General features: G+C 60.7%; 111 protein-coding genes, 5 pseudogenes and 2 riboswitches (1 of these 118 only partly in view). Of the genes and pseudogenes, 75 read left to right on the top strand and 41 right to left on the bottom strand.

The window, feature by feature from the left end; genetic code table 11:
• The 8 genes and pseudogenes from IWX85_RS09660 to IWX85_RS09620 form a co-directional block, all read left to right on the top strand.
• Nucleotides 1–202, top strand: the 3' portion of a protein-coding gene (locus IWX85_RS09660; protein WP_196869582.1) for a hypothetical protein. Its footprint begins 23 nt before the window's first position; the window shows 202 of its 225 coding nt (coding positions 24–225); the start codon falls outside the window, past its left edge; its stop codon occupies nt 200–202.
• Nucleotides 203–261: 59 nt separating this feature from the next.
• A complete protein-coding gene (locus IWX85_RS09655) occupies nt 262–1,053 on the top strand; it encodes an SDR family oxidoreductase (RefSeq protein WP_196869581.1) in 792 nt (263 codons plus the stop codon).
• A gap of 133 nt (nt 1,054–1,186) precedes the next feature.
• Complete coding sequence (locus IWX85_RS09650) at nt 1,187–1,636, top strand: PaaI family thioesterase (RefSeq protein ID WP_036804625.1); 450 nt, start codon at nt 1,187–1,189, stop codon at nt 1,634–1,636.
• Between the two features lie 97 nt (nt 1,637–1,733).
• Entirely contained in the window at nt 1,734–2,750 is a 1,017-nt protein-coding gene (locus tag IWX85_RS09645) for an NADP-dependent oxidoreductase (RefSeq protein ID WP_036804623.1), read from the top strand.
• A 63-nt stretch (nt 2,751–2,813) separates the two neighbouring features.
• Nucleotides 2,814–3,576: pseudogene (locus IWX85_RS09635) on the top strand (acyl-CoA dehydrogenase family protein); the annotation flags it as partial.
• Nucleotides 3,577–3,610: 34 nt separating this feature from the next.
• A complete protein-coding gene (locus IWX85_RS09630) occupies nt 3,611–4,558 on the top strand; it encodes a glutathione S-transferase family protein (RefSeq protein ID WP_036804621.1) in 948 nt (315 codons plus the stop codon).
• A complete protein-coding gene (locus IWX85_RS09625) occupies nt 4,555–5,007 on the top strand; it encodes a GNAT family N-acetyltransferase (protein ID WP_036804619.1) in 453 nt (150 codons plus the stop codon). The genes IWX85_RS09630 and IWX85_RS09625 overlap by 4 nt, the downstream gene beginning before the upstream one ends.
• 18 nt (nt 5,008–5,025) lie before the next feature.
• Nucleotides 5,026–5,931 (top strand): SDR family oxidoreductase, encoded by a 906-nt coding sequence (locus IWX85_RS09620; protein ID WP_036804617.1) that lies wholly within the window; start codon nt 5,026–5,028, stop codon nt 5,929–5,931.
• A gap of 596 nt (nt 5,932–6,527) precedes the next feature.
• Here IWX85_RS09620 and IWX85_RS09615 read toward each other — a convergent pair.
• Together IWX85_RS09615 and IWX85_RS09610 are read right to left on the bottom strand one after the other, a co-directional pair.
• Nucleotides 6,528–9,230 carry an HAD-IC family P-type ATPase gene (locus tag IWX85_RS09615; protein WP_196869580.1) on the bottom strand — a complete coding sequence of 901 codons (2,703 nt, stop codon included), beginning with the start codon at nt 9,228–9,230 and terminating at the stop codon, nt 6,528–6,530.
• 200 nt (nt 9,231–9,430) lie between these two features.
• Nucleotides 9,431–10,771, bottom strand: a complete 1,341-nt coding sequence (locus tag IWX85_RS09610) for a TAXI family TRAP transporter solute-binding subunit (RefSeq protein ID WP_196869579.1) — start codon at nt 10,769–10,771, stop codon at nt 9,431–9,433.
• 389 nt (nt 10,772–11,160) lie between these two features.
• Between IWX85_RS09610 and IWX85_RS09605 the strand changes: the two genes are divergently transcribed.
• Together IWX85_RS09605 and IWX85_RS09600 are read left to right on the top strand one after the other, a co-directional pair.
• Nucleotides 11,161–12,918, top strand: a complete 1,758-nt coding sequence (locus tag IWX85_RS09605; protein WP_231379658.1) for a long-chain fatty acid--CoA ligase — start codon at nt 11,161–11,163, stop codon at nt 12,916–12,918.
• Between the two features lie 181 nt (nt 12,919–13,099).
• Nucleotides 13,100–14,026 (top strand): ion transporter, encoded by a 927-nt coding sequence (locus IWX85_RS09600; protein WP_051984007.1) that lies wholly within the window; start codon nt 13,100–13,102, stop codon nt 14,024–14,026.
• A gap of 23 nt (nt 14,027–14,049) precedes the next feature.
• On the opposite strand, the gene IWX85_RS09595 is transcribed toward IWX85_RS09600, so the two are convergent.
• Nucleotides 14,050–14,607 (bottom strand): YaeQ family protein, encoded by a 558-nt coding sequence (locus IWX85_RS09595; protein ID WP_036804616.1) that lies wholly within the window; start codon nt 14,605–14,607, stop codon nt 14,050–14,052.
• A 104-nt stretch (nt 14,608–14,711) separates the two neighbouring features.
• Nucleotides 14,712–16,103 carry an oxygen-independent coproporphyrinogen III oxidase gene (hemN, locus tag IWX85_RS09590; RefSeq protein ID WP_196869577.1) on the bottom strand — a complete coding sequence of 464 codons (1,392 nt, stop codon included), beginning with the start codon at nt 16,101–16,103 and terminating at the stop codon, nt 14,712–14,714.
• 274 nt (nt 16,104–16,377) lie between these two features.
• Here hemN and IWX85_RS09585 point away from each other — a divergent pair, with 274 nt between their 5' ends.
• The 4 genes from IWX85_RS09585 (at nt 16,378) to ppk2 (ending at nt 18,565) form a co-directional block, all read left to right on the top strand.
• Nucleotides 16,378–16,659, top strand: coding sequence for a DUF427 domain-containing protein (locus IWX85_RS09585; RefSeq protein WP_036804612.1), 282 nt, complete (start codon nt 16,378–16,380; stop codon nt 16,657–16,659).
• 72 nt (nt 16,660–16,731) lie between these two features.
• On the top strand, nt 16,732–17,178 hold the full coding sequence (locus tag IWX85_RS09580) for a universal stress protein (protein ID WP_036804611.1): 447 nt from the start codon (nt 16,732–16,734) through the stop codon (nt 17,176–17,178).
• Between the two features lie 24 nt (nt 17,179–17,202).
• A complete protein-coding gene (locus IWX85_RS09575) occupies nt 17,203–17,442 on the top strand; it encodes a YdcH family protein (RefSeq protein ID WP_036804609.1) in 240 nt (79 codons plus the stop codon).
• Between the two features lie 205 nt (nt 17,443–17,647).
• A complete protein-coding gene (gene ppk2 / locus IWX85_RS09570; protein ID WP_196869576.1) occupies nt 17,648–18,565 on the top strand; it encodes a polyphosphate kinase 2 in 918 nt (305 codons plus the stop codon).
• A gap of 7 nt (nt 18,566–18,572) precedes the next feature.
• Here the strand turns inward: ppk2 and IWX85_RS09565 are convergent, their stop codons facing one another.
• The 4 genes from IWX85_RS09565 to IWX85_RS09550 are packed head-to-tail and all read right to left on the bottom strand — an operon-like array spanning nt 18,573 to nt 20,537.
• Nucleotides 18,573–19,331 carry an SDR family NAD(P)-dependent oxidoreductase gene (locus IWX85_RS09565; RefSeq protein ID WP_196869575.1) on the bottom strand — a complete coding sequence of 253 codons (759 nt, stop codon included), beginning with the start codon at nt 19,329–19,331 and terminating at the stop codon, nt 18,573–18,575.
• A gap of 54 nt (nt 19,332–19,385) precedes the next feature.
• The gene (locus IWX85_RS09560) at nt 19,386–20,021 is read right to left on the bottom strand and encodes a pseudouridine synthase (RefSeq protein ID WP_231379657.1); all 636 of its coding nucleotides are present in this window, start codon (nt 20,019–20,021) and stop codon (nt 19,386–19,388) included.
• A gap of 47 nt (nt 20,022–20,068) precedes the next feature.
• Nucleotides 20,069–20,386 carry a VF530 family DNA-binding protein gene (locus IWX85_RS09555; RefSeq protein ID WP_036804605.1) on the bottom strand — a complete coding sequence of 106 codons (318 nt, stop codon included), beginning with the start codon at nt 20,384–20,386 and terminating at the stop codon, nt 20,069–20,071.
• Nucleotides 20,387–20,393: 7 nt separating this feature from the next.
• Nucleotides 20,394–20,537, bottom strand: a complete 144-nt coding sequence (locus tag IWX85_RS09550; protein ID WP_196869574.1) for a hypothetical protein — start codon at nt 20,535–20,537, stop codon at nt 20,394–20,396.
• Between the two features lie 272 nt (nt 20,538–20,809).
• Between IWX85_RS09550 and IWX85_RS09545 the strand changes: the two genes are divergently transcribed.
• Nucleotides 20,810–22,057: an MFS transporter gene (locus IWX85_RS09545; RefSeq protein WP_196869573.1), complete on the top strand. Its 1,248-nt coding sequence runs from the start codon at nt 20,810–20,812 to the stop codon at nt 22,055–22,057.
• 27 nt (nt 22,058–22,084) lie between these two features.
• Here IWX85_RS09545 and IWX85_RS09540 read toward each other — a convergent pair whose 3' ends face one another.
• Genes IWX85_RS09540 through IWX85_RS09530 form a run of 3 tightly spaced genes read right to left on the bottom strand, consistent with a single transcriptional unit; the run spans nt 22,085 to nt 24,510 of the window.
• Complete coding sequence (locus IWX85_RS09540; RefSeq protein ID WP_196869572.1) at nt 22,085–23,374, bottom strand: cytochrome c; 1,290 nt, start codon at nt 23,372–23,374, stop codon at nt 22,085–22,087.
• Entirely contained in the window at nt 23,371–24,150 is a 780-nt protein-coding gene (locus IWX85_RS09535; protein WP_036804600.1) for a c-type cytochrome, read from the bottom strand. The genes IWX85_RS09540 and IWX85_RS09535 overlap by 4 nt, the downstream gene beginning before the upstream one ends.
• A 36-nt stretch (nt 24,151–24,186) precedes the next feature.
• Nucleotides 24,187–24,510 (bottom strand): 2Fe-2S iron-sulfur cluster binding domain-containing protein, encoded by a 324-nt coding sequence (locus tag IWX85_RS09530; protein ID WP_196869571.1) that lies wholly within the window; start codon nt 24,508–24,510, stop codon nt 24,187–24,189.
• 135 nt (nt 24,511–24,645) lie between these two features.
• Here IWX85_RS09530 and IWX85_RS09525 point away from each other — a divergent pair, with 135 nt between their 5' ends.
• Nucleotides 24,646–25,167: a GNAT family N-acetyltransferase gene (locus IWX85_RS09525; RefSeq protein WP_036804598.1), complete on the top strand. Its 522-nt coding sequence runs from the start codon at nt 24,646–24,648 to the stop codon at nt 25,165–25,167.
• On the opposite strand, the gene IWX85_RS09520 is transcribed toward IWX85_RS09525, so the two are convergent.
• Both IWX85_RS09520 and IWX85_RS09515 read right to left on the bottom strand, forming a co-directional pair.
• On the bottom strand, nt 25,148–25,399 hold the full coding sequence (locus IWX85_RS09520; RefSeq protein WP_196869570.1) for a hypothetical protein: 252 nt from the start codon (nt 25,397–25,399) through the stop codon (nt 25,148–25,150). The genes IWX85_RS09525 and IWX85_RS09520 overlap by 20 nt on opposite strands.
• A 272-nt stretch (nt 25,400–25,671) precedes the next feature.
• Entirely contained in the window at nt 25,672–25,857 is a 186-nt protein-coding gene (locus IWX85_RS09515) for a hypothetical protein (protein ID WP_196869569.1), read from the bottom strand.
• 256 nt (nt 25,858–26,113) lie between these two features.
• Between IWX85_RS09515 and IWX85_RS09510 the strand changes: the two genes are divergently transcribed.
• The 8 genes from IWX85_RS09510 to IWX85_RS09475 all read left to right on the top strand — a co-directional run bounded on the left by IWX85_RS09510 (nt 26,114) and on the right by IWX85_RS09475 (nt 35,346).
• Entirely contained in the window at nt 26,114–26,470 is a 357-nt protein-coding gene (locus IWX85_RS09510) for a YqjD family protein (RefSeq protein ID WP_036804591.1), read from the top strand.
• A 138-nt stretch (nt 26,471–26,608) separates the two neighbouring features.
• Nucleotides 26,609–27,553, top strand: coding sequence for a DUF808 domain-containing protein (locus IWX85_RS09505; protein WP_196869568.1), 945 nt, complete (start codon nt 26,609–26,611; stop codon nt 27,551–27,553).
• A 541-nt stretch (nt 27,554–28,094) separates the two neighbouring features.
• A complete protein-coding gene (locus IWX85_RS09500; protein ID WP_196869604.1) occupies nt 28,095–28,655 on the top strand; it encodes a DNA-3-methyladenine glycosylase in 561 nt (186 codons plus the stop codon).
• A 242-nt stretch (nt 28,656–28,897) separates the two neighbouring features.
• Nucleotides 28,898–30,151: a class I SAM-dependent methyltransferase gene (locus IWX85_RS09495; RefSeq protein WP_051984005.1), complete on the top strand. Its 1,254-nt coding sequence runs from the start codon at nt 28,898–28,900 to the stop codon at nt 30,149–30,151.
• 102 nt (nt 30,152–30,253) lie between these two features.
• Nucleotides 30,254–31,252, top strand: coding sequence for a tRNA-dihydrouridine synthase (locus tag IWX85_RS09490; protein ID WP_051984004.1), 999 nt, complete (start codon nt 30,254–30,256; stop codon nt 31,250–31,252).
• Between the two features lie 274 nt (nt 31,253–31,526).
• Nucleotides 31,527–33,917: a glycoside hydrolase family 5 protein gene (locus tag IWX85_RS09485; RefSeq protein WP_196869567.1), complete on the top strand. Its 2,391-nt coding sequence runs from the start codon at nt 31,527–31,529 to the stop codon at nt 33,915–33,917.
• A gap of 436 nt (nt 33,918–34,353) precedes the next feature.
• Nucleotides 34,354–34,647, top strand: coding sequence for a hypothetical protein (locus IWX85_RS09480; protein ID WP_036804581.1), 294 nt, complete (start codon nt 34,354–34,356; stop codon nt 34,645–34,647).
• A 189-nt stretch (nt 34,648–34,836) separates the two neighbouring features.
• Nucleotides 34,837–35,346 carry a DUF1993 family protein gene (locus IWX85_RS09475; protein WP_196869566.1) on the top strand — a complete coding sequence of 170 codons (510 nt, stop codon included), beginning with the start codon at nt 34,837–34,839 and terminating at the stop codon, nt 35,344–35,346.
• A gap of 342 nt (nt 35,347–35,688) precedes the next feature.
• Here the strand turns inward: IWX85_RS09475 and IWX85_RS20410 are convergent.
• Nucleotides 35,689–35,976, bottom strand: a pseudogene (locus tag IWX85_RS20410) (nitric oxide dioxygenase); the annotation flags it as partial.
• Nucleotides 35,977–36,046: 70 nt separating this feature from the next.
• Here IWX85_RS20410 and IWX85_RS09465 point away from each other — a divergent pair.
• Nucleotides 36,047–36,919, top strand: a pseudogene (locus tag IWX85_RS09465) (sigma 54-interacting transcriptional regulator); the annotation flags it as partial.
• Between the two features lie 198 nt (nt 36,920–37,117).
• Here IWX85_RS09465 and IWX85_RS09460 read toward each other — a convergent pair.
• Nucleotides 37,118–37,573, bottom strand: a complete 456-nt coding sequence (locus tag IWX85_RS09460) for a DUF4864 domain-containing protein (protein ID WP_196869565.1) — start codon at nt 37,571–37,573, stop codon at nt 37,118–37,120.
• Nucleotides 37,574–37,775: 202 nt separating this feature from the next.
• On the opposite strand from IWX85_RS09460, the gene IWX85_RS09455 reads away from it, so the two are divergent.
• The 4 genes from IWX85_RS09455 to gshA all read left to right on the top strand — a co-directional run bounded on the left by IWX85_RS09455 (nt 37,776) and on the right by gshA (nt 41,644).
• On the top strand, nt 37,776–38,180 hold the full coding sequence (locus IWX85_RS09455; protein WP_196869564.1) for a TspO/MBR family protein: 405 nt from the start codon (nt 37,776–37,778) through the stop codon (nt 38,178–38,180).
• 29 nt (nt 38,181–38,209) lie between these two features.
• Nucleotides 38,210–38,986 (top strand): GDSL-type esterase/lipase family protein, encoded by a 777-nt coding sequence (locus IWX85_RS09450; protein ID WP_196869563.1) that lies wholly within the window; start codon nt 38,210–38,212, stop codon nt 38,984–38,986.
• Nucleotides 38,987–39,064: 78 nt separating this feature from the next.
• A complete protein-coding gene (locus IWX85_RS09445) occupies nt 39,065–39,727 on the top strand; it encodes an alpha/beta hydrolase (RefSeq protein WP_196869562.1) in 663 nt (220 codons plus the stop codon).
• Between the two features lie 342 nt (nt 39,728–40,069).
• Nucleotides 40,070–41,644: a glutamate--cysteine ligase gene (gene gshA / locus IWX85_RS09440; protein ID WP_196869561.1), complete on the top strand. Its 1,575-nt coding sequence runs from the start codon at nt 40,070–40,072 to the stop codon at nt 41,642–41,644.
• A gap of 9 nt (nt 41,645–41,653) precedes the next feature.
• Here gshA and IWX85_RS09435 read toward each other — a convergent pair whose 3' ends face one another.
• Nucleotides 41,654–41,884 carry an oxidoreductase-like domain-containing protein gene (locus IWX85_RS09435; protein ID WP_196869603.1) on the bottom strand — a complete coding sequence of 77 codons (231 nt, stop codon included), beginning with the start codon at nt 41,882–41,884 and terminating at the stop codon, nt 41,654–41,656.
• 21 nt (nt 41,885–41,905) lie between these two features.
• The gene (locus IWX85_RS09430; RefSeq protein ID WP_036804572.1) at nt 41,906–42,175 is read right to left on the bottom strand and encodes a hypothetical protein; all 270 of its coding nucleotides are present in this window, start codon (nt 42,173–42,175) and stop codon (nt 41,906–41,908) included.
• Between the two features lie 176 nt (nt 42,176–42,351).
• Between IWX85_RS09430 and ylqF the strand changes: the two genes are divergently transcribed.
• From ylqF to IWX85_RS09390, 8 genes and pseudogenes are all read left to right on the top strand, one after another.
• Nucleotides 42,352–43,311: a ribosome biogenesis GTPase YlqF gene (gene ylqF, locus IWX85_RS09425; RefSeq protein ID WP_036804570.1), complete on the top strand. Its 960-nt coding sequence runs from the start codon at nt 42,352–42,354 to the stop codon at nt 43,309–43,311.
• A 372-nt stretch (nt 43,312–43,683) separates the two neighbouring features.
• Nucleotides 43,684–44,040 carry a hypothetical protein gene (locus IWX85_RS09420; RefSeq protein WP_196869606.1) on the top strand — a complete coding sequence of 119 codons (357 nt, stop codon included), beginning with the start codon at nt 43,684–43,686 and terminating at the stop codon, nt 44,038–44,040.
• Between the two features lie 78 nt (nt 44,041–44,118).
• Complete coding sequence (locus IWX85_RS09415) at nt 44,119–44,691, top strand: hemerythrin domain-containing protein (RefSeq protein WP_196869560.1); 573 nt, start codon at nt 44,119–44,121, stop codon at nt 44,689–44,691.
• A 193-nt stretch (nt 44,692–44,884) separates the two neighbouring features.
• Nucleotides 44,885–45,612 (top strand): annotated as a pseudogene (locus IWX85_RS09410) (Crp/Fnr family transcriptional regulator).
• A 555-nt stretch (nt 45,613–46,167) separates the two neighbouring features.
• On the top strand, nt 46,168–46,500 hold the full coding sequence (locus IWX85_RS20945; protein WP_370584254.1) for a Crp/Fnr family transcriptional regulator: 333 nt from the start codon (nt 46,168–46,170) through the stop codon (nt 46,498–46,500).
• 143 nt (nt 46,501–46,643) lie between these two features.
• The gene (locus IWX85_RS09400) at nt 46,644–46,826 is read left to right on the top strand and encodes a hypothetical protein (RefSeq protein WP_196869559.1); all 183 of its coding nucleotides are present in this window, start codon (nt 46,644–46,646) and stop codon (nt 46,824–46,826) included.
• 269 nt (nt 46,827–47,095) lie between these two features.
• Nucleotides 47,096–49,048, top strand: coding sequence for an ice-binding family protein (locus IWX85_RS09395; RefSeq protein ID WP_196869558.1), 1,953 nt, complete (start codon nt 47,096–47,098; stop codon nt 49,046–49,048).
• 123 nt (nt 49,049–49,171) lie between these two features.
• A complete protein-coding gene (locus tag IWX85_RS09390; RefSeq protein WP_196869557.1) occupies nt 49,172–50,302 on the top strand; it encodes an outer membrane beta-barrel protein in 1,131 nt (376 codons plus the stop codon).
• 201 nt (nt 50,303–50,503) lie between these two features.
• On the opposite strand, the gene IWX85_RS09385 is transcribed toward IWX85_RS09390, so the two are convergent.
• Nucleotides 50,504–50,995: a hypothetical protein gene (locus IWX85_RS09385; protein WP_196869556.1), complete on the bottom strand. Its 492-nt coding sequence runs from the start codon at nt 50,993–50,995 to the stop codon at nt 50,504–50,506.
• Between the two features lie 19 nt (nt 50,996–51,014).
• On the opposite strand from IWX85_RS09385, the gene IWX85_RS09380 reads away from it, so the two are divergent.
• Both IWX85_RS09380 and IWX85_RS09375 read left to right on the top strand, forming a co-directional pair.
• Entirely contained in the window at nt 51,015–51,395 is a 381-nt protein-coding gene (locus IWX85_RS09380; RefSeq protein WP_036804558.1) for a hypothetical protein, read from the top strand.
• Between the two features lie 637 nt (nt 51,396–52,032).
• Nucleotides 52,033–52,155 carry an Hsp20 family protein gene (locus IWX85_RS09375; protein ID WP_196869555.1) on the top strand — a complete coding sequence of 41 codons (123 nt, stop codon included), beginning with the start codon at nt 52,033–52,035 and terminating at the stop codon, nt 52,153–52,155.
• A gap of 210 nt (nt 52,156–52,365) precedes the next feature.
• Here the strand turns inward: IWX85_RS09375 and IWX85_RS09370 are convergent, their stop codons facing one another.
• Nucleotides 52,366–52,626: a hypothetical protein gene (locus IWX85_RS09370; RefSeq protein ID WP_196869554.1), complete on the bottom strand. Its 261-nt coding sequence runs from the start codon at nt 52,624–52,626 to the stop codon at nt 52,366–52,368.
• Between the two features lie 218 nt (nt 52,627–52,844).
• On the opposite strand from IWX85_RS09370, the gene IWX85_RS09365 reads away from it, so the two are divergent.
• Nucleotides 52,845–53,822 (top strand): DHH family phosphoesterase, encoded by a 978-nt coding sequence (locus IWX85_RS09365; RefSeq protein WP_051984385.1) that lies wholly within the window; start codon nt 52,845–52,847, stop codon nt 53,820–53,822.
• Nucleotides 53,823–53,884: 62 nt separating this feature from the next.
• Here IWX85_RS09365 and cls read toward each other — a convergent pair whose 3' ends face one another.
• The gene (gene cls, locus IWX85_RS09360; protein ID WP_081932716.1) at nt 53,885–55,168 is read right to left on the bottom strand and encodes a cardiolipin synthase; all 1,284 of its coding nucleotides are present in this window, start codon (nt 55,166–55,168) and stop codon (nt 53,885–53,887) included.
• Between the two features lie 171 nt (nt 55,169–55,339).
• Here cls and IWX85_RS09355 point away from each other — a divergent pair, with 171 nt between their 5' ends.
• The 10 genes from IWX85_RS09355 (at nt 55,340) to ntrC (ending at nt 66,082) form a co-directional block, all read left to right on the top strand.
• The gene (locus tag IWX85_RS09355) at nt 55,340–56,080 is read left to right on the top strand and encodes a pseudouridine synthase (protein WP_036813905.1); all 741 of its coding nucleotides are present in this window, start codon (nt 55,340–55,342) and stop codon (nt 56,078–56,080) included.
• Between the two features lie 132 nt (nt 56,081–56,212).
• Nucleotides 56,213–57,238, top strand: a complete 1,026-nt coding sequence (locus IWX85_RS09350; RefSeq protein WP_036811022.1) for a hypothetical protein — start codon at nt 56,213–56,215, stop codon at nt 57,236–57,238.
• Complete coding sequence (locus IWX85_RS09345) at nt 57,204–58,085, top strand: polysaccharide deacetylase family protein (protein ID WP_196869553.1); 882 nt, start codon at nt 57,204–57,206, stop codon at nt 58,083–58,085. The genes IWX85_RS09350 and IWX85_RS09345 overlap by 35 nt, the downstream gene beginning before the upstream one ends.
• A gap of 5 nt (nt 58,086–58,090) precedes the next feature.
• A complete protein-coding gene (locus IWX85_RS09340; RefSeq protein ID WP_196869552.1) occupies nt 58,091–59,197 on the top strand; it encodes a sterol desaturase family protein in 1,107 nt (368 codons plus the stop codon).
• A gap of 7 nt (nt 59,198–59,204) precedes the next feature.
• Nucleotides 59,205–60,137: an EI24 domain-containing protein gene (locus IWX85_RS09335; protein ID WP_196869551.1), complete on the top strand. Its 933-nt coding sequence runs from the start codon at nt 59,205–59,207 to the stop codon at nt 60,135–60,137.
• Nucleotides 60,134–60,958, top strand: a complete 825-nt coding sequence (locus tag IWX85_RS09330) for a molybdopterin-binding protein (protein ID WP_036811030.1) — start codon at nt 60,134–60,136, stop codon at nt 60,956–60,958. The genes IWX85_RS09335 and IWX85_RS09330 overlap by 4 nt, the downstream gene beginning before the upstream one ends.
• 226 nt (nt 60,959–61,184) lie before the next feature.
• On the top strand, nt 61,185–62,600 hold the full coding sequence (glnA, locus tag IWX85_RS09325; RefSeq protein WP_196869550.1) for a type I glutamate--ammonia ligase: 1,416 nt from the start codon (nt 61,185–61,187) through the stop codon (nt 62,598–62,600).
• Nucleotides 62,601–62,809: 209 nt separating this feature from the next.
• Complete coding sequence (locus tag IWX85_RS09320; RefSeq protein WP_196869549.1) at nt 62,810–63,349, top strand: hypothetical protein; 540 nt, start codon at nt 62,810–62,812, stop codon at nt 63,347–63,349.
• A 35-nt stretch (nt 63,350–63,384) separates the two neighbouring features.
• Nucleotides 63,385–64,482, top strand: coding sequence for a nitrogen regulation protein NR(II) (glnL, locus tag IWX85_RS09315; protein WP_196869548.1), 1,098 nt, complete (start codon nt 63,385–63,387; stop codon nt 64,480–64,482).
• A 55-nt stretch (nt 64,483–64,537) separates the two neighbouring features.
• Nucleotides 64,538–66,082 carry a nitrogen regulation protein NR(I) gene (ntrC, locus tag IWX85_RS09310; protein WP_196869547.1) on the top strand — a complete coding sequence of 515 codons (1,545 nt, stop codon included), beginning with the start codon at nt 64,538–64,540 and terminating at the stop codon, nt 66,080–66,082.
• A gap of 458 nt (nt 66,083–66,540) precedes the next feature.
• Here ntrC and IWX85_RS09305 read toward each other — a convergent pair whose 3' ends face one another.
• Nucleotides 66,541–67,419: a LysR substrate-binding domain-containing protein gene (locus IWX85_RS09305; RefSeq protein WP_196869546.1), complete on the bottom strand. Its 879-nt coding sequence runs from the start codon at nt 67,417–67,419 to the stop codon at nt 66,541–66,543.
• 150 nt (nt 67,420–67,569) lie between these two features.
• Between IWX85_RS09305 and IWX85_RS09300 the strand changes: the two genes are divergently transcribed.
• The 4 genes from IWX85_RS09300 to IWX85_RS09285 all read left to right on the top strand — a co-directional run bounded on the left by IWX85_RS09300 (nt 67,570) and on the right by IWX85_RS09285 (nt 72,580).
• A complete protein-coding gene (locus IWX85_RS09300) occupies nt 67,570–68,535 on the top strand; it encodes a tripartite tricarboxylate transporter substrate binding protein (RefSeq protein ID WP_196869545.1) in 966 nt (321 codons plus the stop codon).
• A gap of 632 nt (nt 68,536–69,167) precedes the next feature.
• Nucleotides 69,168–70,148, top strand: coding sequence for a tripartite tricarboxylate transporter substrate binding protein (locus IWX85_RS09295; protein WP_196869544.1), 981 nt, complete (start codon nt 69,168–69,170; stop codon nt 70,146–70,148).
• Between the two features lie 10 nt (nt 70,149–70,158).
• Nucleotides 70,159–71,763 (top strand): gamma-glutamyltransferase family protein, encoded by a 1,605-nt coding sequence (locus tag IWX85_RS09290; protein ID WP_196869543.1) that lies wholly within the window; start codon nt 70,159–70,161, stop codon nt 71,761–71,763.
• Between the two features lie 4 nt (nt 71,764–71,767).
• Nucleotides 71,768–72,580 carry a sulfite exporter TauE/SafE family protein gene (locus IWX85_RS09285; RefSeq protein WP_036811051.1) on the top strand — a complete coding sequence of 271 codons (813 nt, stop codon included), beginning with the start codon at nt 71,768–71,770 and terminating at the stop codon, nt 72,578–72,580.
• 76 nt (nt 72,581–72,656) lie between these two features.
• Here the strand turns inward: IWX85_RS09285 and xth are convergent, their stop codons facing one another.
• Nucleotides 72,657–73,433, bottom strand: a complete 777-nt coding sequence (xth, locus tag IWX85_RS09280; RefSeq protein ID WP_036811055.1) for an exodeoxyribonuclease III — start codon at nt 73,431–73,433, stop codon at nt 72,657–72,659.
• A gap of 437 nt (nt 73,434–73,870) precedes the next feature.
• Between xth and IWX85_RS09275 the strand changes: the two genes are divergently transcribed.
• Nucleotides 73,871–75,256 (top strand): nodulation protein NfeD, encoded by a 1,386-nt coding sequence (locus tag IWX85_RS09275; protein ID WP_196869542.1) that lies wholly within the window; start codon nt 73,871–73,873, stop codon nt 75,254–75,256.
• Between the two features lie 13 nt (nt 75,257–75,269).
• Nucleotides 75,270–76,049, top strand: coding sequence for a slipin family protein (locus IWX85_RS09270; RefSeq protein WP_196869541.1), 780 nt, complete (start codon nt 75,270–75,272; stop codon nt 76,047–76,049).
• A 70-nt stretch (nt 76,050–76,119) separates the two neighbouring features.
• On the opposite strand, the gene IWX85_RS09265 is transcribed toward IWX85_RS09270, so the two are convergent.
• Genes IWX85_RS09265 through IWX85_RS09245 form a run of 5 tightly spaced genes read right to left on the bottom strand, consistent with a single transcriptional unit; the run spans nt 76,120 to nt 80,080 of the window.
• Nucleotides 76,120–76,713 (bottom strand): DUF4337 domain-containing protein, encoded by a 594-nt coding sequence (locus IWX85_RS09265; RefSeq protein ID WP_036811061.1) that lies wholly within the window; start codon nt 76,711–76,713, stop codon nt 76,120–76,122.
• A gap of 2 nt (nt 76,714–76,715) precedes the next feature.
• On the bottom strand, nt 76,716–77,213 hold the full coding sequence (locus IWX85_RS09260) for a dihydrofolate reductase (RefSeq protein WP_036813917.1): 498 nt from the start codon (nt 77,211–77,213) through the stop codon (nt 76,716–76,718).
• Between the two features lie 14 nt (nt 77,214–77,227).
• On the bottom strand, nt 77,228–78,058 hold the full coding sequence (locus IWX85_RS09255; protein WP_196869540.1) for a thymidylate synthase: 831 nt from the start codon (nt 78,056–78,058) through the stop codon (nt 77,228–77,230).
• A gap of 49 nt (nt 78,059–78,107) precedes the next feature.
• Nucleotides 78,108–79,694 (bottom strand): FAD-binding oxidoreductase, encoded by a 1,587-nt coding sequence (locus tag IWX85_RS09250; RefSeq protein WP_196869539.1) that lies wholly within the window; start codon nt 79,692–79,694, stop codon nt 78,108–78,110.
• Nucleotides 79,691–80,080 (bottom strand): DUF2069 domain-containing protein, encoded by a 390-nt coding sequence (locus IWX85_RS09245; RefSeq protein WP_196869538.1) that lies wholly within the window; start codon nt 80,078–80,080, stop codon nt 79,691–79,693. Before IWX85_RS09245 ends, IWX85_RS09250 begins: the two co-directional genes overlap by 4 nt.
• A gap of 34 nt (nt 80,081–80,114) precedes the next feature.
• Between IWX85_RS09245 and IWX85_RS09240 the strand changes: the two genes are divergently transcribed.
• The 4 genes from IWX85_RS09240 (at nt 80,115) to IWX85_RS09225 (ending at nt 83,774) form a co-directional block, all read left to right on the top strand.
• Nucleotides 80,115–81,329 carry a YihY family inner membrane protein gene (locus IWX85_RS09240; RefSeq protein WP_036811073.1) on the top strand — a complete coding sequence of 405 codons (1,215 nt, stop codon included), beginning with the start codon at nt 80,115–80,117 and terminating at the stop codon, nt 81,327–81,329.
• Between the two features lie 55 nt (nt 81,330–81,384).
• Nucleotides 81,385–81,792, top strand: a complete 408-nt coding sequence (locus IWX85_RS09235) for a thioredoxin family protein (protein ID WP_036811076.1) — start codon at nt 81,385–81,387, stop codon at nt 81,790–81,792.
• 174 nt (nt 81,793–81,966) lie between these two features.
• Nucleotides 81,967–83,352, top strand: coding sequence for an FAD-binding oxidoreductase (locus IWX85_RS09230; RefSeq protein WP_196869537.1), 1,386 nt, complete (start codon nt 81,967–81,969; stop codon nt 83,350–83,352).
• 128 nt (nt 83,353–83,480) lie between these two features.
• Nucleotides 83,481–83,774: a GYD domain-containing protein gene (locus IWX85_RS09225; protein ID WP_036813920.1), complete on the top strand. Its 294-nt coding sequence runs from the start codon at nt 83,481–83,483 to the stop codon at nt 83,772–83,774.
• A 266-nt stretch (nt 83,775–84,040) separates the two neighbouring features.
• Here the strand turns inward: IWX85_RS09225 and IWX85_RS09220 are convergent, their stop codons facing one another.
• From IWX85_RS09220 to IWX85_RS09210, 3 genes are read right to left on the bottom strand one after another with little or no spacing between them, the layout of a single operon-like run.
• Nucleotides 84,041–84,313: a TIGR03643 family protein gene (locus tag IWX85_RS09220; RefSeq protein WP_051984387.1), complete on the bottom strand. Its 273-nt coding sequence runs from the start codon at nt 84,311–84,313 to the stop codon at nt 84,041–84,043.
• Complete coding sequence (locus IWX85_RS09215; RefSeq protein ID WP_036811082.1) at nt 84,310–85,128, bottom strand: alpha/beta fold hydrolase; 819 nt, start codon at nt 85,126–85,128, stop codon at nt 84,310–84,312. Before IWX85_RS09215 ends, IWX85_RS09220 begins: the two co-directional genes overlap by 4 nt.
• Nucleotides 85,129–85,130: 2 nt before the next feature.
• Nucleotides 85,131–86,432, bottom strand: a complete 1,302-nt coding sequence (locus IWX85_RS09210; RefSeq protein WP_036811086.1) for an O-acetylhomoserine aminocarboxypropyltransferase — start codon at nt 86,430–86,432, stop codon at nt 85,131–85,133.
• On the opposite strand from IWX85_RS09210, the gene IWX85_RS09205 reads away from it, so the two are divergent.
• The 4 genes from IWX85_RS09205 (at nt 86,431) to IWX85_RS09190 (ending at nt 89,412) form a co-directional block, all read left to right on the top strand.
• Complete coding sequence (locus IWX85_RS09205) at nt 86,431–86,592, top strand: hypothetical protein (RefSeq protein ID WP_196869536.1); 162 nt, start codon at nt 86,431–86,433, stop codon at nt 86,590–86,592. The two genes, IWX85_RS09210 and IWX85_RS09205, sit on opposite strands and share 2 nt — an antisense overlap.
• Nucleotides 86,593–86,672: 80 nt before the next feature.
• Nucleotides 86,673–87,128, top strand: a complete 456-nt coding sequence (locus IWX85_RS09200) for a CBS domain-containing protein (RefSeq protein ID WP_036811089.1) — start codon at nt 86,673–86,675, stop codon at nt 87,126–87,128.
• Nucleotides 87,129–87,179: 51 nt separating this feature from the next.
• Nucleotides 87,180–88,277 (top strand): chorismate synthase, encoded by a 1,098-nt coding sequence (gene aroC, locus IWX85_RS09195; protein ID WP_036811092.1) that lies wholly within the window; start codon nt 87,180–87,182, stop codon nt 88,275–88,277.
• Nucleotides 88,278–88,398: 121 nt separating this feature from the next.
• Nucleotides 88,399–89,412, top strand: coding sequence for an SDR family oxidoreductase (locus IWX85_RS09190; RefSeq protein ID WP_196869535.1), 1,014 nt, complete (start codon nt 88,399–88,401; stop codon nt 89,410–89,412).
• A 68-nt stretch (nt 89,413–89,480) separates the two neighbouring features.
• Here IWX85_RS09190 and IWX85_RS09185 read toward each other — a convergent pair whose 3' ends face one another.
• Entirely contained in the window at nt 89,481–89,762 is a 282-nt protein-coding gene (locus IWX85_RS09185) for a hypothetical protein (RefSeq protein WP_196869534.1), read from the bottom strand.
• Between IWX85_RS09185 and arfB the strand changes: the two genes are divergently transcribed.
• Nucleotides 89,761–90,165, top strand: a complete 405-nt coding sequence (arfB, locus tag IWX85_RS09180; protein ID WP_036811095.1) for an alternative ribosome rescue aminoacyl-tRNA hydrolase ArfB — start codon at nt 89,761–89,763, stop codon at nt 90,163–90,165. The two genes, IWX85_RS09185 and arfB, sit on opposite strands and share 2 nt — an antisense overlap.
• 28 nt (nt 90,166–90,193) lie before the next feature.
• On the opposite strand, the gene IWX85_RS09175 is transcribed toward arfB, so the two are convergent.
• The gene (locus tag IWX85_RS09175) at nt 90,194–90,568 is read right to left on the bottom strand and encodes a hypothetical protein (RefSeq protein WP_196869533.1); all 375 of its coding nucleotides are present in this window, start codon (nt 90,566–90,568) and stop codon (nt 90,194–90,196) included.
• On the opposite strand from IWX85_RS09175, the gene IWX85_RS09170 reads away from it, so the two are divergent.
• Nucleotides 90,543–91,430 (top strand): NUDIX hydrolase, encoded by an 888-nt coding sequence (locus IWX85_RS09170; RefSeq protein WP_196869532.1) that lies wholly within the window; start codon nt 90,543–90,545, stop codon nt 91,428–91,430. The genes IWX85_RS09175 and IWX85_RS09170 overlap by 26 nt on opposite strands.
• A gap of 102 nt (nt 91,431–91,532) precedes the next feature.
• Nucleotides 91,533–92,342 (top strand): alpha/beta fold hydrolase, encoded by an 810-nt coding sequence (locus IWX85_RS09165; RefSeq protein ID WP_231379656.1) that lies wholly within the window; start codon nt 91,533–91,535, stop codon nt 92,340–92,342.
• Between the two features lie 12 nt (nt 92,343–92,354).
• Here IWX85_RS09165 and IWX85_RS09160 read toward each other — a convergent pair whose 3' ends face one another.
• The 7 genes from IWX85_RS09160 to IWX85_RS09130 all read right to left on the bottom strand — a co-directional run bounded on the left by IWX85_RS09160 (nt 92,355) and on the right by IWX85_RS09130 (nt 100,574).
• Nucleotides 92,355–92,756, bottom strand: coding sequence for an FKBP-type peptidyl-prolyl cis-trans isomerase (locus tag IWX85_RS09160; RefSeq protein WP_036811100.1), 402 nt, complete (start codon nt 92,754–92,756; stop codon nt 92,355–92,357).
• A gap of 90 nt (nt 92,757–92,846) precedes the next feature.
• Nucleotides 92,847–95,816, bottom strand: coding sequence for an aminomethyl-transferring glycine dehydrogenase (gene gcvP / locus IWX85_RS09155; protein ID WP_196869530.1), 2,970 nt, complete (start codon nt 95,814–95,816; stop codon nt 92,847–92,849).
• A 32-nt stretch (nt 95,817–95,848) separates the two neighbouring features.
• Nucleotides 95,849–96,217 (bottom strand): glycine cleavage system protein GcvH, encoded by a 369-nt coding sequence (gene gcvH, locus IWX85_RS09150; RefSeq protein ID WP_196869529.1) that lies wholly within the window; start codon nt 96,215–96,217, stop codon nt 95,849–95,851.
• A 60-nt stretch (nt 96,218–96,277) separates the two neighbouring features.
• On the bottom strand, nt 96,278–97,432 hold the full coding sequence (gene gcvT, locus IWX85_RS09145) for a glycine cleavage system aminomethyltransferase GcvT (protein WP_196869528.1): 1,155 nt from the start codon (nt 97,430–97,432) through the stop codon (nt 96,278–96,280).
• 46 nt (nt 97,433–97,478) lie between these two features.
• A riboswitch (glycine riboswitch) is annotated at nt 97,479–97,580 on the bottom strand.
• Nucleotides 97,581–97,603: 23 nt separating this feature from the next.
• Nucleotides 97,604–97,707, bottom strand: a riboswitch (glycine riboswitch).
• A 34-nt stretch (nt 97,708–97,741) separates the two neighbouring features.
• Complete coding sequence (locus IWX85_RS09140; RefSeq protein WP_036811113.1) at nt 97,742–99,019, bottom strand: TRAP transporter large permease; 1,278 nt, start codon at nt 99,017–99,019, stop codon at nt 97,742–97,744.
• Nucleotides 99,016–99,510, bottom strand: coding sequence for a TRAP transporter small permease (locus IWX85_RS09135; protein WP_036811116.1), 495 nt, complete (start codon nt 99,508–99,510; stop codon nt 99,016–99,018). Before IWX85_RS09135 ends, IWX85_RS09140 begins: the two co-directional genes overlap by 4 nt.
• A gap of 92 nt (nt 99,511–99,602) precedes the next feature.
• Nucleotides 99,603–100,574 (bottom strand): TRAP transporter substrate-binding protein, encoded by a 972-nt coding sequence (locus IWX85_RS09130; RefSeq protein WP_196869527.1) that lies wholly within the window; start codon nt 100,572–100,574, stop codon nt 99,603–99,605.
• A gap of 379 nt (nt 100,575–100,953) precedes the next feature.
• On the opposite strand from IWX85_RS09130, the gene epsA reads away from it, so the two are divergent.
• The 8 genes from epsA to IWX85_RS20750 all read left to right on the top strand — a co-directional run bounded on the left by epsA (nt 100,954) and on the right by IWX85_RS20750 (nt 110,049).
• On the top strand, nt 100,954–101,742 hold the full coding sequence (gene epsA / locus IWX85_RS09125; protein WP_196869526.1) for an XrtB/PEP-CTERM-associated transcriptional regulator EpsA: 789 nt from the start codon (nt 100,954–100,956) through the stop codon (nt 101,740–101,742).
• 82 nt (nt 101,743–101,824) lie between these two features.
• Nucleotides 101,825–103,159, top strand: a complete 1,335-nt coding sequence (locus IWX85_RS09120; RefSeq protein WP_231379655.1) for an undecaprenyl-phosphate glucose phosphotransferase — start codon at nt 101,825–101,827, stop codon at nt 103,157–103,159.
• Nucleotides 103,160–103,300: 141 nt separating this feature from the next.
• On the top strand, nt 103,301–104,500 hold the full coding sequence (gene epsL, locus IWX85_RS09115; protein ID WP_196869524.1) for an XrtB/PEP-CTERM-associated polysaccharide biosynthesis outer membrane protein EpsL: 1,200 nt from the start codon (nt 103,301–103,303) through the stop codon (nt 104,498–104,500).
• 210 nt (nt 104,501–104,710) lie between these two features.
• Nucleotides 104,711–105,529: a glycosyltransferase gene (locus tag IWX85_RS09110; RefSeq protein WP_196869523.1), complete on the top strand. Its 819-nt coding sequence runs from the start codon at nt 104,711–104,713 to the stop codon at nt 105,527–105,529.
• 281 nt (nt 105,530–105,810) lie between these two features.
• Nucleotides 105,811–106,662, top strand: a complete 852-nt coding sequence (epsE, locus tag IWX85_RS09105; RefSeq protein WP_036811126.1) for a polysaccharide export protein EpsE — start codon at nt 105,811–105,813, stop codon at nt 106,660–106,662.
• A gap of 6 nt (nt 106,663–106,668) precedes the next feature.
• Nucleotides 106,669–108,066: a chain length determinant protein EpsF gene (epsF, locus tag IWX85_RS09100; RefSeq protein ID WP_196869522.1), complete on the top strand. Its 1,398-nt coding sequence runs from the start codon at nt 106,669–106,671 to the stop codon at nt 108,064–108,066.
• On the top strand, nt 108,063–108,971 hold the full coding sequence (gene epsG, locus IWX85_RS09095; protein WP_196869521.1) for a chain length determinant protein tyrosine kinase EpsG: 909 nt from the start codon (nt 108,063–108,065) through the stop codon (nt 108,969–108,971). Before epsF ends, epsG begins: the two co-directional genes overlap by 4 nt.
• 295 nt (nt 108,972–109,266) lie before the next feature.
• Nucleotides 109,267–110,049: a WecB/TagA/CpsF family glycosyltransferase gene (locus tag IWX85_RS20750; protein WP_196869520.1), complete on the top strand. Its 783-nt coding sequence runs from the start codon at nt 109,267–109,269 to the stop codon at nt 110,047–110,049.
• 68 nt (nt 110,050–110,117) lie between these two features.
• Here the strand turns inward: IWX85_RS20750 and IWX85_RS09085 are convergent.
• Nucleotides 110,118–110,486 (bottom strand): annotated as a pseudogene (locus tag IWX85_RS09085) (IS4 family transposase); the annotation flags it as partial.
• 180 nt (nt 110,487–110,666) lie between these two features.
• Nucleotides 110,667–110,801: a hypothetical protein gene (locus tag IWX85_RS20745; protein ID WP_255529426.1), complete on the bottom strand. Its 135-nt coding sequence runs from the start codon at nt 110,799–110,801 to the stop codon at nt 110,667–110,669.
• Between the last annotated feature and the right edge of the window lie 103 nt (nt 110,802–110,904).

Below are 110,904 nucleotides of genomic sequence, written 5' to 3'. Positions count from 1 at the left end.
TGGCACCGGTGCCAATAAATCCTTGGCACGCCTGGGAGCACTGACCTGGATATTGATCTATGCAGGCCTGTTGACCCTGGTTTTGGGCATCTGGGTCGCGCCCAGGAACGAGGACACCGGCTGGCTGATGATGGTCGGCGGCGCGCTGGCGGCCGCCATCGGCTTTTTTCTGATTTACCTCCGTTCGAGAATAAAAGACTGAAATCTGTTTTAACCCTGTCCGACTAAGCAATTTAACAAACCCTGCAAGGAGACTGATCCATGACCCGCACCATCCAGCAACTTTTCGACCTCAAGGGTAAAACCGCACTCATCACCGGTGGCTCGCGCGGCCTGGGCCTGCAACTGGCGCAGGCACTCGGTGAAGCGGGCGCCCGGGTCATGCTCAGTTCACGCAAGGCCGAAGACCTGATCGAGTCCGCTGGCGTGCTGAAGGCCGCCGGCATCGACGTGGACTGGATTGCCGCCGACTGCTCGAAAGAAGCCGACATCCGCGCCTTGGCCGATGAAACCATCCAGCGCTTCGGCCACGTGGACATTCTGGTCAACAACGCCGGCGCCGCCTGGGGCGCACCGGCCGAAGACCATCCGGTTGAGGCCTGGGACAAGGTGATGAACCTCAATGTGCGCGGCTACTTCATCTTGTCGCAGCACATCGCCAAGCACAGCATGATTCCGCGCCAGTCGGGCCGCATCATCAACGTGGCATCGATTGCGGGGCTGGGCGGCAACCCGCGCGGCATGAACACCCTCGCTTACAACACGTCCAAAGGCGCGGTCATCAATTTCACCCGCGCGCTGGCGTGCGAATGGGGCGTGAACCACATCACCGTGAATGCGATTTGCCCGGGCTTTTTTCCCAGCCGGATGACGGTCGGCACGCTCAAGGCCATGGGCGAGGAAAAGCTCGCCGCCCACGCGCCGCTGGGCCGTCTGGGCGACGACGAAGACCTCAAGGGCCTGTGCGTGCTGTACGCATCGGATGCCGGCAAGCACATCACGGGCCAGTGGCTGGCGGTCGATGGCGGCGTGTCGGTCATTTCCGGAGGTTGAATATGGCCCCCACGCTTGTCGCTTCGCGTACTGCGCTGCCCCCCGAGGGGGCCGCTGCGCCTGCGGCCCGGCAAAGCCGGTTCCGCGGCCCTTGCTGGTTTGAAGTTGGCACACCCACGCTTTTGGACATGCCATGAACTTTGGTGCAGAAATTCCTTTTGTTACATTGCTGGGATTCACGCTTGAACTGTTCGAGGGCGGCGAGTCAACGCTGGGCTATACGCCCCTGCCCGAGCACCTGAATTCCTTCGCTGTCACCCACGGCGGCGCCTGCATGACGCTGCTGGACGTGACGATGGCCGTGGCTGCGCGCAGCGTGCAAAAGGACATGGGCGTGGTCACCATCGAGATGAAGACCAGCTTCATGCGGCCTGCGCCGGGCGACGGCACGCCGCTCACGGGCAAGGGGCGCCTGATGCATCGCACGGCGACACTGGCCTTCGTCGAGGCCACGATCTACGATGCAAAAGGACAGGCCTGCGCCCACTCGACCGGCACCTTCAAATACGTCAGACGGCAGGCCGGCGCTGCGGGGGATGCGCAGGTGCCCGGTTCGTCCGGCGGTTCGATTTCAACCGACTGAAATTCAGTTTTATGAGTCAAATCATGCTTTTTCGCATGTCCTGCTTGCGTTTATAGCTATTTATTCAATAGCACACTCATTTTTTAAGGAGAACCCCATGCCCGCCAATCAACACATTCTGCTCGACAACCGGCCTGTCGGCGAAGCCAGCGCCAGCAACTTCAAACTGGCCAGTGCTGAAACTCCCGCCCTGCAGGAGGGCCAGGTGCTGGTGCGCCACCACTTCCTGAGCCTGGACCCCTACATGCGCGGCCGCATGAACGATTCCAAGAGCTACACAGCGCCGCAGCCACTGGGGCAGGTAATGGGTGGCGGCACCGTCGGTGAAGTGGTCGAAAGCCGTTCGCCGAAGTTTTCGCCCGGCGACAAGGTGGTCGGTATGGGCGGCTGGCAGCTTTTTAGCGTGGTCAACGCTGACGAACTGGGCGCGCTGCGCAAGGTCGACACCACGCAGGTGCCGCTGTCCTATTATTTGGGCGCGGTCGGCATGCCGGGCGTCACCGCCTGGTATGGCCTGGTCAAGGTCATCGAGCCCAAAGCTGGTGAAACCATGGTGGTCAGCGCCGCCACCGGTGCTGTCGGGAGTGCGTTTGCAGCCTTGTCCAAGGCGCGCGGCTGCCGCACCGTCGGCATTGCCGGCGGCCCGGACAAATGCCGTTACGCCGTCGAGGAGCTTGGGTTCGACGCCTGCATCGACTACAAGCTGCACCAAGATGCGGCATCGCTGTCCAAAGCACTGAAAGAAGCCTGCCCCAACGGCATCGACGGCTACTTTGAAAACGTCGGTGGCATGGTGCTCGATGCAGTGCTGCTGCGCATGAATGCCTTTGGCCGCATTGCCGTGTGCGGCATGATTGCCGGCTATGACGGCAAGCCGCTGCCGCTGACCTACCCCGCGCTGATCCTGACGAATCGCCTCAAGGTGCAGGGCTTCATCGTCAGCGAGCACATGGACATCTGGCCGCAAGCGCTGAAGGAACTCGCCACACTGGTCGCCACCGGCAAGCTGCACCCCCGTGAATCGATTGCCGAAGGGCTGGAGGCCGCGCCTGACGCCTTCCTTGGCCTGCTTAAAGGCAAGAACTTCGGCAAGCAACTGGTGAAGTTGATCTAGTTTTATTGCCAGCCAGGAGGCCGCCATGGACACCCCCCATGAAGTCTTCAACCCGCCCGAGCCGCTGAGCAACTACAACCTGTTCGAGGGCAACCGGGGCTTGCGCGATGCGCTGAATCCGACATCGGGTTCAGCAGTGCCCCAGCCTGGCGGGTCGGGAAAGAAGGCCGGGGTGTGGCGCAAATCCTCGCCATGGGCACCATGACGCGGCTCGACTGCGGCTTGGGCATCAGCGGGTTGATGCACCACCAGTCGCTCAGCTTGGCGCTGAACCCTACCGCTCAGCGCCAGGCTTTTGGCAAGCCGCTGCTCCAGCAGCCGCTGATGCGCAATATGCTGGCAGAGTTTGCTATTGAAAGTGAAGCTGCTTGCGGTACATCCATAACGCTTGCAAGGTGTTTTTATCATCAAGAAGATGCGCATGAGGAAGCCTTGACGCGCTTGCTCACGCCGGTCGCCAAGTTCTCGATTTGCAAGCGCGGTAGTGCGTTTGCCCAGGAAGCCATGGAATGCCTGGGCGCTAATGGGTATGTACAAGAGGGCGACAAAGGCATCATGGCGCGCATTTACCGCGAAATGCCGGTCAAATCGATCTGGGAAGGTGCGGGCAACAGCATGGTGCCGGACCTGTCGCGCGCCCTGCGCAAGCCCGATGCCGTGGCAGCGTTGGCACTGCAGGCTGCTCTGTCGGGGGGCTTCACGCGCGGTGGCGGACGCCTTTTGCGACTCGCGCCTGGCAGGCGACTGGGGCCAGACCTTCGGCACACTGGCTTCCCGCACCGATTTCGACCGCATCATTGACCGGGCCATGCCCCGACAAGCTTGAGTCGTTCAATAATCCCAATTTTCAGGAGCCCCGCATGACCACGCCGCCGACCTTGATCCTTCACCACTACCCGTCCTCGCCTTTTTCGGAAAAAGTCCGTCTGATGCTGGGCTACAAGACCATTCCCTGGAAATCGGTGGTCATCCCGATGGCGAGTCCCAAGCCCGAGCTGATCGCCCTGACTGGCGGTTACCGCAAGACGCCGGTGCTGCAGATTGGCGCCGACATCTACTGCGATACGGCGCTGATTGCCGACGTGCTGGAGCACATCGCGCCACTGCCCGCGCTGTACCCCGAACCCAGCAAGGGCATGGCGCGCACCCTGGCGCAATGGGCAGACACCACGCTGTTCTGGACTTCGATGGCGTACAACCTGCAGCCCAGGGGAATCGCCCAGCTGTTCGAGCACGCCCCGCCTGAATCAGCCCAGGCATTTGCCCAAGACCGCAAGGCGATGAGCGCCGGCATCGCCCGCCAGCGCCCGCAGGATGCTGCCGCGGCGTACCGGTCGTATTTGCGCCGCCTGTCCGACATGCTCGACGACCGGCCTTTTTTGCTGGGCGACATGCCGTGCATCACCGACTTTGCGATGTACCACCCGCTGTGGTTCACACGGGTGCGCACTTCGGTGCTCGCCGGACTGCTCGACGCCACGCCGGCGGTGCTGGATTGGATGGACCGCATGGCTGCGATTGGCCATGGCGCCATGGAAAAGTCGAGTGCGCAGGACGCCATCGCGGTTGCCGCCGCCTCCACACCCTCAGCCCTGCACGACGATGTTTTTCAGGACGAGCATGGCATTGCGCTGGGGCGCGAGGTGCGGGTCTGCGCCGAGACCTTCGGCCAGGAGCCGACCCAGGGCGAACTGGTGGCTGCCACCCGGATGCATTACACGCTGCGCCGAACCGACGAACGGGCCGGCCTGGTGCATGTGCATTTCCCGCGCATCGGCTATTCGCTAAAGGCCGTCGAGTTGGCATGAACGGCATTGAATGGCATTACCTGGCGTTCGATCAGCTCAGCGCTGCCCAGCTTTATGCCGTGCTTCAGTTGCGCAGCGAAGTTTTTGTGGTCGAGCAGACCTGCATCTTTCAGGACATGGACGGTGCTGACGCGCAGGCCATGCATTTGCTGGGCAGTTTGCAAGGCAGCCTGGTGGCGTATGCCCGCTGTCTTGCGGCGGGACACAAGTTTGCCGAAGCGAGCATTGGCCGCGTGGCGACCCGGGCTGCCGTTCGGGGCACCGGGGCAGGGCATGCCTTGATGCGCCAAGCCATTGCCTGCCTGTTGCAGGCCTGGGGTGCTCAAGCGATCAGGATAGGCGGGCAGGCCCATCTGGAGGCTTTTTATCGCCAGCATGGCTTTGACAAGGCTGGACCGGTTTACCTCGAAGACGGCATTGCCCATATCGAAATGTTGCGCAGCATTTAATTTTTTAAGGAGTTCCAGATGATCACGAATTTCAAGGGCAAGACAGCCGTGTTGACGGGCGCGGGGTCGGGATTTGGCCTCGAATGTGCGCGAATTGGCGCCAAACTGGGCATGAACCTGGTGCTGGTTGATGTGCAGCAGGACGCACTTGACCAGGCCAGCGCCGAGATGGCAGCGGCTGGTGCCGAGGTGCTGCCCTTCAGGCTCGACGTAGCCAGTGCACAGCAGATGGAAGCCATGAGCCAGGCCGTGTTCGAGCGATTTGGTGCGCCGCATTTTGTCTTTAACAATGCCGGCGTGGGATCGGGCGGGCTGGTCTGGGAAAATACCGTGAAGGACTGGGAATGGGTTCTGGGCGTCAATCTGTGGGGCGTGATTCACGGCGTTCGGCTGTTCACCCCGATGATGTTGGAGGCTGCCGCCAAAGACCCGTCATGGCAGGGCCACATCGTCAACACCGCCAGCATGGCCGGGCTGCTCAATCCACCCAACATGGGTGTTTACAACGTCAGCAAGCATGCCGTTGTCTCCTTGAGTGAAACGCTTTACCAGGACTTGCGCCTGGTCAGCGACCAGGTCGGCGCCAGCGTGCTGTGTCCGTATTTCGTGCCGACTGGCATCAGCCAGAGCCACCGCAACCGACCGGCTGATCTTGACGCTGAAAAGCCGACGCGAAGCCAGTTGATTGGACAGGCCATGACCGGCAAGGCGGTGGGCTCAGGCAAGGTGACCGCGGCTGAAGTTGCGCAAAAAGTGTTTGAAGCCATGGCCGCCGACCAGTTCTATATCTTCAGCCATCCCAAGGCGTTGGGAAATGTGCAAAACCGCATGGAATGCATCATGCAGCAGACCCATCCGACAGATCCGTTTGCTGAGCGGCCCGAGATTGGGCGTGACCTGAAAGCGGCGCTGCGGGCTGATTAGGAGCCTGGGCAGCAGAAAGGACGTGCGCCGCAAAGCGGCCGTGCCGGTCGATTTTTCACTGCCTTCTGTTCAATGGCAGGCTATTGGCCTGCGAATTTGGCAAAACAGTCCTCGGTGGGGCCACTTTTCGCCACGTACACTTTCTGCCGCCCAGGGTCCTGGCGCGGGATAACGCTGACTGGCAATAGCCAGCGGTGCCTCGAAGGTGACTTTGCCCATGCGCGTCAGGACGGTGTGGTCCTTGTAACCGTTGGCGTAGTCCCTACAGCGCGTTCGCGTACGTCTGGGGGAAAACGGTTTGACTTTTTGCCCATGGCTCCATCTTCTCAAAGGCTGGAGCCTCCTCAATTCCCGGGGCAGTTCACGCTGTGCATCTGGTGCAGGAGCACCGGGGCGGGTACCCTTCGTTGTGGGCCGTCGGCTCAGGCTAAGCAAGCCGTTTCATGATCTCGGTAATGGACTACGGAATCCAGGGGCAAAGTTATGGCGTTGGACACACCGGGCGGCCGAATCCATGTGCAGTGGGACCACACGGCCAGTGCTTCCCCAAACGCACAACTGAAGTTCTTTGCCGAGTTCCTGGCCACCACCGGCGTCTATGAGTGCTGGATCGACAGTTGCCCGGTGATGAGCTTACGCAGCTCTTCAGCCCAGAGCACGCAACTGGCCAGTGCGGCCAGCGGCAGCAGCGAGGCGGGCGCCAGCGGCACGGTGTAAAACAGCGTGTTCAGGGGTGGCGCATACAGCACCAGTGCCTGCAGCCCCATGCTCAGCGACAGCCCGCCGAGCAGCCACGGGTTTTTCAGCAATCCCAGCGCCAGCGCCGATCGGGTGGCAGACTGGCAGTTCAAAACGTTAAACCATTGGCACATGGCCAGCAACGTGAAGGTTTCGGTGCGCACCAGTTCAATGGGCACTTCCTGATGAAGTCGATACACGAACCAGCCGAAGGTGACCAGCACGGCGGCTGTGGACATCAACAGTACCCGCCCGAGCATCGTCCGGTCTACCAGCCTGTCGTTGCGCGGCACCGGCACGCGCTTCATCTCGTCGCCATTGGGTGGGTCCATCACCAGGTTGACGGTTAGCGTGCCCTCGGTAACGATGTTGATCCACAGGATCTGCACCGCTGCAAGCGGCAACGGGTAGCCGCCCAGCAATGCCAGCAGCAACAGAGAGACCTCGTCGATCGAGGTGGCGAACAAATAAAGGATGACCTTTTTCAGGTTGCCATAGACCACGCGCCCCTGTTCGACCGCGCCCACGATGGTAAAGAAGTTATCGTCAGTGATGATGATCTTGGCAGCGCTCTTGGCGACTTCGGTGCCAGTGATGCCCATGGCCACGCCGACATCGGCGCGCGCCAGCGCCGGTGCGTCGTTGACACCGTCGCCGGTCATGGCGACCACTTCCCCGCGCGCCTGCAGGGCTTCGACGATGCGCAGCTTTTGCGCCGGATGCACGCGCGCAAAAACGGCGATGCAAGACAGGTCGCTGCGCAGATCGGCCTCGCTCATGCGCTCCAGCTCGCCGCCATCGACCGCACGGTCACCATCACGGGCAATCCCCAGCTCGCGGGCAATCGCCAGCCCGGTGAGCTTGTGGTCGCCCGTCACCATCACGGGCCGGATTCCAGCCGTGCGGCATTCGGTGACGGCGGCCTTGACCTCCTCGCGCGGCGGATCAATCTGTCCGACCAGGCCGAGCAGGCGGGCGCGCCCGGCCAGCGCGCCAAAGCCTGCATCCAGCCGGTCGTCATCGACCACGGCAAAGGCCAGCACGCGCAGCGCGCGCCCGGCCATGGCTTCGGCGGCGGCGTGCGCCGCCTGGGTCAATGCGCGATCGCCGGCGCTGCACAGGCCCAGCACCGCTTCGGGCGCGCCCTTGATGAACACCCGGTGCGGGGCATCCGCGCAGCGGTGGCGCGTGGCCATCATCTTGGTGTCGGAATCAAACGGCAGTTCGGCTTCACGTGGCGCGTCGCGCGCCAGTTTTTCCAGGTCCATGCCGGCCTTGACCGCCAGCACGATCAGCGCGCCTTCGGTCGGGTCGCCCAGCACCGTCCATCCAGCGTGCGACGCGTGGGGCGGCAGCAGTTGCGCATCATTGCACAGCGCGGCGGCCTGTAGCAGTGGCAGGGTAGCGGCATCTTCAGCGCTCAATTCGCCCTCGGGTGCGTAGCCAACGCCGCTGACGGACACCTCCAGGCCGTCGGGCAGCCAGAGCCGGCTGACGGTCATTTCATTGCGCGTCAGGGTGCCGGTCTTGTCGGTGCAGATCACCGTGGTCGAACCCAGCGTTTCCACCGCCGACAGGCGGCGGATGATGGCGCCGCGCCCCGCCATGCGCTGCATGCCCACGGCCAGCGCGATCGTCATGGCCACCGGCAGGCCCTCGGGCACCATCGACACCATCTGGCTGATCGCCACCATCAGCACATCGGCCAGCGGCAGTTCGCGGTACAGGCCGAGTGCGACGACTGCGATGAACAGCCCCAGCGCCGCCGCCACCAGCCAACGGCCGAACTGATCGATACGCTGCTCCAGCGGCGTCTTGGGCTCGGTCGCGTTTTCAGTCATGCCGGCAATACGGCCGACTTCCGTCTGGGCGCCAATCGCCACGACCACCGCACGCCCGCGCCCGGCGGTGGCGTAGGTGCCGGAAAACACCATGTTGTGGCGGTCGGCCAAGCCGGTGTCTTCGCAAAGGGCCGCGGCCGCCTTGCTGACCGGCACCGATTCGCCGGTCAGCGCGGCTTCGGCCACCTGCAGCTGGGCCGATTCGATCAGCCGTGCATCGGCCCCCACCGCATCGCCCGCCGCCAGCAGCAGCACATCGCCAGCCACCAGGTCGCGGGCCTCGATCAAGGTTTCGTGGCCGCCGCGCAGCGCCCGCACATGCAGCGCCGAGAGTTTGCGCAGCGAAGTCATCGAGCGTTCGGCGCGTCCCTCCTGGAACGCGCCGATCAATGCGTTGGCCAGCACCACCAGCAGGATAACCACTGCGTCGCCATGGTGCGACAGCGCGATCGCCAGTACCGACGCGACGAACAGGATGTAGATCAGCGGGCTCTTGAACTGGCGGACAACAATCGCCAGCGTGGAACGGCGCGGCGGTTCGGGCAGCGTGTTGGCGCCGTCCTGCGCGCGCCTGCGGTCAGCTTCTGCAGCGCTCAGGCCCGTCGCCGGGTCACAGGCCAGCCGGGCCAGCACCTGCTGGACCGGCAGGGCGTGCCAGCACGGTGCCGGCGTGTTCTTCGATAGCACCTCGCTGGCGGGTGCAGGAGTCGTTGAAGTCATGCGCAGACCGTTCAAATTTGCCAGCCTAGCGCACAACGCGGCCAAGTCAAACGGCGTCGGGGACCTGGCGTCGCTCAATGCCTGATGCCTTGCGTTAAATCAAGTGCGCTTTCACCCAGGCGACGACTCGCCTGGTTGGCGCTGGCGCTGCGCGATCGGCCCGTGCTTTGGCTGATGGCGGTCGGGCTGCTGGAAAGCGCCTACGGTTCCTTTTGAACGACTGGCCGGTTTTGCAGTTTCCGGCGCACCAGCCCGATGTTGTTGCGCAGCGCATACAGCTCGTTGGCATACGACAGCGGCACGCTGATCTTTTCGGCGCGGCGTTCCAGGCTGTCCAGCGCTTCAAGCAGCCCGTCCGTGGCATCCACGTTATCGATGCGGTTTTCAATGTCCCGCAACTGGCCATACCAGCGGAAGACGCGCGAGCGCACCCGGAACTCGTACAGCGGCGGCACGATGCGCGACAGCGGCAGCATGATGGCGATGATCAAACCCATCACCAGCCACATGCGCTCGACCAGGTTGGCCACCCAGAACGGCAGGTAGCGCTGTAAAAACGGCTTGTCGTTGCGGATGCTGCGCTCGGCCTCGGCTGAAATCGGGACTTCGTTCTGCGCCAGTTTGGGGTATTCGCGGGCCTGCTTGAACCAGCCTGCGCTGCCGTGGATGTCGTTGCCCGCCAGCGCGAACAGCTGCAGCAACGCCGGATGCGTGCCGGTGCGGGTCAGCAAGGTCGTGGTCGGCGCCAGCAGGCGAACGTCCTGTGGCGGAATGTGGGCTGCCAGATCGACCACGCCGCGCGGCAGCACCGCCGGGCTTAAAAACGCAAAACGCCGCGAATAGGCTTCGCTTTGCGCAAAATCCATCAGCTTGACGCCAGGCGTCTGCAGCAGCATCTGCACCATCAGCGACTCGGGCGCCGAGGCGAACACGATGGCGTCGAGTTCGCCGCCCAGAAAGGCCACAGTGGCCGGCGTCTGCTCCAGCTCGGACACCATCAGCGTGCTGCTGTCGATGCGGTTGCTCTCCAGTAATTTGGCCATCAGGCTGGGCAGGCCGCTGCCTGCCGTGCCGACGTTGACGCGCAGCCCCTTGAGTTCGGTCAGGGCGGTCAGTGTGGCTTGGGGGTTGACCCGGCGCGCCGCGTCTTCGCGGTAGAACAGCCAGACCGGCTCCAGGAACAGGCTGCCCAGCGATTCAAGTTCTTTGTCCTGTGGGTTGCCGGCTTCGCTGCTGCCGCCCTGTACAAAGCCCAAATCAGCCTTGCCCTGGCGCAGCAGCTGCAGGTTGGCAGCCGATCCTTCGGAGGGCAGCAGCACGACGTCGATGCCTTCCTTTTTCAGCGCCTCCGCATAGCGCTTGCCAAAGGCCTCATAGGCGCTTTGCGCCGGGCCGGTGGCCAGCGTGACGCGCTTGGGCGGGTTCGGGTCCAGCCAGCTGTAGGCCAGCACCAGCAGCGCCACGGCCAGTACAAGAAACGGACCGGCAGAAATCACCAGGTCGCGCAGTGACAGCAGGGTGTAGCGTAGGGTTTTTGGCATGGGCCGAACCATAGCATGCGACACAGACCTGCAGTTCCGGATGAAATTTACGTAAAAATATGCATTTTGCGCAATATCCACGGGTATTGTTAGCTATAAATAAAGTAGCAAACTCAAGGCCGGTTCCCCATGCTGAAAACGCCTGTTCAGGCGCGGTTTTACGGCGCAGGACTGCCCGACACTGCACGCCAGAAAAGCCTGATTCCGGCAGGGCTTGGCGGATCATGGCGGCGCTCGGCCCAGTCCGGCCGCCTGCACGCCGTCATCGATGGTGCCAAGCCAGCGTCACGCAGGCGACAAAAAACGCCGGGTCATCAGCAGCTACCCGAATGCGGATCGCCCGGACTCGGGTTAGCCTGTACGGACTTTATTCAGCCTGGAGCACTGCCTTGACCCGTTCTTCCACCGCCGATCAGCCGGTAGCCGGCGCGCCGCCGCGCCACGACCTGCACTACCCATTCTGGCCCAAGCGCCTGCCGCGCAGCATCACGCCGCCGCAAACCTCGCTGTGGCACAACCTGGCGGTCAGCGCGCTGCGTTTTCCGGACAAACCGGCACTGGTGTTTTTCGACCAGGCACTGAGCTATGCCGCCGTGATGCAGCAGGCCGAGCGCCTGGCCGCCACGCTGCATCGGCTCGGTGTCAGGAAAGGCGACCGCGTGCTGCTCAACCTGCAAAACTGTCCGCAGTGGGTGGTGGCGCATTTCGCCATCCTGCGGGTCGATGCGGTGGTGGTGCCGGTCAATCCGATGAACCGCGCAGAGGAACTCAAGCACTACATCACCGACCCGGAGGTCAACGTCGCCATCACCGCCGCCGACCTGGCGCCCGAGCTGGCCAAAGCCAGCGGCGAGCTGCCGCCGGCCGCTCGGCTGGCGCACCTGATCGTGACGCATTACAGCGACGCCTTTGAAGGAAAAACGGCCACCACCGGCGACGACGCGATGCCGCAATCCTGGTGCGACTGGCTGGGGACCCGGCACGAACTGCCTGCGCTGCAAGGCGGATCGGTGCTGGCCTGGGCCGATGCGCTGGCCGCCAGCGACATCAGCTACCTGCCCGACCACACCAGCACGCCGCAGGACCTGGCCGTGCTGCCCTACACCAGTGGCACCACCGGCCTGCCCAAAGGCTGCATGCACACCCATGGCAGCCTGATGCACAACGCCGTCGCCAGCGCTCTGTGGGGCAACAGCACGTCCGAGAACGTCGTGCTGTCGGTGATTCCGATGTTCCACATCACCGGCATGGTGTCGGTGATGCATGCGTCGATTTATGGCGGCGCCACACTGGTCATCATGCCGCGCTGGGACCGCGAACTGGCCGGCCGGCTGATTTCAACCTGGCGCGTGACGCACTGGACCAATATCCCGACCATGGTGATCGACCTGCTGGCGAGTCCGAACTTTGCCGCTTTTGACCTGAGCAGCCTGGTGTACATCGGCGGCGGCGGCGCGGCGATGCCGCAGGCCGTGGCGCAGCGGCTGTGGGAGCAGTACGGCCTGCGCTTTGCCGAAGGCTACGGCCTGACTGAAACCGCCGCGCCTTCGCACAGCAACCCGCCCGACGCCACCAAGCAGCAATGCCTGGGCATTCCCTTCATGAGCACCGAATCGCGCGTCATCGATCCCTTGAGCCTGCAGGAAATGCCGCAGGGCGAGCAGGGCGAAATCATCATGAGCGGGCCGCAGAACTTTTCGGGCTACTGGAAGCAGCCCGGGGCCACGGCGGCAGCCTTCGTTGAAATCGACGGCAAGCGCTTCTTTCGCTCCGGCGACCTGGGGCATGTGGACGCGGAGGGCTACTTCTTCATCACCGACCGGCTCAAGCGCATGATCAATGCGTCGGGTTTCAAGGTCTGGCCGGCCGAGGTGGAAGCGTTGATGTTCAGGCACCCGGCGATTCAGGAGGCCTGCATCATTTCCACCCGCGACGCTTATCGGGGCGAGTCGGTCAAGGCCGTCGTGGTGCTGCGTGAAAAATTCAGGGGCCAGGTCAGCGAAGTCGAGATCATCCACTGGTGCAAGGACCACATGGCCGCGTACAAGTACCCGCGTGTCGTCCAGTTCGTCGATGTGCTGCCCAAAAGTGGTTCGGGCAAGGTGATGTGGCGCGCGCTGCAGGAAGCCGAAGGCGGTCAGCCCTGAAAGGCCTCAAAAGTTCAATGAAAAAAGGATTTTGCGCAATGCAGGCAAGCGCAAGAAGCTATGAATAAAAGAGCGTTCATCGATGGGGGTGGAAGCGGCCCTGGCTAGCTTTCAGGATCGCCGCAAAGCCTTGGTTGGGTTATCCTGCCAGCCTCCTGAGCTAAAAAAGACGCCTGACCGCATGAAGCCTTCCGCCACCACGCGCCCTGTTCGCGCGCTTGAAAAACCCCTGGAAGGCTGGCGCCTGCGCTGGTACACCATCATTTTCGAGGCCGACACCCGCGCCGGCCGCCTCTTTGACCAGGCCCTGATCTTCATCATCCTGCTCAGCATCGGCGTGGTCATGGCCGACAGCGTGCAATCCATCCATCAGGAGCATGCGCTGATGTTGCAGCGCATGGAGTGGCTCTTCACCGCGCTGTTCACCGCCGAATACCTGGCGCGGCTGCTGTGCGTGCGCAAGCCGATGCAATACGCCACCAGCTTTTACGGCGTGATCGACCTGATCGCCTTGCTGCCGACCTACCTCGCGCTGTTTGTTCCCGGCCTGCATGCGCTGATCGATGTGCGGGTGCTGCGGCTGCTGCGCGTGTTCCGGATCTTCAAGCTGACCGCCTATGTGGCCGAATACCAGTCGCTGGCCCGGGCGCTGAGTTCGAGCCGGCGCAAGATCATGGTCTTTTTGTCGGCGGTGATGATGCTGGTGTTGATCATGGGCACGGTCATGTATGTGGTCGAGGGCCCGGAGAACGGCTTCTCCAGCATTCCCACCTCGGTGTACTGGGCCATCAGCACCGTGACGACCGTCGGCTTTGGCGACATCACGCCCAAGACCGACCTGGGCCGGCTGATTGCGTCCTTCATGATGCTGCTCGGCTGGGGCACGCTGGCCGTGCCGACCGGCATCGTGACGGCAGAAATGGCGGCCCACCGGCGGCTTGACTGGATGCAGGTCACCACCCGCACCTGCCACGAATGCCTGACCGAGGGCCATGCGGCCGATGCCAATTGCTGCTTTCATTGCGGCGCCCGGCTGCCGGCCTACAAGGCCGATGAACAGGGGACCAACGGCGGGCCGCAGGCAGAACGGCCGCACCAGTCCCGGTAGCCCCGTTAACCCGTGAAACGGCCCTAGCCGCCGGCGGTCAGGCGGCGCGGCGTGATTTCCACCGACTCGCTGCCGGTGCTCATCCAGACCGTGCCGTCCTGAATCGTGATCTGCAACTGCATGCCGCGTTCGGCCAGCTTGGCCAGCGCCTGGCTTTGTGTGGCTTCAATTTGCCAGACGATCAGGTTGGCCGCGCGGGTCAGCTTGCTTTCAATGCCTTTCCACCAGACCGGCGTGCTGCTGGAAAAGCTGATCACCGTGACCCGTTCGGCCCGGCCGGCGGCGCGCATCAGGCGCTTGTCGTCCGGCTGGCCTACATCGATCCAGTGCAGCACCGCGTCGGTGTAGTCCTTGTGCCAGAGCGCCGGCTCGTCCACATCCCACAGGTCCTTGGCGAATTCGAGGTTGCCGCGCTTGTCGTCGCCCTGCACGTTCAGCGCGAAAGCCAGCAGGCGAATCATCATGCGTTCGTCGGTTTCGGACGGATGGCGGGCAATGATGACGTTGTGGTCGCCATAAATGCCGCGGTCCATGTCGGCGATCTGCAGTTGGGCTTTGTGAATGGTGGCTTTGATGGCCATGGGAATCGTTCTCGGGTGGCAATTCCCGACACGCCTGACAGGCATCCGGGAGTTTTTGCGTTAAACCGCCTATTGGAACAGCCTTTTGGCCGGCCCCGGACCGATCAGATCAGCTTGGAATAGGCCGCAGTGGTCGGCTGGGTCAGGTAGCTGTCGAACACCATGCCACTGGCGCGAACAAACAGCCGGCCTTTCGGGGTGACGCGGATGGCGTCAGGGTCGATCGTGATCAGCCCCGCCTCTTCATACGGCTTGAGGAGCGTCAGCTCGTGCGCAAAGTAGTGCTTGAAGTCAATGCCGTGGCCGCTGTTGATGGCCTCGAATTCCACCGGCGCGCTGCACATCAGCGTCATGATGACCGCGCGCCTGAGCACGTCGTCCGCGCTCAACTCAAAGCCCTTCTCAAGCGGCAGGCGGTTTTGGTCGAGCCGCTCGTAGTAGGCATTAACAGTGCGCACCGACTGGCTGTAGGAGTTGCCAACCTTGCTGATGGCCGACACGCCAAAGCCGATCAGGTCGCATTCGGCCCGGGTGGTGTAGCCCTGGAAATTGCGGTGCAGGCTTTTGTCCAGCCGCGCCTTGTTCAGTTCGTCGTCGGGCTTGGAGAAATGGTCGAGCCCGATGTACACGTAGCCGGCGTCCAGCAGGCGCTGCATCGACATCAGGAAAATCTGCAGCCGCTCCTCGGCCGACGGCAGGTCGCTGTCGTTGATCAGCCGCTGGGCCTTGAAGCGCTGGGGCAGGTGTGCGTAGTTGTACAGCGCAATGCGGTCGGGCGCGATGCGGATCAGGCTGTCGAGCGTGTGGCCGAAGCTCGCCAGCGTCTGCTTGGGCAGGCCGTAGATCAGGTCGGCATTGATCGACTGGAAGTTGGCCTTGCGGCTTTCCGCGACGGCTTTTTCCACCATTTCCAGCGGCTGGATGCGGTTCACGGCCTGCTGCACCGCCGGGTCAAAGTCCTGCACGCCAAAGCTGTTGCGGTTGAACCCCAGCCCGGCCAGCATCGCCAGCGTGCCTTCGCCGACGGTGCGCGGGTCAATTTCAACGCCCAGTTCGGCATCGGGCGTGAAGTCGAAATGCCGGCGCAGCATGGCCATCAGCTGGCCGAGTTCGTCAGCGCTGAAAAAAGTCGGTGTGCCGCCGCCCAGGTGCAGCTGCACCGCCTTGTGGTCGGGGCCGATCTGCGCGACGACCAGCGCCATTTCCTTGTCGAGGTAGCGCAGGTATTCGGCGACCCGGCCATGCTCCTTGGTGATGATCTTGTTGCAGGCGCAAAAGTAGCACAGCGATTCGCAAAACGGCAGGTGCACATAGATCGACAGCGGCGGGTTGCCAGGCTTGCCGGCGCGCTGCGCAAAATGGCCCTGGTACGACTGCTCGTCGAATCCGGCGTGGAATCGGTCAGCGGTCGGGTAGGAGGTGTAGCGTGGACCGAGCGTGTCGAACCTGCAGATCAGTTCTTCGGACAGTTCAATATCGGGCAAGGGAGAAGTCATGGGAAGTCCAGGCATGAAAGGGTAAGATGATTTTGTCGCAAACCGGAACCTGTCTTGCAGTCAGCGCCGCCTGTGTCAAAGTGGATGCGCCATCAGGAAATGATGTTTTGACAGGCAAGAAATGATTGTTTGCAAATTTCACCTTATCCTACGCCGCGCCAGCTGCCTTGCTGTTACAAGCAAGCACATGGTTGGCAAAGTCGATGCTGGAAACACGCAAAAACAATTCCGCCAGCCTTCGGCAACCATTAATTCAAAATCAGGAAGGTTAGATATGAAGGCCATCTGGAATGACGCTGTCATTGCCCAAAGCGACAACACCGTGGTGCTTGAAGGCAACCATTATTTCCCCGAAGACTCGCTCAACCGCGACCATGTGACGTTCAGCAACCACCACACCATGTGCTCCTGGAAAGGGCAGGCCAGCTATTACTCGCTGCTGGTCAACGGCGAAATGAACACCGATGCCGCCTGGTATTACCCCGATCCAAAGCCCGGGGCCGACAATATCCGGGGGCATGTCGCTTTCTGGAAAGGCGTTCGAATTGAACCCTGAGCGGGTGCAGTGGGTGTTCCAGGGCACCAGACCAGGCCACTGAATTTTTTTGCAAGTCAAGGAATCGGCCCTATGTTCAAGCACATTCTTGTTCCCGTCGACGGCTCCGCCGCCGCCCATCACGCGGTCCACAAGGCACGGGCCATTGCGTGTGCGTTCAGGAGTTCAGTAACGCTGATCCACGTCATCGACTGTTATGCGTTCACCGGCATGGGCGCTGATATTTACTCCGGCCAATCGGACTACCTGCGTGTTGCCACGTTGGAAGCGAATGAAGCCATCGTCTCAGCGCGAGAGGTTTTTGAAGCCCAGGGAATGCTTGTCAATGGCTCGGTCGTCGAAGGCCATTCGGTTTACCAGACCATCCTGGAGGCTGCCGAAACCCTGGACGCCGACCTGCTGGTGATGGGTTCGCACGGCCGCCGGGGCCTGGAAAAACTGGTGCTTGGCAGTGTCACGGCCCAAGTGTTGTCACATGCCCACCTGCCCGTGCTGGTGGTGCGCGATGAAGGCACCTGAAATCTTGTTCCTAAAGGAGCTGTCATGGAATTGTTGAACCACGATCTGGCGCATGAGTTTCCCGAATACCTTGAAAAAATGAAGCAGCTCAAGGCCCTCGACGCGCATTTTTCAAGCCTTTGCGAACATTACGATGCCGATAACCTAGCGATCACCCAGTATGAGCAGGGCAAGACGCCCATAGCTGATGATGTGCTGGAAGTGCTGAAGAAAAAACGGCTCGAACGCAAGGACGAGATTTACCAGATCCTGAAAGCCGACTGACACATCCACGGCTACTGTTTAGGTATGAAAACAGCGTTTTGCGCATGATGCATATAAATTTAACGCTATATAAAAAGTAGCAAAATTCCCTTTCGTTCACTCCGCGTTCTCTTTTTGCGCAAGCGTATTAACCTTTTCATCAAACTGAAACATCACATTGCTACGCTGGCAAGTTCAATCAACTTGCAGTGTTCCGGAGTGCGCCATGAATTCAATTGACGAAGATGTGATGCGGCGAATCCGCCACGACCTGATCGACAGCTATGACGAAGAGCTGGAAATGGAACTGGAGGACCAGACGGTGGCGCAACTGACTGGCGAAGAAGACGTCAGTGCAGGCGCGCAGGACAAGGAGCGCCGACGCAATTATTTTCGCGAGCTGTTTCGCCTGCAGGGCGAGCTGGTCAAGCTGCAGGACTGGGTGATTGCCAGCGGCCATAAGGTGGTCATCTTGTTTGAAGGGCGCGATGCCGCCGGCAAGGGCGGCGTCATCAAGCGCATCACCCAGCGCCTCAATCCAAGGGTTTGCCGGGTCGCCGCGCTGCCCGCGCCCAATGACCGCGAGCGAAGCCAGTGGTACTTTCAGCGCTACGTGGCGCATCTGCCTGCCGCTGGTGAATTGGTGCTGTTTGACCGCAGTTGGTACAACCGCGCCGGCGTCGAGCGGGTGATGGGCTTTTGCACCGATTCGCAGTACGAGGAGTTTTTCCGCACCGTGCCGGAGTTTGAAAAGATGCTGGTGCGCTCGGGCGTGCAGATCATCAAGTACTGGTTTTCGATTTCCGACGACGAGCAGAACCTGCGCTTCCTGGGCCGCATCCACGACCCGCTCAAGCAGTGGAAACTCAGCCCCATGGACCTTGAGTCGCGCCGCCGCTGGGAGGCGTACACCAAGGCCAAGGAAGTCATGCTGGAGCGCACGAACATTGCCGAAGCACCGTGGTGGGTAGTGCAGGCCGATGACAAAAAAAAGGCCCGGCTGAACTGCATCCACCATCTGCTGGCGCAAATGCCCTACCTGGAAACCGAGCATGCGCCCGTGGTGCTGCCCGAGCGGGTTCGCCATGACGACTACGTGCGCCAGGCGGTGCCGCAGGACATCGTCGTGCCCGAGGTGTATTGAGCGGTCTTCAGCCCCGTACGTCGGCGACCGGCTGCGCGCCAAAGTCGGGCCGCGCCAGGCAGGCAAGCACGCGTCGGGCAGCTTCGTCAGGCGAGGTCAGCTGGCCGCTGGTCTTGAGCCGTGCAAAACTGTCCCGGTCGGGAAAGGCGGCCTTATCGGCACTGCGCAGCTCAAGCTGCATCTCGGTGTCGATGACGCCGGGCGCGAGGGAGCAGATTCTTGCGCCATTTTCCTTGAGCGCTTCTTCCAGCGCCAGGCATCGGCTGAAATGGTCCATGCCGGCCTTGGCCGCGCAATAGGCGGCCTGCGACGCCATCGGCCTGCGGCCCAGGCCCGACGAGATGTTGAGCACCCTGCGTTCGGCCTTCCAGCCGTCGGTGGCGCGCAGGAAGGCAGAGGTCAGCACCATGGGCGCCTCCAACCCGACGCGCAGTGCATGCGCCAGATTGTCTGGATCGGCCTGGCTCAACGGACCAACGCGGGCAATGACGCCGGCGTTGTTGATCAAGGATGCGCTGCGCCAGGACGTGCTGCCTTGTTCGCGCAGCCAGACTTCAAGCCGTGGGCCAAGCGCGCTGCTTTCGGCCAGGTCGTGGCACCACTGCAGCAGCGTGGCGCCGGCCTGTTGGGCAGGCTGCACAAGCGCAGTCGATTCGCTGCGCGAGATGCACAGCAGCGTATGGCCCGGCACGAGCAACTGTCGTGCCATCGACAGGCCCATGCCGCGCGATGCGCCGGTCAGGATGAAAAGGTGTGAAATCGTCATGAAGCGCATGGTAGCGCCAGGTGTTCCGGCACGCAGGCACGAATGCCGGAACGGTTAAAAATCGGGCGGGCTTTCAAACGACAGCAGGGCGCCGGTTGCCGGATGAACCAGGCCCAGCGCGGTCGCATGCAGCAACAGGCGCGGCGACCGGATCCGTACCGCGTCGGGTGCATACAGCGCATCGCCCAGGATTGGATGGCCCAGCGCCAGCAGGTGTACCCGCAACTGGTGCGAGCGGCCGGTGATGGGCTCCAGCTCGACACGCGTGCGGCTGGCCGCGTCATCACACGCCAGGCTGCGCCAGCGCGTCTGGCTGGGCTTGCCGGCAGCGTCGATGATGCGCAGCGGGCGGCGCGGCCAGTCCAGCGCGATCGGCTGGTCGATCAGGCCCCAGCCGTCAGCGGTCGGTGCGGGCGCCAGCCAGCCATCGACCAGCGCCACATAGCGCTTGTGAACCTCGCGGCGCTCGAACAGCTGACTCATGGCACGCTGCATGGCGGCGCCGCGCGCCATCAGCATCAGGCCCGAGGTGGCCATGTCCAACCGGTGAACGACCAGCGCGTCAGGGTAAAGGGATTGCACCCTGCGGCTCAGGCAGTCCTGCTTGTCCTCGCCGCGCCCGGGCACGCTGAGCAGGCCGGAGGGCTTGCTCAGCACCAGCAGGCTGTCGTCGGCATGGAGGATTTGCAAAGGCGTGTGTGCCAGCCTATCGGGGCACGCGGTTTCTTTGACAGGATTCAAGGCCGGGGCGGGGGGAAGTTGTGAACCGGCGGGCTGGTGCGCCGGATCTCGCGCAGCATGAAAAGGTAGAGGCTTTCGATCTTCTCGCGCGCCCAAGGCGTCTTGCGCAGGAATTTCAGGCTGGACGCCACGCTGGGCTCGCTGGTGAAACAGCGGATGTTGATGCGCTGGCCCAGGCCTTCCCAGCCGTAGTGGGCGGCCAGCGCGGTGACGATGGTCTCCAGCTTGACGCCGTGCAGCGGATTGCCCGGCTGGCCGCCAGCCGTGGCTGATTCTGGCGCAAGGGCTGTGGACGGACCTGCGGGCAGCACCATGCGGGGCTTATTTGTTCTTCAACTTGCCGCGCACCGGCACCTGCGTCACCACGGTCGGGCGAACCGCGTCGGGCGACACCAGCTTGGGCGGCGAGCTGTCCTTCTTGGGCTTTTTCACCATCTTGTCGTTGTTCTGCTGACCTTTGGCCATGTCGTTTCTCCATTAAATTGATGCTTGAATTATCAGTGCAACTTTATCCGTGGCCGGTGCGTCCGGTCAATCATTTCGGACAGGGCGATCTGCGTGGTTTTTGACGTTCCGCCAAGCCCGGCTGAAGATGGACTGGGTTGATATTTAAAAAAAGAAATGGCTTTTTCGCAAGCATAGCCAACATGAACAGCTACTGAATACAAAGCAAAAGGTGGCCGTGAATGCTGACTTGAACGGGTTTGGGGGCGAGCCGGCTGGTAAGCTCCCGCCCCATGCCCATCCACAGCTTCGCCGAACTCACGCGCCAGCGGGCCTTCATGCGGATGTGGTTTTCCCGACTGTTCGGCACCACCGGCAACCAGATGCTGATGGTGGCGGTCGGCTGGCAGATGTACGAGCTGACCGGCAGCGCCTGGGACCTGGGGCTGGTCGGCCTGTACCAGTTTTCGCCTGCGCTGCTGCTGACGCTGGTGGCCGGGCATGTGGCCGACCGGCTGAACCGGGCGCATATCGTGGCGGCCTGCCTGCTGATGCAGGGCGGCGTGGCGCTGCTGCTGGTGTCAGCGACGCAGGGCTGGGGCGTTCCGGCGGGGTGGGTATCGCGCGAGTTGCTGCTCGGCGTGTCGGTGATGCTGGGTGTGGCCCGGGCCTTCCAGATGCCGGCCCAGCAGGCCCTGACGCCGATGCTGGTGCCGGCAGTGATGCTGCCGCGCGCCATGGCTTTCAGCTCGGCCGGGATGCAGGCCGCCGTGATCAGCGGACCGGCGCTGGGTGGCGTGATTTTTGTCGCCGGCGCCACGGCGGTGTATGCGACCAGCGCGTTGCTGTTTGCCACAGGTTGCGCACTGGTCGCGCTGGTGCGCTACGACCATGTGCCGTCGCCGCGCGAGCCGGTGTCGCTGCGCACGCTGTTGGCCGGGGCCGAGTTTGTCTGGCAGCGCAAGGCGCTGCTGGGTGCGGTGTCACTGGACCTGTTCGCGGTGCTGCTGGGCGGCGCCACGGCCTTGCTGCCGATGTTTGCCAAGGACATCCTGCATGTTGGCCCCTGGGGACTGGGCTTGCTGCGCGGGGCGCCGGCGGCGGGCGCATTGGTGCTGTCGCTGGCGCTGACGCGCTGGCCGCTGGAGCGCCGCGTCGGCCGCACCATGCTGATGGCAGTGGCGGTGTATGGCGTGTGCATGCTGGTGTTCGGCCTGTCAACCCATTTCGTGCTGTCGCTGGTGGCGCTGGCGGTGTCCGGCGGCGCCGACATGGTCAGCGTGGTGGTGCGCCAGACGCTGGTGCAGATCGAGACACCCAACGACATGCGCGGCCGGGTCAGCGCGGTCAACTCGGTGTTCATTGGCGCGTCTAACCAGCTTGGCGAATTCGAATCCGGCGCCACGGCGGCGCTGCTCGGGCCGGTCGGATCGGTGGTCGCGGGCGGTATCGGGACGCTGCTGGTGGCCGTGGTCTGGCTCAAGGGCTTTCCAGCGCTCGCCAACCGCGACCGCATGACCGATCCGCCGGCGCTGCCATAGACATGGCTGGCGGCGCTGCCGGCGCATTCAGTGCGCCTGATTGGCCCGGACCCGGTTGACTGCCAGCGGCGTGACAGCGCCTGCCTGGTTGCCCCACGAGGAGCGGATATGGCTGATCAGGCCGGCCACTTCGCTGTCGTCGAGCACCAGCACGAAGGGCGGCATGCCAAAGGGTCGCGGATTGCCTTTGGTGGCTGGCGCAAAGCCGCCATTGAGCACCATCTGCACTAGGTTGTCGGTGGCGTCCATCGTCACCGCGCGGTTGCCGGCCAGCGGCGGATAGGCCTTGGCAATGCCCTCGCCCTTATCGCCGTGGCACTGTGCGCAATGCTGCGCATAAAGTTTGGAAAATTTTTCGGTGCCCAAGAACGGCGTGGCAGGGCGGGGCGGGGCGGTTTTTTCAGGCAACGGGCTAGCGCCGGGAAGCGCCTTGAGGTAGGTGGCCATGGCGCCCAGGTCCTGCTCTGTCAAGTGCTGGGTGCTGCGCAGCACCACCTCAGCCATCGGTCCGCTGACCGAGGCGCCCGGCGCCACGCCGGTCTGGAGCAGTTGCACGACGCGCTCCTTGTCCCAGTCGCCAACGCCGGCTTCGTGCGCAGAGGTCAGCGACGGCGCGTACCAGTTCTGCATCGGGATCAGCCCGCCGGCCAGTGCCAGGTTCTGGCGGCTCCCGCCCAGTGCATTGCGCGGCGAATGGCAGGCGCTGCAGTGGCTCAGGCCATTGGCCAGGTAGGCGCCCCGGTTCCATTCGGCATTGCGGCTAGCGTCTGGCTGGTACACGCCCGGCTTGAAGTACAGCGCGCGCCAGACCGCCAGCGCGGCCTGCGAGCTGAAGGGAAAGCCAAGCGTGTGCGGCCGGTTCGGCTGGTTCACCGCTGGCTGGCTGCGCAGGTAGGCAAAGATCGCGTCCGAATCCTCGCGCGTCACCTGGGTGTAGCTGGTGTACGGAAAGGCCGGGTACAGCAGGCGGCCGCTTTTGGAGCGGCCGTTGTGCAGGGCGCGCCAGAAATGCGCCGGCGACCAGCTGCCGATGCCGGTATTGGCATCGGGCGTGAGGTTGGAGGTGAACACCGTGCCGAAGGGCGTCGGGATGCCCAGCCCGCCGGCGTAGCTGGCGCCGCCACGCGCCGTGTGGCAGGCCATGCAGTTGCCTGCGCGCGCCAGGTAGGCGCCGCGCGCGATCAGGCTGTCGGTGGGCGCAAAAGCCGCCGTGGCCCTGACATCGGACTCGCCCTGCACATTGAGCGCCCAGATGGCGGCGGCAGCGCCCAGGGCCAGTACCGCAATTCCCAGTGTCCATCGGGCGGTGGTCTTCATTTCTGTGCTTTCTTTTCAGGCATGTCGGCGACCGGCAGCGGCGCACTGCCACAGCGCAAGGGGTCGTTGCCGGGCGCTGCGGCCGGCGGTGCGCTGGCCGGATGGGTATCGGCCGGCAGCGGCTGGGCAGCGACCCAGCTGGCCACCGCATTGATGTCTTCCAGACTCAGGCGGGACACGATGTCCCGCATGCAGTCGGGCGCATGGGCTCGGCGCTGGCCGGCCTTCCAGGCGCCCAGCTGCGCATTGAGGTAGTCGCGCGGCAGCCCGAGCAGGCCCGGCACCGCAGGCACCACGCCGGTCATGGCCTGGCCGTGGCACTGGATGCACGCGGGCAGCCTGCGGTCGCTGTCGCCCTGCATCACCAACTGCTGGCCCCGGCGCAGCACGGCCGCTGGCGCCTGGGGTGGCAGCGGCGCAGGGTAGGGCACGTCCAGGCTGGCGAAATACTGCGCCATCTCCAGCAGGTAGACGTCGCTTAGCGGATCGATCAGCCCGGTCATCAGGCCGTAATGGCGACGTCCTTCACGGAAATTGAGCAGCTGGTTGTACAGGTAGCCTGCCGGCTTGCCGGCCAGTCGCGGGTAGTAGCCGTCGGGTGCGGCGCGGCCTTGCGGGCCGTGGCAGGCGGTGCAGGCCAGCGTGCGCTGGGCCATGGTGTCTTCAAAAGGCGGGGCGGCAGCGGCCGCACGGGCGCCGGTGGCCAGCAAGCCGCAGCCTAACAGGAGGGGCGCGGCAAGTCGCCGCGCCAGGGATTGCAGTCGGGTCGTCTTCATGGGGGAATCATGCCTTAGCCTGAAGGTGCTTGAAGATTAGAAAATCGATTCAATCACCACATCGGATGCCGGATACGCCACGCAGGGCAGGATGAAGCCGTCGCGTTTTTCATCCCGGCTCAGGCCCGGCCAGTCGATGCGGTACACCACCTGGCCGCTGACCAGCCGGCACAGGCAGGTGCGGCAGGTCCCGTTGCGGCATGAACTGTCTCGCAGCCACACGCCGGCCTGTTCGGCGGCGAGCAGCAGCGGCAGCGCCGCAGGCGCTTCAAACCCTGTGCCGTCGCCTGCGACACGCGCACTGAAGACCGGGCTGGCTGGGCCGGCCGGTGCTATTGCAGTCGGTTTGCGTTCTGGCATGGCGTGTTGGGACGAACAGATTGCGGTGCAAGGCAAAAAGCTGAATTTAACCCAATCCCTTTGGGCACCGATTCGAATTGCGCGACAATCCGGCCTCCCGCAGCCTTCCCCTGACTTTCACAAGCGATTTTTTCTATGTCCAGCTATTCCGTCCGTCCTGCCGTTGCCCGTGATGCCAAAGCCATTGCCGAAATTCATGTTGCTACCTGGCAAGCCGCCTACAAGGATTTGATGCCCGAGGACTACCTGGCCAAGATGACGGTGGACAAGCGCCAGGCCTACTGGCGCGAAGCGATCGAGTACAGCGAGCCGCAGGTGCTGGTGGCCACGGAAGGCGAACAGATCGTCGGCTTCGTCGGCTTCGACCGTTCTCGCGATCCGAAGACTCGCTCCACCGTGGGCGAGATCTGGGCTCTTTATGTGGCGCCCGAGCACTGGAGAAAGGGCGTGGGCCTGCAGTTGTGGGACGGCGCCCGCGATGGCTTGAAGGATGAAGGCTGCACGCAAGTCACCCTGTGGGTGCTGCTGGGCAACGAGCGCGCGCTTGAGTTTTGCGAACATGCCGCCGGTTTCAAACGCGAAATGACGTCGCTGAAGACGGTTGATTTCGGCAGTGTGAAACTCGAAGAGTTGCGCCTCAAGCGGGCCGTGGACTGACGCCAGCCGCTGGAGTTGCCAGAGCTGCTGCAGGTCGGCCGACGGTTTGCGACTGCAGTATCTGGTGGTCGGCGTGACGTCCCGTGGCTTCGTACAGCGCCTGGCGTTCAATCCAGGCACGAATCACCGTTCCCAGCCCGGCAAATGCACAAAACGGGTCAACGGTTTGCGCCATGGCACTTGCCGCCACTGATGCATACAACTCGCCTTGCGTCGCAGGTGCTGCGGTCACGCGGGAATGATCAGCGGCAGACCTCACCGCGTCTTTGGCGGTGGCGGTAGCGGGGACGGTATGCAAATAGCGCCGACTTGTGCAGGCTGCGGGCTGAACTGGCAGATCATCTTCCCCAGGTCAGCTTCATCCGTGTGATCAGGGACCTCGTCTTTTTATCGTAAGAGCATCGTTTCCATGCGGGGGCAACGATGCTCATCAGCGCTTATTTTTAATCTGGCGCTTTCATGCAAGGGGCAATGCTACGCAAAGCCTCCGCGTCCGTTCGCACGTCAGGTCGGTACCGTGACCTCGCCTTCTTCGTCCGGAATCAGCGGCGCTCCCTGGTCGGGATTTACCGGCAGTTCCAGGCCTTCTTCGTCTTCTTCGGCCTCCTCGCCCGGCCCCATGCGGTGCAGGGTGTGGCGGGCAGCGCCTGCGGGATGGCGCAGAAAGGCGGCATTGGAAAAATGTTGCATGTTGGTTTCTCCGGTGATCAACGCAACCTGGCACGGTGGTGCCACGCGTCATCTGTGGATTATTGGCCCAAACCAGGCTCAGTTTCGGCCGGGCAGAGTTTGTCTTTCCTGTCCTACAAGGGCCTCCTGCGGCGCCGTACATGCGGTGAAACGCCGGGACCCTTAAAATTAACTTAGAAACATTTATTGCTTAATTTCTGTACGGCATCGACTGCCGGCCTGCGTCAAAATCTGCTGAATTTTTAAAGGAAACAAGATGGAAAACTCGACTTCATATCCTGGTGATCAAAACTCTGGCTCCACTGACAACGGTGCGCTCAAGCGCGGCGTGGAAACGGCAGGCTCGGCGTTGCACAGTTCCATCGACAAGATGGTGGACCCGGCCCTGGACGCAGTGGGACGCGTGACCAGCGTGGCGCATGACGCGGTCAATCGGCTTTCCAGCGGTGCAACCCATGTGGCTGACCGTGTTTCAGAAAATGCCACGCGGGTTTCCGAGGCTTCAGGGCGTGCGGTGGAGTCTTCAAAATCCTGGATCCAGGACAAGCCGCTCGAAGCCGTTGGAATGGCACTGGCGCTGGGATTCATTCTCGGCCGCCTGACGGCGCGCTGATCAAGACCGGGCGCGGTTACCCGGAAAAAAACCGCCTGATGGCGGTTTTTTTCCGGAGATGATCCTGTAACGTTTTTTCTCCATTTCCCAGGTCTTTTTTTTCCAACCCTGGCATGCCACCGCACGCCCTGAAAACCCATGGCCACCAGTCTTCTTGCCCTGATCGATGACATTGCCAGCGTATTGGACGATGTGGCCCTGCTGTCCAAGGTGGCGGCCAAAAAAACTGCTGGCGTGCTTGGAGACGACCTGGCCCTGAATGCACAGCAGGTTGCAGGCGTCAAGGCGGAGCGCGAATTGCCCGTGGTCTGGGCGGTTGCCAAGGGCTCTTTCGTCAACAAGGCGATCCTGGTGCCAGCGGCGCTGGCGATCAGTGCATTTGCCCCTTGGCTGGTGACGCCGTTGCTGATGGTCGGCGGCGCTTTCCTTTGCTACGAAGGTTTTGAAAAGCTGGCCCATAAATTCATGCATAGCCCCGCAGAGCAAGCTGCCGAGCATGAAAAGCGGGTCAGTGCGCTGGCCGATCCGGCGGTGGACCTGCGTAAAGTGGAAAAAGACAAGATCAAGGGCGCGATCCGCACGGACTTCATCCTGTCGGCGGAGATCATCGCCATCACGCTCGGCACGGTGCAGGACAGCCCTTTCACCACCCAGCTGGTGGTTTTAAGCGGTATCGCCGTGGTCATGACCGCCGGGGTCTATGGATTGGTGGCTGGCATTGTCAAGCTTGATGACGGCGGGCTGTACCTGAGCCAGCGGACGGGCGCCGGGGCGTGGACCGGATTTCTCCAAGGCTTGGGACGCGCCATCCTGTTTGCCGCCCCATGGCTGATGAAATTCCTGTCAATTGCCGGAACTGCTGCAATGTTTCTTGTTGGCGGCGGCATTTTGAGCCACGGATTCCCATTCCTGCGCCATGCCGTTGACATGGCTGCCCAGTGGGCCAGCGATGTCAACGAAATTGGCGCGGTGCTGGGCGCCCTGGCACCACTGGCCATCAACGCTGTCGTGGGAATCGTGGCCGGAGCCCTTGTGCTGCTGGCAGTCACGGCCTTCAAGCGCTTGAAGCCGGGCGCGCATTGAGTTCCGCGCAGCCTTGGCCTGCTTTCAGGCGATGGCTGGCAAGCGGACTTTTTGGAATCCGGAAACGCCACACCCTGTGGGCCTCAATCCGAAGGTTTCTCTCCACCTGAAAGGGCCGCTGACGGTCCGTCCTGGTGGGCGGCAAAAGGCTGCTTGTTGGCAGAAAATGGCCAGCTGCCTTGTTGTTCCGGTGCCGCCGGGCGTGTGGCTTCGCGAGACCGCTGTTCGAGCATTTTGCGGCTGTCGCCATTGGGTGGCGGGGCGTTGAACCTGGGCATGTTGTTGTCTCCTTGAGATAAGGTTTAACTTTAAATGCCGCGAGTCCGGTCTGACTGTAGTCGTGGATTCAAGCTCTGCGTAGGAGTACTTTGGCCTTTGTGCCTGGGAATCCCGATGAGCTGGGCGACAAATCCTAGGCCGTCGCTTTTGGGTTGTGCCGGCACTCCATGCCGGTTGGCATCGCGCGCTCTTGCTCTGTCTGGATTTTTAGTCGGGGACTGCCTTGGAACATTTACCCATTGCCTTGAATCCATTCCATTTCATGGCAGGCATCGATTTTTTGGCCGCGTCTGAAACTGTCGCACGCCAGCTGATCGGCATGCGGCTGCTGGTCGATGGGGTGGGCGGCATCATTGTCGAGACCGAAGCCTACGATGGTGAAGACCCGGCGTCGCACAGCTTCAGCGGCCCCAGCGAACGCAACGCGGCCATGTTCGGCCCGCCTGCCTGCATCTACGTGTACCGCTCCTACGGCATCCACTGGTGCATGAATCTTGTCTGCCGCGAAGCCGGGCACGGCGCCGGGGTGTTGCTGCGCGCCATCGAGCCCACCGATGGACTGGAGCGCATGCGCGCCCGGCGCGGCCTGGACGAGACTCGACTGCTCTGCGCCGGTCCTGGCCGGCTGGGGCAGGCGCTGGGGATTGACCGCGGTTTCAACGGCCTGCGGCTGAGCGAACCGCCATTTGCGCTGTTCCCCGCCGCGCCGGGGCTGCAAGCGAAGGTGGTGGCCGGGCCGCGCATTGGCATTTCAAAAGCCGTTGACCAGCCCTGGCGATTCGGTCTGGCGGGTTCGCGCTTTCTCAGTCGGCGGTTTCGCTAGGCGCCTGGGCGGCAGAAGGCGTGCATGGCGAAAATGAATCGGCGAGCCCGCTTTGCAGCGCACGTCCTTTCTGCCGCCCAGGCGCCTAGCTACTGTATTCATAGCTGTCTGCGCCCGTGCCGCCTGCGCTGCAGCTCTATTTTCCTCAAGAACTGTGGGTGGGAGGGTTTTTTGGCAGGAAAGCGCCGGCCATCTGTTAAAACACGTGCTCTTTCTTTCTGACCTTTCTGACTGCGTTGCCCATGCCTACCTTCTTTTCCGTGACCTCCACCGCGCTTCCCGAATCAGCCGCCCCGGCCTTGACCCTTATCGAATGGAAGGAAGCGGGTGTGGCGCATTCGGCACTGTGGCGTTCCGAGCGCGGCGCGCCGCCGCCTCGGCGGATCGTCGAGGCCGACGACACCATGGCCGCCGACACTGCCTACCGGCTGGCCTGCGAAGGAACCGGCCTGCTCTGGCGCGGTGACTTCCAGAATGCCCGGCAGATGGTGCAGGCGCTGGCCCGGCGCATTGACAAGCCGCCGAAAGCGTCCAAGCTGGCCCGGGTCGCGCTGAAGAAAGCCGATGCTGCTGCTGTTTCGGGTGTTCCGCCCGGTCAGGATTTCCACCTGCACCGCCAGTCCCAGTCGCAGCGCGCGCGGGTGCTGGGCATGGTGCTGATCGAGTTTGGCGCCGACTATGGCGTTGACCTGCGCCGCGCACCCGATGCCAAACAGGCATGTGCCGAAGCCTGGGGTGCGTCCGGCGAAGAGGCCCTGCCCAGCGTGGCGTCGCTGCGCGAACTGATGGGTGTGATCAGCGCGCACGAGTGGCGCAAGAAGGGCGTTGAAATTGCAGCCTTGGGCAAGGCGCCGAACAACCGCATCCACCCGCACTACGGCGTGTTTTCGCCGGTGCGCGGCGAATATGTGGACCTGGTGGCCAACGCCCCCTTGCCCGCCAGTCCAGGCTCGAAATTTGTGGCCTTCGACATCGGCACCGGCACCGGCGTGCTGTCGGCCGTGCTGGCGCTGCGCCCGGAAGTGGACCAGGTCGTCGCCACCGACCTCGACCCGCGTGCGCTCGAATGCGCGCGCGAAAACATCTACCGGCTGCGCCTGCCCAACCCAGTCAAGGTCATGGAAGCCGACTTGTATCCCGAGGGGCTGGCGTCGGTCATCGTCTGCAACCCGCCGTGGCTGCCGGCCCGCCCCGGCTCGCCGCTCGAAGGCGCGGTGTACGACGAAGGCAGCCGCATGCTGCTGGGTTTCCTCAAGGGGCTTCCCGCTCACTTGGCGCCCGGCGGCGAAGGCTGGCTGATCCTGTCCAATTTTGCCGAGCAGCTGGGTTTGCGCACCCGCGCCGAATTGCTGGCTGCCATCAAGGCCAGCGGCCTGAAGGTGCTGGGCCGCATCGACGCCAAGCCCGAGCACCCGAAGGCAGCCGACACCAGCAACCCGCTGCACAAGGCGCGCGCTGCCGAAGTGACATCGCTCTGGCGCCTGGGCGCGGTTTAAACCAGCGCCTTGCCGGCTCTCCCGCCTGCGCGGGAATGACTTATGAAAAGCGATGAATTTTTGACTATGGGGCGACCTGCCAGGCCATCAGCCCCGGCCCCGATGATCCTGCTCGCGCCCATGGAAGGGCTGCTCGATTTCGTGCTGCGCGACATTTTGACGCGGGTCGGCGGCATTGACCGCTGCGTGTCCGAATTCATCCGCATCACCGACCAGTTGCTGCCCGAGCGGGTGTTCACCCGCATCGTTCCCGAACTGCTGAATGGCGGGCGCACGCTGGCCGGTGTTCCGGTTCGCGCCCAGCTGCTGGGGTCTGACCCAGTTTGCCTGGCTGAGAACGCCGGGCGGCTGGCCGAACTCGGGCCGGCCGGCATCGACCTGAATTTCGGCTGTCCGGCAAAAATCGTCAACCGCCATGGCGGCGGCGCGGCGCTGCTCGACGAGCCGGACACCATCGCCGCCATCGTCGCCGCCGTGCGCCGCGCCGTGCCGGCGCACATGCCGGTGTCTGCCAAGATGCGGCTGGGCTTCAACGACGATTCGCGCGCGGTGGAATGCGCGCTGGCGATTGCCGGCGGCGGCGCCGATGAACTGGTGGTGCATGCCCGCACCAAGGCGCAGGCCTACCGCCCGCCGGCCTACTGGGAGCGCATTGCCGACATTCGCGCCGCCGTGCGCATTCCGGTGGTGGCCAACGGCGAAATCTGGACGGTTGATGATGCGCGGCTCTGCCGCCAGGCGTCGGGCTGCGAATCGCTGATGCTGGGCCGTGGCGTGGTGACCGACCCGGGACTGGGGCTGGCCATCAAGGCGTCGATGAATGGCCCGGCAAGCGGGACGACAGCGGGGATCGACTGGCCCGAACTGCTGCCTTTGCTGGCCGAGTTCTGGCATGTCGTCTGCACGCGGCTCGATGCCCGCGCGCGCGCCGGCCGGCTCAAGCAATGGCTGAACTTCTTGCGGCGTCGATTTCCTGAAGCCGAAATCGCGTATCAGCAGATCAGGACGGTGAATGACCCGGTGCTGATTGATGCGTGGCTGGCCGGGGTGGTGCAACGACAAGAGGGACCCAGGCCACTTGTCCAAAGCCGGGCGCAATGACCTGGCCGGTCTGGCTCAGTCAGGGCCGCTGCCCGGCGGCACGGGTAATGTTGCTGGTCCAGACGATGCGTGTGACGTACTGACGCTGTCGAAACTTGATGAGGCTCTCCCTGGGACTTTGGCGGGTGGGCGTGTCAATAGGCCGGTCGCTGGTTGACGGGGGTCCGGTCTTCCCTTAAAAAACAGGGTGTGGCTCATCAGTCGCTAAATTGTCCCTGCAGTCTTGCCGGGATGGAAAAGAGCCAGACACCCATTTTCCATGGAGAAAACATCAATGCACAGGCGAGAATTTTCACAGGCTGCCGCTGCCATGGCGACCCTGGGCCTATGGGGCCGGCAGCCTGCGCAGGCGGCCAGACCGTCCGACGCAAAAGCACCCCCGGTCATCCCGGTTGCCCTGGGCGCCAACCTCTCGGGCCTCGAATGGGCCATACCCGGCCTGCGCCACGGCCTCAGCTCCGCCCCCAACATTCACTTCACCGTCCCGCGAAAGTCGGACGTGGCCTACCTGGCTGCCTGCGGATTCACCAAAAACCGGCTGCCCATCCAGTGGGAACTTCTCCAGCCGATGCTGCCGGGCACCGTCGCGAATGCCACAGCCCGGTCGCTGATCGGTGAACCCGGCGCCTTTCATGCAGGCTATGCGTCCTACATCACGGGATTGCTGGATGCCCATGCGGCGTCAGGCACCCGCTGCATCATCGACCTGCACAACTACGCGCGCTACACAGACTTCATCTACCAGCCCGATGGCGCGGTCATCGGCCTGAAGGCGGCGCCTGATCCCTTGCTCAGGCCGTACACGACCGACAGGTCGCAGATAAAGCGGCGGATTTTTGCGCTGGAGAAGGGTGCCACCCTCACGCCGGCGCTGTTTGCCGATGTATGGCGCCGCGCCACGACGCTGTGGAAAGGCCATCCCGGGCTGGGGGGCTACGGCCTGATGAACGAGCCCCATGAAATGCCCGAGCGCGGCAGTCTTGTGGAAAGCAAAAGAGGCCGCGACGACCTGATGATCCTGCCGGTGTTCATGCAGGCTGCCATTGACACCATTCGCGCCATTGACAAGGAAACGCCCATTTACGTCGCTGGCAACGAGTGGAGCAGCGCAGCCACCCTGGCGACAAAAAATCCTGGCTATCCGTTGAAAGGAGACGGGCTGATTTATGAAGTGCATACCTATCTGGACCGGCGCAGCACCGGCCAAGCCTTCGACTGGGACATCGAATCGTCCCCCCGGAAATTCGGCAGTGCCCAGGCCGCGCCGATAAGCCGCACCACTGGACGCGAGCGGATCAGGTCGGCCGTGGACTGGGCGCGAGAGAAAGACGTGAAGCTCGCGCTGGGTGAAGTCGGCATGCCGGTCGATGACCCGCGCTGGGCCGAAAGCTTCCGGAACACGGTCGATTTGGCGTTGCAAAACGGCGTCGAGGTGTACAGCTGGATGGCCGGCAACCACTGGCCGATACGCAGCAATGCCTTGACCCATGTGGCCGGCTGGCACCAGAACAAAACGCTTGAACCGCTGGTGTCGGGCGTCATGAAAGCGTCGGCTGGCATTGCGCAAGCCATGCTGTTCGACGACGGCCCGGGTCATGCGCGCGCGGGCACGCCCGTCACCATCACGGTGTATGCCCGGGGCAACTTGGCCCGGCCCGTGCGCCTTGCAGTGGCTGCCAAGGGCGGGGGCAAGCTCAGCAAGGAAGTACTGACGATTCCAGCCGGTCCGAACGGACACGATTCCTTCAGCTACATGCCGGCTGAAAACCAGGTAGCCATACTGAGCTATACCGGCATGGGAGTGCTTTCCTTGCCGGTGCCGCCGCCGCGCAAGGTGTTCTCGCTGAGCGATCCGGTGGCCCACGCATCCACCAGTCTGGACGACGCGGCCATGGCGATCATTGCCCGCTACGGCGCCTGCAAATGGGACATGGCCGACGGCTACAGCGACTACATGCTCGGCGCACCGGCAGCCAGCGGCCAGGTGGTGCGCGCCGTGTCCGACTCGGGCTACGGCTCAAACCCCGGCAATGCCATGGAAATGCTCAACTGGACCAACACGGAAACCCCGGCCATGGGGCGCATGGCGCTGCCGGTGCTGCGTGTGGCCAATGGCCGGAAAAGTTCGGCGCACCAGACGGAAACCTTTGGCTTTTGGTGCAAGAAGTCGGTGCCGGAGGCCGACGTGCGGCCTAACCCCGTCAACCGCGTTCCCTACAACATCGAAGACAGCTACTTTGCCGTTGCCGCCATCAGCATTGCAGCGAAAGACAGCAGTGGCCTGGTATTTCAGGCGTCCCAGACAGAAGCCAGCCACGCCTGCGAACTGGCGTTTTTAAAGGGCCAACCGATAGTCCGGTGGGAGGACGCCAAAGGCCGAAAGGTCGAGCTGACCGGCCCCGACAAGCTGGCGCCGAACAAACTGTCGGTGCTGTCCTTCACCAGTGCCCCCGAAGAGCAGGCGCTGCGCGTCAACTCGGCGCTGGTGGACAGCGGCAACGCCACGTTTGCACCGGGTTACTTCAACCAGATGCTGCTCGGCTGGGGGTTCAAAAACTATTACCCGCAAGAGGGTTTCGCTGGCAATATTTATGCAGTCATCACCGGCAAGGGCGTTCCGACGGCGAGCGAACTGGCCATTCTGGAGCGCTACCTGCGTGGCTAGACTGGCAACAAGCGTTGGAGGCCTGAAAGGATCAGCGCGCATCCATTTAGTGTTACGTTTGTAACTCGAATTACTGCCTGACCAGTCCTGAAGACTCATCACATGACCGGTTTGCTGGGAAATTTCCCAGTCTTGAAGGGGTTTGTAAATCCAAAGAAAATTGTGGATATTTCAACTAAAAGAATGAAACTGTAGAACTTTACGGCTTTGTGTTTTGTAGGTTACGTCCTACCTGATAATATAAATTGTAAATTTATTAAAAATTTGCATTTAAATTAATTGTTGCGTTTTTAACAAAATCATCAGTTTGCTCTAATCTCGCTCGGCCAGTCTGTCGGAGCCTTCACTCATTGCAAGTCAATGAATGGGCGCCTCGGCATGCCAGGCAAGGGGTGTTCGCAGCGGTGGTAATTTGAAAAACCGAAGGACGTTTTACATGAACTGCAAAAACAACGATCTGGCCATTGTCGTGCGCAGCGCGCTGGGCCCGTCGACCGGATTGATCCTGCACTGCTTGCGCCTGTCACCGGCCAGCGGCCTGCGTAACCTGGACGGCTCTTTTGCGTACGGCCCGGTCTGGGAAACCGACAGCTACGGACTGGCGCTGTGCGGCAACACCCACAACCTGTGGATGGATGCAGACCTGCGCCCGCTGCGCGACGAGCCCGGCGCCGATGAAACCCTGCTGTGGGCCGGCTTGCCGCAGGAGAGCGAAGTCCTGGCCGGCTGATTCAAGCGGCTGACAGGACGCTTTTACGCGCGGCCAGGTTGGTGTTGACGGCTGGGCTGAAGGGGCCCCATCGCGCGATTTTGCCAAGCGCAGCGCCCTGGCGCCGATGCCGGCGAGAATGCCGGGGGTTTGCGCAATTGCCACAGAGGGCAAACTGCAGCCCGTTGACATACCCTAATGAAAGAACCCATGACCCCCGCGATCTACACCGCCTCGATTCCCGTTTTCAAACAGATGCTGGGTGGCCTCAGCGGCGTCCTGGCCAAGGCCGAAGCCCATGTGGCCGCGAAAAAAATCGACGCCAATGCCTTGCTGCAGGCGCGGCTTTCCCCTGACATGTTTCCGATGCTGCGCCAGGTCCAGGTCGCCAGCGACTTTGCCAAGAGCGTGTCGGCCCGGCTGGCCGGCGTGGACGTGCCGAAACTGGCCGATGACGAGAAGACCTTTGCCGACCTGCAGGCGCGTATTGCCACCGTGCTGGCGTTCATCGAGGGACTGGATGCCGCATTGTTTGACGAAGCCGCCACGCGCGAAATCGTCACGCAGGCCGGCACGCCCAAGGAAAAGCGCTTCACCGGCGAGTCGTACATCTTCAACTACGGCCTGCCGCATTTCTTTTTCCACACCACCACGGCCTATGCCATCCTGCGCCACAACGGCGTGGAAGTGGGCAAGAAGGATTACATCGGAACGTATTGAGCCTCGCGGCAAGGGTCATTGGCTGACCCGGGCTGTTCGGTTTCATGGCTAAATTGGCTTTTCAAGCAAGCAGGACGGGCGCAGGCAGCTATTAAAAAAATAGTGCTTGGCGCCTCTGCCCGATTTTTTCATTCCAGCGCGCTGGCGGGGCCGAAAAACTCGAAGCGGGTTCGTGATTCAGGCACGCCCAGCTCGCGCAGCTGCTTCTTGGCATGGCGCATGAAGGGCTTGGGGCCACAAAAAGTGGGCGTTTGCATCGCGCGAATCCGGCAGCCCTTCAGCCAGTTGCGCGCTGCTGAGCGGGCCAAGGGCGTGTGGTGCCTGCGCTTCGCCTGCATGCTCCGGGTAATGCGCCGACTCGATCTGCAGCGAGACATGCTTCTGGATGATCTGGTTGACCAGCCCGCCGAGCTGGTCCAGCCGGTCGATGTTGCGCGCATACATCAGCACGCCGTTGACCAGCGCGCGCGGCTGGTCGCCGTTGGCCTGGTGCGCCTGGATGAAAAATGGCCGCGCCTCGGGATGCTCGGCCAGCATGATCCGGTAGAAAAGAGTGGTCAGCGCCTCGCCGCCGGTCTGCAGCAGGGGGACGGTGGACTTGACGATGGCGCGTTGTTCTGGGGTCAGCATGAATTCTCCAGTGAAGGCAGCTGGCGCCTCGCACCATGCGAAACCGGCGTCGGAAAGGAACTGGTGGCGCGCGGCGCTGCCCGAGACGCTGGTTGAAAGCGAGCTGTTCGGCCATGTGCGCGGTGCGTTTTCAGGCGCCGTGGCCGACCGGCGCGGCAAGTTCGAGCTGGCCGATGGCGGCACGCTGTTCCTCGATGAAGTGGCCGAGCTGCCGCTGGCGGTGCAGGCCAAGCTGCTGCGCGTGCTGCAGGGCGGGCAGCTGCAGCGCCTGGGCTCGGACCGAGAGCACCGGGTCGATGTGCGTGTGATTGTCGCCACCAACCGCGACCTGGCCACCGGGGTGCGCTTCAGGCGTTTTCGCGCCGATTTTTACCACCGGCTCAGCGTTTATCCACTGGTCGTTCCCCCATTGCGCGAGCGCGGCCAGGACGTGCTGCTGCTGGCGGGCAACTTTCTGGCGCAGAACCATTCGCGGCTGGGGCTGGGGCTGGGGCTGGGGCTGGGGCTGGGGCTGGGGCTGGGGCTGGGGCGTTTGCGGCTTGACACCAGCGCGCGTGCTGCGCTGCTGGCGCACGACTGGCCCGGCAATGTGCGCGAGCTGGAGCACCTGGTGAGTCGCAGCGCGCTGAAAGCCCTGGCCGGCCAGTCGCCACGGCCGCGCATCGTGAGCCTGCGCGCCAGACATTTTGACTTTTCGCTGGCGCCCGAAAGCGAGACGGCAGCAGTCCCGATGGTAGCCAGGGATGCGCCCAATGCCAGCGCTGCGGCGCCCGTTGATTTGCGCACCTTGACCGCGGCGCACCAGCGCCAGTGCATACAAGCCAGCCTGGAGTGCCATGGCCACAACTGGGCGGCGGCCGCACGCGAACTGGGCCTGCACCGGGCCAACCTGGTCCGGCTGGCGCGGCGGCTGGGGCTGGCGGATCAAGGTACGGCTGGATGAACGGAGTCGGCGAACTTATATGCCAAAAAAAGCGTTCGCGCTAGATGCATAAGCGCCAGCAGCTATTGAAAATATAGCACTGGGGATTTGCCCTGTGATTCTGTTCCAGGTCAATACAAGATCAGGCGCGAAGCCGCAGACAGAGTTGCAGCACGGCAAGACGAAGCAACGACATCTCCGATTGATCTAAAAACAGAATCAGGCCATGCGGCCCTTGTTGGGAATGACCTGGCAGCCGGTGATGCGCCAGGTATTGTCCTTTTGCCGCTGCACGCTGTAAAGCGCAAGCCACGCCTTGCCATCATCATCCATCAGCTGAACCCGCTGGATCACCTGGCCGTGGTGCTCTTCGGGCTGGAGAAAGGCCGTGGAAGCGGGGCGGTAGATGGCCGGATAGCTTTTGCGCACCATGTCCATGAAACGGCTGGCCGTGCCGACGGAGGCGCGCACATTGGGTGCCGCAAACGAAAACGCGGTGGCGGCGTCGTCCCGCGCCAGCGCTGCCAGTTGCGCCTCGACCACGGCGCGCACGCCTTGCTCCTCGGCCGCTGTCAGCGCCCACGATGGCACCGGCGCCACCAGCATGAAGGCTGCGGCCAGCCAGCCTGTCAGGCGGACCAGAAAAAGATGCGAGAAAGCTTGGCTGTTTTTCATGGTGACGCTTTTCAATCAGGCCTCGCAAATGCAGTCATCACATCATGCCGCAAGCCTTATGAAAAGTACGCAGCCGCTTTGCAAACAGATTCAAGTTGCTGCAACTCGCGCTTGCGTCCTACCCGGTCACCGGGCGGCCAGGGCGTGACCCGGCCAGGCGCCGGTGTTACAACGCAGCGTTCCCACTCCAAAATTTATCGACATGGACAGCACCAGCAGCGCCGCTTGGTATGCGCAACTCGCCAAACCCTTCTTTGCGCCGCCAGCCTGGGTGTTCGGCCCGGTCTGGACGATGCTGTACATCGTCATTGCCATCAGTTTCGGGTTTGTGCTGGTGCAAACGCTCAGGCGGCGGCTGCCCTTTGTGGTACTGCTGCCGTTCATCCTGAACCTGCTGTTCAATGCCGCTTACACGCCGATCCAGTTCGGCCTGCGCAACAACCTGCTCGCCAGCCTTGACATCGTGCTGGTGCTGGGCACCCTGGTCTGGGCCATGCGGGCGATCTGGGGCCCAGCGCGCTGGGTGGCGCTGGTGAACATTCCTTACCTGCTGTGGGTCGCGTTTGCCACGCTACTGCAACTGAGCATCACCTGGCTGAACCGCTGAAATCCGCTGAACCTCCAGCGCCGTCCGCCATGGCCTCACGTTTTTTCAGTGCCCGCCGTCTGCCTCTTGCGCTGTGGACGGTCGCTGCGCTGGCTGTTGCGGCCACCGCAGGCCATGCAGCATGGCGCATCAAGCAATCCGTCGAGTTGGCGCGCCAGAGCGAGCCGCTCCAGTCAGCGCCAGCCGGCGCCACGGCCAGCCTGCTGATTGCCGGTGACAGCACGGGGGTAGGCACCGGCGCGTCTTCTGCCGCCAGCAGCGTGGCCGGCCTGATTGCGCGGGACCACCCCGCCCTGCGCATTGTCAACCGCGCCCAGGACGGCGCGCGGTTTGCCGACATTCCCCGCCAGCTGGAAGGCGACGAGCGCTTTGACGCGGTTCTGGTGCTGGGTGGTGGCAACGATGTGATTCGCATGACCGGTCAGGAAACGCTGGCGCAGGACATTGCCAGGGTCGCACAACGGGCTGCAGCCCGCGCGCCGCTGGTCGTCATCCTGCCGCCTGGGAATGTAGGCAATGCACCGTTTTTCATGGCGCCGCTGTCGTGGCTGATGGCGAAGCGCTCGCGGACGCTGCACCGTCTGGTGGGTCAGGCCGCTGCAAACCACGGCGCAATTTATGTGAACCTGTACAAGGACAGGGCCGATGACCCCTTCGCGCAGCGGCCCGACGAGCTCAATGCGCGCGATGGCCTGCACCCGAGCGATGCCGGTTACCGGCTGTGGTACGACGCGCTCAACACGCAGGCGGCGCTGGCCAGCCGACTGAAGGCGGTCCAGGCGCTCAAGGAATTCAAGGCGCACTAGAATCCGCCCTTGATGTGGTCCGGACAGCTGTGCGCTGCCTGGCTTTTGTTTTTCTTCCTCCCTTTTATTGGCAAATGCATGTCTCTTCAGATCATTGAAGCCCAAAGCGGCGAAGACCCCGTCGCCACCATTCTCATCCTGCACGGCCTGGGTGCCGACGGGCGCGACTTCGTGCCGATCGCCGAGCAGCTTGACCTGTCTGCCATCGGACCGGTGAGGTTTTTGTTTCCCAGCGCGCCGCACATGCCGGTGACGATCAACGGCGGCTACACCATGCCCGCCTGGTACGACATCCTGGGCGCCGACCTGGTCAGCCGCCAGGACGAAGCCGGCATGCGCCAGACCCAGGCTGCCATCGAAGCCATCGTTGCCAACGAAAAAACGCGCGGTATTCCGTCCAACCGCATTGTTGTCGCGGGTTTTTCACAAGGCTGCGCCATGGCGTTGATGGCTGGCTTGCGCCACACTGAACGGCTGGCCGGCATTGCAGGTCTGTCGGGCTATTTGCCACTGGCTGAAAAAACCGCCGCTGAAGGCAGCGCCGCCAACAAGGACGTGCCGATCTTCCTCGCTCATGGCTCGCGCGACGGCGTGGTCGCGCTGCCGCGCGCCGTGGCCACACGCGATGCGCTGAGTGCGCTGGGCTATCCGGTCGAATGGCATGAATACCCGATGGAGCATTCGGTCTGCCCGCAGGAAGTGGCCGACCTGCAGCAGTGGCTGCTGCGCGTGCTGGCCTGAGCCGGTTTTATGAATCAAATATGCCGTTTGCGCACAAAGGACGGGAATAGTAGGCTATTGAAATAATAGCAGTATGGGTGGCTGGACTTGGCGCTTGCCGCCAGGCCTGGCGGGCTCCTGTACTTTTTCGTCCCTCCAAGCCGTGCCTGTCCAAGCGCCTCCTTCCTGGACGGCGCGCTAACTTGCAGGCGCTGCCAGGCCGGCTCTGGCGTCATTTCCGGCATCCCGCCGGCAACCCGTCCCGCCCGCCCGCTGACCGTGCAGGCAAACGGCCTGCGACAGCGCAAAGCGCCGGCGTGTGATAACTTACACGCCAATCCCAAGAATCCGAGAGAACACCGTATGACCCCATTGCAGGCCAGCGCCGACGCAATTTTGCAACAACGCCTGAAAGCGATGACTCCCCAGCAGCTCCAGGGCATGCGCCGGGGTCTTGAAAAGGAAAGCCTGCGCGCCCAGCCCGGCGGCGCGCTGGCGCTGACGCCGCACCCTGCCGCCCTTGGATCGGCATTGACGCATCCCAGTATCACCACCGACTTCAGCGAGTCGCAGGTCGAACTGGTCACCAGCGCCCATGCCAGCCCCGAAGCAGCGCTGGAAGAACTCACGCAGCTGCACCAGTTCACCTACCAGGCGCTAAAGGAAAATGGCGACGAGATGCTCTGGGTCTCGAGCATGCCCTGCGGCCTGCCGACCGATGAAACCATTCCGATTGCCCGCTTCGGCTCGTCCAACGTCGGCCGCGCCAAGAGCGTGTACCGCGTGGGCCTGTCGCACCGCTACGGCCGGCGCATGCAGACCATCTCGGGCATTCACTACAACTGGTCGCTGCCTGGCGTGAGCAGTGAGCAGTACTTTGCGCTGATCCGCAATTTCCGCCGCCATGCTTTCCTGCTGCTCTACCTGTTCGGCGCCTCGCCGGCGGTGTGCTCGACTTTTGTCGCCGGCCGCCAGCATGAACTGCAGAAATTGACCGACACCACCATGTTCATGCCGCACGGCACCTCGCTGCGCATGGGCCGGCTCGGTTACCAGAGCGATGCGCAGGCGTCGCTGGCAGTCAGCTACAACAGCCTGGAAGGCTATGCCGCGTCGTTGCAGGACGCGCTGAGCCGGCCCTATCCGGCTTATGAAAAGGTCGGCATCCGCAACCCTGGCGGCGACTACAACCAGCTGGCCACCACGCTGCTGCAGATCGAGAACGAGTTTTACGGCACGATTCGCCCCAAGCGCGTGATCCGCGCTGGCGAGCGGCCGCTGCACGCGCTGCGCGAGCGCGGCGTTGAATACATCGAGGTGCGCCTGATGGACCTGGACCCGTTCGAGCCGGTGGGCATCAATGCGCAGACGATGCGCTTTATCGACGTGTTCCTGCTGCACTGCCTGATGTCAGACAGCCCGCCCGACACGCCGGCCGAGATCGCTGAAATCAACCACAACCAGCATCAGACGGCAGCGCGTGGCCGCGAACCCGGCGCGCAGCTCAAACGCCAGGGCGGCGAGGTAGCGCTGGCGGCATGGGGCGCGGAAATCCTGGCCGGGTGCGCGCCGATTGCCGCTGCGCTCGATGCCGACCACGGCGGCACGCCCTACCGCGATGCGCTGGCCGCGGCCAGCATTGGCCTGGCGGATGCCGACACGCTGCCGTCGGCCAGAGTGCTGGCCGCCATGGCGCAGGACTTCGACAACTCGTTCGTTCAGTTCATCAAGGCGCAGTCGCTGACAACCCAGGCCGCCCTGCAAACCCTGCCCGTGACGGACGAGCAACTGGCACGCTTCACCGGCATGAGCCAGCAATCCGTCGAGGCGCAAAAGGCGATCGAGGCGGGCGACAGCATGCTGTTCGAGGACTATCGCCAGCTGTATGTGTCGCCCGAGCACCTGCAGGTGCGGGTTCGCGAGGCAGTGCACGGCTGAGCTGCCGGATTACTGCATGCCTTGCAACTGAAGCAAAGCCTCTTCCCGCCAATATGCCGCTGCGCTGTAAAAACCCTCCCAAACGCAACCATTGCAGCCGCGTCCGCAGCAGCTCGTGGGTTCCGGCGGCGGAGCGCGCAGGGCCACACCGGCGTCAAGCGCGCGCTGGTGCAATGCACTGAACTGCCTGAGCCAGTCCTCACGGCTGGAAGGCAGTTGCAGGTTGTCAGGCTCCGGCATGACTTGAGTGGGCAAGGGCGTTCAGGGCTTGCCCTGCGCCGACAGGCGCCGCTTGGCATACAGCCCCAGGAAGGCGCATCCCAGCACCAGCGCAAACCAGCCGACCAGCGAGGTCTGGGCGACGATGCCCTGCATGCCGGGCGAGGTGATGTAGTGGGGCGACACCAGCACGCCCAGCCCGATCAGGGCGCACAGCACGCCTTTGATCAGCAGGTCGTTGTTGGCCTTTTTGTCAGCCTGGCGGGTGTTGGGATTATTGGGGCGGCGGGTAGGGGCATTGGGTAAGGGCATGTACCGGATTTTCCCCTATTCGTCCGGCCTCGTCAGGCCGCCGCCCGGCCCTGCGTGTGAACAGGTGACAATTCGCTGTTCGGTGCCGGGCGGCTGGCGGTGTAATGCCCTGCCGCCGCCTTGGCTGCAATCACGCAGCCTTGCCTGCACCCGTAACCTAAGAAAGAAACATCCCGATGGCCATCCAGTGGTTTCCCGGTCACATGCACCTGACCAAAAAAGCTATTGCAGAGCGCATCAAGGAAATTGATGTGGTGATCGAGCTGCTAGACGCCCGCCTGCCCGGCTCCAGCGCCAACCCGATGCTGGCCGGGCTGACCGGCGCCAAACCGGCGCTCAAGGTGCTGAACAAGCAGGACCTGGCCGACCCGGTGCGCACCGCGCTCTGGCTGGCGCACTACAACCGCCAGCCCGGCACGCGCGCCATCGGCCTGGATGCCAGCATGAGCACGCCGGCCAAGGCGCTGATCGACGCCTGCCACGCGCTCGCGCCGACGCGCGGCAGCATGGTCAAGCCGATGCGCGTGCTGATCTGCGGCATTCCCAACGTCGGCAAATCGACGCTGATCAACACGCTGACCGGCAAGCGCGCGACCAAGACCGGCGACGAGGCGGGCATCACCAAGGTCGAGCAGCGCCTGGTGCTGGGCGACGGCTTTTACCTGTGGGACACGCCCGGCATGCTGTGGCCGCGCATCATCGTCGCCAAGAGCGGCTACAACCTGGCCGCCAGTGGCGCGATTGGTCGCAATGCGTTTGAAGAAGAAGAGGTGGCGCTCGAACTGCTCGACTACCTGATTCCCAACTACCCGGACATGCTGGCGGCGCGCTACCGGCTCGACCTGGTGCCGGGCAGCACCGACGAACAGGTGCTCGAGGAAATCGGCCGCAAGCGCGGCGCGGTCTTGACCAAGGGCCGCATCAACCTGCAAAAAGCCGCCGAGATCGTGATCTACGAGTTTCGCGCTGCCACGCTCGGACGCGTGACGCTGGAAACGCCCGAGGAATTTGCCCGCTGGACAGCCGCCGGGGAACTGCTTGATGCCGAGCGCCAGGTGAAAAAAGACAAGATCGAGACCAGCCGGCTGATCAAGCAGAAAAAAATCCCCCGGCCCGTCAAGCCCGGTTCACGTTAGGCGGCCTGCGGCCTGCCGGCGCGGGTTCATGCAAGACGGCAAAGGATCGAGAGGCGTCGGCATGAGTTGCTCTGAAAAGCATAGCTGGCTTTGCCCGTGCTGCCTGCGCAGGATGCTGTTTTGGTTAAAAAACTGAGATGTCAGAGGCACTGTCGGCATCTAGCGGCACTGCGCCAGGGTGTGCGCCAGCGCGTCTTGGGCACCGTCGTCCCAACGGCTGCGTCTCGGCTGTACGAACTGTCTTACGCGAAGGCGCGAAGCTGGTGGGCTGCGTTGCACCGCCTGAACGTCTATGTTGTTTCCATGCAGATACGGGGCCCATGCCTGCCATGAAAGCCTCCATTGAATTCGCAGCAACAACAGGGGAAACGCATGACACAGAAACAAGCTCCATCGCCCGCCGGCGGCATGACCCAAGTCTCAGGACCAGCGCGGAAAACTCCAGCTGAACCCGCTTGCGATGTCAACCTCGACAGCCAGTCGGTGGCGGGAGAGGAAGACCCGGGCGCCTCGCTGGACATGTCCGGCAGTTCGCCACCCAATCGCTCAGGTATCACGGTCCCCATGCCTTCGGGTAGCGCGAACCCGGGCGACGAGGCGCCTGAAGGAACGCCAGGGACCGGTGAAGGACTTTGCCCCCAATGCGGCGGATCCGGCCGCGTGGGTGATGCGATCTGTCCGTCCTGCAAGGGCAGCGGCAAGGTCATTGTTGGAATCGGCGGCGCATGACGGCCTCTGGCGCATGCGCTGCCGCTGACGGGCGGCGTGTCAATTCACGGATTCAACATCGCTAACAAAGGACGTCCCATGAACTCCATCACCAGTGCCTTCATGCCCAATGCCACCAACATGATCAGGCTGGACCATACCCACACGATGGCTACCTTTCACCAGTACAGGACCACCAGCAAGCCGCTGGTCAAACGGGGATTGGTCAACACCGTCTGCCTGGCGCTGGAAGTGCATGCCCAACTGGAGGAGGAAATCTTCTATCCCGCTGTTCGTGAAGTCAGTGACAACGAGGCGATCACGAAAGTGCTTCCTGAACATGCCGAGATGAAACGGTTGATTGCCCTGCTGCGCAATATGGAACCCGAGGACGCACGCTATGACGACATGTTCATGGAATTGATGCGCGACGTGATTCACCATGTGGCCGACGAAGAAACCCTGATCCTCCCCGAGGCCGAGCGCCTGCTGCAGGATCAACTTGGCGATCTGGGCGCCAGGATGATGAAGCGCAGGCTCGAACTGGTGGCGCCGCGTACCGCGGATATCGCGGTGAACATGGTGCGTGCCATGCCTGTACCGTCCATTGCCATGCTGGCGGGCGCCACGGCTGCCGGTGTGCTGCTGGGCAGGCGCCTGATGCGGCGCTGAAACGGGGCGCCGGGCTGGCGGCGTTTCTGGTGTGGGCTGCATGGGCCCGCAACCTGTGGGATGAGTCTGTTTCTCAAGCGGCGACTCTGTTCGGTAGCGTACATATGAGTTGGCGTGTATTGGCTAAACTCCGGCTTCACGCGAGATCGCTGCGCAGGTAGCAGATTGAGCCAGATTTAGCCTGGAAGTCCTGATGCCTGTTTCTCCCGACCCTAAGAAAAACCAGCTGCTTGCTGCCTTGCCGGATGCAGAATGGCTGCGCTGGCTGCCTCAGCTCGAGTTTGTCGAGATGCCGCTGGGCCAGGTGCTGTAAGAGTCGGTCAGCACGCTCAGCCATGTGTATTTCCCGACCACTGCCATTGTTTCGCTGCTGTACGTCATGGAAAATGGCTCGTCGGCTGAAATTGCCGTGGTGGGTTATGAAGGCATCGTCGGCATTTCGCTCTTCATGGGCGGCGAGTCAATGCCCAGCCGGGCAGTGGTGCAAAGTGCCGGGCGCGGCTTCCGGCTCAAGGCGCTGGCAATCAAGGAAGAATTCAAGCGCATACCGGTGTTGCACCTGCTGCTGCGCTACACCCAGGCCCTGATCACCCAAATGGCCCAGACGGCCGTGTGCAACCGCCACCACTCACTGGACCAGCAACTGTGTCGTTGGCTCCTGCTCAGCCTGGATCGCCTGAAGGGCAATGAGCTGGTAAGACGCAGGAGCTGATTGCCAACATGCTCGGTGTTCGCCGCGAAGGCGTGACCGAAGGCGCAGTGCGCCTGCAAAAAGCCGGTTTGATCAGCTGTTCGCGTGGCCGTATTCTGGTCCTCGACCGGCCCGGACTTGAAAAACGCACCTGTGAATGCTATGCAGTGGTCAAAAAGGAATACGACCGGCTGCTTCCGGAAAAAGTGTCGGCCAAACTTTCGGCTTGACCTCGCGTCCTCCTGAACACCTGCCATCTAAGCATTGTGTTGCCTGTTTTTTGTGAGAATTTGTAGGCGTAGGGCATGCTCGGTCACTCCGAATCGAACTGCATTTGTCAGCTGCGCGGCTTTGAATTTGCCCCTTTCCTGGAAGGGTCTGCAACACCCCGAGAGCCTGCATAAATGCCTTTGAAAATCACCTGATTGAACTGCTTCCCGTGGCTGACCGCAGCCGCCTCCTGGCGCTTTGCGAGCCGGTCGAACTGGTGCTGTCCGAGGTGCTGTGCGAGCCCGGGAAACCGACCCGCCATGTTTATTTCCCGACGCAGGGCTACATTTCGCTGGTCGCACTGGTAGACGGCAGTCCGGGCGTGGAAGTGGGCATGGTGGGCCGTGAAGGCATGCTGGGCGCGCAACTGGTGCTGGGCGTGACAAACCGTGCCCTTGCATGCGCTGGTCCAGGGGGCGGGCGCTGCCTGGCGCATCGTCACCGGTCCTTTCAAATGAGAACTGGCGCACAGCACGGCCCTTCGGCGTGGCCTGAACCGCTACCTGTATGTCCTCATGGTGCAGCAGGCAAGCTCTGCGGCCTGCCTGCGTTTTCACCTGATCGGCCAGCGCCTGGCGCGCTGGTTGCTGATGAGCCAGGACCGCGCCCATTCGGACCGCTTTCACCTGACGCACGATTTTCTGGCCTACATGCCGGGCATGCGCCGCGTCGGCATCACGGCCGCAGCCAGTGCTCTGCACCGGGGCGGACTGATCGAGTACCACCGGGGTGAAATCACCGTACTGGACCGCATCGGACTGGAAGCCGCCGCTTGCAGCTGCTACGCCACCAGCGAGCAGACTTACAACGATCTGCTGGGATCGGCGGCCAAGGCCCCGGCCCGTTGAAAATTGTCGGGCGATGTGCGCTAACCAACATACAGATTCACTGTAAATAGTTACAAGTGCTTTCAAGGAGCGATTCAATATCTGGTGCCTTCTGAACTGACGGGACACTGGGCGGCGCTGCAACAACCGTCCAGCAAAGCACCATGAACCATTCGATCTGCCACCCCAATGAAGCCGGCCGCCTCCTGATCGCCAGCACCGGGCATGGGGTCAGCCAACCAGGCATTGCGTCTGAAGACTGGGACCTTCTGTTTTGTGCCGTGACCGAACGCCTGAGGCAATGTGCCAGTCAACTGCTGGCTGCAGGCAGCGCCATCCGCCATTAAGTTATCCAGCGATGTGCTGGAGTGCGTTGACGCCTTGAATCGACTGCATGCGGTTCTCAGTCAACAACGGCCAGGCATCGGTGAGTGATTGAATTATCAAATTGTATTTCTTGATAAATTTGATTGTTTGATCATTTGTAGGACATGACGCTGACATTTTCTAACATTTACTTTTGCATTGGTATCGATTCCATAATCGCGCCCAGAACGCGTAAAAGTAGCGAATTTTCGTAACTGACCTGCGCGTCCCACACCGACAGGAACAAGAAATGAAACAACCCACAAGCCAGTCCAGCCACCGCCCGTGGCTGACAGCGCTGCTGCTGAGTGCCCTGGCGGCCGGCTGCGGCGGCGGTGACGGCGGACGCGACCCCATCCTGGGTTCGGGCGACGCGGTCGTCACGCTGGTGCCCGCCGCCGTGGCACCTTCAGTCACCGCCGTGGTGCCTGCGAATGATTCCACCGGTGTCGCGATCAACCAAAGCCTGATCACCGCCGCCTTCAGCGAGCCGGTGTCGCTGTCAGGCCGTGGCGCTTTCACCCTGAGCTGCGCTGCGCCCTGTGTCGCTCCCGCAGGCAGCGTGACGTTTGATGCGAGCCAGCAACAGGCTACCCTCGAACTCGACCCGACCGCAATCCTGGCATCTTCCACACGCTACACGGCCACGATCAGCGACGCAAAAAGCCTGGCCAGCGGCCTGGCCATGACAAGCCCCTATGTCTGGCGCTTTACCACCGGCATCACCGCCGACACGACGCGGCCCCGCGTTTCCCTGACGGTTCCCGCCACGACAAACCCGGGTCCGTTGACAGGCGTGCCGGCCAATACCGCCATCAGCGCCGTGTTCACCGAAGCCATGGCGCCGGGCAGCCTGAACGCCGCCAGCTTCACCCTGACGTGCGCCGCACCTTGCGCATCGCCTTCAGGAACGGTGAGCTATTCAGAGGCCAGAAAAACCGCGTTTTTCAAGCCATCGGTCGCGCTGACTGCGGGCACGACCTACACCGCCACCGTCACCCGTGCCGCGACCGACCTGGCGCGCAACCAGCTGGGCGGCAACCAGGCATCACTGCCAGCGGCAAGCAACCATGTCTGGACCTTCACCACCGCAGCGCCTACTGCGCCCGCGAATGTCTCGGTGCTTTCCACCCGGCCTGGGTCCAACGCCGCCAACGTCTGCACGAATGCCAGCGTCAGTGCAACTTTCAGTGTGCCCTCCGGTCTTGAGATGGACCCAGCCACCGTCAGTGCTGCGAGCTTTAACCTGACCGGCCCGGCGCTGACCCCCGTGACCGCATCATCCGTGGTGCTGGACGACGCCACCGGCCGCACGGCCACACTGACGCCTTTGGCACCGCTGACTGCCGGGGTGACTTACACCGCTGTGGTCAAGGGCGGTGTGAATGGTGTCAAGGACCTGGCCAATCCGGCCAACCCGATGGCTGCAAATTACCAGTGGACGTTTACCGCCGTCAACTGCACCCAGCCACCCGTTCCGTCTGCCATCGTTCTGGGCGCGGCCAGCACCTTTGCCAGTTATGGCGGCACCGCCGGCATGACCAACCAAGGCATCGACACGGTCATCAACGGCGACATCGGCACCACCGCAGTATCGACCGGTGTGACAGGCCTGCACGACACCAACGGCAATGTCTACACCGTGACGCCGTTGAACGATGGTGCCGTGAACGGCAGCATCTACACCTATCCGCCGGCTCCCGGCAATGCCACGACCAAGGCGATTGCCGACGCAGCCCTGGACGCCTCGCAAAATGCCTATAACCAGCTCGTCGCCGTGCCGCCTGGCGCTTATGCCGGTGCCGGCGAACTGGGCCTGCTGACGCTGGCCCCCGGCACCTACACCTCGGCCACGTCCTACCAGCTGACGCAGGGCGACCTGACGCTGGATGCGCAGGGCGACCCGAATGCGGTCTTCATCTTCCAGATGGGCAGTTCGCTGACGGTCGGCATTGCCGGGCCGACAGGCGCGCGCAGCGTCATCCTGGCCAACGGCGCGCAGGCGAAAAATGTGTTCTGGCAGGTTGGCACCTCGGCCACCATCAATGGGGCCGGCGGCGGTTTCATGAAGGGCACCATCATTGCCCAGCAAGCCGTGACCTTCTCCACCGCCGGGAACGCCAAGCTCACGGTGCTTGACGGCCGTGCATTGAGCCTGATCTCCGGCGTGACCATGGTGAACACACGCATCAACCTGCCTTGACCGGTTGCGGTGCCAAGGCCGGCGGCGGGACGATGGTTTTCGCCGGCCTCTCGCCCCAGGGTGCGCCTGGCGCAGCGGTGAGACGCAAAAGACCAATGATTCAAATCCTGTCTGGAGAAAAACATGAAATTAACTAAAGTCACAAGTGCGCTCAGCCTGGCCGCGCTGGCGACACTTGCCTGCGCGGGCGCCATGGCCCAAGGCCAGGACTCGGGCTGGTACGGCGGCGCCAACGTGGGTCGCTCGGCCGCCACCATCGACGACGAGCGGATCAACCGAGGCCTGTTGGGCAGCGGCTTCAGCGCCAGCACCCTCGTCGATGACGACCGCTCCACCGGTTACAAGATTTTCGGCGGTTACCAGCTGAACCGGAACTTTGCGGTTGAAGGCGGCTATTTCGACCTCGGGAATTTCGGCTACACCGCCACCACCGTGCCAGCCGGAACGCTCGACGGGCGCATCAAGCTGCGTGGCCTGAACCTTGACCTGGTCGGCACCGTTCCCCTGAGCGAGAAGTTTTCGGTGTTCGGCCGGGCCGGACTGAATTACGCGCAGGCCCGCGATTCCTTCAGCGGCACGGGGGCCGTCCAGGTGGCCAATCCCAACCCGCGCAAGAACGACACCAACTACAAGCTTGGCCTGGGGCTGCAATATGCCTTGAGCGAGTCGCTCGCCGTGCGTGCCGAGGCCGAGCGTTATCGCATCAACGATGCGATTGGCAACCGGGGACACATCGACCTGTTCTCGGTCGGCCTGATCTACCGTTTTGGCGCAAAGAGCCAGGCACCCGCGCCGCGCATGGCCGCCGCCGAGCCGGTCCGGCAGGTCGTGGCCGTGGCACCTCCGCCGCCGGCGCCGCCCCCTGCGCCCCGGTTTGAAAAGTACACCTTGTCGGCCACCGAACTGTTCGCTTTCGACAGCGCCGAGCTGCGCATGCCGCAGGCCCGGCTTGACGAAATCGCCAGCGCGCTGGGTCGCCATGCCGAGGTCAACGACGTCGTCATCACCGGCTACACCGACCGCATTGGCTCCAGTGCCTACAACCAGAAGCTGTCCGAGCGCCGTGCCGTCGCTGTCAAGACCTACCTGGCCAGCAAAGGCGTTGGCGCTGCGCGGCTGAAGGCCCAGGGCAAGGGCGAAGCCGATCCGGTCATGACTTGCACCGAAAGGCAGCTTCCCGCGTTGATCAAGTGCCTGGAGCCTAACCGGCGGGTAGAGGTTGAGAACATCACAATCGAACGCCGCGTGCAATAGCCCGGCCGTAAAGAAGCCAAGCCGAACAGTACCGGCAGAATGACAATAAGGGCGCTTTATGCGCCTTTTTTCATGGCTGTTTCCAGAGCCATCCACTACAAACTGGGCCTCCATTCCGACGACGCTTCGAGGCGAAATCCTACAGTCGCATCAGGTCGTTTCAAAAGAATAAAGTTGTGGCGCAAACCGTTCGAAATGGCATCAGCCGGCAACGGCCGCGTTCCGGTGAATTGCCAGGTAGTATCCGCAAAGCCAGCACCAATAAGGTTTTTTTTGAGTTGTGAACATTGTTATCCACAGGCTGGCGTACAGAATGCGCGGGCAATTTGCAGTTGGCGGTAGCGCAAAGGCCCCAACAGCCCGACTGTTTGCGAGGGAATTGAAGAGCAGGTTTTCATAGGCAAACAAGGGGTTTTTGACGTTCTGGCGGCGAAATGTCTGGTGATTTAAAAGGCACCGCCCGTCAAGCCAGTGCTGGCGCGACTTTCGTGGTTTTTGAACAATGTTATGCACAGGGTGGCCCACAGTAATTGGGGGCAATGCACACGGCTGATAAGGCGATTTTTCGGGGTTACTTTTGTGCGCTAAGGTCTTCGATACCGAGCGTTTGTGTGGATTGGCGGGCACGGCTGGTTTTTTGTGACGGGACAAACCGTAAAAAGGACAAAGGCTTAACCTCGCAACCTTGGTCAAGAGTTTTCAGGTGCATGTCATGAACTGGTTTAAAAAAATTCCGCATCACTACCGCGCCGCCAGTGGTCTGGAATGGCGGCTGTGGCGCAAGCTGCCGCTGATTGCCCTGGCGGGCACGGCGCTGCCTTTGCTCTGCCTAGTGGCGTTGCACTTGCTGGGCGAACCGGTTCCTGATGCCGCTGAGGCGCGCTGGCTTCAGATGATGGATTACGTGGTCGGCGGTGTGATCATTTTCCATTGGTCCATGGTCCTGACCGTCGGCATTGGCTGCGTCATCGTGATGGTGATGAAAGGACCCGGCTATGTGGCCGACGGCTACCGGGTGTCGCACAGCGACCAGCCGCGCGCTGCCTACGAAACCGCCGAAGAAGCATCGGCCCACCGCCTGCCTGAATCCTGATTCCTGCGCTTCTGACAGAAAAAGGCTTCTGGCGCTGGCAAATTGTTACTTGCGCTGCAGCAAACCAAGCGCATCCACCGTGCGATTTCTTGGCCTCGCTTTGTGCCAACCGCATGAATTTTTTCACTGCCCCAAAATCGTGATGCCGTCAGGGACTGGCTGGCTGGCTGGCTGGCTGGCTGGCTGGCGCATGCGCGGGCCGGGCGTTGTGTCTGCTGCATTGCCTGATTCGGCAGTGGGCAACGAAACCTGCGCTGTCGGTCCCCTGTTGTTTTCACCAATGCAACCAAGGAGTTGCTTCTCACGAATTGAACAGTGACGCTTTGCGGCGACCTTTTCTCCAAGCTCAACTGCCTGCACGAAAGCCACGCGCAGGCTTTGCGGCCTGCTGGCGTTGGCAGTATCCGGGCGTTGCCGCGTCAACCCTTCCCGGTCATCAATGTCGCACCACGCCGGATGCGATTGAAATCGCTGGCGCTGGCGCTGGCGCTGGTGCCCGGTGCGGACCCGGCAGCGCTCCGATCACCGTGGACAAAGGCCTACTTGTGATTGCGGGCGAACGCAGGCGTGACGGTACGGCCCAGGGCGAGCACACTGCCTTCTAGGCCAAGAGCGATTCAAGGGCAGTTTATGCCGCGTGAACACCTTGCCTGACGATGCCGACCTGGACCGCACCAACGCCACCTGTCGCGACGGCATGCTGCGCGCAACCGTGCCTCGCGGCGAAGACTCGACGCCTCGCCAGAGCAATGCCAACTGATCGCATGGTCCAGATTTTTTGATCCATGCAATATGTCATAAAGCGCAACCAGCAGAACCAGGAAAGACTGCACTCCGGGCAAAGGGAAGCGCAAGGCGTTCGGGCAAGTCAGGACCGCTGCTTCTGCACGGGGCCGGCCGGCCAGCAAACTTGCAGCCACAAAACCAGGGCTAAGGGCAGGGCGGCCGTGAGGTTTCGTCCGCTGTCCCTTCAGATCCGCAGGTTAAGCCGTCGCGACGCGGCATTGTCATGCTGCGGTGCATCGTTATTTTTGAAGACGAGCACGGATTTACCCTTGTCGCCGACATGCCCGGCGTCGCCAGGGAGCAACTCGTGGTCCAGGTGACGGGCGACCAGCATGCGGATCAACTGCACAATTTCCGGGCACCGCCCGGCAGGCCAACAGGGGCGCGGCTTGCGCGGCTTGTGAACATTGTTATCCACAGCTTCGCCCACAGAAAGGGCGGACAAGCTTGCGCAGCACTGATGCATGCCTCTCTGGCTGTCCTATGCTTTGTTTCATAAACTGCCGGGTGGCATTGAGAACGGCTGGTGTCCAAGGCCGCTTGAACGTGCGCCGATGGATGCCGGGTTCCCCGATCAAGTACGGGGCAAGCTCAGTCCTGGATAACAGGGTTTGTTGTTATGGCGAATGGCAGTGTGCGCTGCGAGGCGACAATTCGCTCATCATGAAAACCATTCTTCCCCTGCAACTCCTCGTGGCCCCTGACCTGAACGACCCACAGCCTCTAATCATCTACCACGGCCGAAAATGCCCTGACGGCTTCGGTTCGGCTTTGGCGGCCTGGTTTTTTTATGCTGGCAAAGCGGAATTTCTGCCGCTCGACCACGGCGACATCAAGTCGGTCGATGACCTGCCCGCGCTGGCAGGCCGCGCCGTGTACATCCTCGACTTTTCATTTTCGGCCGATACCCTGCGCGGTATCGAGGAACGTGCTGCCAAGCTCGTCATGCTCGACCACCACAAAAGCGCCGCCGAAAAGCTGACCGGCTTTGCCTGCCGCTGCGGCGTGGTGCACTTCGACATGGACAAGTCCGGTGCCCGGTTGGCCTGGGAGTTTTTCCATCCCGACGAGCCCGTGCCTGATCTGGTGCGGTTTATCGAAGACCGCGACATCTGGGCCTGGCAGTACCCCGAGAGCGCCGGCTTTCTGGCCGCGCTCGACATGGAGCCACTCGACTTTGCCCGCTGGGCCGAGATTGCGAAGTTCAGCCCGGAGCAAACCACTGATTTCATGGCGCGCGGCCAGGCCATGGACGAGAAATTCAAAAAGCTCGTTACCGATATGTCCGACTCCGCCCAGCCTGTCGTTTTTAACGGCCAGAGCGGCTTGATGGTCAACGTGCCCGGTGTGTTTCACAGCCTGATCGGCAACCTTTTGTCTGAAAAAAGCACCACCTTCGCGCTGATGTGGCATGTCGGCAAGAGTGGCGGCGTGAAGGTTGGCCTGCGTTCGCAGCGCAGCTTTGACTGCATCCCGCTGGCTGAAAGCATGGGCGGCGGCGGCCATGCGCAGGCTTGCGGCTTCAAGATGGGCGTCGAGCGCCTGCCTGAGTTGCTGAGCGGCGTATTTGTAGCAAGCGCTACGCCCTTAGCCGGGCAGGAAGCCTGCGGCGCTCAAGCCGGCAGTGTCTCGCCCGTGTAGTTGAAAGGTATAGGACGGAGCCTGGCTAACGGTTTTTTCCCGTGGGTGAGGTCCACAACGCGTCACAACTGCGATTCCAGCAGCAAGGCCAGCCGCTCCATGAATTTTTCCTTCAGCGGCCGGGCTGCCCATTGGTCGTACGTCACCTGGCGGGACTTCTTCAGATCGTCTTCGAAAACACGCGTCTGTCGCTCGGCAAAAGCCGTGTCGTAAATGTTCAGGTTGGCCTCGTCGTTCAGGCGAAACGACCGGTTGTCGAAATTGGTCGAACCGACTGACACCAGAAGCTTGTCCACAATCATCACCTTGCAGTGGTACATGCTGGGAACGTATTCGTAGATTTCGGCGCCGGCCTTGAGCAGTGGCCCCCAGGTGCCGCGAGAGGCCGCGCGCACCGTGTCGGTGTCGATGATTTCTCCGGGGGTGATGACGCGGATTTTCACGCCGCGCCTGAGCGCATCGACCAGGGCCTGGGTGGTGAGGTCATCGGGGACAAAATAAGCGCTGGACAGGTCAATCGCATCCTTGGCGGCGGTGATGGACAACTGGTACATCAGCTGCATGCTTTCGCTGCCGCCCGACGGTGAACTGGAAAAAACCTGGGCATCACTGTTGCCAAGCGCTTGCAGCGCCGGAAAGTAATTCTCGCCATGCATGACCTGGCCGGTGACCTTGAGCCAGTTCTCCATGAATACGGCTTGCATCTGGGCAACAGCCGGGCCTTCGATGCGGAAATGGGAGTCGCGCCAGTGGTCGGCATCCTGGCCGTTGCCGGTCCATTTGGGGGCAATGCCGACGCCGCCGGTGAATCCAGTCTGGCCATCCACCACCAGCAGCTTGCGGTGGGTTCGGTTGTTGAGCCGGTGCAGGTTGTACCAGTTCGGTTTGTGGAACTTTTTGATCTGTACGCCAGCGTTCTTCATTTTGTCCAGAAAGCCGTCGTCAATCTTGGCGCTGCCGACCCAGTCCAGCAGCACATGCACTTTCACTCCTGCCTTGGCACGTTCGGACAGCGCATCGGCAAACTCGCGGCCAATGTCGCCCGACCAGTAGATATAGGTCTCGAAGGTGATGCTTTGCTGCGCGCTGCGGATCGCCGTCAGCATGGCCGGGAAAATCTGCTCGCCATTGATCAGCTCCTGCACCCGGTTGCCGCCCACCAGCGGCGGTCCCAGCAGCGAGCCGATGGCGCGGCGAAACTGCGGCTCGTGGGTCGAATACAGGCGTGGCAGTTCCTGACTGACGTCTTTTTCACCGCTGCTGAAGTTAATCACCGCCAGCAGGCTGATCAGCGTCAGAAAAAACGTGGCGGCAATCACGAGCGCAAGGCGTTTTTTTTTAATCATCGTGGAATGGCAAGTTGTCAAATGGAGGTGAAATGCCTGAGCCCGTCTGCACTGGTTGAAGCTCAAGCATTATTCGACAGGCGGGCCATTTTGTCCAAAGCCGATTCCCTGCAGGCCGGTAGTCCGGCCGCTTGAACGCCGGGCGACAATAGCGTCATGGCAAAAACACACATGCAATTGCAGGAAATCCTTTTTTCCCAAGGGTTTGGTACGCGGCGCGTCTGCGCGGGGCTGGTTCAGCAGGGTTTTGTGACAGTGGCGGCCGCTGCGTGTACCGATCCAGCTATGGATTTCGTAGCGGATGGCCTGCACTTCACGGTGCAGGGCGTGGCCTGGAAATACCACGAAAAAGCCTACCTGATGCTGCACAAGCCGGCCGGTTACGAGTGCTCGCAAAAGCCGAGCACCTATCCCAGCATCTACACGTTGCTGCCCGCGCCGATTCGCCAGCGTGGCGGCGGTGCGGCAGCGGGCGTGCAGGCGGTCGGGCGGCTCGACCAGGATACGACCGGCCTGCTGCTGCTGTCGGACGACGGCAAGTTCATTCACCGCATGAGTTCGCCCAAACACCATGTGCCCAAGGTCTACCAGGTCACGGCCAAACATCCGGTGGACGCGCAGCAGGTCGGCAAGCTGCTGGCCGGCGTGGTGCTGGACGACGACCCCAAGCCGGTTCGGGCGGCCGCCTGCGACCAGACCGGCGAATCAACGTTGAGCCTCACGCTGACCGAAGGCAAATACCACCAGGTCAAGCGCATGATCGCCGCCGTGGGCAACCGGGTGGAAGACGTGGGCGGGCTGCACCGTTCGTGCATCGGCTCGCTGGCGCTGCCGGCAGACCTCAAGCCCGGTGAATGGCGCTGGCTGACGGCACACGACCTGGCCAGCATCGCCGGCACCGCCGCGACGTAGCCGCCCTCCGGATAAGTCCTGAGGAAAAGGCGCACAACCTTGCGTGGCACATATGGCTTTCCGCACACCACGCCAAGGGGCATTCACGACCGGCCGCTACACTAGCGGATTGACCTTGGAAAGAACCGTTCTGTGAATGCATATTCCCGTTTTCCGGCTCTCTGCACGGCTGCTTTTTTGGCCTTGCTGTGCCTGTCTGCATCTGGACAAACTGCTGGCATTGCGGCCGCCGCGCCGGCAACTGCCGCCATTACCACGCCTGTGTTCGTGCTTAATTCCCTGGATGACAGCGTCAGCGTGATCAATCCGGCGAACTGGACCGAGACCAAGCGCATCGAGACCGGCAAGCAGCCACACCATCTCTACCTCACGCCCGACGAGAAATCGGTGATCGTCGCCAACGCGCTGTCCGATTCGCTGACCTTCATCGATCCGAAAACTGCCGAAGTGCAGCGGACGGTACGCGGCATCATCGATCCCTACCACCTGCGGTTTTCTCCCGACATGAAGTGGTTCGTGACGGCTGCCAACCGCCTCAACCATATCGACATCTTCCATTGGGATGGCAAGGACATGACCCTGGCCAAGCGCATTGCCACCGGCAAGACGCCCAGCCATTTGTGGATCGACAGCAAGAGCAGCACGATTTACTCGACGATGCAGGAAAGCGACGAACTGATCGCCATCGATCTGGCCACGCAGACCATCAAGTGGCGCACCAAAACCGGCTCGACGCCCGCCGACCTGATTGGCACGGCCAGCGACAAATTCGTGCTGGTCGCCCTGACCGGCGGCGATGGCGTCGAGGTGTATGACGTGAGCGGCAAGGAGCCCCAACGGGTCAAGTTCATCAAGACGGCGATGGGCGCCCATGCCTTTCGCGCTTTCGGCGACAAGCGCCACCTGTTGGTCAGCAACCGGGTGGCCAACACCATCAGCATGATCGACCTGCAGACGCTCCAGGTGGTGAACAGCTTTCCGGCGCCCGGCGGCCCTGATTGCATGGACGTGAGCCGCGACTTGAGCCAGATCATCGTGACGTCACGCTGGATTCGCAAGCTCACTTTCATCGACGTGGCCAGCCGCAAGGTGGTGCGTCAAATCAACGTTGGCAGGAGTCCCCATGGCGTCTGGACGCTCGATCACTCGCCGAGGTAGTCAGGCCTCGTTAGCTATTTTATTGATAGCTAACTGTGTATGTGCAGTAAGCGCGGATGGCCAGTTTGAAGCCAAAAATTCGCCCGAGCGCGCGTCCTGCAAGCCGGTCTACCTGACGCTGGACACTGGCCACATGGAGGTGGCGCCGCTGATGGCCGAGGTACTGAAACGGCACCAGGTCAGGGTCACCTTTTTTGCCGCCAACGAGCGCACCAAGACCGGCGATGGCAGCCTGGGAACGCACTGGGCGCCCTGGTGGAAGGCGAGGGCGGCGGAAGGCCACGAGTTTGCATCGCACACCTTTGACCATACCTATTGGCGGGCCGACGTGCCGGGTGCATCGGGGGCGCCGACGCAATTCAGCGTACGTCCTTCGGCAGGTCCATCCGAGGGCAAGACGTTCACCTGGACGGCCAAGCAATATTGCGAGGAAATCAGCCGTGCCAGCGCGCGCCTGCAGGACATCACTGGCAAGAAGCCGTTGCCGCTGTTTCGCGCACCCGGTGGCAAAACCTCGCCGCAGCTTCTGGCCGCCGCCCGGTCGTGCGGTTACGCGCATGTGGGCTGGTCGCCTGCCGGCTTTCTGGGGGACGAGTTGCCCAGCGAAAAATACCCCAACGCCGTGCTGCTGGACAAGGCGCTGCAGGGTGTCCGGGCGGGTGATGTGCTGGTGGCGCACCTGGGCATCTGGTCACGCCAGGAACCGTGGGCGCCAGCGGTGCTGGAGCCCTTGATCACTGGCCTGCAGTCGCAAGGCTTCTGCTTCAGGACGCTGCGCGAGCATCCGCAGTACCAGGCCTGGGTCGAAGCGCAGCCGCTGGTGTTGACAACCCAGACTGGAAAATAGAACCGATGGACTGGATGACTGGAATTTTTGCAGGTGTTCAAGGCTGGCTGTTCCAGGCGCTGGTGCAACCCGCGCTGTTTGCACTCGACATGAGCAGCCTGTTCGAGGATGCCTATGCGGCGACGGCCTGGTTCATGATCGGCGTCCTGCAGGTCATCATCCTGCTGGCGGTGATAGGACCGTTGCAACGCTGGCGGCCGGTCGAAGCAATGGACTCGCCCGCTGACAGGGCAAGTATCCGCATTGATGTGCTCTACACGCTGATCCACCGGCTCGGGCTGTTCCGGTTGGTGCTCTTTTTTACCCTTGATCCCTGGTTTGATGCAGCCTTCGGCGCGCTGCGCACCGCCGGCTACGGCACTTTTCACCTGGACCAGCTGTGGCCCGGCGTAACCGACCAGGCCGTCGTGAGCCTGTTGATCTACCTGCTGGTGTTCGACTTTGTCGCCTACTGGACGCACCGCGGCCAGCACCAGCTGGAGTGGTGGTGGCGGCTGCATTCACTGCACCATTCACAGCGGCAGATGACGATGTGGAGCGACAACCGCAGCCACCTGCTCGACAGCATCCTGATCGACAGTGTCGTCGTGGTCGTCGCGCAGCTGATCGGCGTGGCGTCGGACCAGTTCATCCTCATCGTCGCGCTGACGCAACTGAGCGAAAGCTTCCAGCATGCCAATGTGCGGCTCTGGTTTGGCCGGGTGGGCGAGCGGCTCTGGGTCAGCCCGCGCTTTCACCGGTTGCACCACAGCATCGGCATCGGTCACGAAACGCCGGTCCTGGCAAGCCCCATCGCAGTACGCGAAGCGACAAGCTTGGGGGCGTTTCCATCAGTCGGGGCCACGGAACCGGCTTTGCCGGGCCGCAGGCGCAGCGCCCCCCCGGGGGGCAGCGAACCACACGAAGTGGGGAGCGTGGGGGTTTTTAAACTCGGCGGGAAAAATTTCGGCGTGCTGCTGCCGTGGTGGGACATGTTGTTTGGCACAGCCAATTTCGAGCTTCGCTATGACCCGACCGGTGTGCGCGACCAGGTCGAGAGGCATCGCGACTACGGCAGCGGTTTCTGGTCGCAGCAGTGGCTGGGCATGAAGCGGCTGTTCGGTCGGGCATGACGCTTTCATGAACACCATGCTTGATTCCTTCTGGCGGGCGGTGATGTACTGCCTGCATCCTCGCGTCATCGCGCTGTCGATCCTGCCCGTCATCATCATGGGCGTGCTGTCGCTGACGCTGGGCTACTTTTACTGGGAAGACGCCTTGGTCGCAGTGCGCGGCAGCCTGGAAAGCTTCGAGCTGGTCAATGCCATGGTGCACTGGCTTGACGGCATCGGGCTCGGCAGCCTGCGCCTGGTGCTGGCGCCGGCGTTGGTGCTGTTCCTGGCCATTCCGGTGATCGTCGTCGCGACTCTGCTGCTGGTAGCGGTATTCATGACGCCCAGCATGGTGGTGCTGGTGGCAAGCCGGCGGTTCCCCCAGCTGGAGCGCAAAAAGGGTGGCTCGATGCTCGCCAGCATCATCTGGTCGCTGGGGTCGACCTTGCTGGCCATCGTGGCGCTGGTGGCGACGGTTCCGCTCTGGCTGGTGCCGCCGCTGATTTTGATCCTGCCGCCGCTGATCTGGGGCTGGCTGACTTATCGCGTCATGTCCTACGATGCTTTGGCGGACCACGCCAGCCGCGAGGAACGCGAGCAGTTGTTCCGCGAAAACCGCCTGCCTCTGCTCGGCATCGGCGTGCTGAGCGGCTACCTTGGCGCGGCGCCCAGCCTGCTCTGGGCCTCAGGCGCCATGTTCATCGCCATGGCGCCAATCCTGGTACCGCTGGCGATCTGGATCTACACCCTGGTGTTCGCCTTTTCATCGCTCTGGTTTGCCCATTACTGCCTGGCCGCGCTGGAGCAGCTTCGCAAGCGAAGCAATGCTGCAGCGCAGGCGCTCTCAGCACAAGCTGCTACAGAATTAATAGTTGGCGAGTCGCCCGCGCCGGTTTTTTCCACACTGTCAGGCGGCGTCCCGCCGGACTCCACCACCAAACTCCAGGACCCTTTTGCATGACCCCTTCATTCGGACTCATCATCATTGGCGATGAAATTCTTTCAGGCAAGCGCACCGACAAGCATTTGCCCAAAGTCATCGAACTGCTGGCAGCCAGGGGTCTGGCGCTGGCCTATGCTGAGTATGTCGGCGACGACCCGGAGCGTATCACCGCGACGCTGGCGCGCACCTTTGCCGCCAGCCGCGCGTCGGGTGATGTGGTGTTCTGCACCGGCGGCATCGGCGCGACGCCGGACGACCATACCCGCCAGTGCGCCGCCCGGGCGCTGGGCGTGGAACTGGCGCTGCATCCCGAAGCCAGGCGGCTGATCGAGGAACGCATACGCGACACGGCCAAAGAGCAGGGCGCCGCCTACGAGCCCGACCGCCATGACAACCTGCACCGCCTGAACATGGGCGTGTTTCCAGTCGGTGCCCAGATCATTCCCAATCCCTACAACAAGATTCCCGGTTTTACCTGCCAGGCCGGGCAGGGCGCGGTGCATTTTGTACCCGGCTTTCCTGTCATGGCCTGGCCAATGGTCGAGTGGGTCTTAAACAACAGCTATGCCCACTTGCACCAGGCGACTTGCGCTGTTGAAAAATCCGTCATCGTGATGGGATCGATGGAAGCCGCGCTGACCCCTTTGATGCTGTCAATTGAAGCCGAGCACGCCGGCGTGAAGGTGTTCAGCCTGCCCAGCGTCGACCATCCAGAATATGGGCGTCATATTGAACTTGGCGTCAAAGGGACGGCGGATGCCGTCAACCGCGCTTATCCCGCTTTGCTGGCAGGCTTGCACAAGTTCGATCTTAAGCTTGGCCCCGAATTGGTGCGATAACAAGAAAAATGCCGTATTGAGACCATATATGCACCATACAAGTGCATTTTAAGCTTAATTTTTAAAACTGCTGTTTCAAAACAAGTCAATCGACATTCAGTAGCGACAATAGCAGCGGCACAATGACGGGTTTGGCAAAACCCCGGTGTACCCGGCTTTGGCACAAAAAGTGCATTCAAAAAATTGAGCCGAATTTTTAAACCACCATCCAGTACAGGAGATTTTGATGGCAAAGACCGTCGCAGACGTCATGAACATGGTCAAGGAAAACGAAGTCAAGTTCGTTGACTTCCGTTTTACCGACACCCGGGGCAAACAGCACCACACCACGGTGCCCGTGTCTCACTTTGATGAAAACAAATTCACCGACGGTCATGCATTTGACGGTTCGTCCATCGCCGGATGGAAAGGCATTGAAGCCTCGGACATGCAACTGATCCCCGATCCGAACACGGCCAATATTGATCCGTTCTTTGAGGAAACGACGCTGATCATGACGTGCGACGTGATCGAGCCAACGGATGGCAAGGCCTACGAGCGTGATCCGCGCTCCATCGCCAAGCGCGCAGAAGCCTACCTGAAGTCCACCGGTCTGGCCGACACCGCCTACTTCGGACCAGAACCTGAGTTCTTCATCTTCGACGGTGTGCGCTGGAGCACCGAGCCGGGCCACAGCTTCTACGAAATCGAAGAGTACGAAGCACCGTGGAACAGCGGCACCAAGCTCGAAGGCGGCAACCGGGGCCACCGTCCGACCGTCAAGGGCGGCTATTTCCCCGTGCCTCCGGTTGATAGCACGCAGGACATGCGCGCCGAAATGTCCCTGATCCTCGAATCACTCGGCATTCCGGTCGAGGTGTTCCACCATGAAGTCGCTGGCGCTGGCCAGAACGAGATTGGCACGCGTTTTTCGACCCTGGTCGAGCGCGCTGACTGGACCATCCTGCAAAAGTATGTGGTGCACAACGTGGCCAACGCCTACGGCAAGACCGCCACCTTCATGCCCAAGCCTTACGCTGGCGACAACGGCTCGGGCATGCATGTGCACCAGTCGGTGTGGAAAGATGGCAAAAACCTGTTTGCTGGGGACGGCTATGCCGGATTAAGCGATTTTGCGCTGCACTACATCGGCGGCATCATCAAGCACGCCCGTGCCTTGAACGCCATCACCAACCCCGGCACCAACAGTTACCGCCGCCTGGTGCCGCACTTCGAGGCTCCGGTCAAACTGGCTTACTCGGCCAAGAACCGCTCGGCGTCGATCCGCATTCCTTACGTGGCCAACCCCAAGGGCCGCCGCGTCGAAGCGCGCTTCCCCGATCCGCTGATGAACCCTTACCTGGGCTTTGCGGCCCTGTTGATGGCCGGCATGGACGGCGTGGAAAACAAGATCCACCCCGGCGAAGCTGCCACCAAGGACCTGTACCATCTCCCGCCGGAAGAAGACAAACTGGTACCCACCGTCTGCCACAGCCTGGACCAGGCGCTGGAAGAACTGGACAAGGACCGCGCCTTCCTGACCAAGGGCGGCGTGTTCACCGACAGCATGCTCGATGCCTACATCGAGTTGAAGATGGGCGAAGTCAACCGCACCCGCGTTGAAGTCGCGCCGGTCGAATTCGACATGTACTTCTCGCTGTAAGCACGGCCCAGCCGCTGGCTTCCCTGGCAAGCAGGAAGGCCAGCGACGTATGAAAAAAGGATGGCGTCTGCCATCCTTTTTTCATGGGCGTGTGGAATAGATGCGCTGCAGATTTCGCATTTTTTCCGCTTTGACGCATACTCTCAGGCGATTCTTGTCTCCATCCCGCACACTGCATGCAAGCGGCTCCAGACGCTGGACATTTTCCTATGAACAACATCTCATTCCCGTATTCCCTGCCATCCCTTTCCAGCCTGTCGCTGGTGTCGCTGCTGTTGCTTGGCCCCGGCTCCATTGCCTGGGCGCAACAGATTTTTCGCTGCGCCGGCCTTGGTGGCGCAGCGCCTGAATACATCAACAACGTCAAGGATGCGCAATCGCGCAACTGCAAAGAGGTTTCCGGCGGCAATGTCACGGTAGTGCAGGGTACGCCGGTTCCAAAAGCGCCTGCGCGCGTGGCCACCAGCCCGGCAGCGGGAAATTCGCGTGCGGACAGCAACCCCGACCAGCGGGCGCGCGACAGCGATTCGCGCATCATCCTGGAGTCGGAACTCAGGAAATCCGATGCCCGGCTGGCCGAACTGCAAAAGGAATACAACAACGGCGAGCCAGAGAAGCAAGGTATCGAGGGTCGCAACTACCAGCGTTACCTTGACCGTGTCAGCGACCTGAAAGACAGCATTGCGCGCAGCCAGAGCGACGTTGCCGGCCTGAAGCGCGAGATTTCCCGCTTGCCGGCAGCAAATTAAGCCGGGTGGATCGGCTTCTGGATGAAAATGGACGCTTGAAAAAGCCATCCGCCCCCACCTTTGTGTCTTCCTTCCCGGCTTCGGGCACCATCCGTTTCCAGGCCTTTGACCTGCTGGCCACACTGGTTGCGGTGGTCCGCACCGATGGCTGCGTGGTGTTTGCCAATGCCGCCCTCGAAGACGCCCTCGGCACCTCGCGCCGGACCATCGAGGGCTCGCAACTGCCCGAATGCTTCACCGAGCCGCAGATCCTCAAGCATGCGCTGGAAGGCGCGGGCAGCAATGAATTTGCCGCGCTGCGCTATGACGCCTGGCTGCGGCGCCTGAACCATGAGCCGATGCCGGTGCATGTCGTGGTCGCGCAGACCGACACGCCTGGCGAAGCCATCGTGGAAATGCTCCCGCTGGAGCAGCAGGCCAAGCAGGACCGCGAGGAACGCCTGATTGACCAGGCACAGGCCAACAAGGAACTGATCCGCAACCTGGCGCACGAAATCAAGAACCCGCTGGGCGGCATTCGCGGCGCGGCGCAACTGTTGCAGATGGAAATCGGCAAGGACTTGACCGAATACACGCAGGTGATCATTCATGAAGCCGACCGGCTGCAGACGCTGGTGGACCGCCTGCTGGCGCCGCACCGCCGGCCCCACCTGGTGGGCGACGTGAACATCCACGAGGTCTGCGAGCGGGTTCGTTCACTCATCCTGGCGGAGTTTCCCAAGGGGCTGCGGGTGGTGCGCGACTACGACACGTCGATTCCCGAATTTCGCGGCGACAGCGAGCAGCTGATTCAAGCCGTGCTGAACATTGCCCACAATGCGGCCCAGGAACTGGCCGAACACATCACGGCAGGAGCCGCGACCATCACTTTCAGGACGCGGGTTGCGCGGCAGATAACTTTTGGCAAGAAACGCTATCGACTGGCACTGGAATTGCATGTGATTGACAATGGGCCGGGTGTTCCGGACTCCATCAAAGACCGTATTTTCTATCCCCTGATTTCAGGGCGTGAAGGCGGTTCGGGGCTGGGGCTGACACTGGCGCAAACCTTTGTCCAGCAACACCACGGTTTGATCGAGTGCGAAAGCCGGCCCGGCCATACAGACTTCAAGCTGCTGATACCGCTGCCCTGAAGTCTGCTGTCTTTCATCAAAGATAACCACGCTCGAAGCAAAGGGACCCCAAAGCATGAAACCGATCTGGATTGTTGACGATGACCAGTCCATCCGGTTTGTTCTGGAAAAAGCGCTGCTGCGCGAAGGTCTGCCCACGCGCAGCTTCACCAATCCGCGCGAAGTCCTGGCGGCGCTCGAGGTTGCCACCGAAGGCGACGGACCGCAAATCCTGGTCAGCGACATCCGCATGCCCGGTGGCTCGGGTTTGGACCTTCTTGAAAAGGTCAAGGCCAGGCTGCCTGGCCTGCCGGTCATCATCATGACGGCCTTTTCCGACCTGGACAGCGCCGTGTCGGCCTTTCAGGGCGGGGCGTTCGAATACCTGCCCAAGCCTTTCGATCTTCACAAGGCGGTCGAGCTGATCCGCCGCGCCGTGGAGGAAAGCCAGCGCGAGGAAGTGGCCGAGGAACGCATGGCCGCCGCGCCCGAGATGCTGGGCCAGGCGCCGGCAATGCAGGACGTGTTTCGCGCCATTGGCCGGCTGAGCCAGAGCATGGTCACGGTGATGATCACCGGCGAATCGGGCTCGGGCAAGGAACTGGTGGCACGTGCGCTGCACAAGCATTCGCCACGCGCCAACGGACCGTTCATCGCCATCAACACCGCCGCCATCCCGAAGGATTTGCTGGAAAGCGAGTTGTTCGGCCATGAGCGCGGCGCCTTCACCGGCGCGCAGACGCTGCGCCGTGGCCGCTTCGAGCAGGCGGACGGGGGAACGCTGTTCCTTGATGAAATCGGCGACATGCCGTTCGACCTGCAGACCCGGCTGTTGCGTGTGCTCAGCGATGGCAATTTCTACCGCGTGGGCGGGCACAACGCCGTCAAGACCAATGTGCGGGTGATTGCCGCCACGCACCAGGACCTGGAGCAGCGCGTCAAGGAAGGCGGCTTTCGCGAAGACCTGTTTCACCGCCTGAACGTGATTCGCCTGCGCCTGCCGGCGCTGCGCGAGCGGCGCGAGGATGTATTCATGCTGACGCGGCACTTCCTGCAGCAAAGCGCCAAACAACTCGGCGTCGAGCCCAAGCGCATTTCAGAGGCGGCTCTGCAGCAGCTGAGCCTGTTCGGTTTTCCCGGCAATGTGCGCCAGTTAGAGAATATCTGCCATTGGCTGACCGTCATGGCGCCGGCCCAGGTGATCGAACCCAAGGACCTGCCACCCGAAGTGCTCGGCTCGACGCCGGAGTGGAAATCCAGCGCGCAGCTGGCTGAAAAAACCGACTTGTCGCGGCAGGAACCTACCAGCGATACCTTCAGGCCGACCGTCGTCGCGTATCCGTCCGAATTCCCCGCGCTGCCAGCGCAGGCGGTGCACGCAACCGTTACCGAGAACGGCGCACTGCCATCGGCATGGGAAACCGGCCTGGAGGCCGAGGCGCTGGCCTTGCTGGTGTCGGGCCGCAGCGATGTCTGGGATGTGCTGACGCGCCGGTTTGAATCCCGCCTGATCCGGACCGCGCTGTCCAACACGAACGGCCGGCGCATCGAGGCGGCGCACAAGCTCGGCATCGGACGCAACACCATCACACGCAAGATACAGGAACTTAATCTTGAATGAATAAGTGGTTTTGCGCATGCCCCGTATGCGCTAGTAGCTATTTTCTTGATAGCAAGTTACATTTTTCCGCGAACTGATCAAGTTCATAGAGAAGTCATGTCTTGCGTTGCGGTTCCCATGCCGCCGTGACGTGCTCCTTGACCTGGCTTGCGCCGCTTCAGGTACTTTGCAAACAGGCCGTTTTCTGCATGGCCCAGCCCAACGAGTTGCTGCCGCCGTTGAGCTTGGTCTTCAGGGTCCGGAACAAAGGCACAGTTTTTCAACTCGGTGTCGAGCAGTCAGCGCGTGTTCAGGATGGCTGTGTAAACATCGGGTTGAAGTTTAGTCGTGCCACTGCAAAAGCGATCCAGGTCGATAACTGCCAGCCGACACCTTCGCCCACTTGCGATCCCTTTGCCATCGCATGCTCCCGCAGGTTGCCCGCATCGCCCGCGAGCTTTTGGAGTCACTGATTTTGTCTATAAGCTCTTGAGGGTTGAGAGAAACTCTTGGGCCAAAACATCTGTCAACCCCGCGTTCTGGTTGACTGCCGATTGCACCAGGACAATATGCCTCTGCTCTGATACCTGTGCAATTTCGATGATCTGCAGCTTTGGATCCGCCAGCCACCGGCTGCCGTTGAGGAGAGGAAGAATCGACACACCCAGGTCTGACCGGATGAGCTCCACAATCGTTTCGATTGAATTGAGTTCCAGAAATTCGTTAGGTTTGATTCGCAGCTTTCGCAACGTACGTTCAACGATCTGCCCGGTGAGCTCCGTGCGGTCGAAACGCAGGAAGGGATGAGACTTCAATCCGGATTGCACCGTTTTTTCGCTCGCCTTTCGGGGGCAGACCAGCACCATGGGCTCCGAGTACAAGGCTGTCCAGGCCAAACCCGACCCGCTTTGTCCGGGATCACGAACCACCACAGCGGCATCCAGTTCTCCCGAACCGACCTTGGACAGCAACTCAATGGATTTGGCGGCACTGATGTGCAGATCCAGCGATGGATGACGTGCTCTCACCGCCAGGCAGGCACGCACCAATGACCGGACCGTTGAGACAACAGCGCCAAGATTGACGGTTCCTGACAAGGTTTCCGTGCCTGCGGCACTCAACAGCTTTTCATACTGGGCGATGAGATGCTTGATCTTTGGAAGCAACTCCCGCCCCGTTCCGTTGAGCGTTATCACCTTGCCCTGCCGTTCGAACAGCGGCCGACGCATCTCTCCTTCCAACACCCGCATCTGCAAACCTACGGCGGCCTGCGTCAGGGCGACCTTGAGTGCTGCAGCCGCGAAGGAGCCCTCGGTTGCTACGGAAACGAATGTTTTGAGTGTGCGAATACTGCTCATTGAATGGCGTTTTCAGAGGGGGCAAAGACAAATTCTGAATAAAGTTTTTCTTTATCATAAAGCGAAAATAACTCGATTGATTTTTTTGTTGAGGATTCGATAATTATCTGTATCCACTACGTCACATGGCTTGTTCCAAAGGATACACAGATGAAATTTTTCCCTGCAGTGTTGCTGTTTGCATATGCTGTCTTGGCCGGGTCATTGGTACATGCTCAGAGCTACCCGGACAGACCTGTACGCATCATCATCCCGTTTCCACCCGGCGGCGCGACGGACACACTTGCGCGGGTGGTGTCCCAAAAAATGGGTAAGACACTGGGCCAGACCATCATCGTTGAAAACCGCGCGGGCGCGACCGGGGCTATTGGTTCGGACGCGATCGCCAAGGCGGCGCCGGATGGCTACAACCTTTTGCTGGCGACTTCATCGACCCATGCCATCGCCCCGGCCATCAACTCACGTCTGCCCTACGACGTGGCACGGGACTTCACACCCATCACGCAGCTGGGCAGCGCCGCCGCCATCTTGCTGGTGCCGAATAATTCGCCAGCCAAGTCTGTGCAAAATCTGGTCGACATCGCACGCAAGAATCCGGGGCGCCTTAACTATGGATCCAGCGGAAAGGGCTCGTATTCGCATCTGGTGGCCGCGATATTTCAAGCCAAGACGAACACCTTGATGACGCACATTCCCTATAAGGGAACAGCGGCTGTGATTCCCGACATGATTGGGGGAAGCATTGACTTCATGTTTGAATCAATCTCGGTGGCCTTGCCGCGTGTTCGCGAAGGTCAGCTTCGAGCGTTGGGTGTGACCTCTCCCAAACGCACCCCACTGGCTCCCGAATTTCCGGCAATTTCCGAAACGGTGCCGGGCTTTGAGTCACTTGTGTGGTATGGACTGTATGGGCCCAAAGGCATGCCGGAAGACATTGTTCAGCGGATCAACGCAGCTGCCAACCAGGCACTTGACGATGCAGAGGTAAAGGCGCAATTCACCCGACTCGGAATTGACCCGGCCGGGGGTACACCACAACAGTTCACGCAAATGGTCGTTGCTGATTCAGCCAAATGGAAGCGTATTGCGACTGAACTAAAGGTAGCGCTGGACTGAAAAGAATCACGCATGCCCCGTGCAAATGCATCTCGACCCCATAAATCCTTGCCTCAAGTTAAAAGCTCGACTTTTTGCATACATCAGGGGTTTGTGGCACTCCCGGCAGCACAAGCTGGGCGGTTGATTTTGCGCAGGGAAACAATGCCATGGATGGGGAGATGGGCACAGCTGTCGCAACGATCATCACTCAAGCCGTTGGCAATGGAATTGGGAGCGATGCATTTGTCATTCGCCCTGATGGCGAGGCGTTGCAGGGACGCAATACCTCGGGTGGCGTGCTTCAAGACTGAATATCCGGAGTTTTCCCGCAAAAACTGGCAGCAGCGGCCCCATAGCCCGCACCTTTGCGCTGTTAGAAAAGGCCTTTTTCCCTTGGGGATTCGCGCCGAATGTGGGTGAAGTTTTCCTGCCGGGTGCCTGCAGGCTCCGGGCTCCGGTGCCTCAAGTGTCCTGCCCGACCGTCACAAGCTGCTGCAGATTTTTGAATATCGACATTTATTTTTTTGGAAATGAAACATTGCAAATTATCCTGTTTTGACAAGGCAGGAGTATTCCTGCGATGCTGTTTCAACCATCTTTTCGGGCGGCTTCACCTGCCTCTTTTACTTACCTGTCCAGGAACCATTCATATGCGTTTTTTCTCCAACTTTTATCGTTTGCTGGGGGGGGTCTGTCTCATCGCCGCATCAGCGACCACGCAGGCGCAAGCCTGGCCCGAGCGGCCTGTGCGGCTTGTGGTGCCATTTCCCGCAGGCGGCGCAACCGACCTCGTGGCACGGGTCATCGCGCAGCGAGTGTCCAGGGACATGGGCCAGCAGGTCATTGTGGACAACAAGGCCGGCGCGGGCGGCACCATCGGGGCGGCAGAGGCTGCCAAGGCAGTGGCGGATGGCTACACCCTGCTGTTGACGACCAGCAGCACGCACGCCATCTCGCCCCACCTCATGCCACGGTTGCCCTACGACGCCCTCAAGGATTTCACACCCATCGCGCATCTGGCCGATGCGGCGAGCGTGGTGCTTGTGACGCCGTCGCTCCCGGTCAAAACGGTGGCCGAACTGATCGACTATGCCAAAAAGCATCCCGGCCAGCTCAACTACGCCAGCAGCGGCAACGGCACCATCGTGCACTTGACGACCGAGGCCTTCAAGGCCCAGGCGGGCGTGTTCATCACCCACGTTCCCTACAAGGGCACGGCTCTGGCCATTCCCGATGTGATTGCCGGCTCGGTGCAGGTGCTGATCGATGCCATTCCCTCAGGCATGCCGCATGTCAGGAGCGGGCGTCTGCGTGCCCTGGCCGTCACCGGCGACAAGCGCTCGACCCTGGCGCCCGAACTGCCGACTGTGGCCGAGGCAGGCCTGCCGGGTTTCTCATCCGTCACTTGGTTCGGGCTGTATGCACCGCGCAATCTGAAGCCTGAGTTGGTGGCGCGTGTGCACGACGCATTCGAAAAAGCCGCCCACGCACCTGACGTGGTGGAAAGCCTGGCCAAACTTGGCGTGGAACCTGCGCCATTGGGTGCGCCCGCACAGTTCGCCGCCATGGTGTCTGCCGACAGCCAGCGCTGGGCGCGCATCATTCGCGACCGCAAAATCAACCTTGAATAAACAACACATCATGAAGACTTCATCCAAGCTCGACTTCACCAATCCTTATCCTTCGGCCCGCTCTGCGGTGCTGGGGCGCAATGTGGTCAGCACCTCGCAGCCGCTCGCTGCACAGGCCGGCCTGCGCATGCTGCTGGCCGGCGGCAATGCCGTTGATGCCGCCATCGCCACTGCCATGGCGCTGACCGTCGTCGAGCCGACCGGCTGCGGCCTGGGCAGCGATGGTTTTGCCATCGTCTGGGACGGCAAGGAACTGCACGGCCTGAACGCCTCGGGCCGCTCGCCAGCGGCCTGGTCCGCCGACCGATTTGCCGGCCAGGGCGCCATGCCCGACAAGGGCTGGGACGCCGTCACCGTGCCCGGTGCGGTTTCCGCCTGGAGCGCACTTTCGCGCCGGTTCGGTCGCCTGCCGTTCGCCGATCTGGCCCAACCTGCCATTGACTGCGCGCGCAACGGCTTTGCGGTGTCGCCGATCATTTCGCATCTGTGGGCAATGGGCGGCGCGCGGCTGGGCGACCAGCCAGGTTTTGCCGAATGCTTTCTGCCCGGTGGCCGCGCCCCTCATGCTGGCGAGGTGTTTCGAAGCGAAGCCCATGCCAGCACGCTCGAAGCCATTGCCGAAAGCCATGGCGAGTCGTTTTACCGGGGTGCGCTGGCCCAACGTATTGCTGCGCATGCGCGGGAACATGGCGGGGTGCTGACCGAGGACGATCTGGCGAAGCACAGCGCCGACTGGTGCGGCACGCTGGCGCAGCCTTTCGCCGGTTCCGTGGTGCACGAGTTGCCGCCGAACGGGCAGGGCATTGCCACGCTGATGGCGCTGGGCATGATGCAATCCCTGGGTATTGGTCAACAGCCGGTTGATCATGTGGACACGGTGCACCTGTCGATTGAGGCGATGAAGCTCGCACTGGCAGACCTGTACCAGTACAACGCCGACATTGACGCGATGCAGATACCGCCCAGTGCGCTGCTGGAACCGGCCTATCTGGCCGAGCGCGCCAGACTGATTGACCGCAACCAGGCCGGCGACCCCGGTCATGGCACGCCCAAGCCAGGCGGCACCGTGTATGTGGCGGCGGCGGATGCTTCCGGGATGATGGTGTCTTTCATCCAGTCCAACTACATGGGTTTTGGCTCGGGCATCGTCGTGCCCGGAACCGGCATCAGCCTGCAAAACCGTGGCCATGGTTTTTCCCTGGCGCAGGGACATGCCAATCAGGTCGGTCCGTCCAAGCGTCCTTCCCACACCATTATTCCGGCGTTCGCCATGCATGCCGACGGCACGCCGCAAATGGCGTTTGGCGTGATGGGCGGACCGATGCAGTCCCAGGGCCATGTGCAAATGGCCTTGCGTGTGCTGCACTATGGGCAGAATCCGCAGGCGGCAGCCGATGCCCCCCGCTGGCGTGTGACGGGGGGTCGTCAGGTGGCGGTCGAGCCGGGCTTTGATGCCGCCGTGGTCAGTGGGCTGGTTGCGCGCGGGCATGAAGTCACCGTCGAGCGCGGCAATGGCGTGTTCGCATTCGGTGGCGCGCAGCTGGTATTCAGGCAGGGGGATGGCTATATTGCCGGCTCCGACCCCCGCAAGGACGGCCAGGCCGTGGCGTTTTGAAGTCATGGGCATCGACCTGATCCTTGTCGCGGAGTTGCTGGTGCTGGGCTGCATTTCCGGCTTCCTGGCCGGCCTGCTGGGCATCGGCGGCGGCATGCTGCTGGTGCCGGCGCTGACTTACCTTGCCACCGCGCAAGGTTTTCCGGCGGGCTATGTCGTGAAGATGGCGGTCGCCACTTCGCTGGCAACCATTTTGTTCACATCGCTGGCCTCCGTGCGTGCCCACCACAAGCGCGGCGCCGTTCGCTGGGATGTCGTCAAGCTGCTTGCGCCGGGCATTGTGGCCGGTTCGCTGCTGGGCGCGCAGATTGCCAGGCTGCTCTCCAGCAAAACACTGGCCCTTGTTTTTGCTGTTTTTGTCACCTATTCGGCAGTGCAGATGTTCATCGACAAAAAGCCCAAGCCATCACGGCAATTGCCGCAAGGCGCTGGCATGTTCGGCGCCGGTACGCTGATCGGTACGCTGTCGTCGCTGGTCGGTGCAGGTGGCGGTTTTATCTCGGTGCCGTTCATGGCCTGGTGCAATGTGGCCATTCACACGGCCGTGGCGACTTCGTCGGCATTGGGATTTCCGATTGCGCTGGCCGGCACCATCGGCTACCTCATTGCAGGCTGGAACCTGCACGGCGTGCCTCAAGGCAGCTTTGGCTACCTTTACCTGCCTGCGCTGGTGCTGATTGCAGTGACCAGTGTCATTTTTGCGCCTTTGGGTGCCCGGGCGGCTCACACCCTCAATGTCAGGCAGCTCAAGCGCGCGTTTGCCTGCCTGCTGTTCGTGTTGGCTGCGTATATGGCGAGCCGGGGGCTGGCGGCCTGACGATGCGCGCTGAAATTATTGTCAGAATAGCCTCTGGCGCACGGTCTATGGGTGCTATCTGCTATTTTTTTTATAGTCAAGCGAGTTCCACCACCACCGGCACATGGTCGCTGGGCCGCTCGTTCTTGCGTGGCAGCTTGTCAATCACGCAACTGCGGACCAGTGGCTTGAGCGGATCGCTGACCAGGATGTGGTCGATCCGCAAGCCCCTGTTTCGCCGGAAGGCAAACTCCCGGTAATCCCACCAGGAATAGCTTTTCTCCGGCTGGTCGAACATGCGGAAGGCGTCCGTCAGGCCGAGCTTGACCAAGGCCTGGAAATGCAGCCGTTCTTCGCTGGTGTGGTGGATGGTTTCGCGCAGGCCTTCGGGGTCAAAGCTGTCGCGGTCGTCGGCAGTGATGTTGAAGTCGCCCAGCAGCACCAGATTCGGATGCTGGGCCAGTTCGTCCCGCAGCCAGTGGCGCAGGCTCTCCAGCCACTTCATCTTGTAGTCGAACTTCTCGCTGCCCGGCGACTGGCCATTGACGAAGTAGCCGTTGACGACCCGGATTTCACCGGTGGGCATGTCCACCGTGGCGGCAATGACGCGCGATTGTTCGTCGGTGAAGCCGACGATGTTCTTTACAACGTTGCGAGCCGGCGTGCGGCTCAGGATGGCGACGCCGTTGTAGGTTTTTTGGCCGAACACCGCACTGTGGTAGCCAGCGGCTTCAAGTGCAGCCATGGGGAACTTGTCGTCGCTGAGCTTGAGTTCCTGCAGGCACAGCACATCGACCGGATGGGCCGCGAGCCAGTCGAGCACCTGCGGCAGCCGTACCGTCAGTGAGTTGATGTTCCAGGTGGCAATTTTCATCGGAATAGAAGCCTTGGTGCGGCGGTGAAGTGGAACAAGGTTTTGATCAAGGGGGCAAGTTTCGCATTATTCGTGTGGCTTGCGGCCGGCCGGTATTTTCTGGTGGGCAGGGCAGCAGTGCCTAGCGGCATGTACTGCTTACACCTTGCGACGACCTTCGCTTGCGCAAGGCTTGCAAGCCAGTGCGTTGGTTGATTACCATTCCATCAGGCCGGGTTTTATTGTTTTTCATCATGGCATGCACCGTGCAGCTCAGCCGGCCCGGTTGAAGTTCAAAAGGTCTGCCCATGAACATTGCTGCTTGTCCGATAGACGACGTTTGCGCTGACATGGCTTTGCCGGCACAGTGCGGCGCCGGCCTTGCGCAGGCAAGTGCATGGGCTGCGCTGTCCGGAAGCGTCGGGCACGGGTGCTTGCCGTGGCAGTCGACTGGCTGGATGAGAAGCCTCATTGCCGCCATCTTGCTGGTGCTGGTCGCAGGCACCAGCCACGGTGCACCGGTGCTTGTGCTTGAAGTCCACGATGCCATCGGCCCGGCCAGCGCCGACTACCTGATTCGCGGCCTGTCCAGGGCCAAAACGGCCAATGCGCCGCTGGTCGTGATCTCGCTCGACACGCCGGGCGGACTGGACACCTCGATGCGTCAAATCATCCAAGCGATGCTGTCTTCACCGGTGCCGGTGGCGGTGTTCGTCAGTCCCGAAGGTGCGCGGGCCGCCAGCGCGGGAACCTATATTTTGTATGCCGCGCACATGGCCGCCATGACGCCGGCCACCACGCTGGGCGCAGCCACGCCGGTGGCCATTGGCCTGCCAGGTTTTGGCAGCCCGCCCGGCAACCGGCGTCGCGAAACTCCGCCGGATGACGCCAAAAATGGCAATCAGAAAGCCGGTGCGCCTGCGCAGGTGCCGGCCGCCGACGCCATGACCGCCAAGCAGGTCAACGATGCGGCCGCTTTCATTCGCGGCCTGGCGCAGCAGCGCGGGCGCAATGCCGAATGGGCTGAACGCGCGGTGCGCGAGTCGGTCAGCCTGACAGCCAGCGAGGCGCTGCGCGAAAAAGTGATCGACGTGATCGCCCGCGACGTGCCCGATTTGCTGGCGCAGATCGACGGCCGCACGGTGCGTGTGCAGGGCGTCGAGGTGACGCTGGCCACGCGTGGACTGGATTTCGAGACCGTCCGGCCCGACTGGCGACAGCGCTTGCTGGCGGTGATTGCCAACCCGAGCTTCGCCCTGATCCTGATGATGATCGGCATCTACGGACTGATCTTCGAGTTCATGTCGCCTGGCTTCGGCGTGTCGGGCGTGACCGGCGCCATCTGCCTGTTGCTGGGGCTGTTTGCGCTGCAGATGCTGCCTGTCAACTACGCCGGGCTGGGCCTGGTGCTGCTCGGCATGGCGCTGTTCGCCGCCGAAATGCTGACGCCGGCCTTCGGCGTGCTCGGCATCGGCGGCGCCGTGGCATTCGTCTCCGGCGGCCTGTTGCTGTTCGACCGCGACCTTCCCGGTGCCGGCGTGCCGCTTGCGCTGATCATTGGTCTGGCCGCTGCCTCGGCTGCCTTTTTTTTGGTCGGCGGGCGCATGGCGCTGACGGCACGGCGACGCCCGGTGGTTACCGGGCATGAGGAAATGATCGGCGCGCCGGGAAAAGTGCTGGCCGTGGAAAACGATGGCACCGTCTGGGCGCTGGTGCATGGCGAGCGCTGGAAGGTCACCAGTTCCGACCCGCTGGCGTCGGGTCAGCAGGTGCGCGTGGTTGCGCTACGCGGGCTGACACTGGAAGTGCGCGCCCTTGCCGATTCTCCCTTGGCTTCACCGTGAAAGGATTCTGGTCATGATCTTCAACCTCAACTGGGGCCTGGGCGCCGTGCTCCTGCCGCTGCTGCTGATCCTGCTGTTCAGTTCGGTGCGCGTGCTGCGCGAATACCAGCGCGGTGTGGTGTTCCAGCTGGGCCGTTTCTGGCGTGTCAAGGGCCCGGGGCTGGTGCTGGTCATTCCGGGCATCCAGCAGATGGTCCGTGTGGATTTGCGGGTGGTGACGATGGATGTGCCGCCACAGGACGTGATCTCGCGCGACAACGTCTCGGTCAAGGTGAACGCGGTGGTGTTCTTTCGCGTTGTCGATCCACAAAAGGCCATCATCCAGGTGGAGAATTTCCTGATGGCCACCAGCCAGCTGGCGCAGACCACCTTGCGCGTGGTGCTTGGCAAGCACGAACTGGACGAGATGCTGGCCGAACGCGAACGGCTCAACCTGGACGTGCAGAAAATCCTCGATGCCCAAACCGATGCGTGGGGCATCAAGGTCACAAATGTCGAGATCAAGCACATCGACCTGAACGAATCGATGGTGCGGGCCATTGCGCGCCAGGCCGAAGCCGAACGCGAACGCCGCGCCAAGGTCATCCATGCCGAAGGGGAAAAGCAGGCAGCATTTGCGCTGCTGGAAGCCGCAAAAATGCTGGCGCAGCAGCCCGAGGCCATGCAGCTGCGCTACCTGCAAACCATGACCCAAGTGGCTGGCGACCGCGCATCGACCATCGTGTTTCCGCTGCCGATGGATTTGCTGGGGCGGATGCTGGGCAAGGACCGGCCAGCGGCGGATCGCAGTTGATGCTGATGTCCGGGGAAAATTACAGAGGTTTTTAATGCCCTGGCGCAATAATCACGGGCGCAAGGCGCTATTAAATATGTAGCGCAGCCAGGCCGCCGAGCAACAGGCCCACGCCTGCCAGGGCAAACATGCCGTACTCCAGCCACTTCTTGCGCGTGAGCAGTGCAATTGCCGCCAGCGCAATCGAGACCTGCAGCACGGTAGTGGCTTGTGCCCAGCGGTGGTGCTGGTGCAACTGCTCGTCAGACGAGTGGTCCCAGGCGATGGCTTCGGCTTCGAGCTTTTCAGCGCTGAGCTTGATCGCGTTCTTTTCCGTTTCGTAGCGGTCAATCCTGCTCTGGTAGGCCACCTTCTTGTCGTCAGGCGCCAGGTCGCGGGCAAATTCGGTCAGTGACTGCTTGGTGCTTTTGGCCTGAAAAAAGCTCCATTGGTTGGCTGCTTCAGTTTTTTTGATGGCGGCCGTGTTTTTGTAAAGGCCGGCATTGGCCTGCGTGGCGCCGCCCTGGTAGGAAAACAGGGCGCCCACCGTGGCGATGATGGCGGTGACGACGGCAATCTGCGCAATCAAGCCGCCGCCTTTGTCGTGGCCGTCATGTCCGCCCTGCGCGGCATGCTCCAGTTCATGGTCGTGCGGGCCGTGTACGTGAAATCCTTGTCCTGACATGCTTATCTTTTCGCTTCTTTTTGATAGGTGACAAAGCTGAATTCCAGCCCGCTGGCGGCAACATGCTTCTCCCGCGCCGCTTCAATCCATGAGGCACCGAGCTGCGGCGCAAACGCATCGCCGTCAAAGTCACGGGCAATCTCGGTGACCTCGATGCGCGCGGCCAGTGGCTCGGCCTGCGCATAGATTTGCGCGCCGCCAATGACCCAGACTTCTTCGCAGGCGCTGCACTGCACCAGCGCGTCGGCCAGGCTGCTGGCGGGTTGCGCGCCGGCTTCTCGCCAGTCCGGCTGCCGGGTGATGACCACATTCGTGCGGCCGGGCAGGGGGCGAAAGCGCGCGGGCAGCGAATCCCAGGTCTTGCGGCCCATGAGGACCGGCCAGCCCTGCGTCAGGCGCTTGAAGTGCGCCAGGTCTTCGGGCAGGTGCCAGGGCATAGCGTTTTCCTTGCCGATCACGCCATTCGCTGCGCGGGCGTAGATCAGGTTGATGCGGGGCATGCGGGCCTTGTCCATCAGACGGCTACCGGCGCCTTGATGGCCGGGTGGTGCCGGTAGTCGAGGAATTCGAAGTCCTCGAACTGGTAGTCGAAGATCGAATCGGGCTTGCGTTTGAGGTGGAGCGTCGGGTAGGGCAGAGGTTCACGACCCAGTTGCAGCGCCACCTGTTCTTGATGGTTGCTGTAGATATGGCAGTCGCCGCCGGTCCAGATGAAGTCCCCCACGTCCAGGCCGCACTGCTGCGCGACCATGTGCGTGAGCAGAGCGTAGCTGGCGATGTTGAACGGCACGCCCAGGAAGATGTCGGCGCTGCGCTGGTACAGCTGGCAGCTGAGCCGGCCCTTGCCGCCAGCTTGCGTGGCGGGCGCCACATAGAACTGGAACAGCGCGTGGCAGGGCATCAGCGCCATCTTGCTAAGTTCGGCGACGTTCCAGGCACTGACGATGATGCGGCGCGAGTCCGGGTTGTTCTTGAGGGTCTTGATGACTTCGGCAATCTGGTCAACGTGTCCGCCATCCGGCGTGGGCCAGCTGCGCCACTGCACGCCATAGACCGGACCGAGGTCGCCGTCCGGGCGCGCCCATTCGTTCCAGATCGTCACGCCGCGCTCGGTCAGCCAGTGGTTGCTGCTCGAACCCGTCAGGAACCACAGCAGTTCCTGGATGATGGACTTGACGTGAACCTTCTTGGTCGTGACCAGCGGAAAGCCTTCGTTCAGGTCAAAGCGCATCTGGTGGCCAAACACGCTTTTCGTTCCGGTGCCGGTGCGGTCGGCCTTGAGGGCGCCTTGCCTGTCCACAAGGCGCATGAGATCTTCGTATTGGGAGCGAATATGGCGGGTCATGGGGAAAACCAAGGAAAAAAACCTCGATTATGCCCGCCGCCTGCCGTTTTTACAGTTTCACGATCCGTCCCGGATTCATGATGTTCTGCGGGTCCATTGCGCGCTTGATGGCGTGCATCATCGACAGGGCCACAGGCGACTTGTAGGCCGGAAGCATGTCGGTTTTCAGGCTGCCAACGCCGTGCTCGGCGGAAATCGAGCCGTCAAACCGCGCCACCGAGTCGTACACCAGCGTGTTGACTTCATCTTCGTGGTTTCGCAGGAAGGCATGGGCATCGCCGCCTTCGGGTGCCTGCACGTTGTAGTGCAGGTTGCCGTCGCCCAGGTGGCCGAAGTTCACCAGCCGCACGCCGTCGATGTGCTGACGCAGCAAGGCGTCGGTCGCCGCCACGAACGCAGGTATGCGCGAGACGGCAATCGAAATGTCGTGCTTGATGTTCAGGCCTTCCTCGGCCTGCGCCAGCGGAATGCTTTCGCGGATGTGCCACAGGCCCTTGGCCTGCGACAGGTTTTCGGCCACCACGGCGTCCAGCACGCAGCCTTGGTCAAAGGCCGTTTCCAGCAATTGCTCAAAGCGTGCGCGCGCATGCGCTTCGGATTCGCTGTCGGAGTTTTCCAGCAGCACAAAATAGGGAGCCCCCACGCTCCCCACTGCGTGTGGTTCGCTGCCCCCCGAGGGGGCTGGCCTGGCTTGGGGCGGCCCGGCGCTGGCGGCCGGAGCCCCCACGCTCCCCACTGCGTGTGGATCGCTCTCCCCCGAGGGGGCTGGCCTGGCTTGGGGCGGCCCGGCGCTGGCGGCTGACGCGTCAAAAAAGGGCACGCGCAGTTGGGGGAAGTGTTTGTCCACCAGGCTCAGGGCGAACTGGCCCATCACTTCGAAACCGGTCAGGCTCGCGCCGAGGTGCTGGTGCGCCAGGCCGAGCAGCGTCACGGCCGCGTCCATCGACGGCAGGGCAGCCCACGCGGTCAGCCGCGCGGCCGGCTGCGGGTACAGCTTGAGCGTGGCGGCGGTGATGATGCCCAGCGTGCCTTCGCTGCCGACGAACAGATCGCGCAGGTCATAGCCGGTGTTGTCCTTGCGCAAGCCCGACAGGCCGTGCCAGATCTCGCCCTGCGCATTGACTACTTCGAGCCCCAGGCACAGGTCGCGCGCATTGCCGTAGCGCAGCACCTGCGTGCCGCCGGCATTGCTGGCCAGGTTGCCGCCAATGGTGCAACTGCCTTCGGCGGCCAGGCTCAGCGGAAACAGGAAGCCGGCTTTTTCAGCCGTCTGCTGCAGGGTTTGCAGGATGCAGCCGGCCTCGACGGTGACGGTCAGGTTGGCCGCGTCGATGGCGCGCACCGCGTTCATGCGCTGCAGGCTCAGCACCACCTGCGTGCCGGATTCGTCAGGCACCGAACCGACCACCAGGCCGGTGTTGCCGCCCTGCGGCACCAGGCTGGTGCCGGCGGTGGCACAGGCCTTGACGATGGCCGCCACCTCTTGCACGCTGGCCGGTCGCACCACGGCCAGCGCCTTGCCCTGCGACCGCTTGCGCCAGTCCTGGGTGTAGGCGCTCAGGTCGCCATCACACAGCACATGGGTCGCCCCGGTGATCTGGCGCAGGGTGTCGAGAAGCTCGGGTTGTGTCGTCATGGTGCAATGTCGCCAGCAAGGGCAGCAGAGGGCAGGTTTTTGAAGCGCAAGCGCACATGCTGCGCGCAGGCGATGAACAGCAGAAGGCACAGCAGCACTTCCACCATGGCCAGGTAGTTGCCTGGCGCGCGGTCGCTCCAGGCGCGCACCACGCCTTCGGTGAAGTACAGCCAGACCATCAGGCTGACCCAGCGGTAGGTGTACATGCGGTTCTTCCAGATCCCGGCCAGCGGGATGACCAGCGGCAGCACTTTGAGCGCCAGCAGCGAGCCGCCGGGGCGTATTGGGGCGAGCCACATTTCCCAGGCCAGGCCCAGCACAATCAGTCCGGCCAGGCTGCCCAGGGCCAGCAGGCGTGTCATTTCAATTTGGTTTGCTTTGTTCATCTTGGTCTTTAAGGGCAATGGCATGATACCGGGGATGAAATTTCCGCCCGCGCTTGAGGCCTTGCTCGTTGACCTGTCGCATTTTCCGTGGCGTGACACCGCCATCACCCTGCGCAACCGCTTCCGTGAAGACCGCATGGGGCTGACCGCCAGCAGCCTGACCTTCACCACCTCGATTGCGCTGGTGCCTTTTTTCACCGTGGCACTGGCCGTTTTCACCGCGTTCCCGATGTTTTCCACACTGCAGGCGGCGCTGCAGGCCTGGCTGGTCAGAAGCCTGATTCCCGACAACATTTCGCGTCAGGTGCTGGGCTACCTGACGCAGTTCAGCGGCGAAGCCAACAAGCTGGGCGGCGCCGGCCTGGCGGTGTTGCTGGTCACGGCGATTGCGCTGATCCTGACCATCGACCGCACGCTGAACAGCATCTGGCGTGTTCGCAAGCCCCGGCCGCTGGCGCAGCGGGTGCTGATCTACTGGGCGGCTGTCACGCTCGGGCCGCTGGTGCTGGGCGCCAGCCTGGCGGTGACATCGTATGTGGTGTCGGCCTCCAGCGGCCTGGTCGGCGCCTTGCCGGTCAGCGTGCGCTTCGTGCTCGATGTGGCGCAGTTTTTCCTGGTAGCCGGCGCCATGGCCGCGCTGTACCGCTATGTGCCCAACACCTATGTCAAATGGGGCCATGCCTTTGCCGGCGGCCTGTTCGTGGCGGCGGGGCTGGAGATCGGCAAGAAAGTCCTTGGCGCCTACCTGACGGCGGTGCCGACCTATTCACTGGTCTATGGCGCTTTTGCGGCCTTGCCGATCCTGCTGGTGTGGATTTATGTCTCCTGGGTGATTGTGCTGATGGGCGCGGTCATCACCGCCTACCTGCCCAGCCTGATGGCCGGTGTCTCGCGGCGCGGCAGCGCACATGGCTGGCAGTTCCAGCTGGCCATCGAAGTGTTGCAGCATTTGCACCAGGCTCGTGGCACGGCGCGCATGGGTCTGAACATTGCCGAACTCGGCGAATGGCTCGAAGTCGACGGACTCCAGCTGGAGCCGGTGCTGGAAACGCTGGTTGAACTCGACTGGATCGGCCAGCTCAACGATGCCGAGGGAAACGCCGCGTCGCGCTACCTCCTGCTGGTGGAGCCTGGCAGCACGCCGCTGGCGCCGCTGATGCAGCAATTGCTGCTCGACCGCGCGCCTTCGGTCCATAATTTATGGGAAAAAGCCGGTTGGCGCACGCTGCAACTGCACGATGCGCTATGAAAACATGAGCAAACCGATTCCTGGCTTGCAGCCTTATTTCAACCCGGTTTAACGCATGAACGATTCCGATCCATCTGCCGCCCAGTCTTTGCCAGCCACCGACGTGACCTGGATCGTCTGCCTGTGCGCGGACTGGTGCGGCCTGTGCCGTGATTACGAAACCCTTTTTACCCAGATGGCCGCGCGCTACCCGGCCTTCAGGTTTGCCTGGCTGGATATTGAAGACCAGTCCGGCCTGGTGGGCGACATCGACGTGGAAACCTTCCCGACGGTGCTGATGGCCGATGCGCAGGGCACGCAGTTTTTTGGTCCCTTGACGCCGCAGGCCAACACGCTGGCGCGGCTGCTTGATTCACTCCAAAGCGCCAGCCTGCGAGCGGCCCCCCTGGCGCTGGCGACACGGCAATTGCTCGATGCGCTGCAAGCAGCGCCTGAACTCTGGATCAACGCTTCAGACATGTAAATCCAGGTAAGGGCGATGTCCGATTGGCAGCAGGCCTTGCACCGGGCCGCGGGCAGTGCTAAACCGCGTAAGCGGCGAATCTGCTCACGCAACTGACCCCGGAAGCCGGTCGGTTTTGCCCCTTGCTGTTGTGCGATGCGTGCATTCCGCCGGAACACAAGGAATGATACAGCCATGAAAAACCTGCCATCCGCGCAAATCGATGCGCTCAAAAACGGCGTTCAGGGAACGGTCATTCCTGCCGGCGACCCGGCCTACGACAGCGCCCGCCAGGTCTGGAACGCGATGATCGACAGGCACCCCGCCGCCATCGTCCGCTGCGCCGGCACAGCCGACGTGGTCCATGCGGTGAATTTCGCCCGAGACCAGGGGCTGCCGCTGGCCCTTCGCGGCGGCGGACACAACATTGCCGGCAGCGCGGTGTGCGATGACGGCATCGTCATCGACCTGTCCCAGATGAAGGCTGTGCAGGTTGATGCCCCCGCGCGGCGCGCCCGCGTCGAAGGCGGCGCCACGCTGGCCGATTTCGACGCCGCCGCCCAGGCGCACGGCCTGGCGACGCCGCTCGGCATCAACTCGACCACCGGCGTGGCCGGCCTGACGCTGGGTGGCGGCTTCGGTTGGCTCAGCCGGAAGTACGGCATGACGATCGACAGCCTGGCGTCGGCCGACGTGGTCACGGCCACCGGCGAGGTGCTGCACGCCAGCGCCACCGAGCAGCCCGACCTGTTCTGGGCGCTGCGCGGCGGCAGCGGCAATTTTGGCGTCGTGACGCAGTTTGACTTTCACCTGCATCCGGTCGGCCCCCAGGTGCTGGCCGGCCTGATCGTCTTTGCGTTTGCCGAGGCGAAAGCGGTGCTGCGGCAGTACCGCGAATTTGCCGCGCAGGCGCCCGACGAGCTGTCGGTGTGGACGGTAATGCGCAAGGCGCCGCCGCTGCCTTTCCTGCCGCCAAGCGTCCACGGGCAGGAGGTAATTGTGCTGGCGCTGCTGTACACCGGCGACCCGGCACAGGGCGAATCGCTCGTCAAGCCGCTGCACGCATTCGGCACGCTGCTCGGCGCGCATGTCGGCGCCATGCCCTATGCAGACTGGCAAAAAGCCTTCGACCCGCTGCTGACGCCTGGAGCCCGCAACTACTGGAAATCGCACAATTTTTCGGAACTCCCGGATGGGCTGTTCGATGCTGTCATCGCCGCCATCGGGACGCTGCCATCGCCGCAGTGCGAGATATTTTTTGGCGCCCTTGGCGGCGCCACCATGCGGCCCGCGCCGGGCGCCACCGCTTACGCCCACCGGGACGCGCGCTTCGTCATGAACGTTCACGGCCGCTGGGATGACGCTGCCGATGACGCGCGCTGCATGGCCTGGGCGCGCGACTTCTTCAAGGCCTCGGCGCCCTTTGCCAGCGGCGGCGTGTATGTCAATTTCCTGACCGACGACGAGGGCGACCGGGTGAAGGCCGCCTATGGCCAGAACTATGAGCGGGTGGCACAGGTCAAGCGCCGCTACGACCCGGCCAATTTGTTCAGCACCAACCAGAACATCCGGCCCGCCTGAGCGCAACCCTGGCGCTTGCAGGCGCCCGGCGCATCCTGATGATTCTTGTGGGTTGGTACCCGGGTCGGCGTTTCGGGACCGCCGCTGGCCTGTGGATGCCGAAGGTCTCGCTGACAGGAAGAAAAACCATGAAAACCTATATTGCCCTTTGCCATTTCACCGACCAGGGAATGCGCAGTGTGAAGGACACCACGAAACGCGCCGATGCCGTCAGAGAGTTGGCAAAAAAATTCGGCGCCAGCATGAGCCAGCTCTACTGGACATCGGGCCCGTATGACCTCGTGGCGGTCATCGAAGCCGACGACGAGGAGTCTGCCAACGCGTTCGGCCTGAGCATAGGTGCTGCCGGCAACATCCGGACCGAGATGCTGCGGGCGTTTTCAAAAGAGGAAATGAACGCCATTCTGGGCAGGATGGCATAGCCTTTCTTGCCTGCCCGGGCCGTTTGCCGGCTGGCCATGCCATCGTTTGCTGGCAGTTTTTGGCTGTTCCGGGAGGCGGTTGTGCATGCTATCCAGCGCACCCGCTACCATGATCCTGCCCGTCATCGCCCTATAAACGCACCAGGGAATTTTATAAAAACAGGCCCTCCGCGCAAGGAAGAATTGCATGTGAAGCTATTGAATCAGTAGCAAAATAATGTCGGTGCGTCGGTTTTTTATCCGCAAGGGGCTGGCCTGGCAGGCAGTCATGCCTGGCGCGTATGGCGCGCCCGGTGGCGCGTCACTTCGGCACTGCGCAGGGCCGCATGCTTGGTGGTCCGGCCAGCCATTCGTTCGCGCCACATTTTGAACGACGAGCGCTTGAGCTGGCGCCGCATCAACGCAATGACTGCCGACTCGTTCAGGCCAAACTGCACGGCGATGGACTCGAAGGGCGTGCGGTCTTCCCAGGCCATTTCAATGATGCGGGAAATGTCGGCGGCGTCGGGCGGTGTGCCATGGGCCAGCAACGGGTTCATGGTTTTAAAAAATCCCGGATCGCAAACAGGGTCTGATCGGGCGCTTCGGTCATCTGGTGATGACCGACGGGCAGGCTGACCAGTTGAACGTCCTTGCCTGCATTGCGTGCAGCGGCAATCAGTCCTTGCGCGGCTTTGGGTTGCGTCATCTGGTCTTGCGCGCCCAGTACAAACAGCACCGGGCAGGTGATGGCCTGAATCGCGGCCTCGCCGTTGGCATAGCTGTCGCAGGCCTTGAAGCCCCGGTGGAACACGTTGACCTGGAGGTTGCTGGCCAGCACACGGCGGCCCAGCGCCATGCCAGCGCCATAGACCCAGGTGCCCGGACCCATGCCGGAGGGCGGTGGTGCCAGCGTGCTGCGCGAGAACACATTGACCAGTTTTAAAGCCTTCAATGGCTCATTTAGCGACGCCTCCAGCAGCGCAGGCGACACCTTCATCGGAAAGGCGGTGCCGACCAGCACCAGGTGGCTGATGCGGTCTTTCAGCCTTGACGCGGCTTCTAGCGCAATCAGCGAGCCCCAGCTGTGACCCACCAGCGCGGCGCGTTCCACGCCGGCCGCTTCAAGCAGTGCGGCAACGAAACCAGCCGCTTCCTCGACGGAAGAGGGCGCTTCGCCTGCGCTGCGGCAGTGGCCGGGCAAATCGACGGCCAGCACGTTCCAGCCGTGGTGCGCCAGGTAGCGGCTTTGCAGGCTCCAGACGCTGTGGTCATTGAGCACGCCGTGGATGAAAACAACCGTGGGCTGCTTTGCATCGAACGGCTTGCCGCCGGTGTACCCATAGGTCTTGGCGCCATTGACGAGATGTTCCATGGTCAAGCCCCCGCTTTCTCGGCCACTTTCAAGGCGCGCTTGAGGTCGTCGATCAGGTCGTCCGGGTCTTCCAGGCCGATGGACAGGCGGATCGTTCCCTGCGTGATGCCGGCGCCCGCCAGCGCCTCATTGCTCATGCGGAAATGTGTGGTGCTGGCCGGGTGGATCACCAGGCTGCGGCAGTCGCCGACATTGGCCAGGTGGCTGAAGACCTTGAGCCCCTCGACAAACGCCTTGCCCTGTTCCCGGCTGCCTTTGAGGTCAAAGCTGAACACCGAGCCAGCGCCGCGCGGCAACAGTTTTTTGGCCAGCGCATGGCTGGCGTGCGATGCGAGCAGCGGATGGCCGACGCGCGACACGAACGGATGGTTTGCCAGGAAGTCCACCACCTTTTCGCTGTTGCTCATGTGGCGCGCCATGCGCAGCGGCAGGGTTTCGATGCCCTGCAATATCAGCCAGGCGGTGTGCGGGCTCATGCAGGCGCCAAAGTCGCGCAGGCCCTCGCGGCGCGCGCGCAGCAAAAAGGCGCCGACGGTGCTTTCCTCGCTGAACACCATGTTGTGAAAGCCGTCGTAGGCCTCGGTCAGTTCGGCGAACTTGCCGGACTGGTCCCAGTCGAAGCTGCCGCCGTCGACGACCAGCCCGCCAATCACCGTGCCGTGGCCGCTCAGGAACTTGGTCGCCGAGTGGTAGACCAGGTCGGCGCCGTGCTCGAACGGCTTGATCAGCCAGGGCGAGGTCAGCGTCGAATCGACCAGCAGCGGCACCTGCGCTTCATGTGCCACGGCCGCCACCGTTGCGATGTCCAGCACTTCAAGGCCCGGATTGCCGACGGTTTCACCAAAAAAGAGCTTGGTGTGGGGCCGCACCGCCGCGCGCCAGCCGTCGATGTCCCCGGGCTTGACAAAGGTGGTGTCGATGCCAAAGCGGCGCAGCGTGTAGTGCAGCAAGTTCTGGCTGCCGCCGTACAGGGCGGTGCTGGCGACGATGTGCGAGCCGGCGCCCATCAGCGTGGCAATGCTCAGGTGCAACGCGGCCTGGCCGCTGGCTGTAGCAATCGCGCCGATGCCGCCCTCCAGCGCCGAGATGCGCTGCTCCAGCACCGCATTGGTCGGGTTGCTGATGCGCGAGTACACATGGCCGGCGCGCTCCAGGTTGAACAGGCTGGCCGCATGGTCGCTGGACTCGAAAACGAAGGACGTGGTCAGGTGGATCGGCACGGCGCGCGCGCCGGTGGCCGGGTCGGGCGCGGCGCCTGCGTGCAGCGCCAGGGTGTCGAAACCGGGGTCTGAATAACCGGGCATGAATGAAGTCTCCAGTGCAAAAAAGCTGATTTTTCAAGCGCACCCGGCCACTTCCGGGACAAGGGGTGAAAGGGCAGGGGCAAAAGCAGAGAGCGTCGAGATAATCGTTACCCTTGGTGAAGGCATTGTGGGCTATATTCAAAGCCGATTTCCACCCTGACTGGCCGTACTGCGTCACGGCGGGGACCATGAAACACATGCTGGCGCAGTCGCTGCTGCCAGAACCACCTAGGAAAAACGATGAAGGTAGCAGACATCCTGCGGGTAAAAGGCAACACGCTCTACACCGTCCAGCCTGATGAGCCGCTGGCCAAGGCCGCCGACATCATGGCCGAGAAAGACATCGGCTCGCTTGTCGTCATGGAACATGGCGACCTGGCCGGCATGCTGACCTTTCGCGAGGTGATTGTCTGCATCGTGAACAATGGCGGCGAAATTGGCCGCACGCTGGTGCGCAAGGCGATGGACGACCATCCGATGACCTGCACGCCCGACACCGAGATCGACGAGGTGCGCCGCATGATGCTGGAACGCCATGCACGCTACATGCCGGTGATGAGCCAGCGCATGCTGATGGGCGTGATCAGTTTCTACGACGTGGCCAAGGCCGTGGTGGACAGCCAGAATTTTGAAAACAAGATGCTCAAGGCCTACATCCGTGACTGGCCTGCCGAAAGCGATGCGGATCGCGACTGACACTCTGGGCTGGTTTGAACCCCGGAAAAACACTCTGGGATAATCACCGCCATGAGCGGCAATACCTTTGGAAATCTCTTCGCAGTCACCAACTTTGGTGAATCCCACGGCCCGGCCATCGGCTGCGTGATCGACGGCTGCCCGCCGGGCATGCTGCTGTCCGAGGCCGATATCCAGGGCGACCTGGACCGGCGCCGGCCCGGCACCAGCCGCCACGTCACCCAGCGCAACGAGCCCGACGCGGTCGAAATCCTGTCGGGCGTGTACCAGGGCATAACCACTGGCACGCCCATCTGCCTGCTGATCAAAAACACCGACCAGCGCAGCAAGGACTACGGCAACATCCTGGACACCTTCCGGCCTGGCCATGCCGACTACACCTACCTGCACAAATACGGCCTGCGCGACCCGCGCGGCGGCGGCCGCTCGTCGGCCCGTCTGACCGCACCCATGGTGGCGGCAGGCGCCGTCGCCAAGAAATGGCTGCTTGCGCAGTACGGCACCACCTTTCGCGGCTGCATGGCGCAGATCGGCGAGGCGGTGATTCCATTCGAGTCGTGGGAGCATGTGCCGAACAACCCGTTTTTTGCCCCCAGCGCCGACGTGTCCCACCTTGAAAACTACATGGACGCATTACGCAAGGCCGGCGATTCGTGCGGCGCGCGCATCCGTGTGGTGGCCTGCGGCGTGCCGGTCGGCCTGGGCGAGCCCCTGTTCGACAAGCTGGATGCCGACATTGCCTTTGCCATGATGGGCATCAATGCGGTCAAGGGCGTGGAAATCGGCGCCGGTTTTGGTGCGGTGACGCAGCGCGGCACCACCCACGGCGATTCGCTGACGCCTGAAGGCTTCCTGTCGAACAATGCGGGCGGCGTGCTTGGGGGCATCAGCACCGGCCAGGACCTGGAAGTGTCGATTGCCATCAAGCCGACCAGCTCCATCATCACGCCGCGCCAGTCCATCGACATCCACGGCCGGCCGGCCGAGGTGATGACCAAGGGCCGGCACGACCCCTGCGTCGGCATTCGCGCCACGCCGATTGCCGAAGCCATGCTGGCGCTGGTCGTCATGGAACACGCCCTGCGCCAGCGCGCGCAATGCGGCGATGTGAAGATTGGCACGCCGGACATCACGCGCAGCCGGGCTTGAGCGGACAAGGTTGACGCTCCCACCGACGCTGGCAGTTCTGGGGCAGAAGCGGGGAATTTGACTACACCACGGAAAAAGTCAGTGCCGTAGATTGAACCTTTTGATCCTTCAAAAGGAATTCATGGCAAACACCCCATCGCGTTCATTGCCGGAAAACGGCGCCAAGGCCGTTGGTGAAAAGCAGCGCAGCATCCAGCAGCAGCAGGACGGCAAAGACGCCGCGAAATCCAAAAAAGCCAGTGGTTCAGAAACTAAAAAGCAGCCTGTCCAGGCCGGCCCGTCCCGGCAGCCTGCGCCGCCGCTGCCCGCGCAGCACCTTGAAAAACCGGGGCTTGAAGCCGACATGCAGTTGCAGCCCCGGTTCATGGCCGAAGGCTACAAGGGCAGCGGCAAGCTCGACGGGCTGACCGCGCTGGTGACCGGCGGCGATTCGGGAATCGGCCGCGCCGTCGCCGTACTGTTTGCCCGCGAAGGGGCCGACGTGGCGATCTTTTACCTGAACGAACATGTGGACGCCGAGGAAACCAAGCGCTGCGTCGAGGCCGAGGGCCGGCGCTGCCTGTTGATGGCTGGCGACGTGAAGGACGTCGCCTTCTGCCGCACCGTGGTCGAGAAAACCGTCAGCACCTTCGGCAAGCTCGACATCCTGGTGAACAACGCCGCTTTCCAGGAACATGCCGACTCGCTCGAAGACCTGACCGAAGAGCGCTTTGACGAAACCCTGCGCACCAACGTCTATGGCTATTTCCACATGGCCAAGGCCGCGCTGCCGCACCTTCGGCGCGGGTCGTGCATCATCAACACCGGCTCCGTCACGGGGCTGGAAGGCAGTTCCCAACTGCTCGATTATTCGGCGACCAAAGGCGCGATTCATGCCTTCACGAAGGCGCTGGCCAGCAACCTCATCGACAAGGGCATTCGCGTCAATGCGGTGGCACCCGGCCCGGTGTGGACGCCGCTGAATCCGGCGGACAAGGACGCCAAGTCGATCCGTAAATTCGGCGCGGCCACCGATATGAAGCGTCCGGCACAGCCGGAGGAGTTGTCGCCCGCCTATGTGTTCCTGGCCTCGCCTGTGTGCGCCAGCTACATCACCGGCATCGTGTTGCCGATAACAGGCAGCGTCGGGGCTTGAGGACGCTGTTTTTTTCACCAAGTTTTCATCACTTCTTGGTTCGTACAGTCAAAAAAGCTGAATGCAACTCATACCGTCGCCTTGAAAAGGCCGCTTTTTCTGAGTCTCTGCCTTGCAAATGGACGACTTTCATTTTGGCTTTCCTGTGCCCTTGCGCCTTGGGTCGAGGCGCGGCAGGAACTGCCAACCAGCGCCGATAATTGCAGTTTTCCTCCAGAGGCCGATCCCAATTCAATGCGTCGTGTCCTTACCCCTTTTTGCGCCGGCACAAGCATGTCACGCCATGCGGCGGCGCCTGTCACACGGCACCCGAAGTGCAATGCCCCGGCCTTGAACAGGTATTGAGCCATGCTGAAATTTTTAGTCGATGAACGCGAGGTGGAATTGAGTGCCATCCGGGCGCAGGGCGCTGGCGGGCAAAACGTCAACAAGGTCTCAAGCGCGGTGCATCTCCGGTATGACATCGTTGCTTCATCGCTGCCCGACGAGATCAAGGAACGCCTGCTGTGCTTGAGCGACAGCCGCATCACGCGGGAAGGCGTGCTGGTGCTCAAGGCGCAGCAGCACCGCACACAGGAGATGAACCGGGCCGATGCGCTGGACCGCCTGCAGCAGGTCATCGACGGCGTGTCCAATCCGCCCAAAGCCCGGCGCGCCACCAAACCCACTTACGGCTCCCGGCAGCGCCGGCTTGAAGGCAAAAGCCAGCGCTCTGCCACCAAGGAATCGCGCGGCAAGGTGAACAAGGAATAAGTGCTGCCAGCAGGACTGATTCACTGTGTTACTGATAGTTGCCCGCGCTCATGCACAGAGCGCTGGTGCTTGATTTGTTGTGACTTTTTTCTCGCTGCGCGCCGACATCCCGATGCCCGGTAACGGCGGTGGCGGCTGCTGTCAGCGTGGGCGCATCCAGATCCAGAAACCGGGAAGCGTTGAATAAAACGAAACAAACCGATACTGCCGCGAGACGACCGGCAGGGCTTTCCCAAGCGCCATGACAATGTTGTTGAATCCGTTCCCACAGCAAGTAAAACACAGCCTGAAACCTTGGATCAAACGCACCTGTCCGGCGCTTCTCTGCAGCCTGGCCGCACGGACTGGCCCATGCGGCATTCCCCTGAAAGAAGACGATGGAATTGAATCTGGAAATTGTCACCACGCCCTTGCGCCCGGCTGCCACGGTGGTCATGCTGCGCGATGCGTCGGCAGGGCTGGAGGTTTTCCTGATGAAACGCCATGCCTTGTCCGACGTGCTGGGCGGCGCCTATGTCTTTCCAGGTGGCAAGGTCGACGCGGCTGATGCCGAACTGGACATGGCCGCGCATCTGGACCAGCCTTTGCCGGTGCTGCATGCCGGACTGAACGAGGCCGACATCAGCGAACGCACGGCGGGCGGGCTCTATGTGGCTGCCTTGCGGGAAGCCTTTGAAGAGTCCGGCGTATTGATGGCGCAAGGCATTGCAAGCCTGGGCGTTGACTGTTCCCGGGCAGCCGCACTGTTGCGCGAAGGCCATGGGTTCAACACGGTGCTGGCGCAAATGGGGCTGCGCCTGCAGACCCGAAGCCTCGTGCCCTGGTCGCGCTGGATCACGCCCACAGCGCCATCGGTCATGAACAAGCGCTTCGACACCCGGTTTTTTGTGTCCGCCGTTCCCGCCGGGCAGTTGGCAGTTCACGACAACCATGAAACCACCGACAGCATCTGGCTCAGTCCCCGCACTGCGCTGCAGCAGTATTGGGCAGGTCAGATCGCGCTGGCGCCGCCGCAAATCATGAGTCTGGCCCACCTGGCGCGCCATGTCAGTGTGGACAGCGTGATGGCGCAAGCCCGCAGCCGCCTGCCGCCGTTGATCCAGCCCGAGCCGTTTGACATGGAAGAGGGCCGGGTAATTTGTTACCCCGGCGATGTGCGCCACTCGGTGCGCGCACTGGCCATGCCCGGACCGACGCGGCTGTATTTCCATGTCGGCAACAAGCGCTTTGAGCCTGTCGGCGGTTTCGACAGCCTGTTTGATTGACGCCGCTGTGTTTCGGCGTGAAGGTATAAACAGGCGATGACCTTTGAATCCACTGTTCGATTGCCGCCGGAGGCACAAGCGCTCCTGCAAACCGCAACGCGTATGGAAACACCTTGTGGCACGGGCACCATGGTCTGGCATCTGTGGGGCAAGGCGACCCGCCATCCGGCCCTGGCACCAGTGGTGTTGCTGCATGGCGGCAGCGGCAGCTGGACGCACTGGCTGCGCAACATTGGCGCGCTCGCCGATTCCGGGCGCTGGGTGCTGGTGCCTGACTTGCCGGGCTTTGGCGAGTCTGACATGCCCCTGCACGGCACGGACGCCGATGCGCTTCCCGGTCCCGTCGAGCAGGGGCTGCAATGCATTTTGGGCGACGCGGCCTGCGATCTGGTGGGATTTTCTTTTGGCGGCATGGTCGCCGGTTTTATCGCCGAGCAGTTTTGTGAGCGTGTGGCACGCCTGGTGCTGGTCGGTGCGCCGGGCTTGGGCATCGCGCCGGAAAAAGCGATCCGGCTCAATGCCTGGCGGCACCTGGCGGAGCCCGCCCAGCGCAATGCAGTGCACCGCCGCAACCTGGCCGCGCTGATGCTGCTTCACCCGGAGTCCATCACCGAACTGGCCTTGCGCCTGCAGGTGGCGAACGTGCTGCGCGACCGGATGAAAGGACGCAGCCTGTCGCGTACCAATGTGCTCGCCCGGTCACTGGCGCAATTGAAATGCCCGGTGCATGCCATTTACGGCCGTGAAGACGCGCTGTACCGGGGAATGATGGAGTGCTTGGCGCCGGTGTTGCGGCTGGCGCCCGGTTTCAGGGCTTTGACGCTGGTTGACGCGGCAGGGCACTGGGTCCAGTTCGAGCGGGCAGAAGCTTTTGACGAAGCGCTTGTAGCCCTACTCAACGTGAACCCATAGGCAGCAAGCGGCTTATTTCTCGATCGCCAGCAATTCGACTTCAAACGTCAGCGTGGCATTCGGGGGCACTGCATTGCCTGCACCGCGATCCCCATAGGCCGTGGCCGGTGGGCAGGTCAATGTCGCCTTGCCGCCAACCTTGATCTTTTGCATGCCTTCGGTCCAGCAGGGCACCACGCGGTTCAGCGGGAACGAGGCAGGCTGGCCGCGCTTGATCGAGCTGTCAAATTCCTTGCCATCGGCCAGCGTGCCGCGGTAGTGGACCTTGACGGTGTCCGATGCCTTGGGCTGGGCGCCCGTGCCATCGACCGTGTGGACGATCTTCACGCCCGAGGGCAGGGTTTCAGGCGGCGCCACGGCCAAGGCGCCGGTAGCAAAAGCGGCGAAGGCGAGCAGGGAGAGGATTGATTTCATGGATGTCTGTGTGAATTGTTGAAGTGCGCATTGTCAATCAATGCAGACCGCATGACTGCGCAGGATGCGGTCAGCTTTCAATCGCTGGCCTCAAGCGTAGTCCGCCACCGGGATGCAGCTGCATGACAGATTGCGGTCGCCATAGACGTTGTCTACCCGGCCGACCGGCGGCCAGTATTTCACTGCTTTCAGGCTGACCAGCGGGAAGGCGCCGGTTTCGCGTGAATACGGCCGGTCCCACTCAGCGCCCAACAGGCTGGCTGCCGTGTGCGGCGCATGTTTGAGCGGGTTGTTGTCCTGCGGCCAGTGGCCGCTTTCTACCTGACGAATCTCTTCGCGGATGGCGATCATGGCGTGAATGAAGCGGTCCAGCTCGGCCAGGGTTTCGCTTTCGGTGGGTTCGACCATCAGCGTTCCGGGCACCGGGAAGCTGAGCGTTGGCGCATGAAAGCCGTAGTCCATCAGCCGTTTGGCCACGTCTTCGGCTGTCACGCCGCTGGTTTCCTTCAGCGGGCGCAGGTCCAGGATGCATTCGTGCGCGACATGGCCGTTTTCACTGGCATACAGCGTCGGGTAATGGTCTTTCAACCGTGCGCTGATGTAGTTGGCGCTCAGGATCGCCACTTCGGTCGCCTGTTTCAGCCCCTCGGGGCCCATCATGCGGCAGTACATCCAGCTGATCGGCAACACCGCCGCATTGCCCAGGGGTGCGGCTGAGATGGCCCCCACGCTTTTCACTGCGTGCAATGCGCTGCCCCCCGGGGGGGCTGTTTCACCTTGGGGCGGCCCGGCGGTGAAACCGGCTCCCCCGCCGCGCAAGCCTGCCGTGGCATGGCCGGGCAGGTAGGGCACCAGGTCTGCCACCACACAGACCGGACCGACGCCGGGTCCCCCGCCGCCGTGCGGAATGCAGAAGGTCTTGTGCAAATTGAGGTGGCTCACGTCGCCGCCAAACTCGCCCGGCGCAGCGGTGCCGACCAGCGCATTCATGTTGGCGCCATCGACATAGACCCGGCCGCCGTGTGCATGCACCAGCTCGCAGAGTTCCTTGACATGCGTCTCAAACACGCCGTGGGTGCTCGGATAGGTGATCATCACGCAGGCCAGCTTGTCGCTGTGCTTTTCGCACTTGGCCTTCAGGTCGGCCATGTCGACATTGCCTTGCGCGTCGCAGGCGGTGACGACCACTGTCATGCCGGCCATCTGGGCGCTGGCTGGGTTGGTGCCGTGGGCTGACGAGGGAATCAGGCAGATGTTGCGTTGGCCCTGGCCGTTGGCTTCAAGGTAGGCCTTGATCACCAGCAAACCCGCGTATTCCCCCTGCGAGCCGGCATTGGGCTGCAGACTGATGCCGGCGTAGCCTGTGGCCGCACACAGCCAGTCGCGCAGTTGCCGGTCGAGTTCGACATAACCCCGTAGCTGGTCCTGCGGTGCAAACGGGTGGATGTTGGCAAATTCCGGCCAGGTGATGGGAATCATCTCGCTGGTGGCGTTGAGCTTCATGGTGCAACTGCCCAGCGGAATCATGCTGCGGTCCAGCGCCAGGTCCTTGTCGCTGAGCTTGCGGATGTAGCGCAGCATGCTGGTTTCGGAATGGTGGGTGTTGAACACCGGATGCGTCAAAAATTCACTGGTGCGACGCAGCTCCGCAGGAATCAGCAACTCGATGCCTTGCTCGAAGTTGCTCACCACCGGCAACGTCTGGCCGGGCTTGGCGAAAAAGGACCAGAGCAGTTCGATGTCCGAGCGGCTGGTGGTCTCGTCAAGCGACACCCCCAGATGATTTTTCAAGCGAAATCTAAGGTTGGCGCAAGACTGGCGTGCGCGTTCAGCTATAGAATTAGTAGCATCTCCGGTTTTGACGGTGACCGAATCAAAGGCGCCCTTGTTCGTGATTTCGAAGCCCATCTGGCGCAAGCCCTGCACAAAGATCGCCGTGTAGGTGGCCACGCGCCGGGCAATCCGCGTCAAGCCCTGCGGGCCGTGGTAGACCGCATACATGCTGGCCATCACGGCGGGCAGTACCTGCGCCGTGCAGATATTGGAGGTGGCCTTTTCACGGCGGATGTGCTGCTCACGGGTTTGCAGCGCCAGCCGGTAGGTCGGATGGCCGTGCGTATCGACGCTGACGCCCACCAGGCGGCCTGGCAGCGAGCGTTTGAATTCATCGCGGCAGGCCAGGTAGGCGGCATGCGGACCGCCATTGCCCATCGGCATGCCGAAGCGCTGTGTGCTGCCCAGCACGATGTCCGCATCCCATTCGCCGGGCGGCTGAAGCAGCGTCAGCGCCAGCAGGTCGGCGGCCACGCACAGGGCTGCGCCATTGGCGTGCGCCACTCCCGCCAGCGGCCGCAGGTCGTGAATGGTGCCGCTGGTGGCCGGGTACTGGGCCAGCACACCGAAGTAGTCGCCCTCTGCCATCAACTGGGGCAGGGTAGCCGACAGGGTGCTGACCTTGACCTCGATGCCCAGCGGCCTGGCGCGCGTCTGGATGACTTCAATGGTTTGCGGGTGGCAGTCGCCGGCCACGATGAACACATGGCTTTTACTCTTGACGCTGCGCTTGGCCAGCGTCATGGCTTCGGCGGCGGCGGTGGCTTCGTCAAGCATCGACGCATTCGCCATCGGCATGCCGGTCAGGTCGCAGACCATGGTCTGGAAGTTGATCAGCGCTTCCATGCGACCCTGCGAAATTTCGGCCTGGTAAGGCGTGTAGGCGGTGTACCAGGCGGGGTTCTCCAGCACATTGCGCAGGATCACGCCCGGCGTGTAGGTGCCGTAATAGCCCTGGCCGATGAAGCTCTTGAACACCTTGTTCTTGGCCGCCATCGCCTTGAGTTGCTTGAGCGCGGCCGCTTCGGAAACCGGTGGCGGAATCGCCATGGCGCTGCTGCGGGCGATCGAGGGCGGCACGATGCCGTCGATCAACGCCCGGCGCGAGCTGGAGCCGACCACGCTGAGCATGTGGACTTCATCCGCCTCGTCAATGCCGATGTGCCGGGCAATGAATTCGGAAGGGTTTTCAAGCGCGCCCAGCGGCGTGGCAGATGGCATCAGCATGTCAGAATTCCGTGTCAGTCTTTGATGAAAATTCAGGCGGCAGAAAAGGCGGTGTAGCTGGTTTCGTCCATCAGCGCGTCGAGCTGTGACGGGTCGGACAGCTTGACCTTGAAGAACCAGCCGGCACCCAGCGGGTCCGAATTGGCCAGCGACGGGTCGTCTCGCAGGGCTTCATTCACTTCGGTGACTTCACCGCTGACCGGCATGTAGACATCGGCCGCCGCCTTGACGGACTCAACTACGCCGGCAGTGTCTTTCTGGGCAAATGTCGTGCCGACTTCCGGCAGTTCGACAAACACCACATCGCCCAGCGCATCCTGCGCATGCACGGTGATGCCGACGGTGGCCATGTCGCCTTCAATCTTGAGCCATTCGTGGTCTTCGGTGTACTTGACGGTCATGCGGTTTCTCCGGGAGTTTGTATGAAAAAGGGAAGTGAACGAAAGAGATAGATAAATAAATCAGCCGCGGTGGTAGCGGGTGGGAACAAAGGGCGTGGGCGACACGTGCATGGGCACGGGTTTGCCACGCACCATGGCAAACAGTTCGGTGCCGACCACCGCATAGTCTGGGTGCACATAGGCCAGCGCAATCGGCTGGTTCAGCGTGGGGCTGAGCAGGCCGCTGGTGACTTGGCCGACAACCTGGCCGTCCATGTTTTCCAGCACGGCGGGTTCGCGGACCGGAACGCGCGCTTTGGCCACCAGCGCCACGCGCTTGCGGCTCAAACTGGCCGGATCGGCCAGCTGCGCCAGGATTTTGTCCGCGCCCGGAAAGCCTCCGGCCCGGGCGCCGCCGGTGCGCCGGACTTTTTGAATGGCCCAGTTCAGGCTGGCTTCAATGGGCGTGGTCGTGGTGTCGATGTCATGGCCGTACAGGCACAGGCCGGCCTCTAACCGAAGCGAATTGCGTGCGCCCAGTCCGACGGGTTTGACTTCAGGCTCGGCCAGCAGGGCACGTGCCAGCGTGTCGGCCTGCGCGGCGTGTACTGAAATTTCGAAACCGTCTTCGCCGGTATAGCCGCTGCGGGTCAGGAAACACTCGCAGCCTGCAACCGTGAAGCGGCCGCCGGTCATGAAAAGCAGTTTTTCAACGCCTGGCGCGAGTCGCTGCAGGGCCGTGACCGCCTGCGGTCCCTGCAGCGCCAGCAGCGCCATCTGGGGCATGGGAATGACGTCGCAGCGCTGGCCGATTTTGGTCTGGATATACGCGATGTCGCCCGCCTTGCAGGCGCCGTTGACGATGACGAAGATATCGCCGCCGTTGGCCACATCGCGGTTGAAGAACATCAGGTCATCGATGATGCCGCCTTCGTCATTGAGCAGCAGACCGTAGCGTTGTTTTCCCGCAGGCAGGTCGATCACATCGACTGGCATCAGGCTTTCAAAAGCGGCGGCTGCATCCGGGCCAACGAGCCGCAACTGGCCCATGTGCGACACGTCGAAAAGGCCTGCGGCGCTGCGCGTGTGCTGGTGTTCGGCCATCAGGCCAGCCGGGTATTGCACCGGCATGGAATAACCGGCAAATGGCACCATGCGCGCGCCGAGTTCTGCATGCAGACCATGCAGCGGCGTGTTGAGCAAAGGGGCAGGGGCGGCAGACGGTTCGTGGGACATGACGTTCTCCAGAGGGCAAACATGACCCCATGGCCAAACGCCACGGGCTGCCCCTTCTGTCCACTTTACCTGAGAGATTCGCCTGACGATGCAGGGTTGCTCCTTCGGTGGACCGCCTTGAAAGCGGCCTCTCTCCAGCAGGGAACGCCCCTTGGTAACAAATGCACCGAGGGGCGGTTGCCAGTCCTTTTGCCTGAGCGTTCAGTCCACCAATGGGGGTGGCACATGCGCCTTCGGCGGTTTTTTCTGGAAAAACTCTCTCCTGACGCTGTCAAGTGTAGCTGAGCGAAGGCATGCTTTTTCTGACTGCTATTTCGCGTACAACAGGTCGCGCAGGGCCAGCGAGAGCTGCGGCACGTAGGTGATCACCATCAGGCAAGCCAGTATCACCAGCACGAAAGGGATCAGGTGATGGATGATCCGGTCTAGGGAAACACGGGCCACCGTGCAGGCTGCAAACAGGTTCACGCCAAAGGGCGGGGTAATCATGCCCAGCGCCAGGTTGACCACCATGACCATGCCGAAATGCACCGGGTCAATGCCGAAGTGCATGGCCACGGGCGCCAGGATCGGCGCCAGCACAATGATTGCCGCGCTGGTTTCAATGAACATGCCGATGAAGAACAGCGTAACATTTACCCCGAGCAGAAACAGCGCGGGTGACTGCAGCACGACTTCGAGCCAGCGGCCGATCGCGTCGGGCACACCTGCACGTGTGATCAGGAAGGCAAACAGCCCGGCGTTGGCAATGATGAACATGATCACGGCGCTGGACAGCACCGACTTGCGCAGCACCACGGCCAAACTGGCCAGACTGATTTCGCGGTAAACCACCATCCCCACCACAAGCGCATAGAACACCGCGACGGCTGCTGCTTCGGTTGGCGTGAAAATACCGCCATAAATGCCGCCCAGAATGATGACCGGCATCAGCAACGCCCAGCCGGCCTGCCAGGTAGCCTTGGCGAAACCTAGCCGCCCGTCGCCATCGTTCTTGCCCCAGCCCTTGATCCGGCAGTACACATAGACAAACGCCATCAAGGCCAGGCTGATGAAGATGCCGGGCCCTATGCCGGCGATGAAGAGCTCGCCAATCGAGACTTCGGCGCTTACGCCATACAGGATCAGGGGAATGGACGGCGGGATGATGACGCCCAGCTCGGCACTGGTTGCCTGCAGTGCGGCGGCATAGGTCGTCGGGTAACCGTGCTTGACCAGAGCCGGAATCAAGATGGCGCCGACGGCAAAGGTAGTCGCCACCGAAGAGCCGGAAACCGCAGCAAAAATCATGCAGGTGAGTACGCAGGTCATCGGCAGGCCTCCCTGCACGCCGCCCACGATGCTTTTAGCAAACTCCACCAGCCGGCGTGAAATACCGCCGGTTTCCATCAGATTGCCAGCCAGGATGAAGAAGGGTATGGCGGCCAGTGGAAACTTGTTGATCGCAGAAAACATTTCCTTGACCGAAATCAGCATGTTGGCATTGGTCGCCTGGATGCCCAGCACTGACGCAAGGCCGATGGAAACGGCGACGGAAATGGTCAATGCAAAGCACAGCACCATGGTGGTCAGCATGACGGCGGTCATTGGGCGGTTTCCAGTTCTTGGCGTTGGGGATCGATCAGGTTGCCAATGATGCCCATCACGCAAAAAAGCCCGCCCACCGGCATGGCCACGTAGCCCCAGAACATAGAAATTGATTCCAGCCCGGACATCGATTGAACGCGGCCGCGCAGCGAATAGTCCCAGCCCCACCAGATGATGACACCGATCAGGGCGAGCGCCGCAAGGCAGACCACCCAGTCGAGTACGCGCTTGATTCGGGGTGGGCTCCAGCGATACAGCACATCAACACTGACCATCGCCCCCTGGCGGAAAGCAGCCGGAATTCCCATGAACACCATCCAGATCAGACTCAGCCGGATCAGGATTTCACTCCATTCTGCGGGTTGTTCCAGTACAAAGCGGGTGATGATCTGGAACATGCCCAGCGATGACGCAATGACCAGCATCAGGCACGCCACCAGCATGGAAAATCCGGTCGTCCAGCGTTCGAAGGTTAAAAAGGCCTGTTTCATGAAATGACACCGATATTTGATAGAAAACGCCCGTCAGCGCAATATCTGCGGGCGTGTCCAGCTACTGAAAAAGTAGCGAGAAGGGTGTTGGCTTATTTGTAATTCCGAATTTTGTCGAGCGCAACTTTACCGAACTGCTTCTCAAATTCGGCGTTGACCGGTGCCAGCGCTGCTACAAATCTGGTCTTGTCCACGTTGTCAATCACGGTCATGCCCTTGGCCCGCAGGTCGGCCACGCCCTTGGTGTCGTCCTCGTCAACCCGGGCGCGATTGGCCTTGGTGCCTTCCTTGGCTGCCTCAAGAAAGGCTTGCTTGTCGGCCGTGCTGAGTTTGTCGAACGACGCCTTGTTCATCACGAAGATGCAGGGCGAATACACGTGGCCGGTCAAGGTCAAGTGCTTTTGCACCTGATCAAACTTGGCAGAGATGATCACCGACAACGGGTTTTCCTGTCCATCAACCGTGCCTTGCTGAAGCGCAGTAAACACTTCGGGGAAAGCCATGGGCGTGGTGATGATGCCAAAGCCTTTGTAAGCCGCGATATGCACCGGGTTTTCCATGGTGCGCATTTTCAAGCCCTTGAGGTCTTCGGGTGTCTTGACGTCGCGCTTGCTGTTGGTCATGTGGCGAAAGCCGTTTTCAGCCCAGGCGAGCGCTTTGAAGCCTTTGGCATCAAATTTCGTCAGCAAGTCCTGGCCAATCGGTCCGTCGAGCACGGCGCGGGCATGGGCCTTGTCGCGAAACAGAAACGGTACATCCAGGATTTTGGTTTCCGGCACGAAGTTTGGGATGGGACCGGACGAGGAAAAGGCCAGTTCCTGCGTCCCCAGTTGCACGGCTTCAATCGATTCCCGTTCTCCGCCCAAGGCACCGTTATAGAAGGTTTGAACCTTGTATCTTCCCGCAGTTCGCTTCTCAACTTCCTTGGCAAAAGTGTCTATCGCCACGCCTTGATGCGAGTTCTGGGCAGTCGAGATACTGATGCGCATAGTGGTCTGTGCAGTGGCCGCAGCCAAGAAACCAAGGCCCAGGCTCAGACCGATGAGAAGTTTTGAAAGCTTCATGCTGTCTCCGAATAGTTATTAGGGTAAAAATTTTCGATTACGGCAACGTGCTGTAAACGATTTCATTATTACTGCAGGCCTTGCCGACACGTTCGCGGGTTTTCGCTTAAAAATCCAGTAATTTCACAGTCGAGCAAGCAGTTTATGCTCCAGATATGGAGGTCGTTCCAAGCCAGTTTCATGCATGTGCAGATTTTGGATGACAAGCAACGGTGACAATTACGGAGAAAATTCCTGACTTGAAGAGGCAAGCTTGATGACTTGTAAATTATTGTATGTCCTACGTCGACGCTTGCTATAAAGTCGGTTTGAGGCTTCGAATTTCATCGATGCTATAGGTACCGCAGACGAAAAAAACATACTCAGGGGGAAGAAAAAAATGCAGAGTCACACGCTGCCTGTGTCTGGCGATTCCGGGCACTATCTCAGGCTGATCGAAAGCGCCGCAGCCATTCGACGGCATATCGACCTACTCCAATGGTTGCAGGGCGACGTGCAGCAGTGCATGCCTCACGAAATTCTGCTGGCAGGGTGGGGGAACTTTCAAGAAGGCGCCATACGGCATGACATTGTCTCCAAGCTACCGGGCGTTCGGTCTTACGCCGTCGGTACTGATGGGTTGCCATTTCTGTTGGGAAAATTTCACGAAAGTTGGGTTTTTGGAGGTCGTCAGCCCAGCAGCCTCGACTTTCGCAACTTTGAATACCTTCTGGGCAACGCCAGCCTTCCCGGATCGTTCAGCAGTGCGTTGCGCAGCATGCGTTCAGGCGTGATTCACGGCATGCGCGACGAGCGGGGCCAGTGCGAATGTCTGTACGTGCTGCTCAGCAGCCAGAAAATTCCAGCAGAGCCAACCAGCACCGCCATCAAGGTGCTGATGCCGGTGATCGACAGCGCACTCCGACAGGTTTCTCAACTGCCGCAACAGCAAAAACCTTTTCCGAAATCCCTCCGGGTCGGACAGGACGAAGCCTTTGGGCTGAGTGATCGCGAAATTCAGATCATGGACTGGGTCGCCATGGGTAAAACCAATTCAGAAATTGGAAGCATTTTAAATATTAGCGGATTCACTGTCAAAAATCACATGCAGAGGATTTTTCAGAAATTGAATGTATTCAATCGTGCCCAGGCGGTTTCAAAAATTAATGGGGTGACGTTTAATGGCTGAAATTCGCGGAATAAAGTCGGCCGCTGTCTGGAAAAATAACCGGGAACCCCGGTCGGGTTTAGGCAGGAGCTATATTTTTAGAATGATCGAAAGCGCTCTTGATCCATTCATTCTGATTTTATCGTTATGGGTATTAGCATTTAATTTTGAGGGGGCAATTAAACCGCCATATCTGATTCTTTCGGTGGTTGTCTTTTCTCTGACATTTCCTGGTGCTTCGCGTTTGCGGCTTTCCGTAGAGCGCATGATTTTTAATATTTTATTTCACTGGTTCTGGATTGCCGGGCTCCTGCTGCTGGTTGGCTTTGCCACAGACTATCTTTTCAGATTTCCAATTGCTTTGATTATTAATTGGCTATGGATTGCCCCTGCAGCCCAGATCGCTGGAAATCTGACGCTTCGTGCAACGACTTCCAAATTATTAAAGATGCAAGGTCCCGCACAGCGTGCTGTTATTGTCGGCATGAACAATCAGGGAGTCTCTTTAGCCGAGAACATCGGCTACTCTTCCTATTTAGGCATGGAGATGCTTGGCTTTTTTGACGATCGCAGCGAAGTAAGACGGCACGAGCAAGCAAAGTACAAACTTCTAGGAAAAATAGATGAGCTTGCCAACTTTGTCAAAAAGTATCGGATTCAATACATCTATCTATCTTTGCCAATGATTGCACGTCCCCGTGTTCTGCAGATTCTTGATGACCTGAAGGACACCACTGCTTCGATTTATTTTGTGCCGGACATGTTCATCACGGACTTGATTCAAGGGCGAAGCGACACAGTATGCGGGGTCAACGTAATTTCTGTCTGCGACACACCATTCAGAGGTTTCAATGGAATTTTGAAACGTGCCAGCGACATCATCCTGTCTGTGATAATTCTCATGCTTGTTTCACCAATCATGATTCTTATTGCCATCATGGTCAAGCTTGGCTCACCAGGGCCTGCTATCTTCAAGCAGCGTCGATATGGCCTCGATGGCGAACAGATTCTGGTTTACAAGTTTCGTTCAATGGCCGTGGTGGAGGACGGTGGGACTATTCATCAAGCCAAAAAAAACGACCAACGCATTACAAGGATTGGGTCCTTCCTACGAAGGACATCGCTTGATGAGTTGCCACAATTTTTCAACGTACTGCAAGGACGAATGAGTATCGTGGGTCCGCGACCCCACGCAGTCGCACATAATGAAATGTACAGGACCCTGATCAAAGGGTATATGGTGAGGCACAAGGTCAGGCCAGGAATCACAGGTTGGGCTCAGGTGAACGGCTACCGTGGAGAGACCGATACGTTGGACAAAATGCAGGCGCGTATTGATTACGATCTCGACTATTTGAGGAACTGGTCACTGCAACTCGATCTGTTCATTGTATTGAAGACCGTTCGTTTAGTCTTTAAGGATGGCGCAGCATATTGAGATTTTTTTTCAATGATTCAAAAGAACTATTGATAAGTTGGTCAATTTACAACTAAAATTGTTAAAATTGTAGCTGCGTGATACTTTAGGCGCATTTTCCTTTCTACGCTTTCAAATCTTCCCTGAAATAGGATTCTAAAAATGGTGCTTCGTAAATTGCTGCTAGTAAGTCTGGCTTTGGCAGGCGTAATTACTATAAATGCTCGGGCTGACGAGTTAGACACATTTCAATTCAGGGCCGGACAGACTTGGCAATATGATAGCAATGTATTTCGTTTATCTGACACCATCAATAACCAGGCGGTTATAGGCTCACCGTCGCGTTCAGATTATTTTGGTGTCACTACACTTGGAGCAAAGTTTGACAAGAGCTATGGCTTGCAGAGATTTGAACTCGACGTAAATGCCAATCGCTATAATTACAAGGATTTCTCGAGACTCGACTTTACAGCTGTGAATTACGCTGCTGCATGGCGTTGGAGTATCACGCCATCGTTTTATGGAAATTTAACAACGGATCGGCAAGAATACACCGATAATACCGCTGATGTTCAAAATCAAGGGCAACTAAACCGAAGAACTGACCGTCTGACGTTGTTAGATGCTGAGTATGCAATCGACGGGCCGTGGCGTGTTTTGGGTGGTGTTTTTGAGCGAAGCAGTTCCAACAGCCAGGCCTTTACATTTGAAGGTGATTCGAACGTTCGTGGAGTAGAGGCTGGTGTGAGGTATGTTTTTGCGTCAGACAGCTCATTTGCGTATCGACTAAAACAGGGGCGCGGTGAGTATCCAAACCGTATCTTGTCTTCCACAGTTGCTAGCGATTTCAAGGACCGTGAACATGAGTTTAGGCTGGTCTGGCCGATCACCGGAAAAACGACTATCCAGTCCCGCGTTTCTTATTTTGACAGGTCACATGACGGACTTGGTGCCAGAGATTTTTCTGGATTTGTTGGCCAGCTTGATGCTGCCTGGAGGCCAACAGGGAAGACGACTGTTAATGTGGGCGTAGCAAGGGATCTGGGCAACTACCAAACCAATAATATAAGTTATTTCCAAGGAAACAGATTTTTTATTGCTCCAACATGGAAACCTACAGAAAAAACAGCTGTTAAGTTTCGTTACGATTATGGTGTGAGAAACTATAAAGGTCCCTTATCTGGTTTTTCAGCAACAAATCGGCGGGACACCACTGATCTAACTGTTCTGGGTTTTGAGTGGGAAGTGATTCGTGCTGTAAAGCTAACGACTTCGGTGTTTTCAGATCGGCGTAAGTCCAACGAATTCGGTGCCGATTATAAAAGCCATGGTATAAATCTTTCTGTTCTTGCAAGCTTTTAAATATAACTGCTCTATTTTACATATTGTTTAATTATTTGACAGCTTTAAATTGTCTGAAAGTATTCGGTCTTGAAGAAAGATTGGATACGTTCAGGAAATGGTCGTTTTGACTTAGATAAGTAATTGACAGCGAAATCGATATTTTCTTTTGTTGCTTAATGTTGCATTTAATCTTGTCAAAATTCTCATTTGACGTGCAACATACAAGTTATGAAAGCCTACATAACTTTATTGAGCACCTTGAGCTATTTGCCTGGTGTGATTGTGCTGCACGATTCAATCAAGCGTACCAGAAGTCCTTATCCATTTTGGGTTGCTGTTTCATCGATTATTTCTCAAGATGTTGACGATATTCTGAGGGACAGGGGAATGAACGTGGTGAGACTTTCCATGCCTATCGAAGTCCCCCTCGCTTTCAAGGAGCAATCCGGGCATTGGGGCAATACCTTCGACAAAATTCATATTTTTGGACTCACGGAATTTTCCAAGCTTGTTTACCTTGACAGCGACATGATCGTCATTAAAAACCTTGATCATTTATTTGAAAAACCACATCTTTCTGCTGTAGCCGCTGGCCGACTCGAGCATCCAGACTGGACACGGCTGAATTCAGGTCTCATGGTGATAAAGCCTGATGATCAACTTCCGAAAAAAATGGTTATCGCATTACATATCGCCGTAGAAGAGGTTCGCGCGCTTGGGAGTAACAAGATAGGCGATCAAGATGTCATTAACGCGTATTATTCCGATTGGCCGGAACGGAAAAATCTTCATCTTGATGACGGATATAATATTTTTTACTCTGACCTTGATGCATATATTGATCAGCATGGTTACCAAATGCTTTGTAATCCCAAGACTAATTTAAAAGACGTTTATGTGGTTCATTTTATCGGACCTCAAAAACCATGGATGAAGTGGGCAAATGCCAAGCATCTTCTGAAGGTTATAAAAAATAATAATTCTTGCAAATGGGAAAGAAAATCTTTTGTAATGTATCTGAATCATTTAAAAAGATTAAGTTTATAATTAGAATTCATCAACAGAATTATTTTCATAAAAATATATATTATATAACCATAAAAATTATTGAGATACAGTTTCTATTGTGATGTTTTTTTAAATTTTATCAATTTCATTGTGTATGTTAGCTGGTGTGCTTATTGACCAGTCGAGAAATAATTAACTAAATATTTCTGTTGGTTTTTCAGTAAACAGCTGAAGCATTAGGAAGAAAGAGCTATTGCAGATGTTTCATCTTCGAACCTAAGATGTAACTTCATTCTTATAGTTCATCCAAAGGCGCACCGATGAATATCTTCATTCGCTCTCTTGCTTCGGTTTTTTTCTTCCTTTTTGCTTTGACTGCATTTTCCCAGTCCAGCCAGTCTTCTCCAATTGGGGGTGCTTCGGGAGTTGGCGGAGCACAAGCCCAGCAAGATTACCGGCTGGGGGCGGGTGATTCAATCGGGGTTCAGGTTTATCAGAGCCCCGATCTTTCGGTGGATGCCCGTGTTTCAGAAACCGGTGTGATTAGCTATCCACTAGTAGGTACCCTTCAGCTTGGGGGGTTAACCATTTCCGAGGCAGAGAAAAAGATCGCGGATGCCTTGCGGACAGGTGGTTTTGTAAAGGTCCCTCAGGTAAATATTGTTCTGAGGCAGGTTCGGGGAAGTCAGGTGGCAGTTCTCGGGCAAGTCAGTAAACCAGGCCGCTTTCCATTAGAGACGCTCAACACTCGTGTAAGCGACATGCTCGCTGCTGCAGGGGGCACGACAGCGTTGGGTGATGATGTACTGATCATCACGGGTCAGCGAAACAACAAGCCATTTCGCAAAGTGATTGATATTCCGGCACTGTTTTTGAACGACAAATCGGACAACGATATTGTGTTGTCAGGCGGTGATACCTTGTACGTCAACAAGGCGCCAGTTTTTTATATCTATGGTGAGGCGCAGCGTCCTGGTCCGTACCGTATTGAGCGCGGTATGACGATGATGCAAGCCTTGGCTTCGGGTGGCGGCCCTACGGTTCGTGGTAGCCAAAATCGCTTGCGCCTGAATCGCCGCGATCTCAACGGCAACGTTGTGGAATCAACTCCTAAGCTAACTGATGCAGTTCAGGCCGAGGATGTCATTTATGTGCGTGAAAGCCTCTTTTAAGTTGCTATGACCATCTACCAGTTTTTCCTTATTCTTCGCGCTCGTTACCGGGTCGTTATTTTGGTATTGTTCTTAGCTCTGGCTGCAGCATTGGCTGCCAGCTTGTTGATGCCAAGCAAGTACACAGCCCAAACTTCCTTGCTGGTTGACGTTAGAACACCAGACCCAGTAGCTGGCGCCGGAATGTCCGGTGTGATTGCGCCCAGCTATATGGCTACACAGGTAGACATCATTGGCGGCGATCTGGTTGCGCAGCGAGTTGTAAAAATGCTTAAGCTTGACGAGGATGAGGAAACAAAAAAAGACTGGCAGAAAGCTACTGAGGGAAGAGGCTCGCTGGATTCTTGGATCGCGAAGAATCTACAGAGCGCCCTTTCTGTTCAACCTGCACGGGAAAGTAATGTCATTAACATCACCTACAAAGGTGGCAATGCAGAAAATGTTGCGTTAGTTGCGAACGCTTTTGCGCAAGCTTACTTGGACACCAATCTGTCTTTGAAAACTGAACCGGCACGCTTATACGCCAAATGGTTCGACGAGCAGACCAAAGTTTCACGTGCAAAACTTGAGGATGCCCAAGCTCGTTTGTCGGATTACCAGCAGAAGGCTGGCATTGTTTCATCGGATGAGAGGGTGGACTATGAAACGGCCAAGCTTGCTCAAATTTCGACCCAACTCACGGCGGTGCAGGGAGAAACTACTGACAGTCAAAGCAAGCGCAATGCACGCGGCGACACAGTTGCCGAAGTAATGCAAAGTACACTGATAAATGGACTAAAAGCTGATATTGCTCGACTCGAAGCAAAAGTCAATGAGAACAATGTAAATTTAGGCGTAAACCATCCCTTGCGTCAGCGCGCAGAAGCTGAACTTGCTTCTCTCAGAAACCGGCTTGCTGCCGAATCAAACCGTATTTCGGCTTCAATCGAAACTGCCTACCGCGTTGGCAAAGATCGTGAACGCGAACTGCAAGCAGCCGTTAATGCGCAAAGAACAAGGGTTCTTGGACTGAATAAACAGCGCGATGAACTTAATGTTTACCGGCGTGATGTGGAAGCAGCCCAACGTGCCTATGAAACCGTCAGCCAGAGCGCTTCGCAAAGCCGCTTGCAAAGTCTTACCAATCAGACGAATGTTGTTCGATTGAATACTGCATTGGCACCTATTGATCCATCAAGTCCCAAACTGCCGCTCAACCTTCTGATCGCGGCATTTGTAGGAACTTTACTTGGGGTGGGTTTTGCCTTGGTGTGCGAACTCATGAATCGTCGTGTCCGATCAAGCGAGGACCTCATGCAGATGCTGGACCTTCCGGTACTTGCAAACATTTCCTCCAACGGTACGAAACGACGCATGATGGGTGGTGCAGGCCATCTGGCATTGCCTAATGGAAGCCCCGCATGAATACACAAAACTCACAGATCGTCAGATCTATTCCTTTGGTGAAGGCCAGTACCAATCCACTTGTTGAATCAGGACATGCAAGGCCAATGGGATCAATATTGATTGATTCTGGCAGGCTTTCTGGTGGAAATGCTGAAAAAATATTGACATTTCAACGAGAAAATGGCGTCCGTTTTGGAGAGGCTGGAAGGACCTTGGGACTGCTGACTGAAGACGATGTGCGGTTTGCTTTGTCTGTCCAGTTCCATTATTCATATATTCCTTCGGGAAGCAGCTTGAGTCATGAACTGATTGCGGCGTACCAGCCTGACAGTGTCGCTGTCGAGGAGTTGCGTATGCTTCGAAGCCAACTAATGCTGCGCTGGTTCAATAATGGTTCGGATCATAAAGGTCTTGCCGTGGTTAGTGCGGGCTCTGGTGATGGCCGCAGCTATATTGCTGCCAATCTGGCAATTGTCTTCTCGCAGCTCGGTGAGAGAACCCTACTGATTGATGCCGATATGCGAATACCGCGACAGCACATCCTTTTTAGTCTTGGAAAACGCGCCGGTCTTTCAGACATTCTTGTGGGACGAGCTGGATCAGATGCTATTGTGAGAATTGATGCATTGTCGAACTTGTCGGTACTCTCGGCAGGTGCAATTCCTCCCAATCCTCAAGAATTGCTTGGTCGCCAGAGTTTTTCGAAGTTGTTGCTTTCTTTAGCGGAAGATTTTGATGTGATGATCATTGATACACCCCCTGCAAGCGCTTGTGCTGATGCGCATACGGTTGCGGTTCGTACAGGGGCTGCTTTAGTGGTGGCGCGTCAGAACAGAAGTTCCGTTGTACAACTTGGTCAGTTCACGCACAGCTTGCGTGAATTTGGCGTCACATTGGTTGGGTCGGTTCTTAATGACACTTGAGTAAAGTTCATGATTAATTTTAAATTCAAGCCACGAAAAATGAAAGTTATCTTGCTTGGTTTGGCGCTGAGTATTTATTACCATTAATGGTATTAATTAATCTATAATTATTTATCCTCTCTAAATTTTATGGGTAGCGATGGTTGCATGTTGATATAGCATCTCCTCGCACTTCACTTTTTACACGGGCTTTTGTAGATAATGTTGCTAAGCTGCGGTTTGCAGAGATTAAGTTTAAAAAACGTTTTACTAATTAGCGTGCATTTTCCTGCATCATATTGCTTCAGGAATTGCCATGGAACGTAGAAAAACCTGGAAGTTGCGCTGGTCAAAACTTGTTCGAAAGATAGAAAGAGTTCACACACCTGTAGACAGACAAGTACTGCTTCAAAAAATTTGCCTCCCTGACAATCCCCTAGTGTTGGCATTTGCTAACGCCCATGCAATGAACATGCTTGTTAATTCTGAATCTTTTTTCGATTCGCTTTGCACTGCTGATACCGTGCTCCGTGATGGTTCAGGTATGGAAACCCTTTTTAATCAATTGAACATACCGCCTGGTCTTAATCTAAATGGCACTGACTTGATTCCAGACATTGTTAGTAAATTTGACGGGCGCTGTATTGCTCTTTTTGGCACACAAGAACCTTATTTGGAATCTGGGGTTGATTTTGTTGAAATGAATCTTGCACCTAAAAGCTTTTATATACGCGCAGACGGTTTTCATGAGAATGATGTTTATTACCTGTTAGCCGTTAAACATCGACCAGCATTGATTGTTCTAGGTATGGGTATGCCGCGGCAGGAGGAGGTTGCCATTGCCTTGCGGTCGAGGCTTGTTCACCCGTGTCTCATCATTTGCGGCGGTGCTATTATTGATTTTTGGGGTGGTAGAACCTCGCGAGCGCCCTTGTGGATGCGTCTAAATGGCATGGAATGGCTGTTCCGTTTGCAATTGGAGCCGCGTAGGCTTTTTAAGCGTTACGTAATTGGTAATCTGGTTTTCTTGACACGAACCCTGATCTTTTCCGCTTTTAATCGTCGTTTAAGTCGACAGATTCTTAAAAGACAAGCGTAGACTTTTTCGTCTTATATCGATTAGTGCTTTTAATGTGCTAAATAATTAGAGCGGTTTTACCCATTGCGTTATACACAACTCCCCGCAGGCTGAAGTTCCTTGTAGAACCTGATGCCGGCGGCAAAGTCCAGGATGCGCTGCATGCCCAGCCAGATGGTTTTCACGCCTGGCTCGCCATCGCCCTTTCGCGCCAGAAATCCACCGAGGCGGGCCACCAGACGCACCACTTCATTGAGCGTGGGCAGCTCGCTCGGGACTTTTTGCTGGTTTAAAATGTAGGCAGCCTTCCACTCGTCGGGCTCAAACATCAACTGCGCATTCAAGTCCGGACAGTTGCGCCCCAGGCGCATGAGCCGGGCAATGCGCCAGGCCACCACCATGTACAGCACCAACGCGCGTTCAATTTTCTCGATGCTTCCCAGCTGCAACGCCGTAAGCGGGTGGGCAACACACCTTGAGACGAAGCTGAGTTCACAGGATAGCCCCGGGTGTCAGAATAGTTGTCGCCTCCGATTTTCCGCGGATTATCCGCATCGGAGCAACATTTCATGCCCAGAAAACCTCACACACACCAAGGAGCCTCAACACACGCAAAAAACAGCCTGACTCACTTCACTTTAGGCGACAACTTCCTTGACAGCCACCACAAAGGTGGCGACGGTGCGTTGCTTGGGGCGGCCCGAGTCATCACGGAACGCCTCGACGAGTTGGACGTATTGGTTGGGGCCGGAGCGGGTGAGCTTGATGAACACGCCATTACTGCGTATTCCAGCGAACGTGAACGCTCATTCCAGGATGGTGAACGGCGATTCCGGGCAACGTGAACGCTGCGGCGGTGTTGATGTGTTGTTACGC

Source organism: Polaromonas sp. CG_9.11, from assembly GCF_015752225.1.
Taxonomy (GTDB): domain Bacteria; phylum Pseudomonadota; class Gammaproteobacteria; order Burkholderiales; family Burkholderiaceae_C; genus Polaromonas.
This window is presented reverse-complemented; position numbering and strand designations above follow the sequence as displayed.

Excerpts from the sequence above, each read along its gene's own strand:
- IWX85_RS09460 (WP_196869565.1), bottom strand. The coding sequence starts at position 37,573 with ATGAAAAACAGCCAAGCTTTCTCGCATCTTTTTCTGGTCCGCCTGACA.
- IWX85_RS09230 (WP_196869537.1), top strand. The coding sequence starts at position 81,967 with ATGAAAAACCTGCCATCCGCGCAAATCGATGCGCTCAAAAACGGCGTT.
- IWX85_RS09135 (WP_036811116.1), bottom strand. The coding sequence starts at position 99,510 with ATGAAACAGGCCTTTTTAACCTTCGAACGCTGGACGACCGGATTTTCC.
- IWX85_RS09225 (WP_036813920.1), top strand. The coding sequence starts at position 83,481 with ATGAAAACCTATATTGCCCTTTGCCATTTCACCGACCAGGGAATGCGC.
- IWX85_RS09550 (WP_196869574.1), bottom strand. The coding sequence starts at position 20,537 with ATGGCCAAAGGTCAGCAGAACAACGACAAGATGGTGAAAAAGCCCAAG.
- IWX85_RS09240 (WP_036811073.1), top strand. The coding sequence starts at position 80,115 with ATGAAATTTCCGCCCGCGCTTGAGGCCTTGCTCGTTGACCTGTCGCAT.
- IWX85_RS09540 (WP_196869572.1), bottom strand. The coding sequence starts at position 23,374 with ATGAAGACCACCGCCCGATGGACACTGGGAATTGCGGTACTGGCCCTG.
- IWX85_RS09120 (WP_231379655.1), top strand. The coding sequence starts at position 101,825 with ATGATCGAAAGCGCTCTTGATCCATTCATTCTGATTTTATCGTTATGG.
- IWX85_RS09205 (WP_196869536.1), top strand. The coding sequence starts at position 86,431 with ATGAATGAAGTCTCCAGTGCAAAAAAGCTGATTTTTCAAGCGCACCCG.
- IWX85_RS09320 (WP_196869549.1), top strand. The coding sequence starts at position 62,810 with ATGAACAACATCTCATTCCCGTATTCCCTGCCATCCCTTTCCAGCCTG.
- IWX85_RS09500 (WP_196869604.1), top strand. The coding sequence starts at position 28,095 with ATGGCAGGCATCGATTTTTTGGCCGCGTCTGAAACTGTCGCACGCCAG.
- gcvH (WP_196869529.1), bottom strand. The coding sequence starts at position 96,217 with ATGACCGTCAAGTACACCGAAGACCACGAATGGCTCAAGATTGAAGGC.
- IWX85_RS09480 (WP_036804581.1), top strand. The coding sequence starts at position 34,354 with ATGAACTGCAAAAACAACGATCTGGCCATTGTCGTGCGCAGCGCGCTG.
- IWX85_RS09485 (WP_196869567.1), top strand. The coding sequence starts at position 31,527 with ATGCACAGGCGAGAATTTTCACAGGCTGCCGCTGCCATGGCGACCCTG.
- IWX85_RS09250 (WP_196869539.1), bottom strand. The coding sequence starts at position 79,694 with ATGACGACACAACCCGAGCTTCTCGACACCCTGCGCCAGATCACCGGG.
- IWX85_RS09455 (WP_196869564.1), top strand. The coding sequence starts at position 37,776 with ATGGACAGCACCAGCAGCGCCGCTTGGTATGCGCAACTCGCCAAACCC.
- epsE (WP_036811126.1), top strand. The coding sequence starts at position 105,811 with ATGAATATCTTCATTCGCTCTCTTGCTTCGGTTTTTTTCTTCCTTTTT.
- IWX85_RS09140 (WP_036811113.1), bottom strand. The coding sequence starts at position 99,019 with ATGACCGCCGTCATGCTGACCACCATGGTGCTGTGCTTTGCATTGACC.
- xth (WP_036811055.1), bottom strand. The coding sequence starts at position 73,433 with ATGAAAATTGCCACCTGGAACATCAACTCACTGACGGTACGGCTGCCG.
- IWX85_RS09255 (WP_196869540.1), bottom strand. The coding sequence starts at position 78,058 with ATGACCCGCCATATTCGCTCCCAATACGAAGATCTCATGCGCCTTGTG.
- IWX85_RS09565 (WP_196869575.1), bottom strand. The coding sequence starts at position 19,331 with ATGACGATTTCACACCTTTTCATCCTGACCGGCGCATCGCGCGGCATG.
- IWX85_RS09340 (WP_196869552.1), top strand. The coding sequence starts at position 58,091 with ATGGACTGGATGACTGGAATTTTTGCAGGTGTTCAAGGCTGGCTGTTC.
- ntrC (WP_196869547.1), top strand. The coding sequence starts at position 64,538 with ATGAAACCGATCTGGATTGTTGACGATGACCAGTCCATCCGGTTTGTT.
- IWX85_RS09595 (WP_036804616.1), bottom strand. The coding sequence starts at position 14,607 with ATGGCCATCAAAGCCACCATTCACAAAGCCCAACTGCAGATCGCCGAC.
- IWX85_RS09260 (WP_036813917.1), bottom strand. The coding sequence starts at position 77,213 with ATGCCCCGCATCAACCTGATCTACGCCCGCGCAGCGAATGGCGTGATC.
- IWX85_RS09580 (WP_036804611.1), top strand. The coding sequence starts at position 16,732 with ATGTTCAAGCACATTCTTGTTCCCGTCGACGGCTCCGCCGCCGCCCAT.
- IWX85_RS09130 (WP_196869527.1), bottom strand. The coding sequence starts at position 100,574 with ATGAAGCTTTCAAAACTTCTCATCGGTCTGAGCCTGGGCCTTGGTTTC.
- IWX85_RS09165 (WP_231379656.1), top strand. The coding sequence starts at position 91,533 with ATGGAAACACCTTGTGGCACGGGCACCATGGTCTGGCATCTGTGGGGC.
- cls (WP_081932716.1), bottom strand. The coding sequence starts at position 55,168 with ATGATTAAAAAAAAACGCCTTGCGCTCGTGATTGCCGCCACGTTTTTT.
- IWX85_RS09510 (WP_036804591.1), top strand. The coding sequence starts at position 26,114 with ATGGAAAACTCGACTTCATATCCTGGTGATCAAAACTCTGGCTCCACT.
- IWX85_RS09220 (WP_051984387.1), bottom strand. The coding sequence starts at position 84,313 with ATGAACCCGTTGCTGGCCCATGGCACACCGCCCGACGCCGCCGACATT.
- IWX85_RS09270 (WP_196869541.1), top strand. The coding sequence starts at position 75,270 with ATGATCTTCAACCTCAACTGGGGCCTGGGCGCCGTGCTCCTGCCGCTG.
- IWX85_RS09445 (WP_196869562.1), top strand. The coding sequence starts at position 39,065 with ATGTCTCTTCAGATCATTGAAGCCCAAAGCGGCGAAGACCCCGTCGCC.
- glnA (WP_196869550.1), top strand. The coding sequence starts at position 61,185 with ATGGCAAAGACCGTCGCAGACGTCATGAACATGGTCAAGGAAAACGAA.
- IWX85_RS09305 (WP_196869546.1), bottom strand. The coding sequence starts at position 67,419 with ATGAGCAGTATTCGCACACTCAAAACATTCGTTTCCGTAGCAACCGAG.
- IWX85_RS09330 (WP_036811030.1), top strand. The coding sequence starts at position 60,134 with ATGACCCCTTCATTCGGACTCATCATCATTGGCGATGAAATTCTTTCA.
- IWX85_RS09610 (WP_196869579.1), bottom strand. The coding sequence starts at position 10,771 with ATGCCAAAAACCCTACGCTACACCCTGCTGTCACTGCGCGACCTGGTG.
- IWX85_RS09625 (WP_036804619.1), top strand. The coding sequence starts at position 4,555 with ATGAACGGCATTGAATGGCATTACCTGGCGTTCGATCAGCTCAGCGCT.
- IWX85_RS09380 (WP_036804558.1), top strand. The coding sequence starts at position 51,015 with ATGAACTGGTTTAAAAAAATTCCGCATCACTACCGCGCCGCCAGTGGT.
- IWX85_RS09490 (WP_051984004.1), top strand. The coding sequence starts at position 30,254 with ATGATCCTGCTCGCGCCCATGGAAGGGCTGCTCGATTTCGTGCTGCGC.
- IWX85_RS20945 (WP_370584254.1), top strand. The coding sequence starts at position 46,168 with ATGGTGCAGCAGGCAAGCTCTGCGGCCTGCCTGCGTTTTCACCTGATC.
- IWX85_RS09600 (WP_051984007.1), top strand. The coding sequence starts at position 13,100 with ATGAAGCCTTCCGCCACCACGCGCCCTGTTCGCGCGCTTGAAAAACCC.
- IWX85_RS09365 (WP_051984385.1), top strand. The coding sequence starts at position 52,845 with ATGAAAACCATTCTTCCCCTGCAACTCCTCGTGGCCCCTGACCTGAAC.
- IWX85_RS09290 (WP_196869543.1), top strand. The coding sequence starts at position 70,159 with ATGAAGACTTCATCCAAGCTCGACTTCACCAATCCTTATCCTTCGGCC.
- IWX85_RS09345 (WP_196869553.1), top strand. The coding sequence starts at position 57,204 with ATGGCGTCTGGACGCTCGATCACTCGCCGAGGTAGTCAGGCCTCGTTA.
- IWX85_RS09285 (WP_036811051.1), top strand. The coding sequence starts at position 71,768 with ATGGGCATCGACCTGATCCTTGTCGCGGAGTTGCTGGTGCTGGGCTGC.
- IWX85_RS09650 (WP_036804625.1), top strand. The coding sequence starts at position 1,187 with ATGAACTTTGGTGCAGAAATTCCTTTTGTTACATTGCTGGGATTCACG.
- IWX85_RS09355 (WP_036813905.1), top strand. The coding sequence starts at position 55,340 with ATGCAATTGCAGGAAATCCTTTTTTCCCAAGGGTTTGGTACGCGGCGC.
- IWX85_RS09585 (WP_036804612.1), top strand. The coding sequence starts at position 16,378 with ATGAAGGCCATCTGGAATGACGCTGTCATTGCCCAAAGCGACAACACC.
- IWX85_RS09630 (WP_036804621.1), top strand. The coding sequence starts at position 3,611 with ATGACCACGCCGCCGACCTTGATCCTTCACCACTACCCGTCCTCGCCT.
- IWX85_RS09295 (WP_196869544.1), top strand. The coding sequence starts at position 69,168 with ATGCGTTTTTTCTCCAACTTTTATCGTTTGCTGGGGGGGGTCTGTCTC.
- hemN (WP_196869577.1), bottom strand. The coding sequence starts at position 16,103 with ATGACTTCTCCCTTGCCCGATATTGAACTGTCCGAAGAACTGATCTGC.
- IWX85_RS09415 (WP_196869560.1), top strand. The coding sequence starts at position 44,119 with ATGAACTCCATCACCAGTGCCTTCATGCCCAATGCCACCAACATGATC.
- IWX85_RS09300 (WP_196869545.1), top strand. The coding sequence starts at position 67,570 with ATGAAATTTTTCCCTGCAGTGTTGCTGTTTGCATATGCTGTCTTGGCC.
- IWX85_RS09645 (WP_036804623.1), top strand. The coding sequence starts at position 1,734 with ATGCCCGCCAATCAACACATTCTGCTCGACAACCGGCCTGTCGGCGAA.
- IWX85_RS09615 (WP_196869580.1), bottom strand. The coding sequence starts at position 9,230 with ATGACTTCAACGACTCCTGCACCCGCCAGCGAGGTGCTATCGAAGAAC.
- IWX85_RS09525 (WP_036804598.1), top strand. The coding sequence starts at position 24,646 with ATGTCCAGCTATTCCGTCCGTCCTGCCGTTGCCCGTGATGCCAAAGCC.
- IWX85_RS09545 (WP_196869573.1), top strand. The coding sequence starts at position 20,810 with ATGCCCATCCACAGCTTCGCCGAACTCACGCGCCAGCGGGCCTTCATG.
- IWX85_RS09575 (WP_036804609.1), top strand. The coding sequence starts at position 17,203 with ATGGAATTGTTGAACCACGATCTGGCGCATGAGTTTCCCGAATACCTT.
- arfB (WP_036811095.1), top strand. The coding sequence starts at position 89,761 with ATGCTGAAATTTTTAGTCGATGAACGCGAGGTGGAATTGAGTGCCATC.
- IWX85_RS09235 (WP_036811076.1), top strand. The coding sequence starts at position 81,385 with ATGAACGATTCCGATCCATCTGCCGCCCAGTCTTTGCCAGCCACCGAC.
- gcvT (WP_196869528.1), bottom strand. The coding sequence starts at position 97,432 with ATGTCCCACGAACCGTCTGCCGCCCCTGCCCCTTTGCTCAACACGCCG.
- epsA (WP_196869526.1), top strand. The coding sequence starts at position 100,954 with ATGCAGAGTCACACGCTGCCTGTGTCTGGCGATTCCGGGCACTATCTC.
- IWX85_RS09505 (WP_196869568.1), top strand. The coding sequence starts at position 26,609 with ATGGCCACCAGTCTTCTTGCCCTGATCGATGACATTGCCAGCGTATTG.
- IWX85_RS09400 (WP_196869559.1), top strand. The coding sequence starts at position 46,644 with ATGAACCATTCGATCTGCCACCCCAATGAAGCCGGCCGCCTCCTGATC.
- IWX85_RS09215 (WP_036811082.1), bottom strand. The coding sequence starts at position 85,128 with ATGGAACATCTCGTCAATGGCGCCAAGACCTATGGGTACACCGGCGGC.
- IWX85_RS09620 (WP_036804617.1), top strand. The coding sequence starts at position 5,026 with ATGATCACGAATTTCAAGGGCAAGACAGCCGTGTTGACGGGCGCGGGG.
- gcvP (WP_196869530.1), bottom strand. The coding sequence starts at position 95,816 with ATGCTGATGCCATCTGCCACGCCGCTGGGCGCGCTTGAAAACCCTTCC.
- IWX85_RS09430 (WP_036804572.1), bottom strand. The coding sequence starts at position 42,175 with ATGCCCTTACCCAATGCCCCTACCCGCCGCCCCAATAATCCCAACACC.
- IWX85_RS09265 (WP_036811061.1), bottom strand. The coding sequence starts at position 76,713 with ATGTCAGGACAAGGATTTCACGTACACGGCCCGCACGACCATGAACTG.
- IWX85_RS09395 (WP_196869558.1), top strand. The coding sequence starts at position 47,096 with ATGAAACAACCCACAAGCCAGTCCAGCCACCGCCCGTGGCTGACAGCG.
- IWX85_RS09170 (WP_196869532.1), top strand. The coding sequence starts at position 90,543 with ATGGAATTGAATCTGGAAATTGTCACCACGCCCTTGCGCCCGGCTGCC.
- gshA (WP_196869561.1), top strand. The coding sequence starts at position 40,070 with ATGACCCCATTGCAGGCCAGCGCCGACGCAATTTTGCAACAACGCCTG.
- IWX85_RS09275 (WP_196869542.1), top strand. The coding sequence starts at position 73,871 with ATGAGAAGCCTCATTGCCGCCATCTTGCTGGTGCTGGTCGCAGGCACC.
- IWX85_RS09200 (WP_036811089.1), top strand. The coding sequence starts at position 86,673 with ATGAAGGTAGCAGACATCCTGCGGGTAAAAGGCAACACGCTCTACACC.
- IWX85_RS09450 (WP_196869563.1), top strand. The coding sequence starts at position 38,210 with ATGGCCTCACGTTTTTTCAGTGCCCGCCGTCTGCCTCTTGCGCTGTGG.
- IWX85_RS09210 (WP_036811086.1), bottom strand. The coding sequence starts at position 86,432 with ATGCCCGGTTATTCAGACCCCGGTTTCGACACCCTGGCGCTGCACGCA.
- IWX85_RS09245 (WP_196869538.1), bottom strand. The coding sequence starts at position 80,080 with ATGAACAAAGCAAACCAAATTGAAATGACACGCCTGCTGGCCCTGGGC.
- IWX85_RS09190 (WP_196869535.1), top strand. The coding sequence starts at position 88,399 with ATGGCAAACACCCCATCGCGTTCATTGCCGGAAAACGGCGCCAAGGCC.
- IWX85_RS09535 (WP_036804600.1), bottom strand. The coding sequence starts at position 24,150 with ATGAAGACGACCCGACTGCAATCCCTGGCGCGGCGACTTGCCGCGCCC.
- IWX85_RS09475 (WP_196869566.1), top strand. The coding sequence starts at position 34,837 with ATGACCCCCGCGATCTACACCGCCTCGATTCCCGTTTTCAAACAGATG.
- epsF (WP_196869522.1), top strand. The coding sequence starts at position 106,669 with ATGACCATCTACCAGTTTTTCCTTATTCTTCGCGCTCGTTACCGGGTC.
- IWX85_RS20750 (WP_196869520.1), top strand. The coding sequence starts at position 109,267 with ATGGAACGTAGAAAAACCTGGAAGTTGCGCTGGTCAAAACTTGTTCGA.
- IWX85_RS09335 (WP_196869551.1), top strand. The coding sequence starts at position 59,205 with ATGAACACCATGCTTGATTCCTTCTGGCGGGCGGTGATGTACTGCCTG.
- IWX85_RS09495 (WP_051984005.1), top strand. The coding sequence starts at position 28,898 with ATGCCTACCTTCTTTTCCGTGACCTCCACCGCGCTTCCCGAATCAGCC.
- IWX85_RS09655 (WP_196869581.1), top strand. The coding sequence starts at position 262 with ATGACCCGCACCATCCAGCAACTTTTCGACCTCAAGGGTAAAACCGCA.
- aroC (WP_036811092.1), top strand. The coding sequence starts at position 87,180 with ATGAGCGGCAATACCTTTGGAAATCTCTTCGCAGTCACCAACTTTGGT.
- IWX85_RS09420 (WP_196869606.1), top strand. The coding sequence starts at position 43,684 with ATGACACAGAAACAAGCTCCATCGCCCGCCGGCGGCATGACCCAAGTC.
- IWX85_RS09185 (WP_196869534.1), bottom strand. The coding sequence starts at position 89,762 with ATGGCTCAATACCTGTTCAAGGCCGGGGCATTGCACTTCGGGTGCCGT.
- IWX85_RS09555 (WP_036804605.1), bottom strand. The coding sequence starts at position 20,386 with ATGGTGCTGCCCGCAGGTCCGTCCACAGCCCTTGCGCCAGAATCAGCC.
- epsG (WP_196869521.1), top strand. The coding sequence starts at position 108,063 with ATGAATACACAAAACTCACAGATCGTCAGATCTATTCCTTTGGTGAAG.
- IWX85_RS09110 (WP_196869523.1), top strand. The coding sequence starts at position 104,711 with ATGAAAGCCTACATAACTTTATTGAGCACCTTGAGCTATTTGCCTGGT.
- IWX85_RS09160 (WP_036811100.1), bottom strand. The coding sequence starts at position 92,756 with ATGAAATCAATCCTCTCCCTGCTCGCCTTCGCCGCTTTTGCTACCGGC.
- IWX85_RS09390 (WP_196869557.1), top strand. The coding sequence starts at position 49,172 with ATGAAATTAACTAAAGTCACAAGTGCGCTCAGCCTGGCCGCGCTGGCG.
- IWX85_RS09435 (WP_196869603.1), bottom strand. The coding sequence starts at position 41,884 with ATGCCGGAGCCTGACAACCTGCAACTGCCTTCCAGCCGTGAGGACTGG.
- ylqF (WP_036804570.1), top strand. The coding sequence starts at position 42,352 with ATGGCCATCCAGTGGTTTCCCGGTCACATGCACCTGACCAAAAAAGCT.
- epsL (WP_196869524.1), top strand. The coding sequence starts at position 103,301 with ATGGTGCTTCGTAAATTGCTGCTAGTAAGTCTGGCTTTGGCAGGCGTA.
- ppk2 (WP_196869576.1), top strand. The coding sequence starts at position 17,648 with ATGAATTCAATTGACGAAGATGTGATGCGGCGAATCCGCCACGACCTG.
- IWX85_RS09515 (WP_196869569.1), bottom strand. The coding sequence starts at position 25,857 with ATGCAACATTTTTCCAATGCCGCCTTTCTGCGCCATCCCGCAGGCGCT.
- IWX85_RS09530 (WP_196869571.1), bottom strand. The coding sequence starts at position 24,510 with ATGCCAGAACGCAAACCGACTGCAATAGCACCGGCCGGCCCAGCCAGC.